The sequence below is a fragment of the Halanaerobium congolense genome (assembly GCF_004366375.1).
GTDB classification, from domain to species: Bacteria; Bacillota; Halanaerobiia; order Halanaerobiales; family Halanaerobiaceae; genus Halanaerobium; species Halanaerobium congolense.
On the sequence record NZ_SOEF01000001.1, the window covers coordinates 57,672 to 173,014 of the forward strand.

Annotated in this window: 109 protein-coding genes, 3 tRNA genes, 1 pseudogene, 2 riboswitches and 1 other annotated feature (2 of these 116 cut by a window edge); of the genes and pseudogenes, 8 read left to right on the forward strand and 105 right to left on the reverse strand. The window is 32.5% G+C overall.

All coding sequences use genetic code 11. The annotated features are described in order from the left end of the window. Positions 1 to 971 carry the 3' portion of an ABC transporter substrate-binding protein gene (locus C7954_RS00300; RefSeq protein ID WP_089722678.1) on the forward strand. The gene continues 4 nt to the left of window position 1, outside the view, so only the last 971 of its 975 coding nucleotides appear in the window; its start codon lies beyond the left edge, outside the window; the stop codon is at positions 969 to 971. 94 nt (positions 972 to 1,065) lie between these two features. Here the strand turns inward: C7954_RS00300 and C7954_RS00305 are convergent. The 10 genes from C7954_RS00305 to nth all read right to left on the reverse strand — a co-directional run bounded on the left by C7954_RS00305 (position 1,066) and on the right by nth (position 9,118). Continuing rightward, positions 1,066 to 1,141: transfer RNA gene (locus tag C7954_RS00305), tRNA-Phe, on the reverse strand. Between the two features lie 21 nt (positions 1,142 to 1,162). Next, positions 1,163 to 1,239 (reverse strand) — tRNA-Met (locus tag C7954_RS00310). A 7-nt stretch (positions 1,240 to 1,246) separates the two neighbouring features. After that, a tRNA-Lys gene (locus C7954_RS00315) sits at positions 1,247 to 1,322 on the reverse strand. Positions 1,323 to 1,493: 171 nt separating this feature from the next. Continuing rightward, entirely contained in the window at positions 1,494 to 2,762 is a 1,269-nt protein-coding gene (locus tag C7954_RS00320; RefSeq protein WP_089655652.1) for a LysM peptidoglycan-binding domain-containing protein, read from the reverse strand. Between the two features lie 53 nt (positions 2,763 to 2,815). Next, on the reverse strand, positions 2,816 to 3,301 hold the full coding sequence (trmL, locus tag C7954_RS00325) for a tRNA (uridine(34)/cytosine(34)/5-carboxymethylaminomethyluridine(34)-2'-O)-methyltransferase TrmL (RefSeq protein WP_218970463.1): 486 nt from the start codon (positions 3,299 to 3,301) through the stop codon (positions 2,816 to 2,818). 66 nt (positions 3,302 to 3,367) lie between these two features. Further along, positions 3,368 to 4,126, reverse strand: a complete 759-nt coding sequence (locus C7954_RS00330) for an MBL fold metallo-hydrolase (protein WP_073156004.1) — start codon at positions 4,124 to 4,126, stop codon at positions 3,368 to 3,370. A 54-nt stretch (positions 4,127 to 4,180) separates the two neighbouring features. After that, positions 4,181 to 4,735, reverse strand: coding sequence for an ECF transporter S component (locus tag C7954_RS00335; protein WP_089716452.1), 555 nt, complete (start codon positions 4,733 to 4,735; stop codon positions 4,181 to 4,183). An 83-nt stretch (positions 4,736 to 4,818) separates the two neighbouring features. Continuing rightward, positions 4,819 to 4,939, reverse strand: a riboswitch (FMN riboswitch). 46 nt (positions 4,940 to 4,985) lie between these two features. Next, positions 4,986 to 7,115, reverse strand: a complete 2,130-nt coding sequence (locus tag C7954_RS00340; protein WP_073156010.1) for a SpoIID/LytB domain-containing protein — start codon at positions 7,113 to 7,115, stop codon at positions 4,986 to 4,988. Between the two features lie 17 nt (positions 7,116 to 7,132). Continuing rightward, the gene (locus C7954_RS00345) at positions 7,133 to 8,455 is read right to left on the reverse strand and encodes a PhoH family protein (RefSeq protein ID WP_073156012.1); all 1,323 of its coding nucleotides are present in this window, start codon (positions 8,453 to 8,455) and stop codon (positions 7,133 to 7,135) included. A gap of 18 nt (positions 8,456 to 8,473) precedes the next feature. Then, complete coding sequence (nth, locus tag C7954_RS00350) at positions 8,474 to 9,118, reverse strand: endonuclease III (RefSeq protein ID WP_133618061.1); 645 nt, start codon at positions 9,116 to 9,118, stop codon at positions 8,474 to 8,476. A 238-nt stretch (positions 9,119 to 9,356) separates the two neighbouring features. Between nth and C7954_RS00355 the strand changes: the two genes are divergently transcribed. After that, on the forward strand, positions 9,357 to 9,956 hold the full coding sequence (locus C7954_RS00355) for a 5' nucleotidase, NT5C type (protein WP_073156015.1): 600 nt from the start codon (positions 9,357 to 9,359) through the stop codon (positions 9,954 to 9,956). Here C7954_RS00355 and C7954_RS00360 read toward each other — a convergent pair. From C7954_RS00360 to pta, 29 genes are all read right to left on the reverse strand, one after another. Beyond that, positions 9,915 to 11,564 (reverse strand): nucleoside kinase, encoded by a 1,650-nt coding sequence (locus tag C7954_RS00360; RefSeq protein ID WP_073156018.1) that lies wholly within the window; start codon positions 11,562 to 11,564, stop codon positions 9,915 to 9,917. The two genes, C7954_RS00355 and C7954_RS00360, sit on opposite strands and share 42 nt — an antisense overlap. Next, a complete protein-coding gene (queG, locus tag C7954_RS00365; protein WP_073156021.1) occupies positions 11,554 to 12,651 on the reverse strand; it encodes a tRNA epoxyqueuosine(34) reductase QueG in 1,098 nt (365 codons plus the stop codon). The genes C7954_RS00360 and queG overlap by 11 nt, the downstream gene beginning before the upstream one ends. Further along, positions 12,641 to 13,783 carry an MFS transporter gene (locus C7954_RS00370; RefSeq protein WP_089716455.1) on the reverse strand — a complete coding sequence of 381 codons (1,143 nt, stop codon included), beginning with the start codon at positions 13,781 to 13,783 and terminating at the stop codon, positions 12,641 to 12,643. The genes queG and C7954_RS00370 overlap by 11 nt, the downstream gene beginning before the upstream one ends. Positions 13,784 to 13,788: 5 nt before the next feature. Beyond that, positions 13,789 to 15,072 (reverse strand): EF-P 5-aminopentanol modification-associated protein YfmH, encoded by a 1,284-nt coding sequence (yfmH, locus tag C7954_RS00375; protein ID WP_134058391.1) that lies wholly within the window; start codon positions 15,070 to 15,072, stop codon positions 13,789 to 13,791. Positions 15,073 to 15,077: 5 nt separating this feature from the next. Continuing rightward, positions 15,078 to 16,349, reverse strand: coding sequence for an EF-P 5-aminopentanol modification-associated protein YfmF (yfmF, locus tag C7954_RS00380; protein ID WP_073156342.1), 1,272 nt, complete (start codon positions 16,347 to 16,349; stop codon positions 15,078 to 15,080). Positions 16,350 to 16,355: 6 nt separating this feature from the next. Beyond that, positions 16,356 to 19,187: a UPF0182 family membrane protein gene (locus C7954_RS00385; protein WP_134058394.1), complete on the reverse strand. Its 2,832-nt coding sequence runs from the start codon at positions 19,185 to 19,187 to the stop codon at positions 16,356 to 16,358. A 56-nt stretch (positions 19,188 to 19,243) separates the two neighbouring features. Then, a complete protein-coding gene (locus C7954_RS00390; RefSeq protein WP_134058397.1) occupies positions 19,244 to 20,545 on the reverse strand; it encodes an amidohydrolase in 1,302 nt (433 codons plus the stop codon). Between the two features lie 30 nt (positions 20,546 to 20,575). Further along, the gene (gene pgsA / locus C7954_RS00395; protein ID WP_223174454.1) at positions 20,576 to 21,094 is read right to left on the reverse strand and encodes a CDP-diacylglycerol--glycerol-3-phosphate 3-phosphatidyltransferase; all 519 of its coding nucleotides are present in this window, start codon (positions 21,092 to 21,094) and stop codon (positions 20,576 to 20,578) included. Continuing rightward, on the reverse strand, positions 21,094 to 21,417 hold the full coding sequence (locus C7954_RS00400) for a hypothetical protein (protein ID WP_073156035.1): 324 nt from the start codon (positions 21,415 to 21,417) through the stop codon (positions 21,094 to 21,096). Before C7954_RS00400 ends, pgsA begins: the two co-directional genes overlap by 1 nt. Positions 21,418 to 21,507: 90 nt before the next feature. Further along, complete coding sequence (locus C7954_RS00405) at positions 21,508 to 22,026, reverse strand: ferritin (RefSeq protein WP_134058399.1); 519 nt, start codon at positions 22,024 to 22,026, stop codon at positions 21,508 to 21,510. A 170-nt stretch (positions 22,027 to 22,196) separates the two neighbouring features. Further along, positions 22,197 to 23,012, reverse strand: a complete 816-nt coding sequence (locus tag C7954_RS00410) for a mechanosensitive ion channel family protein (RefSeq protein ID WP_073156040.1) — start codon at positions 23,010 to 23,012, stop codon at positions 22,197 to 22,199. A 196-nt stretch (positions 23,013 to 23,208) separates the two neighbouring features. Further along, the gene (locus tag C7954_RS00415; RefSeq protein ID WP_073156043.1) at positions 23,209 to 23,508 is read right to left on the reverse strand and encodes an HU family DNA-binding protein; all 300 of its coding nucleotides are present in this window, start codon (positions 23,506 to 23,508) and stop codon (positions 23,209 to 23,211) included. 104 nt (positions 23,509 to 23,612) lie between these two features. Continuing rightward, positions 23,613 to 24,644: an NAD(P)H-dependent glycerol-3-phosphate dehydrogenase gene (locus C7954_RS00420; protein WP_089722682.1), complete on the reverse strand. Its 1,032-nt coding sequence runs from the start codon at positions 24,642 to 24,644 to the stop codon at positions 23,613 to 23,615. Continuing rightward, a complete protein-coding gene (gene plsY / locus C7954_RS00425) occupies positions 24,644 to 25,261 on the reverse strand; it encodes a glycerol-3-phosphate 1-O-acyltransferase PlsY (protein ID WP_081374480.1) in 618 nt (205 codons plus the stop codon). The genes C7954_RS00420 and plsY overlap by 1 nt, the downstream gene beginning before the upstream one ends. A gap of 9 nt (positions 25,262 to 25,270) precedes the next feature. Beyond that, entirely contained in the window at positions 25,271 to 26,587 is a 1,317-nt protein-coding gene (gene der / locus C7954_RS00430) for a ribosome biogenesis GTPase Der (protein ID WP_073156052.1), read from the reverse strand. Continuing rightward, on the reverse strand, positions 26,580 to 27,932 hold the full coding sequence (locus tag C7954_RS00435) for a DUF512 domain-containing protein (RefSeq protein WP_276330778.1): 1,353 nt from the start codon (positions 27,930 to 27,932) through the stop codon (positions 26,580 to 26,582). Before C7954_RS00435 ends, der begins: the two co-directional genes overlap by 8 nt. Positions 27,933 to 27,994: 62 nt before the next feature. After that, a complete protein-coding gene (locus C7954_RS00440) occupies positions 27,995 to 30,244 on the reverse strand; it encodes a bifunctional 4-hydroxy-3-methylbut-2-enyl diphosphate reductase/30S ribosomal protein S1 (RefSeq protein WP_134058405.1) in 2,250 nt (749 codons plus the stop codon). A 148-nt stretch (positions 30,245 to 30,392) separates the two neighbouring features. Continuing rightward, positions 30,393 to 30,983 carry a lysophospholipid acyltransferase family protein gene (locus C7954_RS00445; protein ID WP_081374481.1) on the reverse strand — a complete coding sequence of 197 codons (591 nt, stop codon included), beginning with the start codon at positions 30,981 to 30,983 and terminating at the stop codon, positions 30,393 to 30,395. Beyond that, positions 30,983 to 31,639: a (d)CMP kinase gene (gene cmk / locus C7954_RS00450; RefSeq protein ID WP_073156060.1), complete on the reverse strand. Its 657-nt coding sequence runs from the start codon at positions 31,637 to 31,639 to the stop codon at positions 30,983 to 30,985. The genes C7954_RS00445 and cmk overlap by 1 nt, the downstream gene beginning before the upstream one ends. 37 nt (positions 31,640 to 31,676) lie before the next feature. Next, positions 31,677 to 32,033 carry a chorismate mutase gene (aroH, locus tag C7954_RS00455; RefSeq protein WP_073156063.1) on the reverse strand — a complete coding sequence of 119 codons (357 nt, stop codon included), beginning with the start codon at positions 32,031 to 32,033 and terminating at the stop codon, positions 31,677 to 31,679. Positions 32,034 to 32,052: 19 nt separating this feature from the next. Next, positions 32,053 to 32,766 carry a ribonuclease III gene (rnc, locus tag C7954_RS00460; RefSeq protein ID WP_073156066.1) on the reverse strand — a complete coding sequence of 238 codons (714 nt, stop codon included), beginning with the start codon at positions 32,764 to 32,766 and terminating at the stop codon, positions 32,053 to 32,055. A 76-nt stretch (positions 32,767 to 32,842) separates the two neighbouring features. Continuing rightward, complete coding sequence (locus tag C7954_RS00465; protein ID WP_073156347.1) at positions 32,843 to 33,067, reverse strand: acyl carrier protein; 225 nt, start codon at positions 33,065 to 33,067, stop codon at positions 32,843 to 32,845. A 215-nt stretch (positions 33,068 to 33,282) separates the two neighbouring features. Next, a complete protein-coding gene (gene fabG, locus C7954_RS00470; RefSeq protein WP_081374482.1) occupies positions 33,283 to 34,029 on the reverse strand; it encodes a 3-oxoacyl-[acyl-carrier-protein] reductase in 747 nt (248 codons plus the stop codon). Between the two features lie 108 nt (positions 34,030 to 34,137). After that, positions 34,138 to 35,085 (reverse strand): enoyl-[acyl-carrier-protein] reductase FabK, encoded by a 948-nt coding sequence (gene fabK / locus C7954_RS00475; protein ID WP_134058408.1) that lies wholly within the window; start codon positions 35,083 to 35,085, stop codon positions 34,138 to 34,140. Continuing rightward, positions 35,086 to 36,099, reverse strand: coding sequence for a phosphate acyltransferase PlsX (gene plsX / locus C7954_RS00480; RefSeq protein WP_073156071.1), 1,014 nt, complete (start codon positions 36,097 to 36,099; stop codon positions 35,086 to 35,088). It lies immediately after the preceding gene. Positions 36,100 to 36,249: 150 nt separating this feature from the next. Then, positions 36,250 to 36,423, reverse strand: a complete 174-nt coding sequence (rpmF, locus tag C7954_RS00485) for a 50S ribosomal protein L32 (protein WP_073156074.1) — start codon at positions 36,421 to 36,423, stop codon at positions 36,250 to 36,252. A gap of 18 nt (positions 36,424 to 36,441) precedes the next feature. Next, positions 36,442 to 36,918, reverse strand: a complete 477-nt coding sequence (locus C7954_RS00490; RefSeq protein ID WP_073156076.1) for a YceD family protein — start codon at positions 36,916 to 36,918, stop codon at positions 36,442 to 36,444. 71 nt (positions 36,919 to 36,989) lie between these two features. Continuing rightward, positions 36,990 to 38,186, reverse strand: coding sequence for an acetate/propionate family kinase (locus C7954_RS00495; RefSeq protein ID WP_089722684.1), 1,197 nt, complete (start codon positions 38,184 to 38,186; stop codon positions 36,990 to 36,992). A 29-nt stretch (positions 38,187 to 38,215) separates the two neighbouring features. Further along, positions 38,216 to 39,211 carry a phosphate acetyltransferase gene (gene pta / locus C7954_RS00500; protein ID WP_089716464.1) on the reverse strand — a complete coding sequence of 332 codons (996 nt, stop codon included), beginning with the start codon at positions 39,209 to 39,211 and terminating at the stop codon, positions 38,216 to 38,218. Between the two features lie 189 nt (positions 39,212 to 39,400). On the opposite strand from pta, the gene C7954_RS00505 reads away from it, so the two are divergent. Continuing rightward, positions 39,401 to 40,690 (forward strand): tRNA(Met) cytidine acetate ligase, encoded by a 1,290-nt coding sequence (locus tag C7954_RS00505; RefSeq protein ID WP_134058411.1) that lies wholly within the window; start codon positions 39,401 to 39,403, stop codon positions 40,688 to 40,690. A 53-nt stretch (positions 40,691 to 40,743) separates the two neighbouring features. Here the strand turns inward: C7954_RS00505 and C7954_RS00510 are convergent, their stop codons facing one another. Further along, entirely contained in the window at positions 40,744 to 41,754 is a 1,011-nt protein-coding gene (locus C7954_RS00510) for a YlbL family protein (RefSeq protein WP_073156086.1), read from the reverse strand. A 202-nt stretch (positions 41,755 to 41,956) separates the two neighbouring features. Next, positions 41,957 to 42,144, forward strand: a riboswitch (Lysine riboswitch). 112 nt (positions 42,145 to 42,256) lie between these two features. Here C7954_RS00510 and C7954_RS00515 point away from each other — a divergent pair. Beyond that, on the forward strand, positions 42,257 to 43,801 hold the full coding sequence (locus C7954_RS00515) for a Na+/H+ antiporter NhaC family protein (protein ID WP_089719316.1): 1,545 nt from the start codon (positions 42,257 to 42,259) through the stop codon (positions 43,799 to 43,801). 99 nt (positions 43,802 to 43,900) lie between these two features. Here C7954_RS00515 and C7954_RS00520 read toward each other — a convergent pair whose 3' ends face one another. The 9 genes from C7954_RS00520 to C7954_RS00560 all read right to left on the reverse strand — a co-directional run bounded on the left by C7954_RS00520 (position 43,901) and on the right by C7954_RS00560 (position 52,287). Continuing rightward, positions 43,901 to 44,677 (reverse strand): tRNA 2-thiocytidine biosynthesis TtcA family protein, encoded by a 777-nt coding sequence (locus C7954_RS00520; protein WP_134058414.1) that lies wholly within the window; start codon positions 44,675 to 44,677, stop codon positions 43,901 to 43,903. Between the two features lie 108 nt (positions 44,678 to 44,785). After that, on the reverse strand, positions 44,786 to 45,157 hold the full coding sequence (locus tag C7954_RS00525) for a YccF domain-containing protein (RefSeq protein ID WP_073156095.1): 372 nt from the start codon (positions 45,155 to 45,157) through the stop codon (positions 44,786 to 44,788). A 19-nt stretch (positions 45,158 to 45,176) separates the two neighbouring features. Continuing rightward, positions 45,177 to 46,115: a 1,4-dihydroxy-2-naphthoate polyprenyltransferase gene (menA, locus tag C7954_RS00530; protein ID WP_089655656.1), complete on the reverse strand. Its 939-nt coding sequence runs from the start codon at positions 46,113 to 46,115 to the stop codon at positions 45,177 to 45,179. Positions 46,116 to 46,126: 11 nt separating this feature from the next. Further along, positions 46,127 to 46,615, reverse strand: a complete 489-nt coding sequence (coaD, locus tag C7954_RS00535) for a pantetheine-phosphate adenylyltransferase (protein ID WP_089655657.1) — start codon at positions 46,613 to 46,615, stop codon at positions 46,127 to 46,129. A 21-nt stretch (positions 46,616 to 46,636) separates the two neighbouring features. Continuing rightward, positions 46,637 to 47,176 carry a 16S rRNA (guanine(966)-N(2))-methyltransferase RsmD gene (rsmD, locus tag C7954_RS00540; protein ID WP_073156103.1) on the reverse strand — a complete coding sequence of 180 codons (540 nt, stop codon included), beginning with the start codon at positions 47,174 to 47,176 and terminating at the stop codon, positions 46,637 to 46,639. Positions 47,177 to 47,197: 21 nt separating this feature from the next. After that, the gene (recG, locus tag C7954_RS00545) at positions 47,198 to 49,255 is read right to left on the reverse strand and encodes an ATP-dependent DNA helicase RecG (RefSeq protein WP_089719322.1); all 2,058 of its coding nucleotides are present in this window, start codon (positions 49,253 to 49,255) and stop codon (positions 47,198 to 47,200) included. Continuing rightward, positions 49,252 to 50,127, reverse strand: coding sequence for a DegV family protein (locus C7954_RS00550; RefSeq protein WP_110300703.1), 876 nt, complete (start codon positions 50,125 to 50,127; stop codon positions 49,252 to 49,254). Before C7954_RS00550 ends, recG begins: the two co-directional genes overlap by 4 nt. A gap of 11 nt (positions 50,128 to 50,138) precedes the next feature. Continuing rightward, complete coding sequence (locus tag C7954_RS00555) at positions 50,139 to 51,935, reverse strand: DAK2 domain-containing protein (protein ID WP_089719327.1); 1,797 nt, start codon at positions 51,933 to 51,935, stop codon at positions 50,139 to 50,141. Beyond that, complete coding sequence (locus C7954_RS00560; RefSeq protein ID WP_073156113.1) at positions 51,925 to 52,287, reverse strand: Asp23/Gls24 family envelope stress response protein; 363 nt, start codon at positions 52,285 to 52,287, stop codon at positions 51,925 to 51,927. The genes C7954_RS00555 and C7954_RS00560 overlap by 11 nt, the downstream gene beginning before the upstream one ends. A gap of 246 nt (positions 52,288 to 52,533) precedes the next feature. On the opposite strand from C7954_RS00560, the gene rpmB reads away from it, so the two are divergent. After that, a complete protein-coding gene (gene rpmB, locus C7954_RS00565; RefSeq protein WP_005488849.1) occupies positions 52,534 to 52,764 on the forward strand; it encodes a 50S ribosomal protein L28 in 231 nt (76 codons plus the stop codon). 65 nt (positions 52,765 to 52,829) lie between these two features. Here rpmB and C7954_RS00570 read toward each other — a convergent pair whose 3' ends face one another. The 21 genes from C7954_RS00570 to remA all read right to left on the reverse strand — a co-directional run bounded on the left by C7954_RS00570 (position 52,830) and on the right by remA (position 74,059). Beyond that, on the reverse strand, positions 52,830 to 54,050 hold the full coding sequence (locus C7954_RS00570; protein WP_089655661.1) for an NAD(P)-dependent malic enzyme: 1,221 nt from the start codon (positions 54,048 to 54,050) through the stop codon (positions 52,830 to 52,832). A 26-nt stretch (positions 54,051 to 54,076) separates the two neighbouring features. Next, positions 54,077 to 54,733: a thiamine diphosphokinase gene (locus C7954_RS00575; protein ID WP_089719329.1), complete on the reverse strand. Its 657-nt coding sequence runs from the start codon at positions 54,731 to 54,733 to the stop codon at positions 54,077 to 54,079. Further along, the gene (gene rpe / locus C7954_RS00580; RefSeq protein ID WP_089719332.1) at positions 54,726 to 55,382 is read right to left on the reverse strand and encodes a ribulose-phosphate 3-epimerase; all 657 of its coding nucleotides are present in this window, start codon (positions 55,380 to 55,382) and stop codon (positions 54,726 to 54,728) included. Before rpe ends, C7954_RS00575 begins: the two co-directional genes overlap by 8 nt. Next, positions 55,382 to 56,242: a ribosome small subunit-dependent GTPase A gene (gene rsgA / locus C7954_RS00585; protein ID WP_134058417.1), complete on the reverse strand. Its 861-nt coding sequence runs from the start codon at positions 56,240 to 56,242 to the stop codon at positions 55,382 to 55,384. The genes rpe and rsgA overlap by 1 nt, the downstream gene beginning before the upstream one ends. A gap of 8 nt (positions 56,243 to 56,250) precedes the next feature. Next, positions 56,251 to 58,230 (reverse strand): Stk1 family PASTA domain-containing Ser/Thr kinase, encoded by a 1,980-nt coding sequence (gene pknB, locus C7954_RS00590; protein WP_089719334.1) that lies wholly within the window; start codon positions 58,228 to 58,230, stop codon positions 56,251 to 56,253. 33 nt (positions 58,231 to 58,263) lie between these two features. Further along, positions 58,264 to 58,980, reverse strand: coding sequence for a Stp1/IreP family PP2C-type Ser/Thr phosphatase (locus tag C7954_RS00595; RefSeq protein ID WP_073156129.1), 717 nt, complete (start codon positions 58,978 to 58,980; stop codon positions 58,264 to 58,266). A 56-nt stretch (positions 58,981 to 59,036) separates the two neighbouring features. Then, positions 59,037 to 60,080, reverse strand: coding sequence for a dual-specificity RNA methyltransferase RlmN (rlmN, locus tag C7954_RS00600; RefSeq protein ID WP_073156353.1), 1,044 nt, complete (start codon positions 60,078 to 60,080; stop codon positions 59,037 to 59,039). Positions 60,081 to 60,087: 7 nt separating this feature from the next. Beyond that, positions 60,088 to 61,437: a 16S rRNA (cytosine(967)-C(5))-methyltransferase RsmB gene (gene rsmB, locus C7954_RS00605; RefSeq protein WP_089719336.1), complete on the reverse strand. Its 1,350-nt coding sequence runs from the start codon at positions 61,435 to 61,437 to the stop codon at positions 60,088 to 60,090. Further along, positions 61,438 to 62,127: a zinc metallopeptidase gene (locus tag C7954_RS00610; protein ID WP_073156135.1), complete on the reverse strand. Its 690-nt coding sequence runs from the start codon at positions 62,125 to 62,127 to the stop codon at positions 61,438 to 61,440. It lies immediately after the preceding gene. Between the two features lie 19 nt (positions 62,128 to 62,146). Further along, positions 62,147 to 63,091: a methionyl-tRNA formyltransferase gene (fmt, locus tag C7954_RS00615; protein WP_089722685.1), complete on the reverse strand. Its 945-nt coding sequence runs from the start codon at positions 63,089 to 63,091 to the stop codon at positions 62,147 to 62,149. 4 nt (positions 63,092 to 63,095) lie between these two features. Then, a complete protein-coding gene (gene def / locus C7954_RS00620; protein ID WP_073156140.1) occupies positions 63,096 to 63,548 on the reverse strand; it encodes a peptide deformylase in 453 nt (150 codons plus the stop codon). 23 nt (positions 63,549 to 63,571) lie between these two features. Beyond that, positions 63,572 to 65,797, reverse strand: coding sequence for a replication restart helicase PriA (gene priA, locus C7954_RS00625; protein WP_073156143.1), 2,226 nt, complete (start codon positions 65,795 to 65,797; stop codon positions 63,572 to 63,574). Between the two features lie 119 nt (positions 65,798 to 65,916). After that, positions 65,917 to 67,101, reverse strand: a complete 1,185-nt coding sequence (gene metK / locus C7954_RS00630; RefSeq protein WP_073156355.1) for a methionine adenosyltransferase — start codon at positions 67,099 to 67,101, stop codon at positions 65,917 to 65,919. Positions 67,102 to 67,205: 104 nt separating this feature from the next. After that, a complete protein-coding gene (gene lgt, locus C7954_RS00635) occupies positions 67,206 to 68,000 on the reverse strand; it encodes a prolipoprotein diacylglyceryl transferase (protein WP_089655667.1) in 795 nt (264 codons plus the stop codon). A 6-nt stretch (positions 68,001 to 68,006) separates the two neighbouring features. After that, complete coding sequence (gene nikC / locus C7954_RS00640) at positions 68,007 to 68,888, reverse strand: nickel transporter permease (protein WP_134058420.1); 882 nt, start codon at positions 68,886 to 68,888, stop codon at positions 68,007 to 68,009. A gap of 16 nt (positions 68,889 to 68,904) precedes the next feature. Next, positions 68,905 to 69,909 carry an ABC transporter permease gene (locus C7954_RS00645; protein ID WP_073156149.1) on the reverse strand — a complete coding sequence of 335 codons (1,005 nt, stop codon included), beginning with the start codon at positions 69,907 to 69,909 and terminating at the stop codon, positions 68,905 to 68,907. Positions 69,910 to 69,992: 83 nt separating this feature from the next. After that, complete coding sequence (locus tag C7954_RS00650) at positions 69,993 to 71,555, reverse strand: ABC transporter substrate-binding protein (protein ID WP_073156151.1); 1,563 nt, start codon at positions 71,553 to 71,555, stop codon at positions 69,993 to 69,995. Between the two features lie 183 nt (positions 71,556 to 71,738). Then, complete coding sequence (gene coaBC, locus C7954_RS00655) at positions 71,739 to 72,929, reverse strand: bifunctional phosphopantothenoylcysteine decarboxylase/phosphopantothenate--cysteine ligase CoaBC (protein WP_134058422.1); 1,191 nt, start codon at positions 72,927 to 72,929, stop codon at positions 71,739 to 71,741. An 81-nt stretch (positions 72,930 to 73,010) separates the two neighbouring features. Continuing rightward, on the reverse strand, positions 73,011 to 73,223 hold the full coding sequence (gene rpoZ, locus C7954_RS00660) for a DNA-directed RNA polymerase subunit omega (RefSeq protein ID WP_073156157.1): 213 nt from the start codon (positions 73,221 to 73,223) through the stop codon (positions 73,011 to 73,013). Beyond that, a complete protein-coding gene (gene gmk / locus C7954_RS00665; protein ID WP_081374484.1) occupies positions 73,223 to 73,795 on the reverse strand; it encodes a guanylate kinase in 573 nt (190 codons plus the stop codon). The genes rpoZ and gmk overlap by 1 nt, the downstream gene beginning before the upstream one ends. Before the next feature lie 18 nt (positions 73,796 to 73,813). Then, positions 73,814 to 74,059 (reverse strand): extracellular matrix/biofilm regulator RemA, encoded by a 246-nt coding sequence (remA, locus tag C7954_RS00670; RefSeq protein ID WP_073156162.1) that lies wholly within the window; start codon positions 74,057 to 74,059, stop codon positions 73,814 to 73,816. A gap of 203 nt (positions 74,060 to 74,262) precedes the next feature. On the opposite strand from remA, the gene C7954_RS00675 reads away from it, so the two are divergent. Further along, a complete protein-coding gene (locus C7954_RS00675; protein ID WP_089716474.1) occupies positions 74,263 to 76,014 on the forward strand; it encodes an Rqc2 family fibronectin-binding protein in 1,752 nt (583 codons plus the stop codon). Here C7954_RS00675 and C7954_RS00680 read toward each other — a convergent pair. From C7954_RS00680 to lspA, 5 genes are all read right to left on the reverse strand, one after another. Then, entirely contained in the window at positions 76,011 to 77,516 is a 1,506-nt protein-coding gene (locus C7954_RS00680; protein WP_134058425.1) for a copper homeostasis protein CutE, read from the reverse strand. The two genes, C7954_RS00675 and C7954_RS00680, sit on opposite strands and share 4 nt — an antisense overlap. A gap of 106 nt (positions 77,517 to 77,622) precedes the next feature. After that, a complete protein-coding gene (gene fusA / locus C7954_RS00685) occupies positions 77,623 to 79,683 on the reverse strand; it encodes an elongation factor G (RefSeq protein ID WP_089722688.1) in 2,061 nt (686 codons plus the stop codon). 239 nt (positions 79,684 to 79,922) lie between these two features. Then, on the reverse strand, positions 79,923 to 81,128 hold the full coding sequence (locus C7954_RS00690; protein WP_089722689.1) for an FprA family A-type flavoprotein: 1,206 nt from the start codon (positions 81,126 to 81,128) through the stop codon (positions 79,923 to 79,925). 37 nt (positions 81,129 to 81,165) lie between these two features. Beyond that, positions 81,166 to 82,080: an RluA family pseudouridine synthase gene (locus C7954_RS00695; RefSeq protein WP_073156176.1), complete on the reverse strand. Its 915-nt coding sequence runs from the start codon at positions 82,078 to 82,080 to the stop codon at positions 81,166 to 81,168. 9 nt (positions 82,081 to 82,089) lie between these two features. Beyond that, a complete protein-coding gene (lspA, locus tag C7954_RS00700; RefSeq protein WP_223174449.1) occupies positions 82,090 to 82,587 on the reverse strand; it encodes a signal peptidase II in 498 nt (165 codons plus the stop codon). 104 nt (positions 82,588 to 82,691) lie between these two features. Between lspA and C7954_RS00705 the strand changes: the two genes are divergently transcribed. Continuing rightward, the gene (locus tag C7954_RS00705; protein ID WP_073156179.1) at positions 82,692 to 84,065 is read left to right on the forward strand and encodes an MATE family efflux transporter; all 1,374 of its coding nucleotides are present in this window, start codon (positions 82,692 to 82,694) and stop codon (positions 84,063 to 84,065) included. Positions 84,066 to 84,119: 54 nt separating this feature from the next. Here the strand turns inward: C7954_RS00705 and ileS are convergent, their stop codons facing one another. The 23 genes from ileS to trpS all read right to left on the reverse strand — a co-directional run bounded on the left by ileS (position 84,120) and on the right by trpS (position 110,196). After that, positions 84,120 to 86,921, reverse strand: a complete 2,802-nt coding sequence (gene ileS / locus C7954_RS00710) for an isoleucine--tRNA ligase (protein WP_134058428.1) — start codon at positions 86,919 to 86,921, stop codon at positions 84,120 to 84,122. 53 nt (positions 86,922 to 86,974) lie between these two features. Further along, positions 86,975 to 87,208, reverse strand: a binding site (T-box leader). Positions 87,209 to 87,307: 99 nt separating this feature from the next. Continuing rightward, positions 87,308 to 87,886 carry a DivIVA domain-containing protein gene (locus tag C7954_RS00715; RefSeq protein ID WP_089716486.1) on the reverse strand — a complete coding sequence of 193 codons (579 nt, stop codon included), beginning with the start codon at positions 87,884 to 87,886 and terminating at the stop codon, positions 87,308 to 87,310. 18 nt (positions 87,887 to 87,904) lie between these two features. Then, positions 87,905 to 88,693, reverse strand: a complete 789-nt coding sequence (locus tag C7954_RS00720; protein ID WP_089716487.1) for a YlmH family RNA-binding protein — start codon at positions 88,691 to 88,693, stop codon at positions 87,905 to 87,907. Positions 88,694 to 88,704: 11 nt separating this feature from the next. After that, on the reverse strand, positions 88,705 to 88,977 hold the full coding sequence (locus C7954_RS00725) for a YggT family protein (protein ID WP_073156220.1): 273 nt from the start codon (positions 88,975 to 88,977) through the stop codon (positions 88,705 to 88,707). Positions 88,978 to 88,995: 18 nt separating this feature from the next. Beyond that, positions 88,996 to 89,700: a YggS family pyridoxal phosphate-dependent enzyme gene (locus C7954_RS00730; RefSeq protein WP_073156223.1), complete on the reverse strand. Its 705-nt coding sequence runs from the start codon at positions 89,698 to 89,700 to the stop codon at positions 88,996 to 88,998. A 5-nt stretch (positions 89,701 to 89,705) separates the two neighbouring features. After that, on the reverse strand, positions 89,706 to 90,608 hold the full coding sequence (locus C7954_RS00735) for a biotin/lipoyl attachment domain-containing protein (protein WP_089716488.1): 903 nt from the start codon (positions 90,606 to 90,608) through the stop codon (positions 89,706 to 89,708). A gap of 69 nt (positions 90,609 to 90,677) precedes the next feature. After that, a complete protein-coding gene (gene ftsZ / locus C7954_RS00740; RefSeq protein ID WP_089719348.1) occupies positions 90,678 to 91,754 on the reverse strand; it encodes a cell division protein FtsZ in 1,077 nt (358 codons plus the stop codon). A 45-nt stretch (positions 91,755 to 91,799) separates the two neighbouring features. After that, positions 91,800 to 93,086 carry a cell division protein FtsA gene (gene ftsA / locus C7954_RS00745; protein WP_073156230.1) on the reverse strand — a complete coding sequence of 429 codons (1,287 nt, stop codon included), beginning with the start codon at positions 93,084 to 93,086 and terminating at the stop codon, positions 91,800 to 91,802. A 122-nt stretch (positions 93,087 to 93,208) separates the two neighbouring features. Beyond that, positions 93,209 to 93,904: a cell division protein FtsQ/DivIB gene (locus tag C7954_RS00750; protein WP_073156233.1), complete on the reverse strand. Its 696-nt coding sequence runs from the start codon at positions 93,902 to 93,904 to the stop codon at positions 93,209 to 93,211. A 34-nt stretch (positions 93,905 to 93,938) separates the two neighbouring features. After that, positions 93,939 to 95,303, reverse strand: a complete 1,365-nt coding sequence (gene murC, locus C7954_RS00755; RefSeq protein WP_134058431.1) for a UDP-N-acetylmuramate--L-alanine ligase — start codon at positions 95,301 to 95,303, stop codon at positions 93,939 to 93,941. A gap of 38 nt (positions 95,304 to 95,341) precedes the next feature. Then, positions 95,342 to 96,472 carry an undecaprenyldiphospho-muramoylpentapeptide beta-N-acetylglucosaminyltransferase gene (gene murG / locus C7954_RS00760; protein ID WP_243833626.1) on the reverse strand — a complete coding sequence of 377 codons (1,131 nt, stop codon included), beginning with the start codon at positions 96,470 to 96,472 and terminating at the stop codon, positions 95,342 to 95,344. Continuing rightward, positions 96,459 to 97,553: a putative lipid II flippase FtsW gene (ftsW, locus tag C7954_RS00765; protein WP_073156243.1), complete on the reverse strand. Its 1,095-nt coding sequence runs from the start codon at positions 97,551 to 97,553 to the stop codon at positions 96,459 to 96,461. Before ftsW ends, murG begins: the two co-directional genes overlap by 14 nt. A gap of 9 nt (positions 97,554 to 97,562) precedes the next feature. Continuing rightward, positions 97,563 to 98,912 (reverse strand): UDP-N-acetylmuramoyl-L-alanine--D-glutamate ligase, encoded by a 1,350-nt coding sequence (gene murD / locus C7954_RS00770; protein WP_073156246.1) that lies wholly within the window; start codon positions 98,910 to 98,912, stop codon positions 97,563 to 97,565. A 48-nt stretch (positions 98,913 to 98,960) separates the two neighbouring features. After that, a complete protein-coding gene (gene mraY, locus C7954_RS00775; protein WP_081374486.1) occupies positions 98,961 to 99,914 on the reverse strand; it encodes a phospho-N-acetylmuramoyl-pentapeptide-transferase in 954 nt (317 codons plus the stop codon). Positions 99,915 to 99,925: 11 nt separating this feature from the next. Then, positions 99,926 to 101,323 carry a UDP-N-acetylmuramoyl-tripeptide--D-alanyl-D-alanine ligase gene (locus C7954_RS00780; RefSeq protein WP_134058434.1) on the reverse strand — a complete coding sequence of 466 codons (1,398 nt, stop codon included), beginning with the start codon at positions 101,321 to 101,323 and terminating at the stop codon, positions 99,926 to 99,928. Beyond that, positions 101,324 to 102,790 (reverse strand): UDP-N-acetylmuramoyl-L-alanyl-D-glutamate--2,6-diaminopimelate ligase, encoded by a 1,467-nt coding sequence (locus tag C7954_RS00785; RefSeq protein WP_073156254.1) that lies wholly within the window; start codon positions 102,788 to 102,790, stop codon positions 101,324 to 101,326. Between the two features lie 46 nt (positions 102,791 to 102,836). Further along, a complete protein-coding gene (locus C7954_RS00790; protein ID WP_134058436.1) occupies positions 102,837 to 104,906 on the reverse strand; it encodes a PASTA domain-containing penicillin-binding protein in 2,070 nt (689 codons plus the stop codon). 11 nt (positions 104,907 to 104,917) lie between these two features. Further along, positions 104,918 to 105,388 carry a septum formation initiator family protein gene (locus tag C7954_RS00795; RefSeq protein ID WP_073156259.1) on the reverse strand — a complete coding sequence of 157 codons (471 nt, stop codon included), beginning with the start codon at positions 105,386 to 105,388 and terminating at the stop codon, positions 104,918 to 104,920. A gap of 19 nt (positions 105,389 to 105,407) precedes the next feature. Then, positions 105,408 to 106,340 (reverse strand): 16S rRNA (cytosine(1402)-N(4))-methyltransferase RsmH, encoded by a 933-nt coding sequence (gene rsmH / locus C7954_RS00800; protein WP_089655965.1) that lies wholly within the window; start codon positions 106,338 to 106,340, stop codon positions 105,408 to 105,410. An 11-nt stretch (positions 106,341 to 106,351) separates the two neighbouring features. Beyond that, positions 106,352 to 106,783, reverse strand: coding sequence for a division/cell wall cluster transcriptional repressor MraZ (gene mraZ / locus C7954_RS00805; RefSeq protein ID WP_110300713.1), 432 nt, complete (start codon positions 106,781 to 106,783; stop codon positions 106,352 to 106,354). A gap of 166 nt (positions 106,784 to 106,949) precedes the next feature. Then, entirely contained in the window at positions 106,950 to 108,116 is a 1,167-nt protein-coding gene (locus tag C7954_RS00810) for a DNA polymerase IV (protein WP_073156268.1), read from the reverse strand. A gap of 2 nt (positions 108,117 to 108,118) precedes the next feature. Continuing rightward, entirely contained in the window at positions 108,119 to 109,171 is a 1,053-nt protein-coding gene (locus C7954_RS00815) for a D-alanine--D-alanine ligase family protein (protein ID WP_073156270.1), read from the reverse strand. A 20-nt stretch (positions 109,172 to 109,191) separates the two neighbouring features. Continuing rightward, entirely contained in the window at positions 109,192 to 110,196 is a 1,005-nt protein-coding gene (trpS, locus tag C7954_RS00820; RefSeq protein WP_073156273.1) for a tryptophan--tRNA ligase, read from the reverse strand. A 109-nt stretch (positions 110,197 to 110,305) separates the two neighbouring features. On the opposite strand from trpS, the gene C7954_RS00825 reads away from it, so the two are divergent. Continuing rightward, positions 110,306 to 110,698 carry a Fur family transcriptional regulator gene (locus C7954_RS00825; protein WP_073156276.1) on the forward strand — a complete coding sequence of 131 codons (393 nt, stop codon included), beginning with the start codon at positions 110,306 to 110,308 and terminating at the stop codon, positions 110,696 to 110,698. On the opposite strand, the gene rnhA is transcribed toward C7954_RS00825, so the two are convergent. From rnhA to C7954_RS00855, 7 genes and pseudogenes are all read right to left on the reverse strand, one after another. Then, complete coding sequence (gene rnhA / locus C7954_RS14125) at positions 110,695 to 111,141, reverse strand: ribonuclease HI (protein WP_369596938.1); 447 nt, start codon at positions 111,139 to 111,141, stop codon at positions 110,695 to 110,697. The two genes, C7954_RS00825 and rnhA, sit on opposite strands and share 4 nt — an antisense overlap. Positions 111,142 to 111,261: 120 nt before the next feature. After that, positions 111,262 to 111,519 (reverse strand): annotated as a pseudogene (locus C7954_RS14130) (carboxymuconolactone decarboxylase family protein); the annotation flags it as partial. Positions 111,520 to 111,621: 102 nt separating this feature from the next. Next, complete coding sequence (ptsP, locus tag C7954_RS00835; RefSeq protein ID WP_089655962.1) at positions 111,622 to 113,340, reverse strand: phosphoenolpyruvate--protein phosphotransferase; 1,719 nt, start codon at positions 113,338 to 113,340, stop codon at positions 111,622 to 111,624. Continuing rightward, positions 113,340 to 113,624 carry an HPr family phosphocarrier protein gene (locus tag C7954_RS00840; RefSeq protein WP_089655974.1) on the reverse strand — a complete coding sequence of 95 codons (285 nt, stop codon included), beginning with the start codon at positions 113,622 to 113,624 and terminating at the stop codon, positions 113,340 to 113,342. The genes ptsP and C7954_RS00840 overlap by 1 nt, the downstream gene beginning before the upstream one ends. A gap of 243 nt (positions 113,625 to 113,867) precedes the next feature. Next, positions 113,868 to 114,443, reverse strand: coding sequence for a glycerol-3-phosphate responsive antiterminator (locus tag C7954_RS00845; RefSeq protein ID WP_089655961.1), 576 nt, complete (start codon positions 114,441 to 114,443; stop codon positions 113,868 to 113,870). Between the two features lie 205 nt (positions 114,444 to 114,648). Next, a complete protein-coding gene (locus C7954_RS00850; protein WP_073156290.1) occupies positions 114,649 to 115,026 on the reverse strand; it encodes a DUF1667 domain-containing protein in 378 nt (125 codons plus the stop codon). Further along, positions 115,026 to 115,343, reverse strand: the final stretch of a protein-coding gene (locus tag C7954_RS00855; RefSeq protein ID WP_089719354.1) for an NAD(P)/FAD-dependent oxidoreductase. 957 nt of this gene lie beyond the right edge of the window; the window shows 318 of its 1,275 coding nt (coding positions 958-1,275); its start codon lies beyond the right edge, outside the window; its stop codon occupies positions 115,026 to 115,028. Before C7954_RS00855 ends, C7954_RS00850 begins: the two co-directional genes overlap by 1 nt.

Consider the following 115,343-nt stretch of genomic DNA (forward strand, 5'->3'; position numbering starts at 1 on the left):
AAAATATTTTAAAGAAAAGCTATTTATTAGTTTTAATTGTTCTATTAATATCTTCATTTTCAATGAATTTAGCAGCCCAGGAATATGAGATAGGAATTTCACAGTTTGTTGAGCATCCATCTTTAGATTTGGCCAGAGAGGGTTTTATTGATCAGCTGGCAGAAGAAGGTTTTGTTGATGGTGAAAATATTGAAATAGATTTGCAGAATGCTCAGGCTGATTTTGCCACTGCTCAGACGATTGCCCAAAGATTTAATCAAAATAAGGTTGATTTAGTTTTAGCAATTGCAACACCATCCGCTCAAACAGCAGCAAATGTTTTAAAAAATACGCCGGTATTAATTACAGCTGTTACTGATCCTGTAGAAGCTGGTATTGTTAAAAGCATGGAAAAGCCAGGAGCTAATATTACCGGAACAACAGATATGAATCCGGTGGCAAAACAGTTAGAATTAATAAGAAATTTTTTACCTGAGGTAAAAGATATAGGTATTTTATATAATCCAGGTGAGGTGAATTCAACTGTTCAGGTTAAATTAGCTAAAGAAAAAGCCAAGGAAATGGGAGTTAATCTGGAAGAAGCAACAGTTAGCAACAGCAGTGAAGTTAGTCTGGCAGTTTCTTCATTGGTAGATAATGTAGATGCAATTTATGTGCCAACTGATAATATTATCGTTTCTGCAATGCCAACTGTACTTCAAATAGCACATAATAGAAAGATTCCAGTATTTGCTTCTGAAAATAACTCAGTTGAGCAGGGTGCAGTTGCCACTTTAGGAATTGATTATTATCAGTTAGGCAGACAGACTGGATCTATGGCAGCCAGGATTCTTAATGGTAGTGACCCTGCGAAAATGCCTGTTGAATCTTCGAAAGAATTAAAGCTTTATATTAATCAAAAATCGACTGAAGAAATTGGTTTAGAAATTCCAGCAGAACTATTAGAATCTGCTGATACTATTTTTAAGTAAAGCGAAATTAAAAAAGAGTTCATTATTTAGTTAAAAATTATATATGCAAAAAAAGAAGCCAGGCATAATGCCTGGCTTTAATATTCTAAAAAAATGGTGGTGGAAGACAGAATTGAACTGTCGACACGTGGATTTTCAATCCACTGCTCTACCGACTGAGCTATTCCACCTAATATGTAATTAATTAAAAATGGTTGCGGGGACCGGATTCGAACCGATGACCTCCAGGTTATGAGCCTGACGAGCTACCAGACTGCTCTACCCCGCGCTATGAATGGTGAGCCATGGAGGATTCGAACCTCCGACAACCTGATTAAAAGTCAGGTGCTCTGCCAACTGAGCTAATGGCCCATTTCTCTTGCGACGCTTTTTATAATATCAATAAACCAGGTGGTTGTCAAGAAAAAAGTACAAAAAAGTTTAATATAAAGTAAAATTTAGAAAAAATAAAAGGCAGACAACAAATAGAGCTGCCCACCTTAAAATTTAAATCATCTCAAACTGCAGTGTCACATTATTAAACTAAGGTAAATAATTTTTAGGATTCAGCGGCTTTTCATTTTGTAAAACTCCAAAATGAAGGTGGGGCCCTGTGCTTAAACCTGTATTTCCTGATAAAGCTACCACTTGTCCCTTATTAACCATTGAACCTTTAGCAACACTTACCTTTGAGTTATGTGCATAAAGAGTTTCTATACCCCGACCATGATCAATAATAACTGTATATCCAAATCCGTTCATCCAGCCGCTATGTACAACTTTTCCTCCTGCTGCTGCTTTTACACGAGTACCTGATGGTACAGCAATATCCAAACCATTATGAAATAATCTTGTCTTTTTAATTGGATGAACTCTCCAGCCAAAATTAGAAGTGATCCTTCCGTTAACAGGCCAGATCAAAGAGCCTCGTTCCAAAGAAACCGGGCCTCTCTGATAATCAGTAATAATTAACTTATCACCGGCAAAAATTCGATCTCCACTTAAATTATTTGCCCGTCTAATTGCATCTACATTAGTCCCATACAGCCGAGCGATGCTGCTTAAAGCGTCTCCTCGCTGAACCTGATGTACAATCTGTTTAGAAGATGAATTAGCTTCTTTTATTTTAGCTGAACTATTATTTTTAACAGCCTTGGAATCAATTATCGGAAGCACCAGTTCCTGTCCTGCCTTAATAAAATCTGAATTTAGATTATTAGCATTCATTATTTCTTCAACAGGTAAGTTTCTGCGGGCTGCTATTGAAGATAAGGTGTCTCCGCGACGAACTGTGTAATATACCTGAGCATTTTCTGCTTTTGAAGCTGCAGAACCAGCTGTGCTCTTATTATTTGAAACAGTTTTTATTATTTTATCTCTTGGTATTTTTAAATCCTGTCCTGGCTTAATCTTAACAGAACTAAGATTATTAAATTCCATAATTTCTTTCACACTAGAATCCTTTGACCTCGCAATTCCTGACAGAGTATCTCCATTATCTACTAAGTATAGTTCATAAGATACTTTCTCAGAAATCATTTTTTTCAATAACTGGCGGGTATTATCACCAGCTATTCCATCAACCGATAAATTCTGGCTTCTTTGAAAATCCTTAATTGCATTTTCAGTACTTCGGCCAAAAATCCCATCAGGTGCTGCATTATATCCAAGAGTTTTTAAATATTTTTGAATTTCCATTACATCTCTTCCGCGATCATTCAGTTTGACCTGAAAAGCAGAAACTGTAATAGTTATTGACAAAAGAAAAACTAATAAAATTATTATCGTAGTTAGAAAGTTATTTTTTCCCATATCTCCCCTCCTTTCTTCCAATTTCTTCTACAATATATATTTCTAGATAAAAGTTAAATCTCCTCTTTATATTTTCCTTTTTTGTTTAAATTTATAAAATTATTCTGCCTCAGGGCTTCATAAATTATAATGGAAACTGAATTAGAGAGATTGAGGGACCTCAATTTGTCCAGCATCGGAATCCTGATACAGTGTTCTAAATTTGATTCTAATAAATCTTCCGGCAAACCAGCAGTTTCTTTTCCAAATAAAAAATAATCATTTTCTTGATACTCAAAATCTGAATAAGCTGCTGGAGCTTTTGTGGTTGCATAAAAAAAGCGCCCTTCTTTATTCTTTTCAAAAAAATGATCTAAATTATCATAATAACTGATATCTAATTTGTCCCAGTAATCAAGACCTGCTCTTTTTAAATATTTGTCTGAAGTCGAAAAACCTAAGGGCCTGACTAAGTGCAGTTTAGAATTAGTAACAGCACAGGTTCTAGCTATATTACCGGTATTTTGTGGTATTTCTGGCTCAACAAGTACAATATTCAATTCGATCACCTTATTGTAATTAATTTATGTTAGTTAATTTATATTACGTTATTTTAAATTTTTTGATCAGACATTTATAACCAAACCATCATAAGCAGGACTTACATGGTCCGGCAAATAATCATCTAATTGCTCGTGGTCTAATCTATGTGACAGATGAGTTAAATATCCATGTTTTAAAGATAATTTATCAATTAATTCGACAGCCTGATCAACAGACATATGAGTTGGATGGTCTTCAAATCTAAGCGCATCTACAGCAGCATACTCAATTCCCTCTAAAAGTTTTAATGAACTATCAGGAATATAGCTGCAGTCAGTTAAATAGGCAAAATTATTGATCCGATAAGCTAAAATTTGGTTATCTCCATGATAGATTGGAACAGCTTTAATTTGAAGATCTTTGAATGTGAATTCTCTCTCTACTTCTTTTATAATAACCTGAGGTATTCCTCCACCTGGATTATTATCTGAAAAAATATAAGGGAAAATCCTTTTAATATGATTTAAGGTTTTTAAATCTCCATAAACAGGCATTTCTTTACCCTGATACCAGTTAAGAGCCCTTATATCATCAAAGCCCATAATATGATCTGCATGAGCATGAGTCATTAAAACTGCATCAACATTCTTTATCTTATTATTTATCAGTTCCAGCCTCATCTCAGGTGGAGTATCTATCAATAAATTATATTCTTTACTTTTAATATGAATGGAAGTACGCATTCTTTTGTTTTTTGGATTATCAGACTGACAAACCTCACAATCACAGGCAATAACAGGTACCCCATGAGAGGTTCCTGTTCCTAAAAATGTTATCTGCAAAAAAACATCTCCTCTCATAAAAATTTTATCTTAAAATTGGGGTATTTGTCAAACTTATTCTTTTAGTTCTCCCCGTTTAATTAGGGATTTACTACGCATAAAGTTAGACAGTTTTTTATAAATTAAAACTGTAATCACAGAATTAATAATAGCTTTTGTTAAGTTAAAGGGTAAAATCCCTGGTAACATCATCTGTAAAACCTGTTCTCTAGGAATCCCATAAAATATAGGATTTAAAATCAAATTAGCTCCTGCCATTACAGCAGTCATTGCAATTGAACCAATAACCAGACCTTTGATAGCACCAAGCTTATTATGATGCTGCTGATAAAAATATCCGGCACACCCGGCAAATACACCGGTTGCTAAAAAATGCATAAAAGCTCCAAACGGACCTCCAAGACCTGTAAAAACAGCCATTAAAATTGATAAAATAAAAGTTGCTCCCAGTGCTGCGCCAGGGCCAAACAAAAATGCAATTATCAATATCGGAATATCTCCTGGTTCATAAATTAAAAATGGTAAAAAGATCGGAAAACGAATCAGCAGCATTAAAACTAAAGAAAAAGCTGCTAGAACTGCGGTTGTAGTTATTTTTTTAGTATCCATTCTCTGTCTCCTCGTATATTTATTTATTATCTTCAATTTTGGCAAAAAATTAACCCTGCTTAAAAAACAGGGCCTCTAAATAATTTAATCTTCTTTATTCCGGACTTTACCGTCGGTACTGGAATTTCACCAGTTCAGCTCAAGCTCGTGGACTATACCACCGGTTAGGATTTGCTAAAAGCTCACCATACCCTGAAGATAATATTTTATTGATATTTTAATTATAAGGAATAACTGCTGTAAAAGCAAATTATTTTTGTAAATTATAGTTAATTATTTCAACTCCGGGATAAAAATGCTGAATAATCTCCCGATAATCCCAATCAGCTGCAGCCATTCCAGCAGAAGCAGATTGATCAAGTCCTAAATTGTGGCCCCAGCCTGATCCAAAAACAAGTAGTTCTTTTAAATAGCCATCTTTATCATAATGGCTGTTAAAATAAAAACGGCTGCTTTTTAAACCACCAAGAACTCTTCTAATCTGGGATACACTGTAATTTTTTTCTGACTCTTCTCCATAAATTGTTAAAGAAGTTATTGTTCCACCTCGAGCCCGCTGATTAACTTCGATCCTTTTTATTTTATCTAAACCACTGCGGTATTCGATTATTTCTGCAGGAACTTTTAGCTGCCAGCGGTAATTACTGCTGCCATAATCTTTAGAATATGATTCTGGAGCAGAAAAAAGCCACTGCTGCAGTTCTAAAGGAGTTAAAGGAAAATCATAGTTATCTTCCTTCATCTGATTTGAGCCCCTAAGATAAGGTAAGTCTGCTGACCAAATTTGATCACTGCGCTCAGTATAACCGCCACTATTGCTGCTGAAAACCGCCTCAATAATTCGGCCTTCATAAACTGCAGTTTCTCCCTGGGTCTCCAATACAGCTTCAGTAGTCCGCTGATCCTCACTTATAATTCCATTATAAGCGGCACAGTGAACACTGGAACAGAGATCATATCCCTCTCTGCTGTGGCGTCCTAAATTATTTAAGGTATAACTTCTTGCTGCTATTGCCTGAGCTTTCAATGCTTCTTCAGGCCAGCTGGCATAAATTTCAGAAGGAACTACAGAAATCAAATATGAAGTTAATTCTACCTGATTTATTAAAGTAAAATTATCTCCTTCACCTTTAATAATCATATTACCTCTATATTGTCTATTACCACTTCCCTGCCAGAAATATCCCTGACCATAGTTGATATTATAAACATAAAATGAAGAGTTTTCCTGACTGCTGTAAAGCTGATATTCTAATTTCGAGTCACCAAGTTTAATTTTTTGATCACGACTGCTGATATAAATTGATTCATTATCAAGCTCCAATAAATAATTTTCTTTAGCCCTACCTTTAAATATTATTCTTCCCTGATAAATAATAGCAAAGGGATCCGAATACTGAAAAAGTAAGTGTTCATTAGCTTCCTGCAGCCCTATTCTTAACATCTCTATTTTTTTCTGATTTTTAAGTTTTTGCGGCTCCTGCCAGGAAGCTTCCAAACCAAAAGGGTCAACTTCTTCAGGCTGATCTAAATCTTCTGTTTTTTGTTTTAAGTTCGGATATTTTTCCTGATAAAAGTTAATTTTTTGATAGGCCAGCTCTTCAAACCACCCATAATTTAGTGCTCGCTGCCAGTGATTATAAGCTTTTATTTCTTCACCTGATTTTTCCAGCATTTGAGCCATGTCCTTATAGAGATAACTCTGGGATCTATTTGCCTGATATGCACTTTCATAATCATTAAAGGCTGCAGAATAATTTTTTTGAAGTTTATTTAATTCAGCCCTAAGCAGATAAAATTCTGAAGTACTCCCATTTAAATCACTAAGTTCTGCTAAATATTTTTGAACTTTCTCATAATTTTCTAGTTCTAAATTATTCTTGACTAGATAATAATATTTTTGAAAAATAAAATTATCAGATTCAGTTTCTGAATTTAGCTGCTTATTTTCATCATTTTTATTAATTTTGGTTTCTAAAATATAATTTGAGGCTAGATTATTATTTAACTCATAGAAATTAACAGCTAAATTTAAATAATCATGCTTATTTTGACTTAAAATAGAAGTCTCAAGTAAAACTCTATTTTCCTCTCTTAATTTATTTTGATCACTATAAACTACTGCTAAATTTCTCCTGCTTTCTAAATTATAGGGAGCAAGTTCAATTATCTGCTGATAATAATACTCTGCAGATTGATAATTAGCCTCATAAAAAGCTTCTTTTGCTAATTTGAAAAATTCTTCAATGTTCCTATCTCTGCTCTCCTGGGCCAGCATTATAGTCTTTTTGGTTCCTTCTTCATAAAAATAATCAAAAACTGGAATTAAAATCCCCAAAAGGAGAGCAGAAATAATTATTAATCTAAAAACTTTTTTCATTAAATACAACTCCTAGTTTAAAGAAGGTTACTAGCAATTTCAGCCAGCTCTGATCTTTCACCCTCTTTTAACATAATATGACCGGCAATTTTTTGGTCATGAAATTTATGAGCCAGATAATTCAAACCATTTTTATGGAAATTTAAATAAGGATTATCTATCTGGAAGGGGTCTCCCGTAAAAATTAATTTTGAACCCTCTCCAGCTCTGGTTACAATTGTTTTTACTTCATGTAAAGATAAATTTTGAGCCTCATCTATTACAATAAACTGATCAGGTACTGAACGACCTCTAATATAGGTCAGAGCTTCAACCTGAATTAAATCTTTATCCAATAATTTTTGATAAGCATACATTGCATCTTTATTACGATGGACTATAAAATCTAAATTATCAAAAATAGGTTTCATCCAGGGACCCATCTTCTCTTCTACATCTCCCGGCAGAAATCCAAGTTCTTTTCCCATTGGTTGAATTGGTCTGGCTACAAGCAGTTTTGAAAAAGACTGCTCATCAACTACTTTTGCAAGACCAGCAGCGAGTGCCAGTAAAGTTTTACCTGTCCCTGCTTTACCAGACATTGTCACTAATTTTATTTCATCATCAAGCAGCAGCTCCATAGCCATCTGCTGTTCTCTATTTCTGGCTCTAATTTTGGCAGGCTGACTCTTATTATAGCGAAGAGGTACCAGGTTTTCACCATCAAAACGGGCCAGAGCAGTATTTTTATTGCGGTCATCTGCTGTTAACTGAACAAATTCATTCGGATATAGAGAATCATCAAGTTGATTAAGCTCCGATAAAGAAATCTTTTCTTCTTCGTAAAATTTATTAATTAGATCTGCACCACACATTATTTCTTTAAAACCTGAATAAATTTCTTCTTCTTTTAGGCGGCTAGAACTATGCTCTTCAGCCTCTAAGCCATAGGCATCACAGATTAAACGCATATTAATATCATCAGAAATCATAATAACTTTACGGTCTGCATTTTCTTTTTTTATTTCGTTTTTTAGATGAATAGCAGTAGAAATAATCCGGTTATCCATCTTGCTGGAACTTAAACCGCGGGGAAGCTCTAATTTACCATTGATTATAATTTTAACTGTACCACCTGAGTCTAATTCCACACCATCATGAAGATTACCACTCTCTCTAATTTCTTCTAAAATCCTGGAACTTTCACGAGCATTGTAACCTAAATCAGAGCTTTTGGTTTTTAAATTATCAATTTCTTCTAAAACAGCGAGTGGAATAACAACATCATTATCCTCAAAACTATAAATAGCACGAGGGTCATTCAGAAGTACATTTGTATCTAAAACAAATATTTTTTTCATTTTGCTTCCTCCCTCAAATTAATTATTTTGATAATATCTGCAGATATGACTGGCAAAACAATTTTTACAATCTGGATTTTGTGCCTTACATATTGCTCGACCGTGATCAATTAACCAGTGATGGAAATCTATCCAATATTTTTTTGGAATTAATTTAGTTAATTCTTTTTCTGTCTGGTTAACATTTTTGCCGCTGCTTAAACCAAGACGCTCTGAAACTCTAAATACATGAGTATCCACCGGAAAAGCAGCCTTATAAAAAGCGTTGGCTAAAACTACATTAGCAGTCTTACGTCCAACACCTGCTAATTTAAGCAGTTCCTTTCTAGTTGATGGTACTTCTCCCCCAAAATCATCAATTAACATTCGGCAGGTCTTTAAAATATATTTAGTTTTATTCCTATAAAGACCGATACTATTAATTTTTTCTTCTAACTCTTTTTGACTAAGCTTTAACACCGCTTTAGGAGTATTATACTCTTTAAAAAGCTCTTTAGTAACTTTATTAACCTGAACATCTGTCGTTTGAGCTGATAAGATTGTTGCAATTAAAAGCTCAAAAGATGAGTTGTGTTCTAACGCCGTTCCCGGTTCAGGATAATGTTTAGAAAATAGTTCAACTAATTCTTCTACTTTTTCTCTTTTATTTATTTTTTTAGTCAAATTTCTACCTCCTCTAAGCACCATTCTTAATACCATTTTACTCTATATTTTAGCAAAAATAAAGCTAAACCAATAATTCTGATAAATGTTCATAGTATCTAGACATAGCAATTAATTAATGATAGTATAATAAAAAGTGTGGACAAAGTTTAGCTAATTAGGTTCATATAATTTTGTTGAAAATATAATGTTAAAAATATAATGTTAAAAAGTTTAATTTATAAATGAGGTGTTAATTATGAAATACAATTTTGGTATTGATATTGATGGAGTTTTAACTGATGAAGGACCGGATAATAACAGTATCTGGCAGCAAAAAATGAATGAATTTTTTGATCGCGAAATTACTCTAAAAGAATATACTTATGATCTAGCAGAGGCTTTTGCAATCAACAATCAGGAATTAAATGAGTTTATTCAGGCAAAAATAGAAGATGTATACAGCAGTGTTCAACCAGCGGCTGAGGCCAAAGAGATACTGAATGAACTATATCAGGAAGGTCACCGCTTAATCTTAATCACAGCCCGCCATGAAGAACATCGTCCTCTAACTGAAAAATGGTTAGCTAAACATGGGATTCCCTATCATGAGCTGCATCATGAGCATAATAAGGCTCCCTTAGCTGTTAAAAAAAATATTTCTTTATTTATTGATGATAAGAAAGAAAACGCACTAGAGATTGCAGCTAAGGATATTCCGGTTTTCCTGGTCAGTAAGTATCATAACTATGATTTTGATGGTAACAGTAAAATCACTAAGGTTAATAACTGGGATGAGATTAGAAAAAATATAAAGCTATTTCTCTCTAAAAACGCTCATGCCGGTAAACTCTCTTAAAATTGAGGTAAATGGAACTTCATTATCAGGTATAGCTTTAAAATTACTCAGAATTTCAAGCAGCCGTTGTGCCTGATGATAATTTTTATTTGTTTTATCTATCTGTTTTAATAAGGGCTCAACATAATTTTTTAAGACAGATAGTTCATAGATTAAAGCAGAATTAAACATCACATCTGCATTTTCCTGATAAGGAAAAATATTTTCTTCCTCACCCCGACGAACACTCTGCCATAAATTTAAAGTATCGGCAGCTGATAAACCTCGATATTGATTATCTCTTACAACTCTCCTAATTAAACGAGTATCTGTTGTTGGAATCCTATTATGACAGTCAATATTCAGCTGAGTTAGAGCACTAATATAAATTTTGAATTTTAAATCCTGAGGAATTACTTCGGTCATTATATCATTAAGACCATGAATCCCCTCAATTAAGATTGGCTGATCATCATCCAATTTTAAAAACTTACCGCTGTTTTCTCTAATTCCTTTTTCAAAATTAAATTTTGGCAGCTCAACCTCTTCTCCCTGGATCAGCTGTAAAAGATGGTTATTAAACAATTCTAAATTTATTGCTTCAATTGATTCAAAATCAGGTTCTCCATTTTCGTCAAGTGGAGTATTTTCTCGATTAACGAAGTAATCATCACCCGAAATTTGAACTGGTCTTAAACCATTAATTTTTAATTGAGTTGATAAACGATGAGTAAAGGTTGTTTTACCAGAGGAACTTGGTCCGGCAATTAAAATTATTTTATTTCTGGGCATCCCACTTTTAATTCGATCTGCTATTTCTGCAATTTTTTTCTCGTGTAAGGCTTCTGCAATTCTAATTAATTCATTGTATTCGTTGGCTTCAATACACTGATTTAATTCTGCAACATTATTAACACCTAAAATTTTCCCAAGCCGTTCATATTCTAAAAATACATTTGCAAGTTTTGGCTGTTCTTTAAATTTAGGAAGCTCTTTATTAGTAAAAAATTTTGGAAAAAGCAGTACAAATCCTGGAATCCTTAAATGTAAATCAAATTTTTTTAAATATGAAGTTGAAGGAACCATATTGTAGTAAAAATAGTCATAGTAACCATCTAATTCATATAAAGTATAATAATCCTTGTCCTGCTGCTCCAGCAGCTCTCGCCTGAAAGCACAGTTTTCCTGAGCAATTATTTCTAAAACTTTTTCTTTTTTTAATTTATGTTTTTTAATTTTATAATCAGCATCAATTATCTCCTGCATTCTTATTTTTAGCTTATTTAAATCACTTTTGCTCAAACTTGGCTTATTTTCCAGTTCACAATAAATCCCATTGCTAATTGAAATTTCAATTTTTAAAATAGTTTCTGGAAATAATTCATAAATTGCCTTTGCCATTACAAAATAGAGACTTCTTCTGTAAATTCTATTTCCTAATTCTGAGGCAATATTAACTGTTTTCAGTTCAGCGTCTCGATCAAGTTCTTCGGTTAAATCATAAACTTCATTTTCAATAATAACAGCCATTATATCTTTTTTGTTTTCAAGGCTGGTTTCAGCTATTATATTTTCGATACTGCTTTTTTCAATAACTTTCAGTTTTTCATTGTCCACTTTAAGATCCATTATTATCCTCCTCTGAAACTAAAATCTTCTTTATTTTATTTTTATATTCACTATTTTGTTCCTGATTGAGATATTCTTTTACAATCTTTTTCGCCTTTTTGAAATCAATTTTAAGCAGAGAATAAGCTGCATAATAACGAATTATCGGAGAATTATCATTTAATTTTTGTTTAATTTTATTAAAAAATCTTTTTTCTTTTAAATTAGCTGCTGCCAGCATTGCATTACGAAGTAAAATTCTGCTGCCCCTCCAAGTTACAGCTGTATTATCTAATTCTGCAGGCACTTCTTTGCTTTCTAAATTAAGAAAATATTCTAGATTTTTATTAAAAAATTGAAGTTTTTTGGCTGCAGAGGCTTTACTTTTCTTATTATAAGGACAGACATCTTTACAATCATCACAACCCCAGATATGGTGGCCAATTTTTTTAATTTCTGATTCTGTAAGTATTCCTTTTTTTTGAGTTAAATAAGCAGTACAATCCTCAGCAGCCAGCAGATTAGCTTCTTTAAGTGCCTGAACCTGACAGCTTTCAAGACAGAGTCTGCAGCTGCCGCAGTCAAGATCTAAAGGCTGATCTACTGCTATTTCTAAATCTGTAAAAATCTCTCCTAAAAATAAATTTGAGCCTAGCTTAGGGTTAATTAAAAGAGTGTTTTTGCCGATAAAACCAAGACCAGCTTTTTGGGCTAAAGCTTTTTCTAAAAATGGTGCCTGATCAACAAATATTTTATAGTTAAAACTGTAGTTTAATTTTTGCTGCAGTCGGGATGCCAGTTTTTCTAATTTATTTTCCAGATAGCTGTGATAATCCTCTACAGTTACATAATTAGATAAAAAAAGGTTAGCTTCATTATGATTATAACTAACTGCAGCTGCAATAATTGATTTTAAGTTAGGAAAGTGCAGAACCGGTGTTGTCAGTTCTTCAAGATTCTGATTAGCAAATGGTTGGGGCCAGAATTGACCCTGACTTCTTTCTTTTAAAATTTCAAACTCTGTTTCCAACTTTTGATTATCGGTAACCCTACAGATATCAATATTTAACTCAGCAGCACATTCTTTAACCAGTTTATTAATCTGCATCCAGTTTTAACTCCTTCTCCTTTTTAAATATATAGAGGCTGTAAATTATACCTGCAGCAGCTGAAACTAAAGCCCAAAAAAAATACATACTCTCTCCCCCAGATAGCTGATAAATCTTACCACCAATTAAACTACCTGAAATAGCACTTAAACCCATAAATACTCCTGCATAAAGGTTTTGTCCTGTCGCTCTAAACTTTTCTCCACTTATCTTATCAACATAGTCGACTCCAACTGCAAAAAACAGACCAAAGGTAATACTATGCAGCAGCTGGGAAAATAATATAATTGGAGTGAATGGAAAAAACGAAAGTAGAAGCCAGCGGATAATAAAACCAATACTAATAATAACTATTATACTGCTGAATTTATTTCCTTTAATGATTCTATCAGAAAAGAAAAATGCTAAAATTTCACTTGCAGAAGAAACCGTTAAAGCCACTCCAATTAAAAATTCTCCCCCGCCATGTGCCACAATATATAAAGGAAAATAACTATAATTTGCATTCATTGCTGTCTGCAGAATAAACACAAAGAATAAAAAGTAAAGCAGCCTTCTTTTTTTAAATATTTTTTTAAAGTCTCCCGGATTTAAAACTTCAATTTCTCTTTCACTTTTCGGAAGAAATTTTAATAAAAACATTGATAAAATTAAGATGACTGCATAAACATAAAATAAATTGGCAGAAGAAGTAGCTTCCAAAAAGTAGCCCATTACAGAAACCGAAAGCATATAACCAGCTGAACCCCACAGTCGAAACTTACCATAATGATTGGATTTATCACCAAGATAATCTAATAAAAGGCTGTCAGAAAGAGGAATGATTGGATTTTGAAATAATGTATAAAAAAACATCAGCAGCATTAAAATTTTAAATGAAGTTGTCTGAGGAAAAAAAATAACTGTCAATAAAGTCCCTGTTAAGGTAATAAACAGAACTTTTTTATTTTCATGAAAATAATCGGTTAAAAATCCCCAAAATGGCATCAAAAGCAGAGCAAAGATTCTAGGAATAGCATTTACCAAACCAATTTGAAAAGAATCAAGCCCTGCATCTTGAAAATAAATATTGAAATAGCCAAAAGCTGCCATTGTAATATAAAAAATAAAGTTATAAAGCTTAAAAGCCAAAAAAATCAGTCCTCATTTATAATTATTGATTCAACCATTAGATCTTTATTAAATATTTTATCTGAATAAGACAGTAATTCAGGAAGAGTGATGTTATCAATTATTGAAGCTAAATCGAAAATATCAATTCCCAAACGACGGTAATTAATAAATTCAGCCGCTAAATGATTAAAGTTATTGAATAATCTAATATAACTCCCCTGGTATTTTCTTTTAATCCGCTCAAAATTATCTCTGATTTCATCATGGTCAATATCAACCAATTTATCTTTAATTTTTCCCCGCATTAAATCTGGTCTGTTACTTTCCCCATGTAGATGTACATAAGCATAATCAGGTTTTTTATGATAAGTGCTGGAAAAACTGTTGTCAATAATACCCTGTTCTAAAAGCTGATTATAGTTTTTACTGCTGCGCCCAAAAACTATATCTAAAAGAAGATTAACAATATATTCTTTTTTTATTATTTCAACAGGTTCTTCACCTGTAACCGGGTCTTTAAAGGCGATCTGAACCATCGGTCGCGAAATATTCATTTTTTCTTCTACTAGTTTTTTGGCTACTGCAGATGGTTCTTCCTCAATAATTCTAACAGGATTTTTGAAATGAGGAAAATGCTTTTTTGCCTGATTTTCTTTGATTAAATTAATTATTTTCTGAGGCTCAAGATCCCCAATTAAAATCAAATCCATATTAGATGGCAGATAAAAATTATAATAACAAATATATAAATCCTCTGGAGTTATTGACATTACACTTTCTTCAGTCCCAGCTATATCGTTTTTAACCGGATGTTTGGAATATAGTGCTGATAAAAGATTAAAATATGATTTCCAATAGGGGTTATCCTGATACATTTTAATTTCCTGCACAATAATCCCCTGTTCTTTTTTTACATTTTCTTCACTAAAATAAGGATCCTGAACAAATTCAATTAAATTAATTAAGGAATCTTCGAAATTGCTGCTGCTTGAAAAAAGATAATTAGTACTGTCAAAATTAGTATAAGCATTAGCCGAAGCACCAAGATCAGCAAACTTATCAAAAATACTCTTTTCCTTATCTTCAAAAAGTTGATGCTCTAAAAAATGAGCAATTCCTAAAGGCATATTTCTTTTACGTCCATTTTTGACATCAATGAATTCAATATCATTTGAGCCAAAATTTACGGAAAGCATTGCGTATTGTTTAACATAATCCTTTTTAGGAAATATATATACATTTAGACCATTATCCAATTTAGTTTTCACTAATCTTTCATCCATTATCTTATTATAAATATTTTCCAAATTTATCAGCCCTCACTTTTCAATAAGTATACAGTGTCTAATTTCAACTTTTCAGCAGCATTAATTATGTCATCTATTTTGACTTTTTCTACCTCGGCAATAGTTTTTTTGATTGACTCTCTTTTGTTATTAACCAGGCTTAAAAGATAATGAGCAGAAAGAGCACGATTGCTGTCTAAATCCTGTTTCAAATGGTTGATAATACTCTTTTTAGAGCGTATAAAATCTTCCTGACTGAAGTCACCCTCAGCTGCTGAATTAATTTCTTTTTTAACCAGTTCTACAACTTCCGCCTGGTTTTCAGCATTGATACCACTGTTGATTAATAATAAACCTTTAGTAGTCTCAATAGATGAACTGACATAATAAGCTAAACTTCTCTTTTCTCTAATTTCTCTAAATAATTTAGAATGAGTTGAGCCTCCGATTAAACTATTGAAAACTAAAAGTGAGTAGTAATCTTGGTCTTTCCTAGTAATTCCAGTCCTAAAACCCATAGACAATCTGGCCTGATTAACTTTCATTTGCTGATCATAAAAGTCAACTTCCTTATCACGGTAAACCACTTCAGTGTTCTCATCAAAAATATCTGTTCCAGCACTCAGCTTAGTTTTAGTGAGTGTCTGCTCAACAAAAGCACTTTTAAAATCACCAATTAAAAACAGCGATCTTTTTGCTTCATTAATAATTTTTTGATAATGATTATAAAGTTCCTGATTTGTTATTTCTGCTAGAGCAGAGACTGAGCCCATTTTATAAATTCTATATTTTTCATTTCTGCACATTTTCTGCAGACAATTTTCAACTGTAAAATTATATTTATCATTGATCAATGACAAAATATCCTGCTTTAAAATTTCTTTTTCCTGCTCAAAATAATTTTGTTTAAACTTTCCAGCTTCAACTACAGGATTAAAAATTACATCATTTAGAAGCTCAAAGGCATTTTCTGTTAAATTGCTTTTATGAGTTAAAAACTTTTCGTTAACTATTTCTAAAGAAAATCTTAAAATTTGATTTTCTCCTCTTTTTAAAATATTGGAACTCATATTAGATCCGTATAAATTTTCTAGTTCAGTTTTTATTATCTGATTGTCCTTATATTTTTGGGAACCTCTCTCTAAAATATATGGGATCAAGGCATTCATGGCTGCCTCTTTTTCGCTTACAAGAGGCAGCATGAAATATATTTGAATTAGATTTGTTTTAAATTTATCTGTTGCTAAATGATGGGTATTGAATCTGTTCTCATATACTTTAAATTCTAAGTCATTCATAGACATTTACTCTCCTATTCTGCTTAATTGGTTTAAAACTTTCCCTAAATCAGTTATTATTTCACCATAAGCTGCAAAGTCACCATTTTGCAGAGCTTGCTGTGCCTGCTGATAAAGGTTGTTGGCTTCTTGAATCAGTTCAGAACTGTTGGTAGAAGTAATAGTTCCCATTCCCTGTTCTACTTGAGAAGGTTGTGTAGGTTCAGAAGCTGTTCCTGCTTGCCCTGGTTGACCTTTTTCTGTAAACTGCTGTACCTGCTCTATCTCTTCTTCTGGAACTGCTGAACTTTTATCACTTTTTAGTAATGCAGTTAGAGCCTCCTGTAAATTTTCCCGCATAATAATCTCGTTTTTATGAGCAACTATAACTCGAATCATTTCAGGAATACCTCCATTTTCAGCCTGCAAAAAGATCGGTTCAACATAGAGAACACTATTATTAATTGGAATTACAAGCAGATTACCTCTAATTACACTAGAACCCCTCTGACTCCATAAAGTAAGCATTCTTGAAATTTCTGATTCCTGATCAATTCTAGATTCAATCTGACTTGGTCCATATACAAGCTGGTCTTTAGGGAATCTATAGGTGAATAATTCTCCATAATTTTCTCTGTCATTACGAGCTGCCATCCAGGCAACCATATTATTTCTGTTGGCTGGGGTAAAAGGAGTCATTAAAGTAAATTCTGCTTCTTTTTCTCCAGGCAGCTGATTCATTAAATAATAAGGCTCTACCGGAATCGTTGAACCCTGGTAGTTTTCCTGAGGAATAGCCCAGACATCTTCGCGATTATAATAAACCACAGGGTCATTCATATGATAGGTACTATAAATATTAGACTGAATTTTAAATAAATCCTGGGGATAACGAATATGCTGTTTGAGTGACTCAGGCATCTGGTCAGCAGATTTAAATAAGTCATCAAAAATCTTGCTGTAGGTGACAGCAATAGGATCATTCTCATCCATTAAATAATAATCCAGGGTGCCATTGTAGGCATCTACCACAACTTTTATTGAATTCCGAATATAATTATCGCTCCTATTAAAAGGTTGAGAATAGGGATAAAGTCCAGTAGTCGTATAGGCATCATAAATCCAGTATAATTGACCCTCAGCGTGAACAAGATAGGGATCGCTATCATACTTTAAAAATGGGGCTGCTTTTCTTACCCGCTGATGAATATTACGTTCGTACATTATCTGACTTTGATCATTGATGTCATTCGATAAAATCATTTTCAGCGTACCAAATTTAAGTGCATAGATAGCTTCTCTGAATAAGTTTGTAATCTTTACTCCACCTGTACCCTCATATTGAGTAAATACATTTTGAGAACCCATTGGATAGTGAAATTCAGTTTGGTCTGTATTAACAATTACATAATTATTTGTTTTTTCTCCATAATAAATTGAATTGTTATCTAAAGTAATGTGTTCACTATTTGATATAGGAGGAATATCCTGAACTAAAAACTCAGGCAGACCGTTCTCTCTAACTTTACCAACAGGACTCATTGCAAATCCCAGTCCATGAGTATATTTTAATGTCTTATTAACCCAGGTTTGAGCCTGTGAAGCCAGTGCATTCTGATCTAATTCCCTTGCCCCCAGCATAACCTGAGTATAATTATCACCTAACTGATAGCGGTCAACATCAATATCTTCAAAAGTATAATACTGCCTCAAAGCCTGAATCTGGTTATAAGTGGTTTTTAAAGGACGATAATCCTGGAGCCTAATATTATTAACCACTGTTTCATATTCCATCAATTCAGCATAGGTTAATTCAGTCTGAGAAATTTCGAAATCTTTTGTCTGAACACTGTCAAGCTGATAAGCTTTCTGAGTCATTTCAATATTATTTTTAATATATTCTTTTTCTAAATTAATTTCATTTGGTTCGACCCTGTACTGCTGCATAAAAGCGGGGTATACTCCTGTAAAAACAATTGAAAGTATAATCCAGGCTCCAATACCCCAGACCAGAGGTTTATAATTATTTTTAAATAAACTGTATAGCACAGCGAGTGCCACAAAAATAACTGTTACAAATAAAATTTTATAGCCTAATAGGTCAGCATTGACATTTGTATAACCGGCTCCAAAGACTACTCCAGTAGGAGAAAATAAAATATCGTACATTTTCAACCTGTAATCCCAGGCTTTGAAAAGTAAAAAGACAAAGATTAGGATTGACATATGCTTTTTAGCTCTACTGCTTAATTTAGACGAAATTTCGCTAACTGAATGAATTCCGGTAAAAATCATATAAATAGTTCCAACCAAAATTAAAGAAATTACTACTACTACCATTCCCATTTCGCGCAAAAATGAATAAAACGGAAGTGAAAAAACATAAAATGAAATATCATTATTAAAGATTGGATCAAGTGTATTGAATTCTGTTTTGTTGAAAAACTTTAAAACCATCTTCCAGCTTTCACTAGAAATTGAAGAAAATAAAAATCCAAAAATCAAACTGGCAAATAGATAAGCTAAATTTAGTCTTTTTTTGTTAAGCCAATCAAAAATTTGATTTCTTTCCTCGCCAAAGAGATTTTCAACTTGGTTATTACTTCTAATCTTTATATAATTGATAATCGGTTTCTTAGTAAAATGTAAATTCAGATAAATTAAAGCTGCAAAAATCGCTCCAACTAGAACCCTTAGAATAAAATTGGATAAAAACATAATTGTAAATGTTTTTTCAAAATTTAGTTCTTTAAACCAAAGCCAATCCGTATAAATATTAGCCCCTGTGGTTAGAAAAAAGATTAATACAATTGCTGCTATAACAAAAATGGAGAGAAAAAACCTAATAGTTTTACTCATAATTTTCTCCTTTCAAATTTTTAAATTTAATTACAGTAACTAAGTAAAGATTCAACCTAATTAAAATTCGCTGCAATTTTTAATGCTCTTTTTTCGGCTTCATAGAATATTTTTTCCTGATCAAGTCTTTTAAGTTCTGAACTTTCCATTATTACTTTGCCATCTATAATTACTGTGTCAATACTGCGGCTGTCTGCTGCATAAAATAAATTTGATAAATTGTTATGATGGGGATAGAAAAAACTATCTTTTTTTGTGTCAATTAATAATAAATCAGCCAGCTGATTTTCCTCCAGCAGTCCAAGTTTTTTAATGCCCAATGCTTCTGCTCCATTTACAGTTAAAATTTTTAGCATAGATTTAGTATCAACTGCTGTCGGATCTTGATACTTTATTTTCTGCAGGTATGAAGCCATTTTTGCTTCTTTGAGCATAGCCAAAGAATTATTACTTGAAACACCATCAGTACCTAAAGCAACATTGATCCCATTTTTTAAATATTCTCGAACAGGTGCAATTCCATTTGCAAGCTTAGCATTACTCATTGGATTGTGAGCTACATGTACATTTTTTTCTTTTAAGATTTCCAAATCTCCTGCTTCTAAATGCACACAATGAGCTGCCAGTATATGATTATCATCAAAAAAATCTAAATCGGCTAAGTATTTAATGGGTGATTTTTGATACTGCTGCAGAAAATTATTAACCTCATTTTTGCTTTCTGAAAGATGAATATGCAGTCCTAAATTATTTTCTCGGGCCAGCTCCTTGATCTGCAGCAGATAGTCTCGACCACAGGTATAAGGTGCATGTGGAGCCATCATTGTTTTAATCCTACCTTCAGCACTATTATTATATTTTAAAGCATAATTCAAAGATTTCTTTAAACCCTCCTGCCCATCATTAGCTTCAATTAGACCTTCGGATAAAACAGCTCTCATCCCACTTTGATCAACTATTTCAGCAATTTTATCTACTGCAAAATACATATCTGAAAAAGTGGTTGTGCCGGTTTTAATCATTTCAACAACTGCTAATGCTGTTCCCCAGTATATATCATCAGGCTTTATTTTGCTTTCAAAAGGCCAGATTTTATTCTGAAGCCACTGATCCAGGGGCATATCGTCAGCATAAGCTCTCATCAGGGTCATAGCAGCATGAGTGTGGGTATTTATAAACCCGGGCAGAGCTATCATACCATCAGCATCAATAATCCGGTCATAATCACTTATTTCATCAATTTTTGTCATCTTATCTATTCTTTTTATTTTATTATCTTCTATTAAAATAAACTGCTCCTGCCTAACTTTAGTACCAGAGCTGTGTATTTCATCAATATTTTTTATTAAAATTCTCAAAGTGTACATCCTTTCAAAATTAATCAAAATTTATTTAAAAATTCTTTTGTAAGCTTTGATAGAATAATCTACAGCAGAATATATATTAATTGGTATCACAATATAAAATAACAAATTACCAAAATAATTTATATTTAATAATTTTAAAGCTATTGCCAAATATAAAAGAGCAATAGACAATTTGCCAATAAAACTTGGATTAATAAAGTTAAGACCATAAATATAAGTTATAATTCCGGATAAAAATATAAAAATTTCTCTTGCTAAAATTACATAGGAAAGCATTCTTGGTATAATATTTAAATAAATCAAAACCAGCAAAATACTAATAATTGTAATCTTATCAGCTAAAGGATCTAATAACTTGCCGACCTTAGATTCCAAATTATATTTTCGAGCAATAAAACCATCCACAAAATCTGTAATTGCTGAAAGAGCAAAAAAGAAAGCTGCTGCTGCCAAATTTCCCTGAATAAAATAATATAAATATACTGGAATTAATAATATTCTAGCAAGGGTAATATAGTTTGGTAGATTATGCAAGGTCATCACTCCAGAAATTGATTATTTTCAAACTCCGCTTTAGCTATAATCTTTCCTTGATCAACTTCCTGATTTATAATATTATATTGCTTATCAAATTCTAAATGAAGATCAATTTTATTATAACAACTATCGCAGACAACAACTTTTTTTACTTCATAGGCAGCTTCTCTATTATCTTCATAAACTTTTGGGATATCATAATTTTTTCTGAAGATAAGTTTCATCTGGTTTCCACATTTATCATCTTCAATGTAAATATCAATTAAATTAGATTGACTACCACCATTACCATTAAAAATTGATTTTATTTTATCAAATAAGCCCATTTCAAAACCCCCGTCATAATTAATAGATAGAGATATGCCTTATCTAATAGGCATATCTCTATATTATTAATTGCTATATTTAAATATTAATTACTCTACACTTTCTTCTGCAGCATTTGTTTTCTTTCTTTCAGCAAGTTTATCATCCATCATAAATAGACCCTGTGTAGAATCTCCAACCAATTTTAGTTTATCTACAATTTCTCCAACAGAATCTTCTTCTTCAACCTGTTCATCAACAAACCACTTTAAAAAAGATTTAGTTGCATAGTCTTTTTCTTCATCTGCTAATGAAACCAATTTATTAATCATTGCAGTAATCTTTTCTTCATGGGCCAAAGAATCTTCAAAAACTTCTAGGTTAGAATTCCATTCATTCTTAGGCTTTTCAATTCCACTTAAAATAACTCTGCCTCCTCTTTCATTTATAAAATCATAAATCTTTCGTGCATGAATCATCTCTTCATCAGCCTGCCGATCCATCCACTGGGCAAAACCAGCCAGGCTTTTATTTTCAAAATACGCTGCCATAGATTGGTACAAATATGCTGAATATAATTCAGCATTTATCTGTTCGTTTAATGCCTTTTCTACTTTTTCTTTTAACATAAATAATACCTCCTTAATATTTTATAAAAAATATACTTCTTCACTACTATATTTATTCAACAATGAGTACTAATATCCTGCTTTTAAACATGATTAAAATTTAATTAAATTCTCTAATTAAACATTTTCAGCTTCAAGCTCATTTATCTTTTCTATTATATTTTTCTTAACTAACAAATTTTTGTCCCTTCATCAAAATGAACATCAAGCTGAGGATAAGGAATCCCAATACCTGCTTCATCAAAGGCATCTTTAACATCTTCGTGCATATCAAAGTAAACATTCCAATAATCAGGTCCTTTAACCCAAACTTTACAAGCAATATTAATTGAACTGCCTGCATGTTCAGTTACCCTAATAATTGGCTCGGGATTATCCAGAATAAGTTCATGCTTAAAAACAAGGTCTTTTAATAATGAAATTGCTTCATGAAAATCATCATCATAGCCTATACCAAATGTTAAATCAACTCTTCTAGTATCCATAGCTGAATAATTTGTAATGCTGTCAGTTGCTACATTCCCATTAGGTATAAAGATTTTCTTGTTGTCAAAAGTAGTCATGATTGTATAAAGAATTTGAATTTCCTGTACTTTACCTTTGTAACCTGATACTTCAATAGTATCTCCTGCAGAAAACGGTCTAAAAATTAAAAGCATTACTCCGCCAGCAAAGTTAGACAAACTCCCCTGTAAAGCAAAACCTACAGCAAAGGAAGCTGCTCCTAAAACTGCAACAAAAGAAGCTACCTCAATTCCAATAGTTGAAGCAATAGAAATAAATAATAGAATTAAAAGTACTGCCCGAGTAATGGACATTAAAAAGCTTGTCAATGTCCTCTCAAATTTTCCCTGTATATTTTTTTCAATAAGTTTTACTACAAACTTGATCACCCATAAACCAACTAACAAAAGAATAATAGCTAATAAAAGCTTCATTCCATAATTAGCAATAATTGATTGTAAACCACCCGTAATTTGATCCATAAATTATTTGCCTCCCCTTTAAATTAAATATTGTGTTTAAGCTTATACTACTACTTACTATACTACTAATTTCTAGTTAATTCTTTACATTCCTGCAAACCATTAAAAGTTTTTTAACATTTGTTTTAAAATAATAAATTTTGATAAAAAAAGAAGAACCGGATATTCCGGTTCCCCCAAATAAGTAAAAAAAATATTAAACGTCAACTGTTTCTTTAAAAGATTTACCACTTCTAAATACAGGCACCTTACGTGCTGGAATCTGAATTTCTTCTCCAGTTTGAGGATTGCGTCCTTTTCTAGCACTTCTATCTTTAACTTCAAAAGTACCAAAACCTATTAATTGAACATTATCACGCTTATCTTCAGCTTTTTTAGCCTCAGACTTCAAGTGATTCATGATAGTATCAATAGCTTCATTAACAACTTCCCCTGTATCCTTTTTTGTGACACCAGTTTTTTCTGCAACGGCATCAATAAGTTCGTTCTTAGTCATAAAATTCACCCCCTTTTATAACTTTAACTTTTACTGTCATTATTCATTAATTCTCGCTATAACAGCGATTTCCTGCTTATTCATAGAAAAAATTTATAATTTTTCTAGATATTCCATAAAGAATTATCAACAACTGATTCCATTTCGTGTTTTTTACTCCGCAGCATTAGTTCTTCCACAGCCTGCTCAGGATCTTTATCTTCAAATAATACCTGATAAACCTCTTTAGTTATTGGCATTTCAAGCTCTCGATTTTTAGAATTCAACCATTTATAAATTGCTTTAGCTGTTTTAACTCCTTCTACAACCTGTTTTACCTTGTTTTTAGCTTCAACAAGAGTTTTACCTTTACCAATTTCGATTCCAAAACGTCTATTTCTGCTGTGCATACTCGTACAGGTAACAACAAGGTCTCCCATTCCCGACAGCCCGGATAGAGTCATGGTTTTGGCTCCGTGATAATTTATAAAATGACTCATTTCATTTAAAGCTCTTGTAATTAAAGCAGCTCTTGTATTATCACCATAATTTAAACCATCACAAATACCGCTGGCCACAGCAATAACATTTTTTAAGGCACCCCCTAGTTCAACTCCTTTTACATCAGGATTTGTATAAACTCTAAAGTATTTAGACATAAATAAATCCTGTACTTTTTCTGCATTTTCCTTACTCTCTGCAGCTGATACTATTGCAGTGGGTAATTTTTCCATAACCTCTTCTGCGTGAGTCGGTCCAGATAAAACAACTACATTTTGAAAACCAAATTCCTTAATCATTTCAGAATTAGTTTTAAAAGATTTTTCATCTATCCCTTTAGCGGTAGAAACAATAATAGTATCCTGATCAATTAAAGCTCCTGCATCATTTAAAACAGTTTTAAGAGCTGAAGTTGGCACAGAAATAACAATTACTTCAACGTTTTCTAAACAGGCCTCCAAATCATTAGAAGCCTTTAAATTTTTATTTAATTTATATCCTGAAAAGTATTTAAAATTATAATTCTCTTCATTAATTGAACCAACAACTTCAGCATCTCTGGCATATATTTTAACCTGATTTCCGTTTTCAGCTAATAAATTGGCCAGAGCCGTTCCCCAACTTCCAGCTCCAATTACTGCAATTTTTGCTGTCATTACTTTTTACCACTCTTTCCTAAATTTTCTGGATCCATTCTATTTTCCTCACCATTAAGCAGCCTTTTAATATTAGCTCTGTGAGTGTACATTACAAAAAGCCACAATAAAGCCGCAAAAATTACATGTTTGGTAGCAAATGAAGTAAAATAAAGTGTTAAAGGTAATGACATTGAGCCAATAATTGATCCTAAAGAAACATAACGAGTTGTTAAAACAAGTGCCAGCCAAATTAAAGCGTAAATTAAAAATGCTAAAGGATAAAGTCTTAAAATAACACCAAAAGTTGTTGCAACACCTTTCCCCCCCGAAAAACCTAAAAAGATAGACCAATCATGACCTGCAATAGCAGCAATAGCAACAAATAAAATAGCTGTACTTAAATTATCACCTAATATTGCCTGTCCAACCATCACTCCAAGATAACCCTTTAAAATATCAAATACGGCAACTAAAATACCAGATTTTAACCCCATTACTCTGGCTACATTAGTGGCTCCAATATTTCCACTTCCATACTGCCTAACATCTTTTTTCATAACATATTTAGTAAGAAGAAAACCAGATGGAATTGAACCGATCAAATAACTGATTAAAATAGCAATAAATATCCTCATAATAACCCCCTAATTGCGCTGCTTTAGTTTAAATTTCATAGGATTCCCAACATAACCAAAAGCTTCTCGAAGAACATTTTCTAAATATCTTTGATAAGCAAAGTGCATTAAGTTTGGATCATTAACAAAAAAGACAAATGTCGGAGCTTTAATTCCTACCTGACTTGCATAATAAATTTTAAGCCTTTTCCCTTTTCTACTAGGCGGCTCACGCAGTTGAACAGCTTCTGTGATTACCTCATTTAAAATACCTGTTTTAATTCTAAGAGTACTTTGATCAACTACAAATTCTAATAATGATAAAAGCTCATCAATTCTTTCTCCTGTTAAAGCAGAGATATAGGTTACAGGAACGTAATTCAAAAACTTAAGCTGATAGTATACTTCATCAGTATATCTTTCCATTGTTTTGGAATCTTTCTCCATTAAATCCCATTTGTTAATAGCTATAACCATTGCCTTACCCTCATCATGGGCATAACCAGCTATTTTTTTATCTTGATCTGTGACACCATGTTGGGCATCGATCATCATTAAAACAGCATCAGATCTATCAACTGATTTTAAAGCCCTTAAATTACTATAATATTCCACATCTTCTTTTACCTTAGATTTTCTTCTTAAACCGGCTGTATCAATAAAATTAAATTTAACATCTTTCCACTCAATCAATGTATCAACAGCATCTCTAGTTGTACCCGGCATATCACTTACAATAACTCTTTCTTTACCCAATAAATGATTAATCAAACTTGATTTACCAACATTAGGTTTCCCAATTACTGCAATATTAATTTTATCCTCATCTTTCTCAGTCTCTTCCTCTTCTGGAAGTTTTGCAGTAACTTGATCCAATAATTCACCTGTGTTTTTACCATGTTCAGCTGAAATAAGAATTGGATCCCCAAATCCAAGTGAATAAAACTCCCAACTTATTTCTTCCTGATTAGAAAAGTCTTCAACCTTGTTTACTACTAAAATAACCTCTTTGTTAGTTCGATACAGCAGCTGAGCAATATCCTGATCCACACCAGTCATCCCGGTTCTTGAATCGACTACAAATAATATGATATCTGCTTCTTCCATTGCTACTTCAGCCTGATATTTTATTTGATTTTTAATCTTGTCATTATCATGAAGGACAATTCCTCCAGTATCAATAACATTGAATTTTCTATTAAGCCATTCAGCTTCTCCATAGATTCTATCTCTAGTTACATTTGGCTCACCTTCTACTATAGCTCTGCGGCCGCCAACCAATCTATTAAAAAGTGTAGATTTTCCTACATTTGGTCTTCCTACAATTGCAGCTGTAGATTTAGCCATTTTTTATCACCTCCATTAGTTCTTTTAAATTACTTACAAATTTTATCTTATAATTAGATAATTCGGCAGTAAACTCTTCTTTAGTTTGTTCATCTAAAAATTTATTTTGATCATTTAAAACAATCTCTGATATAAAAATTTGGTCATATTCTATAGGATTGATTTTTTTTATATTCTTTTTCAAGTCTTGAGCAGTTAAAAGACCAGTAACAGTAACGGTCTCACCAAAAAATTCATTTTTAACAACTTTCAGCTCAAGCTTAAGCTTATCAATTTTTTTTATCTTTTCTGCAAATTCACTTAATGATTTCTTTCCTAAAACTGAAGTCATAACTGCAGTATTTTTAACTTTACTTAAAAATTCAGGTAGCTCAACTTTTTCTAATTCGTGATTCATTAAAGCTGTTAGACCAATTCCATTTTCCAACTGGGGAAAATCGTTATATTCCTGATAATTAGGCAGTTCAGAGTCTGTGTTCAAATAAAATTCATCAGCAGCATAAATGATGTTTTCCCCATACATTTTTTTTGATTTTTGCTGCCAGTATTCTATTTGTGCTAAAGAGTCCTGCATTTCTGCTGGAGTTAAAGTCCTAAGATCTGACAACCCCTCTCGATATTTGGTAATCCCAACCGGAACTATACCGATTGATAATATCTGGGGATAAAATGCTAATAAATCTTTTAGAGTTTTGTCCAATTCCTCCTGATCATTATACTCTGGACAGAGTACTATTTGAGTATGAAATTGAATATTATTTTTCTGAAAAAGTTTTAAGAGTCGATTAATATCTGCTGCTTTTGGATTTTTCATCATTTCAACCCTTAATTCAGGGTTTGTTGTATGTACAGAAATATTTATCGGACTTAAATTTTTATCAATAATCCTTTGAATTTCTTTGGCTTCAAGATTAGTTAAAGTAACAAAACTCCCCTGTAAAAAAGAAAAACGATAATCATCATCCATTTGATTTAAACTTGACCTCATATTTTGTGGCTGCTGTTTAACAAAACAAAAAATACAGTTATTTTTACACTGCTTAAGACCATCAAAAACAATTTCTTTAAATTCTATGCCCAATTCTTCTCCAAGTTTTCTTTCCAGTTCAATTTTTTTAATTTGATTATCCTTAGTTTTTAGTTTTAAACTAATAATTGGTTCTGAAATTTGGTACAAATAATCTATATAATCATTAATTTCCTGACCATTAATAGTGATAATTTTATCCTTTGAATTCAAACCTGCTTTTGCAGCGGTAGAATTTGGAATAACATTTTCAATTTTAACCATCTTCCAACTACCTCCTGTAAGCTTGATAATATCATATTTAAGAAAACTAAGCAATAATCTCCATTAAGCGTAAAAAAACCCGCCGCCCAGATTTTGGACAGCGGGTGCTTTTTTAATTATTCACCCTGATCAAAAATATCTCCAACAATTTCTCTAATAGTAGCTCCTCCAGATGATGAACTATCATCACTATCACTGCTGCTCTTAGATTTAGAGCTGCCGCTTTTACTTGAGCTTTGAGAACTTCTGCTGGATTCCTGCTTAGGTTCAGGCTTTTCTTCTAACTCTTTTAAGCTTAAACCTACTCTTTCCTGATCAGCATCAATATTAATAATCTTAGCTTCTCTTACATCACCAACATTAACTACTTCATCAGCAGTTTTAACGTGGCGGTGTGATAATTGGGAAATGTGAATTAGTCCTTCAATACCTTTTTCAACTTCCATAAAGGCACCAAAATCAACTAATTTAGTAATTTTACCTTCAATAACTTCTCCTTCATAGTGCTTATCAGCAAATTCTTCCCATGGATCAGGTAAAAGCTGCTTTAGGCCAAGAGAAATCCTTTCTTCTTCTTTATTAACTCCAAGAACTTTAACTTCAACTTCTTCACCTTCAGAAAGAACTTCAGCTGGACTCTCAATTCTACCCCATGACATTTCAGAAATGTGAAGCAGACCTTCAATGCCACCAAGGTCAATAAAGGCACCAAAATCAACTAATTTTGTTACTGTACCTGTAACTGTCTGTCCTTCTTCTAAAGCTTCTAAAGTTTCTTCTTTTTGAGCTGCTCTTTCTTTTTCTAGGACTTTTTTAGCAGAAAGAACTACATTGTTGTTATCTCTTTCAACTTCAATTACTTTTAGACGAAGAGTTTCTCCAACATAGTCACTTAAATTATCAACATAACCAATTGCTACATGAGAAGCAGGGATAAATCCTCTAACTCCTACATCTACAACAAGGCCACCTTTAACTTCTTTTGTAACTTCAGCTTCAATGATTTCATCATTTTCATATGCCTCAACGATTTTTTCCCAAGCCTGCTCATAATCTGCTTGCTTTTTAGATAAGATCATATTGCCCTCATCATCTTCTAAAGTTAAGATAACTACTTCAATTTCATCATCCATACTTACAATATCATGAGCATCTTCAACAGAACGATGGCTTAAATGGCGCAGTGGAATAAATCCATCTGTTTTATAATTAACATCTACATAAACACCATTATCGTTAATTTCAACTACAGTACCAGTTACTTTCTGTCCTTTTCTTAAATCAGCAATATCATTATCGCTATATTTAAATTCAGCTTCTGCTTCAGCTTCTTCAGCTTCTGCTGTTTCTTCTTCCTCAGCTTCTGCTGCCTCTTCACTGTCGTCAGCTTCCTTTTTCTCTGTAGTTTCTTCAGTAACTTCAGTTGTTTCTTCGACCTCTTCTACCTGCTCTTCTACCTCCTCTACCACTTGTTCTTCTTTTTCCTCATTGTTCTCTGTTGACTCAACATTTACTTCTTTGTTTTCTTCGTTCATTAACTGAACAACCTCCCTTATTAACCAGTCTGGAGTCGATGCTCCAGCTGTAATTCCAACTTTATTTTTTCCAGACAGCCACTCTTTTTCTATTTCAGCGGCTGTTTCTATATGATAAGTAGGGGTGTTTGTGGCTGTACAAATTTCTGCAAGCCTTGTAGTGTTAGCACTATTGTGACCCCCAATTACAAACATTATATCTACATCTTCTGCTAATTTTTTAGCTGAAGATTGTCGAACATCTGTAGTATTACAAATAGTGTTAAAAACTTTTAACTCTTTAACTTTAGTTACTACTAAATTAATAATTTCCCGAAAAGACTCAGGAGATTTTGTTGTTTGAGCTATAAATCCCACTCTAGATTTTAACTCAACAGACTCTAAGTCATCTTTGTCCCTGATTATAACTGCTTTTCCATCACTTGCACCATAAATGCCCTGAACTTCAGGATGATCTTCATCTCCATAAATAAATGTTTGATAACCCTCATCTATCAATTGTTTGGCATATTTTTGAGCATTTTTAACAAAGGGACAGGTAGCATCTATAATTTTCAGGTTCTTCGCTCTTGCCGCTGTTATAACTTCTGGTGCTACTCCATGAGAACGGATAATAACAATCCCAGAATCAATTTCGGCAAGTGAAGAGGCAACTTTCACATTTTTTGCTTCTAATTTTTCAACAACTTGTGGATTATGGATCAGCGGCCCCAGTGTATAGACTTCAAGTTCTTCATTTTCACCGGCAGCTTCCAGAACCATTTCAATAGCTCTTTCAACACCAAAACAAAATCCAGCCTCTTCTGCTGTAATAACCTCCAGAACCTTCACCTCCTTCCAGCACAACACCAACAAATTCAATCTACCCTGAAATAAACAAGGGTATCTTTTAAACTTTTTTCTCTATCAAAGTTGAAAATCCTGCTTGAAATTGAAAAAAATTTAAAAATCTTAATAAATCAGCTCTTATCAGTACCTATTATTTATAATTTAATTCTTTTTTTATTTTATCTTTAATAAATTTAGATGCTTTTTTTCTTTCTTCTTTGGATAATCTTTTTTTAGAAAACTTCTCCATAGTAAAAGGTTCACCAATATTGACAGTAATTACTCCATCTTTTTTTATATTTTTAATTCCAATCGGAACAATTGGAGCCCCACTTTTTATGGCCAGCATAACCGAGCCTGATTTAGGAGTACCTAATTTCCCTTCAGGCCTTCTTGTACCTTCAGGAAATATTCCTAACACCTCACCGTTTCTAATAACTGATAGAGCATTTTTAACAGCCGTAATATCATTTTTACTGCGGTCAACTGGAAAAGCATCTGCTAAATATAAGACAAATCTCATAATAGGATTTTTAAATAATTCTTTTTTAGCCATAAACCTTACTGGTCTAGAAAATATAGCTGCTAATAATGGTGGATCATAAGCACTTATGTGATTTGACATTAAAACAACTCCACCTTCAGCAGGTAAATTTTCCTTACCTCTGACTTTAATTCCAAAAAATATTTTAAAAACAGCTAAAAGAATTAACCTAATAGATTGATAGATAAAATTTTTCACTAGGATTCACCCTTAATAAGCGATATCATTTTTTTAAGAACCTCATCTATTGTAAGGTTAGTAGTATCAATTAAAACGGCATCTTCAGCCTGCTTTAGGGGAGAGTATTTCCGCTCACTATCTAATTTATCTCTGCGGGCTATGCTTTTTTTAATCTCCTCAAAATCAGCATTTTTACCCTTTGATTTGACTTCTTCATAACGCCTTTTGGCTCTTTCATTTAACGAAGCTGTTAAAAAGAATTTGTGTTCAGCTTCTGGTAAAACAACAGTTGTAATATCTCGCCCATCCATTACAACTTTATTATTACGAGCCAACTGCTGCTGTTTATTGACTAAGATATCTCTAACACCTTTGACTGCTGCTGTTTGAGAAACATGTTCATTTACCTTAGAACTTCTTATTTCTTCACTAACATTTTTGCTGTTTAGAAATATTTCACCATTTTCATTAAAACTAATGTTGACCTTTTTAGCTATTTTAGTAAGCAGTTTCTTGTTATTAAAATCAACATCTTCTTTTAAAGCAGCAAGAGTAATAGCCCTGTACATAGCACCTGTATCAAGATGAAGATAATTTAATTTTTTTGCCAAGAGCTTTGCAATTGTACTCTTACCAGCTCCACCCGGGCCATCAATTGCTATAACATTTTTCATCAACTTTGTCTCACCTTTTAATATATATTTATCCAACTTATTTGACTAAATCAGGCCTTAATTTTCTAGCTTTTTCCAAATATTGATGTTTTACTTCAGTTTTAGCTTTAGTCCCTTCAACATACACTAATAATCTTATCATTTTTTCACTACTATTTTCAACCTTCATTTCCTGCATACATAAAATAGGAGTTGAATTATAGCCCAATTCTCTAATAGCTTTACCGGGATAAAGTTTAGTCAAATCATCAGTTGCAGTAGTTATGATACTTATTAAATCCGCTTCTGCTAAATTGTTTTCCTGCATTAAAGATTTTGTTAACTTTTTTGTAGCTTCTGCTATATATTGCTCTTCATTAGCTTTAACACTAATTGCTCCTCTAACTGCATACATTCTCTAAGCCTCCAATTTGCTAATCTAATTTATTCAGTTTATCTAAAGCAACTTTTGCTGCTTCCTGTTCAGCTTCCTTTTTACTTGATCCCTGTCCAGAACCAAGACTATCTTCATTTAATTTTACAGCTACTACAAAGGTCTTATTGTGATCTGGACCTTCTTCGTCTACAACTTCATATTCAGGTCGGTCACTGCCATTTTCTTGAATTACTTCCTGCAGCATTGTCTTATAATCCTGGATATGATTACCTGCTGCTACATTTATAATATCAACCTTCAATAAATCTAGAATAAAATCTGCAGCTGCTGTAAAACCCTGATCAAGATATAAAGCACCAAAAATTGCTTCCATTGTATCTGCCAGTATAGAATCTCTTTCTCTACCACCTGTCATTTCTTCTCCCTTGCCTAAAAAGACATATTTCCCTAAATCAATTCTTTTAGCAACATCTGCTAAAATAGGTGCACTAACAATTACTGCTCTCATTTTTGCTAATTCACCTTCTGGAAAATCTGAAAACTTGTTAAAAATATAGGTGCTGACAGAAAGACTTAAGACCGAGTCTCCTAAAAATTCTAATCTTTCATTGTCCTTTAACTTCAAATTTCTGTTTTCATTCGGAAATGATTTGTGAGTCAAAGCTCTCTGGACCAAAATTTTATTGTTAAAATTTAAGTCTAAAGAATCCTCAAATTCGTTTATTATACTTTGATTAAACAACTGATTCATTTTATATATCACCATCCATAAAAATAATAAAAAGGGATGAAAACTCCACAGTGGGAGCCTCATCCGTCATTATTTATTAAAGAATATCTTCTAAATAACTTACAGCATCCTCAACTGTGCGAATATTTTCAGCATCCTCATCAGGAATTTCTACATCAAATTCTTCTTCAAATGCCATAACTAATTCTACAACATCTAAAGAATCTGCTCCAAGATCTTCTATAAATGAAGAGTCTTCAGTAACTTCATCTCTGTCAACTGCTAATTCTTCTGCTACAATATCAATAACTTTATCCAAAATATTATCCACTCCATTCACCTCCTTTCACTGAGTCTTCATTTTATAACGCAATGTTGACTCACAAATCTTTCTTTTTATATCGAATAGATAGATTTGCGTTAGCACATCGAGTGCGTCACAGCACTAGGGCATCGAGCCCGCCGCACTATATATTTTTGAAAATATTTATAACAAAGGGATTATTAATACATGCCTAACCAAAGTTAGAATAGTATCTAGGCTCCCATGCCGCCATCAATTTTAATTACTTCCCCATTTATGTAGTTTGCGTTATCTGAAGCTAAAAATGCTGTTAAATCAGCAACTTCTTCAGCCTGACCCAAACGAGCTAATGGTACTTGAGAAATAATATTAGCCTTAACTTTATCACTTAACTCTTCTGTCATTTCAGTATCAATAAAACCAGGTGCAATTGCATTAGAGCAGACACCTTTTGAAGCTAGTTCTTTAGCCATTGTTTTAGTAAATCCAACTATTCCAGCCTTAGCTGCAGAATAATTCGCCTGACCGGCATTACCATTAATACCAACTACAGATGATAAATTAATTAATTTCCCATTCTCAGCTTTAAGTAGATATCTAACTGCGTTTTTGGTGCAGTTAAAAACTCCTTTTAAATTAATATCTAAAACACTATCCCAGTCAGCTTCTTTCATTCTCAAAAGCAGCTTATCTCTGGTGATTCCGGCATTGTTAACTAATACATTTAAACCATCCATCTTGTTATAAGCAGTTTTTACTAATTCAGCTGCCTGATCAAAGTCACTTACATCAGCCTGAACTACATGAGCTGTGCCACCTGCTGCTTCAATCTCTCTTTTTACTGCTTCTGCTCGACTTTGAGAGTTAGCATAATTTATAGTTATTTCAGCACCTAAAGCAGCCATTTTTTTAGCTATTTCTGCTCCAATACCTCGTGAACTTCCTGTAATTAAGACTTTCTTGTTTTTAAGGTCTATCAAATTAGACACCTCTTTACTTAATGTTGAAATCTAAATTTAACTAAATAATAAAACTTAAAATATAATAATCTAATAATCTAAATTAAGTTATTGTGATTTAAAACTAAATTAATTTAATAAATTATAATTGCTTTTAATTGTTTCTTCTGCTTTTAACAATATTTCTTCAATTATTTCTTTGACAGATTTAATTTCAGAAATCATACCGGAAATTTGTCCGGCCATTACACTACCTTCTTTAACATTTCCATCAATAACAGCATCTCTAAGTTTACCTGAGCCAATTTCTTCAATCTTTTTGGGATCTACGCCCTGACTTTCTAATTTGTCCATTTCTTTAGTCAGCTTATTTTTTAAGTTTCTAACCGGATGACCGGTACTACGTCCAGTAACAACTGCATCTCTATCTCTAGCTCCTACAATTGCCTTTTTAAAGTTCAAAGATGCGGTGCATTCCTCAGAACAAACAAATCTAGTTCCAATTTGAACACCACTGGCTCCTAAGGCTAAAATAGCTGCTAAACCTCTGCCATCACCAACACCACCTGCTGCAATAACAGGGATATCCACGGCATCAACTACCTGTGGTACAAGGGCCATGGTTGTCAGCTCTCCTACATGACCTCCTGCCTCAGTTCCTTCTGCAATTACTGCATCAACATCCAATCTTGCCATTCTTTTAGCAAGAGCAACTGAAGGAACAACTGGTATTACCTTTGAACCAATCTCCTGAAATCTTTTTACATATTTACCAGGGTTACCAGCACCTGTAGTAATAACAGGAACTTCTTTTGCAATAGCCAAATCAATTATATCTTCAGCAAAAGGGGAAAGCAACATAATATTTAAACCAAATGGTTTATCAGTCAATTTCCTTACCTTATCAATTTCCTTTTCAATTACATCAGCTGGTGCACTTCCAGCACCAATTACACCCAGGCCTCCTGCATTAGACACTGCTGCTGCCAGTTCACCGGTAGCAACCCAGGCCATTCCTCCTTGAATAATTGGCTTTTCAATCTCCAATAAATCACAAAGCTCTGTTTTCAATGCCATTTATTCCAACTCCTCATTCTTTTCTAACTCAACTTTAATCAATTCTACTATATCTTCTTTTACAGTCTTTTTAGCAGTCTTGACCGCATTATAAATAGCTGTGCTGTCAGAACTGCCGTGACTAATAATCACAATACCATTTACTCCTAATAAAGGCGCTCCTCCATATTGTCTATAATCAATTTTTTTTAAAACTTTTTTCAAATATGGTTTTATTAAAAAAGCAGCAATTTTAGAACGTAAATTTGTTTTAAAACTCTCTTTAATTAAATCAAGAAAAAACGAAGCTGCTCCTTCTGTTGTTTTGAGAACTACATTTCCAACAAAGCCATCTGTTACAACAACATCAACTTTGTCACTAAAGATATCTCTACCTTCAACATTACCAATAAAATTTTTTATTCTTGGATCATCACTTAAAACTTGATAACTTTCTTTACTTAAATTATTACCCTTTGTCTTCTCTTCTCCAATATTTAAAAGAGCTACCTTAGGATTTTCTATTTTCATTACATTTTTTGCATAAAGCTGTCCCATTAAAGCAAACTGCTGTAAATTTTCAGGACTGCAGTCTGTATTAGCACCATTATCTAAAACTAAAGTGCTTCCTTCAGCAGCAGGAAATTGAATTGCGATAGGCGGGCGGGAAACTCCCTTAATCCTTCCAACTCTTAACAAACCAGCTGCCATTACTGAACCAGTATTACCTGGAGATATAAAAGCATCAACTTCCGATTTTTTTAAAAGAGCTGCCCCAACATTTACTGTGGCATTCTTTTTTTTGCGCAGGGCTTTAATTGGTGATTCATCCATTGTTATAATTTCATCTGCATTTTCAATTTTAAGCCTTTTCGAATCATAGTCAGTTTTTGCTAACTCTTCGCTTATAATATCATATTCACCAATCAGGGTCAATTCTATTTCTTTATCTTCTTTTAAAGCCTTTAAAGCTCCTGCAATTAATTCGGATTCATCTTTTTCTCCACTCATTATATCAACAGCTATTCTATACAATATTGCCGCCTCCCAGAGTCCAAAAAAACAAAAATTTATATCTTTATCATTTGCAAAACATTATATCTCAACCGTCGGTCAATTGCAAGTTTGTGGTAAGAAAAAAACAGAGAATCTCCAGCTCAGAGATCTCTGTTTATCTAAAATGATTTAATTTCCAGTCACCTTTTTTCCATCATAATGTCCACATTCTGGGCATACATGATGAGGTAAAATTTTCTCATGGCAGTTTGAACATTCTACAAGACTAGGTGCACTCAGTTTTTTGTGAGTACGTCTTTTGCGCTTACGTGTTTTAGAAGTCCGTTTTTTAGGTACAGCCATTCTATACACCTCCTTTAATTATTCTTGATCATTATAAAATTCTTTAAGTTTTGCCAGACGAGGATCTACTGTTTCTATCTCGCAATCACATTCTCCCTCATTTAAATCCTGACCACATTGAGGACAAATGCCCTTACAATCTTCTGAACAGAGAGGTTTCATTGGTAAGGATAGAATTATATTATCCACAATTATATCGTCTAGATATAGTTCTTCCTCATCTTCCATTTCACTTTTCATTACATCTTCAGAAATATCCAATTTTATTGTAGAACTATACTTTTGTAAACAACGACTGCAGCTTAAAATTAGTTCAGCTTCTAAAGTTCCTTGAACAAGAAAAGAATCCTCTGTATTATAAATTTCAAGTTCAAGCTGAACCTTATCTTTTATTTCAATTTCACGATCTACAAATTCTAAGTTGTGAAATTTCAGCTCCAGTGAGACATTTTTTCTGCCTCCGATTTCTTTTAAATCACTGAGGTTAATATCCAATTTATTTGATCACCCCTGTAAATAGCCACGTTTTATTATATAAAAAGCAGCCTGAACTGTCAAGCAAAAATTTACTGATTTACTAATTCCATTGTATCTTTTGCAATTACTAATTCCTCATTTGTTGGAACCACCATTGCCTTAACTTTAGAATCAGCAGTAGAAATAAATACTTCTTTTCCCCGGCAGTCATTAGCTTCCTGGTCGAGCTCAATACCTAAATATTCTAATCCTTCTAAAATCTCTGCACGAGTATCAATCGAATTTTCTCCGATGCCTGCAGTAAAGACAATTGCATCAACTCCACCCATTGCAGCTGAATAAGCTCCGATATATTTTTTAACTCTATAATTAAATAATTTTATTGCAATTTCTGCCTGATGATTACCTGCAGCTGCTGCATCTTCTACATCACGTGAGTCACTGCTGACTCCAGAAACTCCCAGCAGACCGCTTTTCTTATTTAAAATATCGTCCATCTCCGAAGCGGAAATGTTTTCTTTAGCCATAATAAATGGAATTATCGCTGGATCAATATCTCCACAACGGGTTCCCATAACTAATCCTTCAAGTGGAGTTAGGCCCATACTTGTATCTACTGATTTACCATTTTTAACTGCAGCTACACTAGCTCCATTACCAAGATGACAGGTTATAATTTTTAGTTCAGATAAATCTTGGTCCATCATTTCGGCAGCTCTTTTAGCTACATAACCGTGTGATGTACCATGAAAACCATATCTTCTAACTCCATATTCTTCATAATATTCGTAAGGAAGAGCATAAATATATGCTTTTTCTGGCATGCTCTGGTGGAAAGCTGTATCAAAAACTCCAACCTGTGGTTTGTCAGGCATTAATTCTTTACAAACCTTAACTCCCATAATATTAGGTGGATTATGCAGAGGAGCTAAATCTGAAACAGACTCTACTTTTTCAATGGTTTCTTCATCAATAATTGTTGAATGAGCAAAAGCTTCTCCACCATGAACAATTCGATGCCCTATTGCTTCAACTTCGTCCATATCTTTCAAAACTCCGTGATCTTCTGATAACAGAGTTTCGATTAATAATTCAATTCCTACTTTATGGTTAGGAATATCTTTTTCTATTACAATTTCATCTCCACTACCATTTTCATATTCTAAATATGAATCAGTGATTCCAATTCTTTGAATAAGTCCTTTTGCCAAGACAATTTCTGTCTCCATATTGAATAACTGATATTTTAGAGATGAGCTGCCGCTATTAATTACAAGTATTTTCATTCTTTTCCTCCTAAGTTTTATGTTATTTATTAATTTTGAGCTTGAACTGCTGTAATTGCAGTTAAATTAACAACATCATCAACTGAACAACCGCGAGAAAGGTCATTAATTGGTGCTGCAAGCCCCTGTAAAATTGGCCCAACAGCATCTGCACCTGCCAGTCTCTGAACTAATTTATAGCCGATATTACCGGACTGCAGGTCAGGGAAAATCAATACATTTGCTTTACCTGCTATTTCACTGCCAGGAGCTTTTCTGCTGCCAACACTTTCTACTAATGCTGCATCAGCCTGCATTTCTCCATCAATTTTTAAATGAGGAGCATTTTTATGAGCAATTCCAACTGCATTTCTAACATTATCTACATTCTCATGTTTGGCACTACCCATTGTTGAAAATGACAGCATAGCCACTCTTGGTTCAAAACCTAACAATCTTTTTGTTGTATCAGCTGTAGTTATTGCAATTTCAGCCAGCTGATCTGAGTTTGGAGCTGGATTTACGGCACAATCAGATACAACTAAGACTCCATCTTCCCCAAATGATTTATCTTTTAATACCATTATGATAGCACTTGAAACTGTTGAAATACCTTCAGCAGTCTTAACAATTTGGAAAGCAGGTCTTAATACATTACCAGTAGCATTTGCTGCTCCTGCAACCATTCCATCTGCCTTATTAGTATAAATCATCATAGTAGCAAAATACAAAGGGTCTTTTACAATTTTCTCAGCCTCTTCTTTTGCAATACCTTTATGTTTTCTTAGCTCATAAAATTCATCTGTAAATTCTGCTATGTATTCAGATTTCTCAGGATTAATAATTTCAATCCCACTTAAGTCAACACCATATTCTTCAGCCTGCTTTTGAATAGATTCTGCTTCAGCTAAAATAATAATTTTAGCAATTTTTTCTGCCTCTACTTCTGCTGCAGCTCTAATTATTCTTTCATCATCACCTTCAGCAAAAATAATTGTCTGTAGATTAGAAGCAGCTTTCTCTTTAAAATCTTTTAATACATCCATTTAAATTTCCTCCCCCGTGGTTTTAAAAATAAGTTATTTGTTCTTTCTTTATATATTTGCTATTATATATATAATACTATATTAAAGTTTCAAACCCTTTTTTATTAAAAGAAGTTCGAAAAATAAAACTTTTATTTAAATTGGAACAATATATTGAAAATATTAAATTAATAATTTGGAGTGTTACTAATGAAAACAACTGCCTTAATAGTTGAATATAATCCCTTCCACAATGGTCATCAGTATCATCTCCAAAAAAGCAGAGAAATTACCGGAAATGATGATTTGATTGTGATTATGAGTGGTAATTTTACTCAGCGTGGAGATGCAGCAATTCTTGACAAGTGGGCCAGAACTAAACAGGCTTTAAGCTGTGGTGTTGATCTGGTTTTGGAATTGCCCTTCGTCTATGATATCCGCAGTGCAGAATATTTTGCCCACTACTCTGTTTTAAGCCTTGAAAAAACTAATCTAGTTGACTCTATTGTCTTCGGTAGTGAAGCCGGTGATCTAGAACTCCTCTCTGCTGCTGCAGAAGCTCTAACAAAAGAAAGTCCCGCTTTCAAAAAATCATTACAAAATTATTTAAAAAATGGCTTAGACTTTCCAACTGCCAGAGCTAAGGCATTACTTAATACTTATCAAGATTTTAATGATTTAGCAAAATTTAATTCAAAAAAAATTGAAAAAGTCTTAGCAGCACCAAATAATATTCTGGCTATCGAATACCTGAAATCATTATTTAAATTAGATTCTAAGATAAAAGCATATACTATTAAAAGAATGGGCACCAATTATCACAGCCAGGAAATAAATAAAAACTATGCAAGTGCCTCTTTAATCAGAAATTTATTCAATAATCGAAATCAAAAAGAAGCTCTACAGGTTGTTAAAAAGTTAATGCCAGAACCAGCCTGGTCAATCTTAAAAAAGGAAGTTGAATTAGGGAGATATGTAAAAAATAGTTCCCAAAAGCAAATCATTGTAAAAACTATAGATCAAATCAGACGTCTGCAAGCTGAAGACTTAACAAAATATAATGGGATAAATAACGGTTTGGAAAATCGTTTTATCAATACAGCTGCAGCTGAATTTAAGGCTGAATCATTTTTAGAAGCCTTAAAAGCCAAAAATCTAACCGAAAGCAGAATTAAAAGGAAAATTCTACAGCTTTATTTTTCCTTAGATACTGCAAAAATTGAACTGGTAGAAAATAATGCCCCCCATTACCTGCGTGTTCTTGGGGTAAAAAAGGGTAAAGAATATCTACTTTCTAAACTGCAGGCTGAAGCAGAGGCAGAAGTCATTATTAACCCTGCTGAAAAAATTAATGAGATCAATATCCAGGCTGAAGCTGCTCTAGAACTTTCTTTAAGCTATGATCTGCTGGCCAGCGATCTTTATGCACTTTTATATGAAAACCAGAAACACAGTCAGTCCCACAGAGATTTCCACCAGCGTTTAATCAAAATATATTGACCCTCCTCGGGGCAAGCCCACGAGATTTGCAAGCAGACTTTCACTCTATCACTTTATAGCTTGAGATCTTTTTCTAAATGACTAATTATATCGGAAATTGTTTTTACCTTTAATAATTCTAAACCATCAGCATATTCAGCAGCTGTCTCATAATTTTCTTCAGGTACAATAAATAGATCTACTCCAACTTCTTTGGCCGCCATTATTTTATATTTAACCCCATCAATTCGACCAATTTCACCATCTAAACTTATTGTTCCGGTTCCAGCTATTTTTCTACCACCAGTAATATCTTCTGGAATCAGCTGGTTATAAATTTCCATTGTAAAAACACTGCCGGCTGAGGGTCCAATTATATTATCTGTCTTAAAGTTAACTTCACCCGGTATCTCATATTCTAAACCTTTGGAGCTAATTAAGACTCCAATTGAAGGGTTACCCTCATTTCCTTCAAGTTCTAATGTTTTTAAATTAAAAATCAGCTCTTTCTCATTTCTAATAACTTTGATTTCTACGGTATCGCCAATATTTCTATTTTTTATTATATTTACAGCATCTGCTGCCATTTCTACTTTTTTACCATCAACAGCAGTTATCAAATCTCCTTTTTTTAGATTATTATATGCTGATCCCTCTTTCATAACTTCAACTACTTCTGCTCCCTCTCCTGTTACTTGAACATTATACCCAGCCTGCCTAAAAGCTACAGCCTGTGCCTGGAGTTTGCTTTCTTCCATTAGCTCAGCCATTAAATCGATATATTCGTTCATATCCATATTTTCAGGCAGCTGATCAGCTATTGAAGTTAACTCTCGGTCATCAGGTGAAAATAGAGTCAAGTAAAAATAATCCCAGGCCATTGCTCTTCTGGTACTGACTGCAGTTAATAAGAACTCACCTTGATTATCATAACCATTTTTCACTTTTATCATTGGTGATAATTCTGCTGCTATTCCAGGCTCCATTATTTGATAAGGAACAGGAACAAAATTACTGATTATAAATACAATTAAAATTATTCCAATTAAGCGCGAATAAAACTTATTTATATAATTCTTTTTCATATCTATCTTCCTCTTTAGATAATTTTTTGAATGCCAAATTTATAAAAACCAACACTACTATTATATATGATAAATACTTCTAAATGCAAAGTTTTTTTTGCAGATTCCTTGACATCGATTATTTGCTAAGTTATAATCGATATAAATTAAATATCTGAGATTTGATTAGCAGTTTGACTAATCATAAAATACCTCATCCCTTTGGTGAGGTAGAGGTGCAGAAAAAATCAGTAACCTTTTATATTTCCCCCGAACCAGGATTATAAATTAAAGGTGAAAGGTTTTTCTGCCGAAGTGAATTTTTTTTGGTTCAAAAAATTTACTGGGGCTGTATATAAAATATACAGAACTGTCATAATAATTCATTTATTATGTTGTGCTATCTCAAGTAAGAATAAAGAAGATGAGGCGATTTTTGCTATTAACCCGGCATATCGCCGGGTATTTTTTATGCCTTTAAAATTAGTTACTAATCAAAACAAAAAAACAAGGAGGATTTATTATGGAAAGTTACGGTATTATATCTTTACTCCCACCTCTGCTGGCAATTATTTTAGCCTGGTGGAGTAAGCAGGTTGTATTATCTTTATTTTTAGGAGTTTTTGCAGGTGCATTAATTACCAATGCATATAATCCGCTTTTTGCTTTTATGCACACTTTAGATAATTATATTTTAGCATCACTTGCAGATTCCTGGAATGCTGGAATTATATTATTTTTATTAGCTATGGGTGGAATGATTGGAATTATTAACAAATCAGGTGGAATTATTGCAATTGGTGAATATGTTGCTGAAAGAGCAAATTCAGTTGTTAAAACACAGTTTGCCGCCTGGGTAATGGGTGTGCTTATCTTTTTTGATGACTATGCTAACACCTTAATTGTTGGAAATACAATGCGTCCAATTACCGATAAAATGAGAATTTCTAGAGAAAAATTAGCTTTTATAGTTGACTTAACTGCTGCTGCAGTTTCAAGTATAGTTCCAATTTCAACCTGGATTGCCTTTGAAGTTGGTGTAATTAGAGATGGTTTTGACTCTTTAGGATTAGAAATTAGTGCTTATGGAACTTTTGTGCAGACAATACCTTATCGTTTTTATAGTATTTTTGCCCTTGGTTTTGCTTTAATCATTATTTTTACAGCTAAAGATTTTGGCCCAATGTTAAAAGCAGAAAAGAGAGCCCGCTCTACAGGAGAAACTTTGAGACCTGGATCCACACCAATGGTTTCACAGGAAATGGAAGAAATTGAACAACCTGAAGGTGAAAGCTTTACTTTTGCAAACTCATTTTTACCCATAATTGGTGTTATTTTAGTTACTTTAGTAGGTCTCTGGTACAACGGTGGTGGTTTAGAAGCTGGAACCTCCATTAGAGATGCTTTTGGGAATGCAGATGCCAGTATTGTTCTTCTCTGGGCGGCAATTAGTGGTAGTTTTATTGCTGGAATTCTCGCTTTAGCAAAAGGGATTTTAACAATCGGTGAAACTGTAGACGGCTGGATTGATGGTGCAAAGTCAATGTTTATTGCCTGTCTAATCCTTATTTTAGCCTGGTCAATTGGAAGCATCACTGATGATTTAGGTACTGCAAATTATTTAGTTTCTATTTTAGAAGGTAATATAATTCCTGAAATTGTACCTGTAATGATTTTTGTTTTTTCGGCTTTTATAGCCTTTACAATTGGAAGTTCCTGGGGAACAGTTGCTATTGTAATGCCGCTGGCAATTCCTTTAGCTAATTCAATTGGAATCCCAATGCTGCCAACAATTGCTGCGGTTTTAACTGCAAGTGTTATGGGAGACCACTGCTCACCGATTTCCGATACAACAATTATGTCTTCTACCGCTTCGGCTGTCGACCATATGGATCATGTTACTACTCAAATGCCATATGCCCTAACAGTTGGTCTGGTTGCAGCTTTATTTGGCTTCTTACCAGCAGGTTTTGGTTTCTCTGCAGTATTTTTATTACCTCTTGGTTTAGTGGCTCTATATATTATAGTTAGCATCTTTGGTAAAAGAGCTGATGACCTAGTTTCATAAATAACAAAAGATTAAAACCGCTGTCTTAAGACAGCGGTTCTTTTATGAATATATAGCTTTTATTTCAGCTGCCGTCATTAGCTTAACAAAATCATATCCCTATCCCTTTTCCCAATAATTTTTCATTTTTTTAGTTAAAATTTGTTTATCCATCTCTGCCAGCCATAATTCTCTATTATTTTTTTCCCGCATTGCAGAAACTAAATTTGAGAACAATAAGTCATCTTCAAAAAATTTATTGAATTCTTTTCGTATTTCTGATCTTATAGTTCTGCCATCATATGGACAGGAGCTTTTAAGAACAGTAATATCTTTATTTTCAATTTCCTCTTCTATAATATCTTCACGAAGATAAATCAAAGGTCTAATTATTTCAATTTTATTTTTACTTAAATATCTTTTAGCCTGCAGGGTTTTTAGCTGACCGGAATAAAAGATACTCATCAGATACGTTTCTACTGCATCATCTAGATGATGACCAAAAGCTAATTTATTAAAATTATTATCTTTTAAATAATTAATAATTGCTCCTTTACGAAAATGAGCACATTTAGAGCAGGGATTATCTTCTTCTTTTGCTGCTATATAATCCGAAATATTTGTTTTTATAATTTTAATTTTAAGATCTAAAGCAGCTGTTATTTTTTTTAATTCTAAAGCTGTAGAATCATCAAAACCAGGATCCACATGCACAGCTTCTAAAATAAAATCATTTTTAAAATGCTGATTAAACAATTTTAAAATTAAAAGCAGAAATGTACTATCCTTGCCTCCAGAAAGGCCCACAGCAATTTTATCTCCATCATTAATTAAATCAAATTCGGCTATCGCTTTAACTACTTTAGCAGTAATACTGTTGTCAAAAGATAAATTCATAATTATTTATTAATCTCCTTTAGCCAGCTATTTAATGCATCTGATTGTGTTTCTGCTATTTTAAAAGCTGCAGCGCACATTTTTGAGTCTGCAATTTATAAATACATCTTAACTATATTTTCTAATATCTTTTCCAAAAGGCATTAATGATAAATAAGCAAGTTTTAAACTCTGCTTTGCAAAAGGAATTCCAATAATTGTCAAAGCAAATATCAGAGCAGAAATCAAGTTAGCTACTGCTAATTCCCACCCAAAAACAAGGACCCAAATAATATTGGCTATTAAACCCAAAGATGAACTATCTTTTTCAATCACCTCTTTACCAAAAGGGGCAATCTGCATTTTAGCCATTTTAAAACACTGTTTACCAATTGGAATTCCAATAATGGTTATTGATGATAAAACACCAGCAGCAAACCAAAATATTGCTTCAATTAAGCCTCCAAAAATAAACCAAATAATATTCCCGAGTAATGTCATAATAATTCTCCTTTTTAGATTAGAATAAAATAGCTAAAATCATAGTAACTGCTGTTGTATAATTGATGATCATAAAGTTATTAACCGCTAAAACAAATGTATCTTTTTTAGTCTGTTTTTTTTCGAATTTATTAATATTTTGTTGAACTTTAAAAATTGATAATAATGCCAGCAGAGCAATTAAAGGCAAAATATTAAAAATCACTGAAATTACGATACTTAAATAAGAAAAATAATATAAATATTTGAAAAGTTTCAGGCTCTTATTGCGAGATAAATAGATCGATAGTGTATAGCGATTATTTTCTAAATCATCTTCTATATCACAAATATTATTTGCCAGCATAATATTCGCAATCCCAAAAATTAAAGGTAATGAAAAAACAAATATTTTTAAAATTGCTGAGTACTGAAATTCCAGGATTAAGCTTTCAGATTCTAAAAAAATATTTATTAAATTTAAATTATGAATATAAACTGCCAGAAATGTAATAAAAAAACCCATAGTAAATCCTGAAAAAACTTCGCCTAATGGGGTTCTAGAAATTGGAACTGGACCTGATGTATATAAAATACCAATAATAAATGATATGATACCAATAAATAAAACTATAACATCAGTTTTTAAATAAAGCAGCAAACCAGTTACTACAGCTAAGGAAAAAAGAATGAATATAGTCTTCTTAACAGTTTTTTGACTTAAATTATAATTTACTACTGCATTATGCTGTTCATAATTGAAGCCCTCTTTTTTTTCAGCTTTCAAATAATCCTGATAGTTGTTAATAGCTGTCGTTCCCATATCAACAGAAAGCAGTGAAATAAACATTAAGATAAAATTAGTAATTTTAAAATTAGAATAATGATATAATAAATACAAGTTTCCCATTAAAAAAGGAGTAAAACTTGCAATTTTAGTCTGAATTTCTACAAGTTTCAAAAAAGCAGTTGCTGTCAAAACAGTCACCTCTATTTTTTAGTTGAAAGTTTAGCTTTTAATTTATGATAAACAAAATCAGGAACTAGTTCACTAATGTCTCCCTCAAAATAAGCAGCTTCTTTAATTACACTAGAACTTAAAAAGGCATATTTAGTATCTGTCATTAAAAAGATAGTTTCAATACTATCATCCAAGTGTTTATTCATTGATGCCATTTGAAACTCCCCTTCAAAATCAGACACAGCTCTTAACCCCCTCAGAATTGCCTCCCCCCCAATTGATTTCACATATTTAGTAGTTAAACCAGAAAAAGAGTCTACTTTTACATTATCTAAATCTTTAGCAGCTCTTTCTAACATTTCTACTCTCTCACCCATTGAAAAAACTGGCTCTTTATTTGGATTATGAAATACAGAAACAATAACTTCATCAAAAATATTTGCTGCCCTCTCTACAATATCAAGATGGCCATTTGTAATTGGATCAAAGCTTCCCGGATATACTATTTTTTTTGCCATTCTACCCTTTCCCCCTTATTATTATTTGAGTTGATAAATTGTAATTAATGAATTTCCATATTTTTTGTTTTTTATGATATTTAGTTCTGTAAATTCTTCAACCTCTTCTGCTTCAGATCTCTCACTAATAATCAAAGCTTTTTCCTTTAATAGTCCATTCTCAATTATTAATTTAACAGCCTCAGCACTCATATTTTTTTCATACGGAGGATCCATAAAAATAATATCATATTTCTGCTTACAGCTTTTTAGATATAAATAAACATCCCGCTTAAAAAGTTTAGCTAAATCAAAAAGCTTAGCTTTTTTCAAATTATCTTCAATAACTTTTAAATGTGTTTTATTAATCTCTACAAAATCTGCTTTTTTTGCCCCTCGACTGAGAGCTTCAATACCCAAACTACCAAAACCCGCAAATAAATCTAAAACTTCTGCTCCAGGTAAATCAAAAGCAATAATATTAAACATTGATTCTTTAACTCTATCTAAGGTAGGTCTTACATCTCTTCCTTTCAAACTTTTCAACTTTAAACCACCAGCTCTGCCGGCAATAATTCTCATTTTAAGTTCCTCCAAACATGCTTAGATCTTTAATTCTATTTGCGAAATTATTTCAGCTAAATTCTTATATTCTTGCTGCCAATTTTTATTTTTTACTATTAAAGCAGCTTCATCTCTAGCCTTCACTAAAAGATTTTGGTCGTCAATTAAACTAGCTGCTTTTAAGTCATCAATTCCATGCTGTTTAGTTCCGAAAAACTCTCCCGGCCCCCGCATTTTTAAATCTTCTTCAGCAATTAAAAATCCATTATTACTTTTACACATGATTTCTAATCTATGAGCTGAATCTTCACCGGAGGGATCAGAGATTAAAATACAATATGACTGATGTTTTCCGCGACCAACTCGTCCTCTTAATTGATGGAGTTGAGCCAGACCAAACCTTTCCGCATTTTCTATAATCATGATGCTGGCATTACTGACATCTACTCCAACCTCTATTACTGTAGTTGCAATTAAAATATCTACTCCACCATCTCTGAACTTTTCCATTATTTCCTTTTTCTCATCAGCTGCAATCGAACTGTGCAGTAAGGCCAGATTATAATCTGCAAAAAAACCTGAATTAAGATCCTGATATAATTCTTCAGCTGAAATTAATTTAGGCATTTCTTCTGATTTTTCAATTAAAGGACAAACAATGTAGGCCTGTCTTCCTGTGTTGACCTTTTCTTTCAGAAATTGATAAATTTGCTTTCTTCTATTTTCTCTCCTCCAAAAGGTCGCAATTTTTTTTCTTCCCGGAGGCATCTCATCAATTACAGATAGATCTAAATCGCCATAAATTAACATAGCCATTGATCTAGGAATTGGGGTTGCTGTCATAATCAGCAAATCAGGATTGTCTCCTTTTTCTTTTAAACTGTGCCGCTGCTCAACTCCAAAACGATGCTGTTCATCGATTACTATCAAACCTGGATTATCATAATTTAAGCTTTCCTGAAAAAGAGCATGAGTTCCAATTATTAAGTCACTATTACCTTTTTCAATTTTGGCTTCAATATCTTTGCGTTCAGCTTGTTTAACACTTCCTGTTAAAAGCTCAATGTTGTAGTTAAATTCACTTAAAAGCTCCTTAAAATTTAAATAGTGCTGTTCTGCTAAAATTTCTGTAGGTGCCATAAAAACACCCTGATAACCATTAGCCATTGTTTCCAGCAGAGCTAATGCTGCTACCACAGTTTTACCGGATCCAACATCCCCCTGTAATAACCTGGACATTGTCTGAGGGGATTCCATATCCTTTCTTATTTCTGACCAAACTCTATTTTGAGCAGAGGTTAAATCAAAATCAAGTTTTTCTAAAAATTTTCTATTTTCAGCTTTAATAAACTGATGTTTAATTCCTTTTAAATCATTATATTTTTTCTTCTCTTCTAAAGCATAAAGCTGCAGATAGAAAAATTCTTCAAAGGCTAAACGTCTTCGTGAATATTTTTGATGTTTTTCATTTTTTGGAAAGTGCATTCCAAGAATAGAGGTTTTTAAATTAAGAAAACTATATTTTTTTAGAATAAATTGTGGGAGCTGATCTTTAAGTAATGGTGCGTGACTTTTTAAAGCATTAGCAATAATTCGACGCAGACGTCGCTGAGTTAAGCCTTCTGTTAATGAATAAACCGGAACAATGCGCCCGGTATTTAAAACTGAGGCTTCAGAATCTAATTTTTCATAGACTGGATTGTTAATTTCTTTTCTATTATATTTTCTCCAGTTTTTTTCACTTATTTTACCACTAATTAAATACTTATCACCTTTATTAAATTGTTCACGAAGATATGACTGATTATACCAAATCCCGTTAACCACACCACTACCATCTGAAAAAGAAACTCTTAACAGATCAAGGTTATTACGTATTCGTTGATAATTTATCTTTAAGACTTCAACCTTAAAATTTGCTTTTTCACCAACAGCAGTATATTTGATTTGACTTATTTGGCTGCGGTCTTCATATTCACGGGGAAAATAATATAAGAGATCTTTAACAGTTTTTATCTCTAATTTTGAAAGGCGCTCGGCCCATCTGGGCCCAACACCTTTAATAAATTGAACTTTATCTGAAAGTTTTAATTTCATTCTCCCAATAATTCTCCTCTATAAATAACTATTCCATAAACAAGCGGACCTGTATGAGAACTTAGTACAGTTCCAATTTTATTTTCTAAAATATTGTACTTATATTGATTTTGTTTTTGAAGCTCAGCTGTAAATAATTCTTTAAACTGCAAAAAGTTATCACTTTCTTCACCATAAACATAAGCAAAGTTTACCTGATCACTATTTCCAGCTGCCTCTAATGCCAGCTCAATCATTTTTTGATTGGTTTTTTTATAACCTCTAATTTTTTCTTTAGGGGTTATTTCACCTACTTCAGTAGAAAGTTCTAGAATTGGGTTAAAATTAAAAATACTCCCCAAAAATGCCTGAGCTTTTCCAATTCTACCCCCTTTTTCTAAATAAGTTAACTCATTAACCGTAAAATAAATTGTTAGCTTTTCTCTTTCTACTGACAGAGTTTCCTTAATTTCTTCAACGCTTTTTCCTGACTCTATCATTTCTGCTGCAAGTAAAACTAAAAATCCGAGCCCACTGCTTGTAGATTTAGAATCAATTACTTCAACCGCGATATCCTCCACCTGCTGAGCCGCTAACCTGGCTGACTCAAGAGTTCCACTTAAAGCAGAAGATATATGGATAGAAATAATCTGATCGTATTCAGCAGCTAGTTTTTGATATTTTTCTATAAAAAGGCCCACAGATGGCTGTGAAGTTGTAGGTAGTTCATCAGAATTCTCCATCATAGAAAATAATTTATCACTATCAAGATCAATTTTATCGTAATAGGTATCTTCTTTAAAATGAACAATTAAGGGTACAAATTCTATTGAATATTTTTCCATAAATTCTGCTGGTAAATCACAGGTGCTGTCAGTCACTATGGCAATCATATTAACACATCCTATTCTAATGAAATTATAAAGGGGTATAGGGGCTGTCCACCGAGATAAACTTCAATTTCATCAAAATCAAAGTTATTCTCCATAACTTGCTTAATTGCTTCTGCTTCAGCCTCTGTTATTCCTTCACCATAATAGATAGTCGCTAATTCTTCATCTTCAGCAACTTCATCTAATAATTTTTTCACTGTTTCTTTTTCATTATCTGCACTAACTAAAATATCTCCATTTTTTAAACCAATATAATGATCTTTTTTTATTTCAAGACCATTAACTTTAGAATCTTTAACTGCTTGAGTGATTTCAAGAGTTTTTACATATTTAATTTCAGCTTCCATTTCTTCTTTTAGCTTTTCTAGCTCCAGCTGATCATCAAAAACCATAAGCGCACTTATAGCTTGTGGAATGGACCTAGTTTCAATAATAGCAATCTCTTTTTCACTCAGCTCTGATACCTGTTTAGCTGCAGAAATGATGTTTTTATTATTAGGTAGTATAATAATTTTTTCAGTATCCATCCGTTCTACAACTTCTAGAAAATCATTAGTAGAAGGATTCATAGACTGACCACCTTTAATCACATGATCAACACCTAATTCTTTTAGAATATTAATGATCCCTTCACCATTTGCAACAGAAATAATTCCAATGTTTTTAGCAGCTTTAATTACTGCATCAGCTTCAGCAGTTTCATTATCTTGATTTATTTCCTGCTGGCCGCTGTTTTTTATTTCAGCTTCTTTAACATCAACATCATCTTTAAGCTCGGTATCTAAACTTTCAGCAGCGGCTTCATTATGATTTGGATGGAATTGAGAATGATCAAAATCATCACTTTCCCGCTTTACTTTTTCTTCATTCTGTTTTCGCATATTATCAATCTTAATATCAAAAACTTTTCCTTTTTTTAGGCCGTACTCCAGCAGTACTCCTGGATGATTGCTGTGAATATGAATTTTAATTACATCGTCACTACCAACAACCATAATCGAGTCCCCATAACTCTGCATATCTTTTCTTATTTTATCAATTAATCTATCTATATTAGATTTAAAGTTGTCAATTTGAATTAACATCTGAGTGCAATAGGTAAATTTTATATCCTCTGCAGCCTTAGGTTTTTTAGCTGGCTTTTCTACAGCAGCTGCAGCTTGATATTCTACTTTCTCACCTTTTAAGCCTTTTAACATCCCTTCGAGAATAGTTAAATAGCCCTGTCCACCTGCATCAACAACCTCTGCTTCTTTTAAAGCATCAAGCAGCTCAGGTGTCCGCTCTAAGGATTCCTCCGCAGCTTTAATAGTGATCTCTAATAATTCTAGTATATCTTCAGTTGAATCCACCTCTACAGCGGCTTTTTCAGCTGCTTCCCGAGAAACAGTTAAAATAGTACCCTCAACAGGTTTTAAAACACCATGATATGCTACCTCAGAAGCCTTTGTTAAAGCATTAGCTAAGTCTTTTGCTTTCATTTTTTTCTTGTTTTTTAGTGCCTGAGCAAAACCTCTAACCAGCTGAGATAAAATAACACCTGAATTACCTCTAGCTCCCATTAAAGCACCTTTAGAAAGCTCAGCAGACAGTTCTGAAACACTATTAGATTTACTATTCTCAAGATTGGATACTGCCTCTTTAAAGGTTAAATACATATTTGTTCCCGTATCACCATCTGGGACCGGGAAAACATTTAATGAATCGATAAAAGATTTTTGTTTTTTTAACCAGTATAATGATGTAAACATCATATTTTTAAATTCTTCTGCATCAACTGCAGTTATTTTCTGATTATTAATTGGCATCGCCAACCCTCACTCCCCTTACATTAACATCTATAGTAACAACTTCAATTCCAACTTTCTTTTCAAGGGTATAGCGAACTCGTTCCATAACATTATGAGCTACCTCATGAATATTAGTTCCATATTCAACAATAATATTTAAATCTAGATAAACTTTATCCTCACTAATATCAACACCAACACCCTTACTAATATTGTCCCAACCTAAAAGATCTGCAAGACCATCCTGCACACTTCTAGAAGACATTCCAACAAGGCCATAGCATTCCATAACAGCAATTCCTGCTGTTTTAGCTATTACCTCTTCGTCAATTACAATTCTACCTAGTTCATTTTTTAATTCTTTTTCCATTCTTTACACCTCTTTTCATACATAATTATTCTATCTTATCTAAAGCCTCTATGCAAGAATAAAATTATTTAGACATTTTTAATTATCTACTCATTTATATATTAATTCAAGATAAATTTATACTTTCCTGCAAATAAAAACTTATATTTTTCTCTAAACAGCACTAATAAACTTGCTAAAGAGTCTTTATCTATGTTAAAATGTAATCTGACAGAGATTTTATTTTTAGATAGGAGGTGTTTTTCTATGTCCAGAGTCTGCGAGATTTGTGGTAAAGGTGGAAATACAGCCAACAGCATACAAAGACGTGGTAAAGCTAAGAAAAAAGGAGGAGTTGGACGTAATATTACTAGTTCTACAAAAAGAACTCAGCGTCCAAATCTAAAAAAAGTTAAAGCAATTGTTGATGGATCACCAAAAAGAATTAAGGTGTGTACTCAATGTCTTAAATCAGGTAAAGTTGAAAGAGCTTACTAATTTAGATTTAGATAAAAAGGGAGCAGAATTTATTAATAAATTCTGCTCCCTTTAGTACTTTTATCTTAGTTTAAACTTTTAGCAATTTTTTCTTTTATCTCTTGCTCACTTATTTCCAGACCTGCTAAGTTATTTTCAACTGCACTTTTAGCAACTGCAAAAGCAACTGCTGGTACTACACGTTGATCAAAGGGATCTGGAATAATATATTCATAATCAAGTTTATCCCCAACCAGAGATGCTATAGCTTCTGCAGCAGCAATTTTCATCTCTTCACTAATTTCTACTGCTCTTAAATCCAGCGCTCCTCTAAAAATACCGGGAAATGCCAGTACATTATTGATTTGATTTGGATAGTCGGATCGTCCAGTGGCAATAACAGCTGCTCCAGCTTCTAATGCCAATTCTGGTTTTATTTCCGGGGTTGGATTTGCCATTGCAAAAACTAAAGGTTCGGCCGCCATTTTTTTAACCATTTCAGCTTTTAAGATATTACCAACAGAAAGACCAATAAACAAATCAGCATTTGCAACAGCTTCTTCAAGACCACCACTTAAATTTTGAGGATTTGTTCTCTCAATTAGTTTCTGTCTTAAAGGATCATATTGTTCAAGATTATTTTTATTTAAAATTCCTATTTTATCATTTATGATTAAATTTTTTGCTCCAGCATCTAACAAAAGTTTAGACACAGCTGTTGCTGCAGCGCCTGCACCGTTAACAATAATTTTTATTTCTTCTAATTTTTTATCTACTAATTTCAAGGCATTAATCACTGCTGCCAGAACAACTACTGCTGTTCCGTGCTGATCATCATGAAATACTGCCATATTAGTTTCTTCTTTTAATTTTTTTTCAATTTCAAAACACTTAGGTGCAGAAATATCTTCCAAATTTATACCAGCAAAGGTTGGTTCCAATAATTTAACAAACTGAACTATTTCATCTACCTCTCTGCTGCCTACGCAAAGCGGAAAGGCATCAACATTCGCAAATTCTTTAAATAAAACGGCCTTCCCTTCCATAACCGGCAGAGCAGCCTCTGGCCCAATATCTCCTAATCCTAGAACTGCTGTACCAGAAGAGACAACTGCTACCTGATTTCCACGAGCTGTATATTCATAAGCTTTATCTCTGTCTTTTGCTATTTCCCGACAGGGCTCTGCAACTCCTGGAGAATAAGCAAGGCTTAATTCTTCTCTGTTTCTAACTCTGACTTTAGACTTAACCTCAATTTTACCACGATTTTCACTATGTAATTTTAAAGCTTTTTGATAAATATCCATTATAACCTCCACTTACTTACTGCTCTCTAATCTAAATTTTCTAAAACATAAAATAACACACCATTTTCTATAATAACTTCAGCTTTCTCCTCTTCAATTAAATTACTAATACCTCTACTTTTAGATCTTTTTATATCCTGATTTTCCAAATTATATTTGCAGCCTTTGATAGTTACCCCTTCAACTTTTTTGCTCTGAGGAATCAGAGAAAGTCTATAACCCTTTTTATGCTCAAATTGATGATTATTTTTAATTAGAGCAATTTCTATTTTTTGAGAAATTATTTTAGCTTCCAAATTTATTTCATCAATATATTCTAAAAGATTTAAATTAGCCAGCTGTTGATCGATTCGCCCCCCGAGAGCAGCAAATAAATATATTTTATTTATTCCATATTCCAGGCAGTAATCTACCGCGATTTCGCTATCAGTCTGATCTTTTTCCACAGGATATTTTAATAAGTCGATATTCTTTCGGCTGTAATAATCTTTATTTTGTTTAGTTATTGAATCAAGATCTCCTAAAATCAGATCTGGCAAAACTTCTAATTCTCGAATATTATTAGCCCCACCATCAACTGCTATAATTTTATCTATCTGATAATTTTTTATTTTTTCTGCAAATTCATCTTTGTCTAAATCCAATACGCCATTTAAAATTAAAGCTGCTGTTTTATCAGACATCAGCTGCTATACTCCTCATTTCAGACAGGGCAGCTGCAGGTTTTTTTGCACCAAAAATTGCAGAACCAGCAACAATAATATCTGCTCCAGCCTCAACAATTTCTTTCAGATTAAAAGTCTTTATACCTCCATCTACTTCAATTTTACAGTCATAATTATTAGCCTCAATGATTTTATTTAATTTAGCAATCTTTTCAGTCATCTGAGGAATATATGATTGACCACCAAAACCAGGATTAACAGACATAATTAATACCTGATCCAGTTCTGGTAAAAGATATTCCAGAGTTTCAATAGGAGTTGCGGGGTTAAGGGAAACACCGGCTTTAATTCCCTCAGCTTTTATCAGCTGAATAACTCGATGAATATGATCTGTTGCTTCTAAGTGAACTGTTAAAATATCAGAACCGGCCTCAGCAAAGTCTTTAATGTATCTCTCTGGTTTAGTAATCATTAAATGGGTATCAAAAGGAAGAGCAGTATGTTTTTTTATAGCTTTTATTAAACCAGGGCCAAAAGTAATATTAGGAACAAAAACTCCATCCATTACATCTAAATGTAAATAGTCGGCTTCCTTAATTAATTGAATCTGATCTTTTAATTGGCTAAAATCTGATGCAAGCAGTGAAGGTGCAAATTCTGTTTTCATTAGTATCTTCTCTCCTTTTTTTCTAGTTCATTATATATTTGTTTATAACTTTTATATCTTCTCTCAGATATTTCTCCGTTTTTAACTTTCTTTTGAACCACACATCCAGGTTCATGCAAATGGCTGCATCTATTGAATTTGCAGTCATTATTATATTGTGCTATTTCAGGGAAATACCAGGATAAATCTTCGGGTTCAATCTCAAAATTAATCTTAGTCATTGAAGAAAAACCAGGAGTATCTGCAACCCAGCCCTGATTTGGTAAAGATAACAATTCTACCATTCTGGTTGTATGAACTCCTTTTTTTAGCTTTTTACTCACTGCAGCAGTTCTCAAATCTGCATTCTCAATTACTTTATTTAAAAATGATGATTTACCAGCTCCAGAAGGACCAGTTAAAACATTAATTTTATCATTCAATCTCTCAAATAATTTATCTAAATTAATATTTTCTTTAACACTGATAAAATGAAGTTCATAACCAGCTTCTTTATATTCTTCAAAATCAGCTTCAAAGCCTACTTCAGCCTGATCAATTTTGTTAATAACAATTAGCGGTTCGAAACCAGAACTTTCAACAAGCAGTAAAAATCTATCTAATAATGATGGTGTGAATTCCGGATCTTTAATAGAATGCATAATTACTACCTGATCAACATTAGCAACTTTTGGTCTTTTAAGCAAATTATTTCTGGGATAATAATCTTCAAGTATTTTATTTTCTTTATCAATCTCTACATAATCACCTGGATATATTTTTTCTCTAATCTTTCCTCTAATTCTGCACTGATATATCTCTTTAGAACGAGAAGCTACAAAGAAAAAACCTCCAATCGACTTAATCAAAATGCCCTTCATCTAGACTATCATCCCCCAAAACTCTCTGATTTAATTAATTGATCATCAAAATAAATTCTCAGTTCTGTTTCACCCTGACTTTGAATATCCCTGACAATATTATCTCCAGGCTCATGGACTGCCTGATAAACCTGTTCTTCACCATTATCATCTTCAATCACAATTCTTACCTCTCTCCGCTCAGAACCCGTAACATTAATAGAAATTCGATTTGAATGAAAATCCTCCGCTGAAGAATTTGTAGAACCTCTGCTGATTACAAAATCGACTGCAATTCCTCTTGGTAAATATTCCCCCGCTTTTATACTTTGAGAAATAACCTGTCCATCAATAAAACGATTAGAACTTTCAACACTAATCTGACCAACATTAAGTCCTTTTTCTCTAATTAAGTTAACAGCTTCTGCTTGTTCTAAACCAGTTAAATCCGGCATTCTGACTGAAATATTTCTTTCACCCCGGCTGACAAATAGAGTAACTTCACTGTTTTTTTCAACCTCTGCTCCAGCAGCAGGTATTTGATTAATTACAGTTCCTGGTTCTTCAGATAATCTAAAAATATACTGGATATCTCCACTTTTGAGTGAAAGATTATCAAGTTCAATTAAGGCCTCCCTTAAAGAACTACCAATAAAATCAGGAATTTTAATTAGCTGTGGACCTTTACTTACAGTAATATTTATGGACCGGCTCTGTTTTATCCTTTCCCCAGGTCTCGGCTGCTGATTGACAATATAATTTTCAGCTAATTCTTCGCTAAATACTCGCTCTTCATTTTCTAATAAACTTAAGCCAACTTCAGAAGCCATATTTCTTGCTTCACTTAAACTTTTACCTTCAATATCTGGCACCTGAACAATTGGTACATTAGTGTATTGGTTAAAAAAGAATAAGACTCCTCCAATTGAAACTAGAAAAAATAATAATATACCTGCAATGATAAATAACGGCTTTTTATATTTATTATTGTTTTCACCTTTAGAATCTGAATTTTCTGCTCCTGCTTTGCTTTCATTTTTATTTTTCTGGAGTTTATCAGTATTTTTATGATTAGTATTATTTTGCTTATGATCAGAATTATTTAAAAAAGAAAAGTCGGGTTTTTTCATTACCTTAGTTTCATCAGCATTAAATTTTTCTTTTTTAGTTTGCTTTTTGCCTTTGTTTTTAAGATTTTTGAGACAATATGTTATCTGCTGCCTCATTTCATAAGCATCTTGATAACGATCAGCAGGATCTTTAGCAATTGCTTTCATGATCAGTTTATTAACCTCTTCTGGAATATCACTATTTATATGTGAAGGCTCAACTGGTTTTTGCTGGATATGTTTCAGAGCAACTGAAATAGGACTTTCTCCCTGAAAAGGGAGCTCACCTGTTGTCATTTCATATAATACTACTCCTAAAGAATAGACATCAGAATAAGCCTTGATTTCTCCACCTTTAGCCTGTTCAGGTGAAAAATAATGAGCACTTCCGACAACAGTTTCTGTTACTTTTACAGTTGAATTACTTAGAGCCCTTGCAATTCCAAAATCAGTAACTTTAACTTCCATATCGTCATTTAAAATAATATTGTGTGGTTTAATATCACAATGAACAATTTGGTTACCATGAGCAACTGACAAAGCAGCAGCAATTTGTCTTGCTATCTCTAACGATTCTGCAATAGAAAGTTTATTTCTTTCTTTTATAATATCTTTTAAAGTTTTTCCTTCAACAATTTCCATTACAAGATAAATTCTTTCATCATCTACCACAATATCATAAATACTGACCACATTAGGATGAGATAATCTTGCTACAGCTCGTGCTTCCTGTCTGAACTTATCTATAAATTCAGCATCTGATTTATATTCCGGACGCAGCATTTTCAAAGCAACTGTTCTTTCCAACAGAGTATCTCGAGCGGAATAGACAATTGCCATTCCACCTCGGCCAATTTCTTTTATTATCTTATAACGGTTATTTAAAATCTTACCCTGCATAAATTCACCTCAATTATCATCAAAAAATATTTGTTATTCTTCACTGTAACCAACTACTATCAAAGTTATATTATCAAAGCCACCACTAGTTAGAGATTCCTGCAGCAGCTGCTCAGCTATTGCTTCAGTTTGATTGTTTTTAAAAAAGATTTCTTCAATTTTACTTTTTTTAATCATATCTGACAAACCATCAGTACATAATAATAGATAATCATCTTTAGCTACTTTAATCTCACCTATATCTAAATCTAAATCATCATCCAAACCTAAAGCCTGAGTAACAATATTTTTTTGAGGATGATTGAAGGCCTCTGCTTCTGTAATTTTATTTTCTCGCAGCAGCTTTCCGACCAATGAATGGTCTTTAGATATTTTTTTCAATTCTCTATTATTTCGATTATAAAGATAAATTCTGCTGTCTCCTAAGTTAACATAATAGATTTTACTATCCTGAATTATTACAGCAGCAAAGGTTGTACCCATTCCCATATATTCTTGATTTGAATTACTTTTTCTAATAATCTCACGATTAATTGAAAAAGTTAAACTGCTCAAACTAGCCAGAGGATTAGATAAATCAAAGTCAAAATCAGCGGCAAAGCTTGCTGCAATCTGACTTGCTACTTCGCCAGCAGCATGTCCTCCCATACCATCAGCAACCATAAAAAAATTAATTTCTTCATCTATATAAAAATTATCTTCGTTTGTACTGCGTTTATTTCCTTTATCAGTTAGAGCTTTAAACCGCATCTTTTTCCTCCCTCTTTATATTAAGATTATCTCTTTAATACTAGCTTATGTTATTTTTAATTTTTATTTCTTTTTAGTTGACCACAGGCCGCATCAATTTGAGTACCCATTTCTTTTCTAAGTGTTACCTGAATTCCATTCCGATCCAAAGTTTCATAAAAACTATCTATTACTTTCTGTACTGGTCTTTCGATACCTAATTCAGGAACTGGATTAGCGGGGATTAAATTTACATGACAGTTTATCCCACGCAACAATTCAGCCAGCTGTACTGACAATTCAGGGCTATCATTTACACTATCCATTAAAACATATTCAAAAGTAACCCTTCTACCTGTCTTTTCAATATATTTAATAACAGCAGTTAAAAGTTGATTTAAATTATATTTTTTGTTGATAGGCATAATCTTATTTCTTAAACGGTCATTAGGAGCATGTAGAGAAACTGCAAGTCCTATTTGATCATTAGTTCGGGCCAGTTTTTTAATTTCTGGCACCAACCCAGCTGTAGAAATAGTCATTTTTCTCATGCCAATATTAAGTCCCTGGTCAGCATTAATTATTTCTACTGCTTTCATCAAGTTATCAAAATTAGCCAATGGTTCTCCCATTCCCATAAAAACAACATTGCTTAATCTTGGCTCGGCAAAATTTGAGCCGCTAATATCTTTTTGAATTTTTATTACCTGATCAACTATCTCACCTGTAGTTAAATTTCTCTGTAGTCCATCAATTCCTGTTGCACAAAATGAACATCCAAGTCCACAGCCAACCTGAGTTGAAATACAGGTGCTGTGACGTCCTGATTTTGGGAAAGGAAGGTATACCCCCTCAATATTTTCTCCATCATTTAGTTCCCACAAATATTTAACAGTGCCGTCAACTGCTGTACTTCTGTTTATTTCTTTTAGATCACTAAGCTCATAATTTTCATCTATAAACTGACGCATCTTTTTAGGAATATTTTTCATTTCTTCTACAGCAGAAACACCATTCTTATATAACCAGTTAAACACCTGTTCTCCTCTATATGAGGGAAATCCAGCCTTTTCAAATTCGTCTATTAACTCACTTCGATTAAGTTCTTTTAAATCCTTCATCTTAAAATTAATCACTCTCCACTTTTTTTAATAACGCATAGAAAAAGCCTTCAGAATCCACTTCTCCAGGTAAAAGCTCTAAATATTTATTTTCATTTTTTAAATTCAAAGCACTGACTTCTTCTAATATTTTATTAATATTTACTAATTCAAAATTATTATTTTCTGTTAGAATTCTATTAATTAAATCCTGGTTTTCTTCTTGACTTAAAGTACATGTTGAATAAAGCAATTTACCACCCGGCTTCAGTTTTGACAGATTATTACTCAGAATATCATACTGCAGTGAAGCCATTTGTTTAATAACTGATTCGCTTTTTTCCCATTTGATCTCAGGCTTAGAGGCAATAAGCCCCAATCCTGAACAGGGTAAATCGGCAAGTATTCTATCATATTTTTTGCTATCTTGATATTTAACTGCATCTTCCATTTTTAAAACTACATTTTTTACCCCTAATCGTTCTATATTTTCTCTGATTAAATTAAGTCTGCTCTGGCTGACATCTAAAGCTGTGATTTGTCCTGAATTCTTCATTAAAACAGCTAAATGTGTTGTTTTACCACCTGGAGCAGCAGCTAAATCTAGAACACTCATATTTTCTTTGGGATCTAATAGTAAAGAAGCCAAACCAGCAGAAGTACCCTGAATATAAGCAGCTCCGTTTTTGAAAACCTGAGTTTCAGCCGGATTATTTACCTCCTTTAATCTATAAAAAGAATCTAAAAAAGTATTCTCATATTTTATACCATCTTGATCCATTAATCTTTCAAATTCATTCTTTTCCATTTTTAAAGGATTAAAACGGTAAATAACCTCAGCTCTTTTATTTCCAGCTTTTAAGATTTTTTCTGTCTTTTTAAATCCATATTGATCTAAAAAGCGTTTGATAATCCAGATAGGGTAGGAATATTTAACTGATAAATATTCTTTTTTGGACTCAGTTTTAGTGGGTAAAGTTAACTCGTTTCCTTTTCTGTTAATATTCCTCAAAACTCCATTTGTAAACGAAACTGCACCTTTTCTACTGGCGGGAAGTATTAGTTTAACAGCTTCTACACTTTCATAAATTGCTGCTCTTGCTGGTATTTTATCAAGAAAAAAGAGCTGATAAACCCCTATTCTCAGCCCCGTTAATACTTCTTTATCCATTTTATGCAGTGGAGTTTTAGAAAAACTCTCTATTACATAATCTAAATATAATTTATTTCTGATAACACCATAAAATATTTCAGTAAAAAGATTTTTATCTCTTTGATCTTTAATCTTTTTTAATTCGGAATCTAATAAAAGATTTGAATAACTTCCACTTTCTACCCGCAGTAATGCTTTTAAAATTTTAGAACGTAAGTTTTTCAATTAATCATCACCCAAACCAGCTAAGAGCAGTATTCTTAACATATTTGCCAGTGCAACAAGTGTAGTAGCGACATAGGTAAAGGCTGCAGCTTTTAATACTTTTTTTGCACCTTTAATTTCTTGATCTGTTAACAAATTAGTCCTTTTAAGATTGCTTATAGCTCTATTGCTGGCATTAAATTCTACCGGTAAGGTTACCAGATGGAATAAAAATGCAGCAGAAAAAAGTACAAAACCTGTCATAATCAAGAAATCGGCTCTAATAAAAAAACCAAAAATAGCTAAAGGAAGCCCAAAACTAGATCCAATATTAGCTGCTGGAACAAGTGAGGCTCTCAAAGAAAGTGGTCTGTAATCTTCTTTATCCTGAATTGCATGTCCAACTTCGTGAGCAGCAACTCCTACTGCAGAAATTGAACTATTATTATATACTTCAGATGATAAGTTAAGGGTTTTATTTTTAGGATCATAATGATCACTTAACTTGCCATCAGTTCTTCTAATTTCAACATTATCCAAATTATTATTCAAAAGTATCTTTCTAGCAGCTTCTGCTCCGCTTAAATTATTATTAACCTGTATTTCATCATATTTATTAAAAGTATTTTTCACCTTATATTGTGCATAAAAAGCAATCATTAAGGCAGGAATGATCACAATCATTGTTGGATCAAAGAAAAATGGATACATAAATCTACCTCCTTAATAATTAATTAGTACCTAATTTTTCCTCAGAGCTAAGCTGATAACCGTTAAGAAAATCTTCAGCTTCAATTTTTTTGGAACCTGGAAGCTGTAATTTTTCAATTGCTAATATGCCATCACCTGTTTGTACTAATATACCATCTTTTATATTTGCTTTGACTATAGTACCTGGTTCGAAATCGGTGTTTTCTAATTTACTAACACTGCTCTCCCAAAGCTTTAATCTTTTTCCCTTTAAAAATGAATAAGCCCCAGGCCAAGGGTTTACACCTCTAATTAAATTATGAATTTCCTGTGCGCTCTGCTTCCAATCAATTTCGCCCAAACTTTTATCAATTTTGTAAGCAAATGTTGCTTTAGAATCATCCTGTTCAATTCGTGGTGCCTGACCTGCTTCTATATCCTTCAAAGTCTTAAGTAGAAGCTCTGCTCCTGCTTCAGCTAATTTATCATGTAAGATACCGACTGTATCATCTTCAGCAATCTCAATCTCCTGTTGATAGATAATGTCGCCATCATCCCAACCCTCATCCATATACATCGTAGTGTTTCCAGTAACTTTTTTACCATCAATAATTGCCTTATGAATTGGACTAGAGCCTCGATATTCAGGCAGTAAAGATGCATGAAGATTTATACATCCATATTTAGGTATTTCTAATAATTCAGGACTTAACTTCTGGCCAAAAGCAACAACTACAATAAAATCTGGTTCAATTTTAACTAATTTATCTAAAAATCCTTTTTGGTTAACATTTTTACTCTGCATAACTTCCAAATCATTTTCTAAGGCTTTTTCTTTAATATCTGAGTAATGAACTTTCTGGCCGCGTCCGCTTTTTCGATCAGGTTGAGTTACAACTGCCTCAACTTCAATTTCTTGATCATTATTTAATTTTAGTAGTGAGGGTACTGCAAATTCAGGTGTTCCCATAAATACTATTTTCATCAAATCACTCCACAAGTTTTACAATTTTATCGACAAATAAGACTCCATCTAAATGATCCATCTCATGTTGGATTGCTCTGGCTTCAAAACCTTCTGCTTCAAATTCAATTTGCTTACCTTCACGATTTAAGCTTCTAACTTTAATTTTTTGTGATCTTATTACATCACCGGTCTCACCTGGAATACTAAGGCAACCTTCTTCCATTATTGCCTTTCCTTCTTCTTCGATTATTTCCGGATTTATTAAAACCACCTTATTATCTTCCCTAATATCTACAACTGCAATTCTTTTTAAAATTCCAACCTGTGGTGCTGCCAAGCCAACACCATCTTCTTCATACATTGTATCAAACATATTATCTATTAAATCATTTGTTTTTTTAGTTACTTTATCTATTTTTTTTGATTTACTTCTTAATACTGGGTCACCAATTTCTCTAATTTGTAACAAAGCCATAAATATCTACCTCCTAAATTATATTATAACATTCTATAGGGATCCACATCAATACGAATTTCTACTGAATCATCATTATTTTCTTCTATGAATTTTTTTTCAATTAGCTGAATTATATATTCTCGATTACGAATCGAGCTAAACTTTAAAATGATCTGCCGCCTGTATTTTTTCCTAATTTTACTCAGCGGAGCAGGAGCTTCTCCTAATTTTTCTAAGTATTTAGCTTTAAATTGATCTAAAAAATTAGATAACTTTTTGCTTTCAGCAGCAGCCTTATTTTCACTTTGGCTGCTTATTATAATATTTAATAGACGACAAAATGGGGGATAATTTCTCTTTTTTCTAATTTGACCTTCCTGTTCATAAAAAGAATTATCTGTTTGATCAAGAGCAGCTTTAATACTGTAATGTTCTGGCTGAAAACTTTGAACCAAAAATTTGCTCTGATCGGTATTTTTTAACAGTGATTTTAATTCTTTTAAAATAAAATAATTTGTCTCTGCTGATCTAAAATTAGAACTATTAAGTGCTGTATCTGCAGAAATCACAGCTATCAATTTAAGTTCTTCATAAAACTGCTTCTTTATTAAAATAGAGGTGCCTACTAAAATATCAATTTTATTATTCTTAAAGTCATTTAACCTCTTTTTTACTTCTTTTTCTTTTAAGTCACTATCAACTCTTTTAATTCTGGCTGCTGAATATATTTTTTTTAGCTCTTCAATTATTTTTTCAGTTCCAACCCCAGCCTGGGAAATAAAAGCACTACCACAGTCGGGACATTTTTGGGGCATTTCTTTTTTTAAACCACAATAGTGACATCGTAATTCCTGTTCTTGCTGATGATAATTCAAAGAAATATCACAGTTTTCACATTTGAGAACATGCCCACATTTTCTACAAATTATATAATTAGACATCCCCAGACGATTTAAAAATAATATCACTTTATTTCCTGCAGACAGCTGATTTTTAATTTCAGCTTTTAATTTACTACTTAAGTCACCCAAATTTCCTCTTTCAACTTCTTTTTTCATATCAATAATTTCACTGCTTATTTTATTTTCTTCAGCAGCTAAATTAATCTGTTGATATTCACCTTTATCGGCTAAAGTTTTGCTTTCTAAAGAAGGTGCAGGGGATTCTAATATTAAAAGTGACTTTTTATTTTTTAATCTCTTAACAGCAATTTGTCTGGCGTGATATAAAGGATGCTCCTGTTCTTTATAGTTTTCGTTATTTTCTTCCATTAAGATGACGGCATCGAGACTTGAAAATGGAGCAAAAATTGCTGATCTTGCTCCAACAACAATCTGCACTTCTCCCTTTCTAATCTGCTGCCACTGATCAAAGCGCTCAGCTTGAGAAAGCTGGCTGTGCAAAAAGGCTATTTTATCAGAAAAATAGTTTGCTAGCTGCTCTAAAAATATATAATCTTTTTCAATTTCAGGAATTAATAAAATAATATTTTTCTGCTGAACTGCTAATTTTTCTAAAAGCTTTATAATAAAATTATATCTCTTTGAACTATTTTTTGTTGTTAAAAGGTAACTATTTTTTCCAGAATTAAAATCAACAATTTGCTCCAGCAATTCTGCATCAGTTTGAGAAATGGTAATTTCTTTGTTCATTGAACTCTTTAAATTACTATTAATTATTGGTCTTCGATTTTCATACTTATTATATAAAATAATCAAATCTTTGTCTATTAAACGGTAAACAGTCTGCCGAGAAGTATCTGCAGCTGCTAACACAGTTTCCAATTTATTCCTTTGATCATTTTTTTCTAATAAGTAATTTAGAATTAAGTATTGTTTTGGAGCTCTTTTTTCTAATTTTTCTAGTTCAGATTTATAATTATTTATCTGATCATTTAGTTTTAGATATTCTACTTCTTTTTTTTTGATTTTTTGATCAACTATACCTGGTGGTAGAGCTGATTTAATTACTTGAGCCAGATAAGCATGGTAATATGCTGCAGTCCAATAGAAAAGGTCTAATAATTTCTGCTCAAAAAAACTTTCCGAATAAAATATAGAATCAATTTCTTTAAGTTTTGATTTTTCCAAATCAGATTTTACATCAAGTTGAGTCACAAAAGCAGATATTTTCCTTCTGCCAAAAGGAACTTTAACAATTTGACCTATTTTAATCGAATTTTTAAATTTATCTGGAAGCAGATAATCAAATTCTTTATTCAATTTTCTTAAAGGTAAATCAACAACTACTTTTATTATTTGCTGCATAAAAATCCCTTCCAAATAATTATTTCATTAATTTAAAATTATACTTAAATCATATATTAAATATTAAAAGCCGAAGGTAAAAACCTTCGGCAGCATATCAAATAATCATAAATTATTATTTATTCTAAACCAGCTTTCTTTCTTAAACTATCCACTCTATCGATTTTTTCCCAGGGAAGGTCTAAATCATGACGACCAAAATGACCATAAGCGGCTACCTGTTTGTAAATAGGCTTTCTTAAATTTAGATTTTTAATTATTTGAGCTGGTCTTAAATCAAATTCATTTTTAACAATTTTTTCTAATTTGTTTTCATCAATAACTGCAGTACCAAAAGTATCGATCATAACAGATAAAGGTTTTGCAACTCCAATGGCATAAGCCATCTGCACCTCACACCTTGCTGCAAGATCTGCTGCAACAATATTTTTAGCAATATAACGGGCAGCATAAGAAGCAGAGCGATCAACTTTTGTCGGATCTTTACCGGAAAAAGCTCCTCCTCCATGATGTGCGGTTCCACCATAGGTGTCAACTATGATTTTCCTACCTGTTAAACCTGTATCTCCATTTGGTCCACCAATTACAAAACGACCTGTTGGGTTGACGAAAATTTCAGTATCTTCTCTAAATAATTTTTCATCAATTATTTCTTTAATTACATGTTTTGTGATATCTTCTTTAATTTGTTTTTGAGTAACTTTAGGATGGTGTTGAGAAGATATTAAAATTTTATCAACATAAATAGGTTTATTATCCTTATAAGCAATTGTAACTTGAGTTTTTCCATCAGGACGGAGATACTTCAAGGGCCCATTTTTTCTGACTTCAGCCAATCTGCGGGCCAATTTATGTGATAACATAATTGGCAGCGGCATTAATTCTTCAGTTTCATTAGAAGCATATCCAAACATTAAACCCTGATCACCAGCTCCTAAATCTGAATTTGATGACCCCTCTTTTTCTTCTAAAGAATGATCAACTCCTAATGCAATATCTCCAGATTGTTCGTCAATTGCTGTTAAAACAGCACAAGTTTCTCCATCAAAACCATATTTAGCTCTGGTATATCCAATATCCTTGACTGTTTCTCTTGCAATCTTTTTTAAATCAACATAACAGGAAGTTGTTATTTCTCCTGCAATTAATATTAATCCTGTTGTTACCATGGTTTCACAAGCAACTCTCGCCTCAGGATCTTTTGCAAGAATTGCATCTAAAACAGCATCAGAAATTTGATCAGCAACTTTATCTGGATGTCCTTCAGTCACTGATTCTGAGCTAAATAAATATTTACGTGTCATAATATCACCTTTCATCTATCAGCATCTTCTTAACTTAAAATTAAAATCTATTCATTCACTAACTTAATAAATTTAGTTTAGCACATTAAGCTTATACTGTCAATTTACTCTACTTTTTTAAAATCTCTTCTTTTTCTAATATAGTATAGTAATAAACAACCTGCAATTATCATCAAAACACTGACCAGTTTAGCCACCTGTATTTCTCCACTAATTAGTAAACTATCTGTCCTCTGCTCTTCAATAAAGAACCTAAAAATTGAATAAAATATTAAATAAAGAGAAAATATTTCTCCATCTTTTTTCTGCTTAGAATTTAGATAAAAAACTAAGATAATAAAGAGAAGAAAATTAAGAACTGACTCATATAAAAAAGCAGCTTCTCGATAAGAACCATCAATCCACATCTGATTTTTTATAAATTCAGGAAAAAAATTATAATAACTCTCATTTACTATTTGTCCATAGGCTTCTTGATTCATAAAATTACCCCAACGACCTACAGCCTGAGCAAAAGCTGTTATCGGTGCCAAATAATCAAGAGCTTTTAGAAATTTTTTGTTTCTTTTTCTAGTCAGAAAAAAAAGAACTGCTATTCCCATCAGCAGCCCTCCATGTATTGCAAGTCCACCTTCATTAATAGCTAAAATTTTCAAAGGTTCTTCAAGATAATAATCTAAATTAAAAATTACATAATACAGTCTTGCTGATATTATACCTAAAGGCAGAGCTATAATAATATAATCTAAAAAAAATTCAAAGTCAAACTCATCCTCACCCTGCAGAAGATAATTTAAAATAATCAGTGAAATAATAATTCCAGAAACTATTATAACACCATACCATCTTATAGGTAGAGAAAATATTTCTATCATTACTGGATCAATAATTTTAATCACCCTACTTTAAACGTTCTTCATTTTTGGATCTAGTGCATCGCGCAGGCCGTCACCTAGAAGGTTAAAACCTAAAACACCAAAAATAATTGCTAAACCTGGAAAAGTTGCAACCCAGGGAGCTCTCTGCAGTGAAGATCTGGCATCACTCAGCATGGCACCCCACTCTGGAGAAGGTGGTTGAGCACCTAAACCTAAAAAACTTAATGCTGCTGCTTCTAAAATAGCTGTCGCAATACTTAAAGTAGTTTGTACAATCAGTGGTGCCATAGCATTAGGTAATAAATGTTTAAAAATTATTCTAAAATCTCCAGCACCCAAAGCTCTAGCTGCACTAATATACTCACTTTCTTTAATTGATAAAACAGAGGATCTTACAATTCTCGCAAACCGAGGTACATTAATTATCCCGATTGCCAGCATGGCATTTTTTAGCTGGGGTCCTAAAATTGCAACTATACCTATCGCTAATAAGATACTTGGAAAAGCAAGCATGATATCCATAAAACGCATAATCAGCATATCAAGTTTGCCCCCATAAAAACCTGCCAGCAGGCCAAAACTAACACCAAAAATTAAAGCAAAACCTACTGATACTAAACCAACCTGGATTGAAATTCTCGATCCATAAATAATTCTGCTTAAAATATCTCTTCCCATCTCATCTGTTCCTAATAAATGCTCTGATGAAGGAGCTTTATATCTAGCTAAAATGTTTTGTTTAAAAGGGTCATGTGGTGCCAATACCGGGGCCAGCAATGCTACCAATATTAAAAATATAATAATTCCTAAACCCGCCACACCTATTTTACTTTTTAATAATCGCCGCCAGGCTTCAAACCAGGGGTTTGTGTTTTTTTGCATATTTTTTTCATTTTTACTTTCTGACATCTGCTGCACTCCTCTCCTACTCATATTGAATCCGTGGATCAACTAAAGCATATGATAAATCGACAATTAAATTAACTATTACAAAAACACCTGCAAAAAATAAGATTCCTCCCTGAACTATCGGAAAATCTCTAGCATAAATAGCATCTACTAAATATTTACCAAGTCCGGGCCAGGAAAAAATTGTTTCGGTCATAACCGCTCCACCTAATAAGACTCCAAACTGCAGCCCAACTACAGTGATTATTGGTACCATTGCGTTTTTTAAAGCATGTTTGAAGATCACAATTTTTCTTTTTAGGCCCTTAGCATAAGCAGTTCTAATATAATCTTTTTTCAAAACCTCCAGCATCGATGAACGTGTCATTCTTGCAATGATTGCCATAGGTATTGTACCAAGTGCAACCGCTGGTAGAACTAAATGATGTAAAACATTTTTTAAAGCAGTAAAATTAAACTGTAAAATACTATCAATAACATATAAATTCGTTATTGGAGTAAATTCTAAGCCAACACCGATTCTGGATGATGGTGGAAACCATCCTAATTCAACAGCAAAAAGCCAGATAAACATTAGCCCAAGCCAAAAAATAGGCATTGAAACCCCGATTAAAGCTATCAGCATACTTAAATTATCAAACCAGGAGTTTTGATTCATTGAAGCAAATATTCCTGCCGGTACCCCCACAAAAACTGCAAATATTATTGCAAAAAATGATAATTCTAAGGTTGCAGGAAACCGCTGCATCAATTCTGCACTAACCGGGTTGTTGCTCATTATTGATCGACCTAAATCGCCTCTTAATAAATCTTTAACATAACGCCAAAACTGTACTGGTAACGAGTCATTAAGCCCCATTTGTTCTCTTAGTCTTTCCAGGGCCTGGTCAGTTGCTCTTTCGCCAAGCATGGTTTGGGCTGGATCACCCGGAATCAGATGAACAATTAGAAATACTATAATGGCAACTCCAATTAAAATAGGAATTAAAGCCAGTAATCTTTTAATAATATAGTTAAACATTTCTTCATTACATCCTCCTATCCAAAATTAATCTGCGGCCAATCTTGGCCGCAGATTAAGATAATTATTAAACTATACTTACTTTATTCTGATAACCAAACTCTGTGTAATTTTTCTGTTCCAGTTGGGTTAGGAATATAATTTTCAACCATTGATTTTAAAGCAATTGGTGGTGTTGAGTGAACTAAAGGAACCCAAGGTGCATCCTGATGAATAATTTCCTGAGCTTCCATATACAATTCTACTCTTTTATCCTGATCCATAGTCTTTTGTGCTTCAACTAATACTTCATGCAGTTCATCACTTTCGTATGCATTATTACTATTATCTTTATCTAAAAGCACATATAAGAAGTTATCTGGGTCACCATTATCTCCAGTCCATCCCAGCATATATGTCGGAGCTTCTTGATGGTCTGTTTTATCAAGATAGGTACTCCAATCATAAGTTACTAAATTAGCTGTTACACCAATTTCGCTTAAATAACTCTGAATAGCCTGACCAATAAATTTACCCTGTGGGATATAAGGTCTTGGTACAGGTAAATACCAGAGGTCAAATTCAAATCCATCTTCATAACCAGCTTCAGCTAATAATTCTTTAGCTTTTTCTGGATTATATTCGTAAGGTTCGATTTCATCATTATAACCCCAAATAGAAGGCGGCATTGGATTCTTAGCTGGTTCTGCTAAACCTGCATAGAAAGCATCAATTATTGCCTGCTTATCAATGGCATGGTTAAAAGCTCTTCTGACTCTAACATCATCAAAAGGCTCAAATTTAAAGTTCATAGCAAAGTAACCAACATTCATACTAGGTCTTAATGAGAGTTTCAGTGTATCTGATTCTTCTATCGCTTCAACATCTTCAGGACTTACACCATCCATCATATCAATTGATCCGGACTGTAATTCCATAAAACGAGCTGAGTTATCAGGAATTGAGCGGAAAACAATTTCATCAAGATAAGCTCTTTCTCTCCAATAATTTTCATTTGCTTTTAAAATAACTCTGTCTCCCTGACGCCATTCTTCTAAAACAAAAGCCCCAGTTCCTACAGGATTTTTAAAGTAATCTTCTCCATATTTTTTAACAGCCTCTGGGCTGGCAATTCCAAAAGGAACCATAGCCAAATTATTTAAGAAAGGAGCCTGTTTTTCAGAAAGAACAAATTCTACTGTATATTCATCTACTACATTAACTTCCTGAATGATTCCTGGGAAACCCTGGAACATATAACTATAATAGGTAAATTCTCCACCGATATGATAAGGATGATCTTCTAAACGCCAGCGATCAAAATTCCATTTTACTGCTTCTGCATTAAAAGGGTTTCCATCGTGGAATTCTACACCTTCACGCAAGTGGAAAGTCCAGGTCAAACCAGCTTCAGATACTTCCCAGTCTGTCGCCAGAGCCGGTTCTACTTCGGTTGTGCCGGGTGTGTAATCAACAAGAGTATCATAAATTTGCTGAGTAACCTTAAATGATTCCCCATCAGTAACTTGTATTGGATCTAAGCCTACTGTATCGCCTCCACGGCCAAAAACTAAGGTTCCACCCTGCTCTTGAGCCATAACTCCTGTAACAAACATCGACATAATCACTGCTAAAATAATAAAAGTTGTTAAAGTTATTTTTCTCATACTATACTTCTTCCTCCTCTTTTTTTGTTTGGATTATTTAATTTTCTGTTTTTTGTTTTAAAATCACCTCCAAAAAATAAATTAATATTATCAAAATTTGATTAAACTTAATATAATTATAGTTTATTTTTTATACTAAGTCAATAAAATTTAACTTCTATAAAATTAAGGTGAATTGTATAATTAACCCTGATTTTTTTGACCGCTTAAGATATAATTTAATATTTGATGAGCCAATTTTTCTTTATCTGCAGTTGGCAGTTTCACTATACCTTCTTTACTTAAAATACTGACCTGATTTTTATCACTACCAAAGCCAATACTTTGATTACTAATATCATTAGCAATAATATAATCTGCCTGTTTTTTGCTTAACTTCTTTTGAGCATTTTCTAATAAATTTTCGCTTTCAGCAGCAAAACCAACTAAAAGCTGAGAGTTCTTTTTGTTTTTACCCAGTTCAGCTAAAATATCAGTGGTTCTTTCTAACTTTAAGACCAAATTTTCACCTGATTTTTTTATTTTTTCAGTCATAATCTCCTGCGGTCTGTAATCAGAAACTGCAGCTGCCATTATAACAAGATCAGCATTTTTATATTCAGCAAAGACAGCTTCTTTCATCTCTTCAGCTGTTTCAATTTGAGCCAGTTCCACTCCTAAAGGTACTTCTACCGCACTCGGACCAGAAATCAACTTTACTTCTGCCCCTCGGTATGAAGCAGCTTTTGCAAGTGCATAACCCATTTTACCACTGGAATAATTTGATAAAAATCTTACAGGATCTAAAGATTCTCGAGTTGGGCCAGCTGTAATTACTACTTTTTTGTTTTTGAGATCTTTTTTCGAAAGCTTACGCTTAACCTCTTCGACTAATCTCTCTGGCTCAGGAAGCCTACCTTTACCAGTATAACCACAGGCTAAATAACCGGAATCTGGTGTGATGATGTTAAAACCCAAATCAGCTAAAGTTTTCATGTTTTTCTGTACAATAGGATTTTCAAACATATGTACATTCATAGATGGTGCAATCATAATTGGAGCCTGAGTTGCCAGCAATACTGTAGTTAAAAGATCATCTGCAATACCAGCAGCAGCTTTAGCAATGAAATTAGCAGTTGCAGGTGCAATTAAAAATAAATCTGCTTTATCTGCTAAATCTATATGTTTAACTTCTTCACCGCTGGAAGTAAAAAGATCATTTTCTACTGGTAAATGTGTAATAGAATGAAAGGTCAGTGGGCTGACAAATTCAACCGCAGATTCAGTCATAATAGTATATACATTATGATTCAATTTAGTTAAATTACTGGCTATTTGAACACTTTTATAAGCTGCTATTCCACCTGTCACACCTAAAACAATATTTGCAGACATTTTTTTAGCTCCTTTGTATAATTAATATTCTTCTAAACTATTAAATTCCTATCCTTTAAATTCCTATCCTTATTTTTAATTTCACTTTGAAGTTTCTATTTTCTTTTCATAGGTTATTTTATCTTTTTCAATCTCTTCTAAACTTCTAGAAACCAATTTGTGGCTGCGGTATTCTTCTAATAACTCGGCTCCATTTTGATTAAGATGTCTTGCCCTTTTTGAAGCTAAAATAATTACTGTAAATAAACTATCAGCTTTATCACCCAATTGCTCTGCAGATGGTTCGGTAATCATTAAGAATCTCTCCTTTGCTGTTCTTTGATAATAATTTTTTTAATTTTTCTAACTGTATCAGCCAAACTATCATTAGTTACTTCATAATCATAATTATGTACTTCTTTTAATTCCTGTCTTGCATTTTTTAATCTGATTTTTTTGCTTTTGCTGTTTTCAGACCCTCTTTTATCAAGTCTATTTTCTAACTCTTCTAAAGATGGAGGCAGCAGAAAAATATAAACCGCTTCCGGATATTTTTCTCTAACCTGTTTTGCTCCTTGTGTATCAATTTCTAATATTATATCTTCACCATTTTTTAATTTTCTATCAACAAATTTTTTAGGGGTTCCGTAGTGATGGCCGTGAACTACTGCACTCTCAATAAAACCATCATCTTCCTTGATTTTTTTAAATTCAGCTTCAGACATAAAGAAATAATCCTCTCCCTCAACTTCTCCAGCTCTCTTTTTTCTGGTAGTTGCAGAAACAGAATATGAAACTCCATCAAAAGTTTTAAATAGTTCATCTAAAACTGTGTTTTTCCCCACACCTGATGGCCCGGATAATACAAATAATAAACCCTTAGTCATTATAAATTACCCCCAATTTTATTTATCATCTTCTAATCGGTGTGAGACAGTTTCCGGTTGAATTGCAGATAATACAACATGATCACTATCTGTAATTATAACCGCTCTAGTACGACGTCCATAAGTAGCGTCTATTAACATGCCTCTCTCTCTCGCTTCTTGAATAATTCTCTTTATAGGTGCTGATTCTGGACTTACTACTGCAATCACCCTATTTGCTGCAATAATATTACCAAAACCAATATTAATTAAGTTGACATCCATTATTTATACCTCCCAAAATCTTATTTATCTAAAATCAAGTTCGCTCCTTATCTTTATTAATGATACCACAGCAGCACTTTTTTGACAAGGGAAGAGAGTCTTCTTTGTCCTAAACAATTATTTAATTAATTGACTCAAAGCTTTGTTTCTTTTATACTTAATTTAGATGACTAATCCAACAAATAGAGAATGGAGTGATAATTATGGCCTTTGATGGAATAATGTTAGCTGCACTTAAAGATAATTTAGAGGATAAGATTTTAGGTGCCAGAATCGAAAAGGCTTATCAAATAGAAAAAAAACATTTAATTATTCGGTTAAGAAATAACAATCAAAATTCAAAACTTTTAATTTCAACTGATCCTCAGGGAGCCCGGATAAATTTAACTGAACTAGATTTTGACTTTCCCTCTTTTCCTCCTGATTTTTGTATGATGCTCAGAAAATATTTAAAAAACTCATATATCCAGGAAATAATTCAGCCTGAATTTGAAAGAATGGTTAGGATTAATATTGAAAAACGAGGAAAAAAATATAGTTTAATCGCAGAACTAATGGGGAAATACAGTAATGTAATTCTTTTAGATGATAATGAAGTTGTTTTAGATGCAATGAAAAGAATTACTGAAAAGCAAAATCCTGAAAGGCAGCTCTATCCGGGGATTAAGTATCAGAAACCACCGGGACAGGATAAATTAAATCCACTTGAGCTTCAAAGCAAAGAAGAATTTCGACAGATAATAGATGAAAATTTTTCACAGGCGGCTTTTAGAGCTGTAATGTATAATTTTAGAGGGATTGGACCCTATTCAGCTCGTGAAATTGTTTATCGAGCCGGAGTAGATCCAGCTGAAAATTATAATAATCTGACCAACTCTGATAAGAATTCCATTGCTGAATCAATGCTTAAATTGTTTTCTCAATTCAAAGACAAACAGTATAAACCTGTACTTGCTGTAGAAAATGGAAAAGTAGATTATATTTCTGCTTTTATTTTAAAACACAGAAGCCCAGAAAACTTAAAAGAGTTTGAAGACCTTGATCAAATGATGGATTATTATTTCAAAGAATTTCTAAAAGACAAAGAACTAAAACGCTCTATTAGAGAGTTAAATAAAGTAGTTAATACCTATTTAGATAAAAATATTAAAAAACAAAAAAAATTAAAAAGACAGCTGGAAGAAAGTAAAGAGGCAGAGAAATATAAGAAAAAAGGCGAATTGATCACTGCCAATATCTATCAAATCAACAGGGGAGATAAAAAGGCAGTAGTTAAAGATTATTATAGTGATGATCAGCAGGAGATTGAAATTAAACTTGATCCTTCTAAATCACCATCAGATAATGCTCAAAAATACTTTAAAAAATATAATAAGTTGAAAAAAAGTGTTAAACACTTAAAAAGAGAAATTGCTAAACTTAGACATGAAGAAAAATATTTGAAGCAGGTTAGCATGAATATTGAACAGGCTGAAACCCTGGATGATCTAGAGGAAATTAAGGAAGAGTTAAAAGAAGAAAATTACATTAAAAAGCAAAAACAAAAGAAAAGAAATAAAAGTAATAAAAAATTACCACCACGTAAATTTATTTCAAGTGATGGCTATCAAATTTTAGTTGGCAGAAATAACAAACAAAATGACCGATTAACCAAAAAAATGGCTAATAATGGTGATATCTGGCTGCATACGAAAGTAATAGCAGGTTCACATGTGATTATAAAAAGAGATACGGAAGCAGAAGTTCCGGAACAAACTTTAACCGAGGCAGCTGCAATTGCAGCTTATTTCAGCAAAGCTAGAGAATCAACAAATGTACCAATAGATTATACTCCTGTTGAAAATGTAAACAAACCTAAAGGGGCAAAACCAGGACTTGTCTACTATGATAAATATCAAACAATTTATATTGACCCTGCTAAAAAAGAATTATTAAAAAAACTAGCAGCAGATTAATTTCTGCTGCTTAAATTTTTTCTCAGCTTAATCATAATTTTTACAAAAGCGATTACAGTAAAGATAATTAAAATAATATTTATTATTTTAGTTGGATTCTTTTGATAATAACTCTCTCCCTGATATAGAGTTAAATTAAAACTCTTTAGATCATTTTTCAATTTTTCTTTTACCAGTATTTTCCCTTGGTAATCAATTACTGCACTATAGCCGCCACTCACAGCCCTAATTAAAGCTGTATTGCTCTCTGCAGCTCTATATACTGCTGCTGCAAGGGCCAAATTATTATAGACTTTAGAATTAATTTTCTCTTCTGCAGCTGCATTTATTATTAAATTTATATTTCCAGCATAGTTGTTTTTCCGGCTGATAACTGGAATAAATATTTCTTCTGCAATTAAATTTATAAATTTAAGTTCATTTATTTCAATAATTTCAGTACTTTTAGATTTTTTAATCATTCCCTGATTAAATCTTAAATAACCCTCAAAAAAATCAATTATTTTTTCTTTATTTTTTAAATTAATCCCGGCTAAAAAATTCAACTCCTGATTACTGCGGTTAATAACTTCTAAGTTTTCAGATAATAAAAATAAAGAGTTTAAAATCCTGGCATTATAATTAGCTGCTGCAGCAGCATGACTCCCCAGCTGTAAATATGAGCCGTTAAGCTCAGCTTTTATTTGTGAAAAAAGTTTTTCTCGATAGTAACTATTCCGGATTAAATCAAAACTTAAACTATCTTCAGCTGTTAAAATATATTTATTCTTTTTTTTTCCAAGTAAAGAAGCAAAGTTATCAATTTCATTTTCAATTTCTTCAAAAGTACTGCTCTTAGCCTGAGAATTGTTAATTAATAAATCAAATTTCAGCTGCTTTAATTCTACATCTGATTGAGGACCAATAAATATTGGAATGATGGCCAAAATAATTAAAAACACTGCTAAGGGTACTCCCTTTTTCCATTTGGGTTCTAAAAATAATTTAACCAAATAAGAAGCAATCAAAACTGAAATAAAGGACACCAAAAACATGCCTCCATAAGCAGCATATCGAGCAATAAAATTAAAAGAACTTTGGCTGTAGGCAAAATAATTAAATGGATTTAGATTTAAAAATTCAAAACGGAGATATTCTAAGACACTCCAGCTTAAAGCTGCTGTAAAGGGACTATATGAATTTTGAGGCTGCAAAAACTTATTAATAAGCACCCAGACTCCCAGTGGTAAAGCCGAAAATAAAAAAAACAAAAATAAAATAAATATATTAAAAGAAAATGGCATTTTAAGAGTCGAATTTAAAGGCTGATAAAGCCAGTAAAATGAAAAAGTAGAATTTAAAAAGCCTACTAAAACTGCAATTATAAATGAATGACTGTAGTCATAATCTTTTATTAAATAAATTAAAGGTATAAAAGCAAACCAACTTAAGAAAAATAAAGAAGGAAAGTAATTAGGTATTGTAAATAATAGAGATGATAAAATCATAAAAATAAATTCCATATTTCTGCCTCCAGAATTTATTATATACTATAAGCTAGAAAAAGGCCAGCTAGAGCTGACCTTTTCAATTACTTAATTAGCTTAAATTTGAGATTAATAATTTTACTTAAGCAGTTTGATTATTAACTCTTTCTATAATTTTTGCACTAATATCAGATGGAACTTTATCATAATGGGAAAACTTCATGTCAAATGAACCATAACCACCGGTTATTGATTTCAATTCGACAGCATAATTAAACATTTCTGCCTGAGGAACTTTAGCTTTAATAATCTGCTTACCATTTTGAGGATCCATTCCTTCTATTCTACCACGTCTGGAGTTAAAATCTCCCATTATATCTCCCATAAAATCTTGAGGTACTGTAACATCAACTGACATAATTGGTTCAAGCAAAACAGATTTGGCCTGAGCTAAAGCATTTCTGAAAGCTTTAGAAGCTGCAATTTTAAAAGCCATTTCGGAAGAGTCAACATCATGATAAGAACCATCATATAAAACAACCTTAAAGTCAACAACAGGATAACCCGCAAGTGCTCCTTTTTCTTTTGCTTCAATAATTCCCTTTTCGACTGCAGGAATATACTGACCAGGAATTGCTCCACCAAATATTTCTTCCTCAAATTCAAAACCTCTACCTCTTGGAAGTGGTTCAACCTTCATGACAACATGACCATATTGGCCTCGTCCTCCTGATTGTTTTTTATATTTTTCTTCAACATCTGTTTTTCGCTGAATTGTTTCTCTATAAGCAACTTTAGGCTCCTGAATTATAAAATCTACATCATATTTTTGCTGGCATTCTTCCTTAATCATAATAAAGTGAATTGTACCCATTCCATCACAAATTAATTCTTTTGTTTCTTTATTATAGTTAACTTTAAATGTTGGATCTGAATCACTATAGCGCTGTAAAGCAGAAGCCATTTTTTCTTCATCTATGCCATCAGCTGGATAAGCTGCCCTGCTGTACATTGGCTTTGGAAATTTCAGTTCGTGATAATAAATATCTGTTTCGGGATCACGCATAGTAAAAGAAGTTTCCAGTTCATCTAATTTTGCAACTGCCCCAATTTCTCCGGCAGTTAATTTATCAACATTTTTTTGATCTTTACCATTTAATTTATATAATTTTGTTACCTTTATCTCTTCTTCAATATTTGGTATAGAAACTAAATCATCTCTTTCTAATTCACCGGAAAAAACTCTAAAAATAGACAATTTACCGATATAAGGATCTACCATTGTTTTACAAACCTGAGCACTAAATTTGCTACCTGGTTCAGGTTTTAAAACCTCTCCTGATTCAACTAAATGATCAGAATGGACTTCAGAAGCTGAAGGGAAAATTTTAGTTAAATCATCTAAAAATTTACTAACTCCACAGTTTCTTAAAGCTGAACCTGCAAAAACGGGCACTAACTGCTCTCCGGCAACCTCTTCTTCAAAAGCTTTGGTTAATTCTTTAATAGTTATTTTTTCTCCATCAAGATATTTAATCATTAAATCTTCTTTTAATTCCACAATTTCTTCAGTCAGCTTTAATTCGTAATCTTCTACCCTTTCTCTTTCTGTTTCAGGAATAGGGTATGCTTCTGGTTTTCCGTCAGCAGATTTATACAGTTTCTCATCAAGCAGATCAATTATTCCCACAAACTTTCCACCTTCATAATAAGGAATAGTTACAATTGCAAAACTATCATTATATGTAGCTCGCAGCTCATCTACAACTTTGTCAAAATCTGCTTCCTCTTTATCAATTTTATTTATAAATACAGCCTTGGCCAGATCATTTTCCTTTGCTAGGTTCCAGACATAGCCGGTATTAACTTCTATACCAGCTGTTGCGTCAACCAGCAGTACTGCACTTTCTACCATTCTCAAAGCACTAATTACTTCACTGCGGAAATCTGCATAGCCGGGAGTATCAATAAAATGAAATAATTTATTATGCCATTCAAAATTAAAATAACTATTATGAACTGAATGTTCATGTTTTTTTTCTACAGCACTAAAATCAGATTGCGAATTTCCTTTATCAACACTACCTGGTTGTTCTATAACACCTGCATTATAGAGCAGCATCTCAGTCAGTGTTGATTTACCCGCACCTCCATGTGATATAAAGCAAAAATTTCTAATGTCTTTACTAGTAATTTTACTCAATTTTTCCACCAGCCTCTCATTTTATTAATGTTTATTTTTTACTGTCAATATAGTCAAATTTCTGACACTATTCTTAAAATTTTCTGTATATTATTACTTCTACAATAGTTATTTAAATTCCTTTAATTTTTTGAATATTATTTTTAATAAAATAATCTACTCACTTGATTATTTCTTTAGCTGCATTTAAATTAATCAAAAGTGAGTAGATATTCTATTACTTTATAAGTTTCAACTTTTTATTTGCAATTTTTTTTAACCTGTTCTGCAGTGTTTTTTCCTAAAAGATAACATTTTTCTAATATATCGCTACCTGGAGCATACTGTGTCTCGATTTGAGGTTCAACCAGGTTACAGCTAACCGTTTCACTAAATTCTTCTAATCTATCTAAAGCTCCACCACTCCAACTGTAAGAGCCAAAAATACCCAGTACTCTGTCTCTTAAGTTTCTGCTTTCTAAACTCTTCAACAAATATTCCATTGGCGGGAAAATCTCATTGTTGTAAGTACAGCTGCCTAAAACTATACCTTTATACTTCCAAATATCATTGATAATAAACGAAATATCTTTGCGGGCTGCGTCAAATAATTTGATTTGCTCGATTCCATTTTCTGATAACGAACGAGCTACTGCTTCAGCCATCACTTTAGTGTTTCCATACATCGAACCATAAACAACAACTACCCCTTCTTGTGTTTGCTGCTGGCTCCACTTATCATATTCCTGAATAATATGAGCTGGATCTTCACGCCAAACAAGACCGTGAGTAGCTGCTATCATTCCAATTTCTTCAATTTCTTCACTGAGCCTAGAAATTGTTTTGTGAACTACCGGCCCATATTTACCCACTATGTTAGAGAAATATCTTCTAATTTCATCTTCAAAATGATCAACATTTACTTCATCATCAAATAGGTATCCATTTAAAGAACCAAAACCACCAAAAGCATCCCCGGAAAATAATATCTTTTCTTTTTGATCAAAAGTCATCATAGTTTCAGGCCAGTGAATCATTGGAGTCAAATAAAATTTTAAAGTTCTAGAACCTAAATCCAGCTCATCACCATCTTTAATAACCTTTGTTCCCTCTGTAATACCATAAAAACCCTCTAAAAAGTTCATGGTTTTAGCATTACCCACAATTTCCATCTCTGGAAAAGCTTCACGCATTGACTTGATTGAACCAGAATGATCTGGCTCCATATGATTAATAATTAAATAATCAACTTTTTTATCCCCAATAACATCTTTTATTTTTTCTAAATATGTATCTGTATAATTAATCTTAACTGTATCAATCAGAGCAACCTTATCATCATTAATAATATACGAGTTATAAGCGATTCCCTCTGGTAAAGGCCATAGAGATTCGAATATATCTGTTTCTTTGTCATTTACTCCGACCCAATAAACATCTTCTGTTAATTTAATTGAGTTATACATAATAATCTCCTCCTATAATTTTTGAATAATATTTATTTTAAATTTTTTGTTCTCTAAGTTTAGCTAAAATTCCTTTAAAATCTTCTTTTAACTCTGCTTCAAACTTCATTTTTTCACCTGTAGCCGGATGTTTAATAATCAATTTTTTGGCATGTAAAAGCTGTCTTTGAGCATTTAAATCATTTTTAGCCCCATATTTTTGATCCCCTACTACCGGGTGACCTAGATAAGAAAAATGAACTCTAATTTGATGAGTACGACCGGTTTCAATTTTTACTTGAATTAGGGTATGATTTTTAAACTCTTCAATTATTTTAAAACGGCTAACCGCTCTTTTACTTCTGCGCTTTCTAACCGCCATTTTTTTGCGGTTATTAGGGTCTCTTCCAATTGGGGCGTCTATTTTTCCTTTTTCATAAGCTAAATTTCCTTCAATTAAAGCATAATAATATTTTTCTACAGATCTACTTTTAAACTGCTGAGCCAGACTTTTGTGGCTCTTATCATTTTTAGCAGCAATTAATAAACCTGAGGTATCCTTGTCCAACCTGTGAACGATCCCTGGTCTTTTAACTCCATTAATTGCAGATAAATTATCAACATGGGCCAACAAGGCATTAACTATAGTGTCATTGTGATGGCCCGGGGCTGGATGAACAACTCGATCAGCTTCTTTATTAATCACAATTATATCCTGATCTTCATAAACAATATCTAAGGCCATCTCCACAGCTTTAATTTCACTTTCTTTTTCTTCAATAATAATTTTGATAAAATCATTTTTTGTTATTTTATAGCTTTTATCAACTGTATTTTCATTAACAGTAATCTTTTTGTTTTCAATTAAAGTTTGAATAAATGAGCGGGATAAATCCTGATATTCAGAAGCTAAAAATTTATCTATTCTAATCCCCTGATCTTTCGCTTCCACTTTAAGACTATGTTCTTCCATTTAAGCACCTCAATCTGATAAAAAAAGTAGTTGATGAATTAAAATAATAATACCAAAAAATATAAATATATCCGCAATATTTATTACTGGCAATTTATAAAAATCTAATAAATCAAAAGCAAGAAAATCAGTCACATAATGAAATATTACTCTATCAATAAGATTGGCAATACTTCCCCCAAACAAAAAAATTATTGAAATTTTTGTTGTAATATTCTGAGGCAGTTCTTTAAAATACAGGTAAATAATAAAAATTAAAAATATAATAGTTATTATAATAAAAAAACTGCGATGACCTCTAAAAATACCAAAAGCAGCACCTCTGTTTTTAACAAAGGTTAGATAAAAATAATCATCAATAAGTGATATCTTTTCAAATTGAACTAGACTGCTTCGAATTAAATGCTTACTCATTTGATCTATCAAAATAATTATTACAGTAAACAAAGCAATATACATTGTCTCAACTCCATATATAATTTTAACATATTGAAATAAATTAGACAATTAATTATTCCTCTTTTATATTATTTTGTTCTATGCTAAGATAGAAGAGATGATTTAAATAAATCATCTCTCAAATCCAAATAAACAGATAAAGGATGAAAATTATGGAACTAAAATTAACTAAAAATAGTTATCAAAGAACAAAAAATATTTTTCTGCTTGCTCTCCCAGCAGTGCTTGAAATGTCATTAAATACCTTGGTTGGTATGGCAGATACTATTATGATCAGCCGCTTTATAGGTAAGGAAGCTCTGGCAGCAGTTGGCTTTGCCAATCAAATCATTTTCACTTTGATTTTTGTTTTTTCTGCTTTTAATGCAGGTGCCACGGCTATGGTTTCCCGCAGTTATGGTGAGGGCAATAAACAAAGAATGAATAAAATTATGAATGAAAATTTAACTTTAAACCTAATTTTAGGAATAACAGTTACTTTATTCACTTTCTTTTTTGCCGACCTTATTTTAAATGTTTATGATATTACAGCTATTGTTAAAGATTATGGAACAACATATTTAAAATATATTGCTATTGGACAGTTATTTATGTTTATTTCCTTTGCCGCAGCAGCAGCTTTAAGGGGTGCTGGTGATACTAAAACACCGATGTATATTACAGGTATTGCCAACATATTAAATATAATTGGTAACTATATTCTTATTACTGGTTTTTGGATTTTTCCCGAATTAGGTATTGCAGGAGCAGCTATTTCAACAACTTTTGCCCGATTTATAGCAGCTGCCCTTTATTTAGCTTTATTTACAAGTAATAAAGGTATTTTAAAACTTCATCCCAGCTGGATGAAAATTAGCAGCAAAATATTTAAACCCTTAATTAATTTGAGTTATGCAGCGGGAATTGAGCAGTTATTTATGCAGGCAGCCTTCTTTGTCAACGGTATATTTATATCACAGCTTGATACAACAGCAGAAGCTTCATTTAGAATTTTATTGAATATAGAATCACTGTCTTTTATGCCGGCAATCGGAATTGCTATTGCTGCCACAACTTTAGTCGGTAAACATTTAGGAGAAAATAATGCAGAAGAGTCACTTAAAAGTGGATTAACAGCTGCAGTTATGGGAGCAATAATTGGAACTACCCTTGCTTTAGTCTATCTTATTTTTCCAGTTTTTGCCTTGAAAATTTTCACAACTGAAATAGGAGTTATTAATTATTCTGTACCAATCTTAAAAATAGTTGCTTTAAATCAAGCTCTTTTAGCTTTTGTCATAATCATGGTTGGTGCTTTAAGGGGGGCTGGTGATACTAAAGGTGCAATGTATATTACAATTATTAGACTCTGGCTGATCTTTATTCCCCTTTCCTATTATTTAATTGTTGTCTCAGATTATGGAGTAGCAGGAGTCTGGATTGCCGAGATAATTTCATTTTTAATTGTGGCTTTAATTGTAGTTAGAAGGTTCATTAAAATGGAATGGGCAGAGATAGAGTTTTTTGTGGAATCTGAACACAATTAAAAAAAGCAGCCCCGTTTATTTGGGACTGCTTCTAAATAAATGTACACTAATTATTTAATTAATTTTTTCTGCTTCTATTACATCTGCACAGCGCTGGCAGATATCTTCATGATTTTCAATTTCGCCAACTGTTTCATCATACTTCCAGCAGCGGTCACATTTATCTCCCTTAGCCTCTTTAACTCTCACTAAAACAGAACTTTCCTCACCCTGATGAACATTTTCGGGATTTAAGTCACTGTTTAATTCAGCTTGAGAGACAATAAATAAGTCAGCTAACTGGCCAATTTCTGATTCTAATAGCTGCTGCTGTTCTTCATCAGCACTATTAAGTTCTACCATTGCTTCTAAAGAATTACCTATTTTTTTATCCGCTCTTGCTAATTCTAATGCTTTAGAAACATCTTTTCTAATAGCAAGCAGTTTATCCCACTTAGCTGTTAGCTTCTGATCATAGTAATCTTCTTTTACCTCAGGCCAATCTGTTAAAAATACGCTTTCCTCAGACTTCATTTTCTCAGGTAAGAACTGCCACACCTCTTCAGAAGTATGTGGAGTTATAGGAGCGAGAGTTACTACAAGAGCCATCATTATATCATAAAGGGTACTCTGTGCAGAACGTCTGCTTAAAGAGTCAGTTCCATCTGTATAAAGACGATCTTTAGTAATATCCATATAAAGTGAGCTCATCTCTACAGTACAGAAATTATGAACATCATGGTAAACCCGGTGATATTCATATTTTTCAAAAGCTAAAGTAACTTTTTTAACTAATTCCTGCAGACGAATCATAATCCAGCGGTCTAATTCTCTACGGTCTTGATATTCAACATAATTTTCTTCACTATCAAAGTCGCTGATATTACCTAGAATAAAGCGATAAGTATTTCTAATCCTTCTATAGGCTTCAGAACTCTGCTTTAAAATATCATCTGATACTCTAACATCATTTTTGAAGTCAGAGGAGGCAACCCATAATCTTAAAATATCAGCACCATACTGATCTATTACTTTATGGGGAGAAACTACATTTCCTTTGGACTTAGACATCTTATTACCCTTTTTATCTACAGTAAAACCATTGGTAATTACTTCTTTATAGGGAGCTGTACCCTCAGTTGCAACTGCAGTTAGAAGAGAAGAGTTAAACCAACCGCGATACTGATCTGTACCTTCCAGATAAACCTGAGCCGGCCAGCTCAAATAATCTCTGGCTTCTAAAACAGCTTTATGGCTGGATCCGGAATCAAACCAAACATCCATAATATCTTCTTCTTTTGTGAAATGCTTACCACCACAGTGTGGACAGCTATAATTTTCCGGTAACAATTCTGCAGCAGATTTTTCATACCAGGAAGATGATCCTTCATCTGCAAAAATAGTTTTAACTGAATCTAAGGTATCATCATTAATAACTGCTTCTCCACAATCACCACAGAAGAAAATAGGAATTGGAACACCCCATTTTTTCTGACGGGAAATACACCAGTCTGAGCGCTCAGAAATCATATTGCTCATTCTCTCTTCTCCCCAGTCTGGATACCAGTCAACATCAGCAATTGCAGCCAGAGTTTCTTCTTTAATTGCATCAATAGACGCAAACCATTGATCTGTAGCTCTAAAAATCAAGTTGCTCTTACAGCGCCAGCAGTGGGGATAACGATGGTCAATAAAGCTTAGATCCATCAGCAGATTTTTTTCCTTCAATTTATCAGTAACCATTATATTTGCTTCCTCATAATGTTTTCCTGCAAAATCTCCAGCCTCTTCGGTAAAGTAACCTTTATTATCCATTGGAGCATAAACTTCTAAACCATATTCTTGGCCGACAACAAAGTCATCATGACCATGCCCTGGTGCAGTATGAATACAACCAGAACCCTGATCTAAAGTAACATGATCTCCAAGAATCAAAAGAGATTCTCTATCAAAAAATGGATGTTTAGCTCTCTTATTTTCAAGTTCTTTGCCGCTGAACTCTTCACTAATAATCTCATAATCTTCAATATCAGTCTGATCCATTACAGAATCAACTAATTCTTCAGCCATCACTAATTTTTCTCCATCTACTTCTACAACAACATATGGATATTCTGGATGAAAGGCAATTGCCATATTTGAAGGGATTGTCCAGGGAGTTGTTGTCCAAATAACTATATAACTGTCTTTACTGCTTAAAGTAACTCCACCAACTTCAACCTCATCAAGCATCGGAAATTTAACAAAAATGGATGGTGCTCGGTCATCATCATATTCAACTTCTGCTTCAGCTAGAGCTGTTTCACAGTTCGGACACCAATGAACCGGCTTTTTACCACGATAAAATAAATCTTTTTTAGCCATTTCACCAAATACTTCAATCTGTTTTACTTCATAATTTGTGTTTAAAGTCAAATAAGGATTATCCCATTCTCCCCAAACACCAAGTCTTTTAAACTGATCACGCTGACGATCAATATAATTTAAAGCATAATTAGTACATTTTTCTCTTAACTGACTAACTGTAAGCTCAGCTCTTTCTTCATCACTCATCTCACTTGTAACCTGATGTTCGATTGGCAGGCCATGAGTATCCCAACCAGGCACATAAGGAGAATAATAACCTTTAAGTGTTGAAAAACGAGTAATAAAATCTTTTAAAACCTTATTTAATGCATGACCAATATGGATATCACCATTTGCATATGGAGGGCCATCGTGTAAAATAAAAGCTTCATTTCCTTCTCTATTTTCAACTGCTTTTTTATAAATCTCATTTTCTTCCCAAAATTTCTCAAAGTCAACTTCTCTTTCACTCAAATTTGCCCGCATCGGAAAATCTGTATTAGGCAAATTAATTGTCTCTTTATAGCTCATTTGCTTTAATAACCTCCTAAAATATATTAAAACTAAAAAAAGTCTCTTGCCCTGAAAGGGACGAGAGACCGCGGTACCACCCTAATTAAAATCAGTAAATAAAAATTTAATTAAACTTAAATTACTAATTTTATCTTAGCATCTTTAACGCAGAAATACGGATATACTAATAAATTCATATATCAACTCCAGGGTGATCTTCTCAATCTTTTTGTTTCCCGGCTTCCACCAGACCCGGTTCGCTGTAAACTATTAAAAATTGATACTGTCCCCTTCAACATCACTTTTTTATATAACATTTTTTTCAATTATAAACTATCATTCAAAATAAGTCAAATTTTACTCTAAATATCAGAGATTCTTTATTTTTTAAAACAGCAAAAACCCTAATTATTTTGACTTGATTCATCGTTATTAGCAAAATCATTTTCTAATTTATAATTATTATCTGCTTCCTTATCTAAATCTAATTCAAAATCAGAAGCATCATTAAAATCGTCTAAATCAGTTCCCAAATACTGCTGATCATCTTCTTTCAGCATTTCCAGATGGCTTTCTAAAAGTGTTTGAAAACGGATTTTAAAAAAGTTCCTCTGTTCTCGAAGCTGTTCTAATTTTCTTTTTTCTGAAAGAACCTCATCGTGAGCATTCTCTTTAATTTTTTTAGCTTTCAATCTTGCTTCTTTAACAATCATTCTGGCCTCATTGTCAGCCTGCTCAATTCGATCAGATATTGTATTCTGCATCGAATTTAAAGTATTCTGCAGCTGATCTTCCATCGCTTCAAAATCTTCAATTTTTTCTTTTAAAGCCCTATTTTCATCCTGTAAATTGTTTAAATCTTTGAGCAGCCTTTCATAAGCAACACCAACATCATCTAAAAATTCATCTACCTGAGTTGTATTATAACCAAAAGTAGATTTTTTAAATTCTTTATTATAAATATCTAGTGGGTTTAATTTCAAAGTACCCCTCCTTTTAGCTTAAGTTAATCTTTTTAGAGTTAACTTAATCCTACCTTTATTTGAAATGCCCCTTTGTGCCTCAACTTTAACTCTGCCTCTACCTTTAACTGAAATTAGATCACCAATTTCTACTTCTGCTGCAGGATCAGACTCTATTTTCCAGTTTAATTTAACTTTTTCACTCTCAATATCTCTTGCCATTTTACTGCGGGAATCTCCAAAACCAGAACTTGCTACTGAATCCAATCGCATCGAAGCAACAGTTGTCATTATTTCTTTTTCATGCTTTACAGGTTTTACAAGTTCAGATTCTTCAATTTCTTTAACCTCAACCGGGACCTGGTGCACCTGATCCAACTTTAATTCAATAATATCCTGAATCTCAGCCGCCGTAATTATTTGAGCAAAGTCTGAGTGGACAAGAATATCACCAATCATTTTCCTCTGCAGACCTAAGCCCATTAAAGCTCCCAGAAAATCTCTGTGAGTCAATCTTTGAAAGGCAAAGTTACCATCAAGCTGATATATTTTAATTTGCTTTTCCACTAAATCAGGAAAAAGATATTCTGGAAAAATCACCAATCTTTTTCTTTCAGCTCGAGGATAACCTCCCTCTTTTTTATAATTAATTTCTGCAATTTGTTTAATCAAAGGAACTGCTAATTCTAGCTGGTAGGGATTTAAAAAATCTGTAGCTTGAGTTTTATGATATTTTAATACCTGTTCACATTTATCTAAAATATGTGAACCCAGGATTCTATCTTCTTCTCTGTGCAAATGATTTAATAATTTATCTTCATCAAACATAAATTCCCACCTTAAATTATAATATTAATTAAAAAGTTTCTAATTATTGATAGAGCAAACAGAGCGATTAATGGCGAAAGATCCAATCCCAAAATTCCACCACTTGGTAAAAGTTCTCTAATTGGCCCTATAATTGGTTCTGTTATATCATATATATATGTTATTACCTTCCGCCAGCGTACATCACTTGGATTAGGTCTAACCCAAGAAATTATAACTCTGGCAATAATTAATAAATTCAAAATTTCAAAAATAGCGCTAATTGTTCTTGCTAAAATAAACATTAAATTTCCTCCAAATAATTAGTATTCTCTCTCACCAAAAATTGCTGTTCCAACTCTTACAATAGTTGCACCTTCTTCTATAGCTATCTGATAATCATTTGTCATCCCCATTGAAAGCTCATCTAATGGAATTACATTTGCTGAAAGTTTATCAAATAAATTCTTCATATCTTTGAAATAAGAGCGAAGTTTTTCTGAATCATCTAAATACGGTAAAATTGTCATTAAACCTTCTATCTGTAAAAATTCTAAATTAGTAATTTTTTTCAAAAATTCCTCAGCCTTGGCTGGAGTTATGCCAAATTTATTTTCATCACCTGAAATATTAATTTCTACTAAAACAGGTATTTTCCTATCATTTTTTTTAGCTCTTTTATTAACTTCCTTAGCCAACCTCAAACTATCGAGAGACTGAATCATCCGACAATTTTCCATTCTCATTAAATATTTTACTTTATTTCTCTGTAAATGTCCAATAAAATGCCAGTCAAGCTCTATCCCTTCAGAAAGTAATTTTTCATTTTTTTCTTCCAGTTCCTGAACTCTATTTTCTCCAAAAAAGTTTAGCCCGGCTTGTTTAAGCGTTTTTATTTCATCAATACTATGTTTTTTACTAACAGCAAGCAGTTTTATCTCTTTATAGTCTCGATTAGCTTTTGCTGCAGCCGCTTTTATGTTTTTCTGTACTTTCTTTAAATTAGAAATAAGTTTTTCATTCTTCATTAAAACTATGCCTCCCTGCCATAATCAAAGTCTTCTGGATTTGTGATAATTTCTTCACCAATCTTTAAACCACTGACTATTACATATTCTTCATTTCCATTTAAAATAAAAACTTCCTGAAATTCATATTTATTGTATCCCGTTACCTTAAGTACTCCCTGGCCTGATAACTGATTAAACACAGCTTTCCTTGGAATTTTTATTCCTCTGTAAATATTTTTTATAATGTTTAATTCAATTCTTCTCCTATTAATCCACTGAGGAATGAACTGTTCAACTTTTATTTGAAAAAATGTTTTTTCTAAATTATGTCTAATATTAGTAATTCTTGCTTCATATAATTTTTTTGTATTTTTTTCTTCTAAAAATATTAGTTCCCCAATATTAAATCTATCTGATTGAGATTCCGGAACCTCTGCCAGCAAATATAATTTGAAATTATTAATGATCCTGTATAATGATTCTTCTTTTTTTATTCTATCTCCAGAAAGTAGATGTTTATAATTTCCTTGAAGTTCATCAAAATTATTTAAGTTAATTTGATTTAAACTATTAGGATTAAGCCTTGATTCTAAACCGTCAACAGCAAAACTTACAATCCCTGCCTTCTTATTAAATATTTTTTGGCTTTGAGCAGAAGATTTTATTACTGCCAACTTTTCACCTGAAGCAAGTCGATCACCTTCACCAACTAATAATTCAACTCTTCCTGTTATTGGAGAATTAATAAGAATTTCATCTCTAACAATCAAAACATCTGACCAAAATCCATCTATCACTTCTCCTTGGGCAGCCAAAACACTTTCAAATCTAGCAGCACCAAATATTTGAATTCCTATAATCAAAGTAATTATTAAAATGAAAATTAATACAAAAGGCTTAAAACTAATATTTTTCTTTTTTGCCATTCAAATCACCTTCAAAAGAAAAAGATAATTTAAATCCTGATGTTTAATTGCACCAGGATTAAACTATTATTATCCTTTTTTATTTCTTAAAAAAGCTGGTATATCAAGATCATCACCAGAGAAACTTTCCATTTCAAATTCTTCTTCCGGCATTTCATTTTCAGTATCTTTCTTTTTAACTTCCCTTTTTGGAGCAACATCAAAACCAGTTGCAATAACAGTAACTTTAACTTCATCTTCTAAATTCTCATCGATTACAGCTCCCAGAATAATATTTGCATCTGGGTCAGCAACTTCTTGAATTACTCGTGCAGCTTCATTTGCCTCGTGAATTCCTAAATCCATTCCTCCGGTAATATTTAATAAAACACCGCGAGCACCATCAATAGAAGCTTCTAATAGTGGTGAAGCAATTGCAAATTTAGCAGCCTCAGTTGCTCTATTTTCACCATCAGCTGTACCAATTCCCATTAAAGCTGAACCGGCATCTGTCATAATAGTTTTGACATCAGCAAAATCAAGGTTAATAATACCTGTGATAGTAATCAAATCAGATATTCCCTGAACTCCTTGTCTTAAAACATTATCAGCAATTTTAAAGGCATCCATCAAGCTTGTCTGCTTTTCAGCAACTTCTAATAAACGATCGTTAGGAATTACAATTAAAGTATCAACTTTACTTTTTAATTCTTCAATACCAGTTATGGCATTGTTCATTCTTTTCTTACCTTCCACAGTTAATGGTTTAGTTACAACACCAACAGTTAAGGCTCCCTGGTTTTTTGCAGCCTCAGCAACTACTGGAGCAGCTCCAGTGCCAGTTCCACCCCCCATTCCAGCAGTAATAAATACCATATCAGCACCATCAATCGCCTGGGCTATTTCTTCTTTATTTTCATCTGCTGCCTGATAACCAATTTCTGGATCAGAACCAGCACCAAGACCTCTAGTTATTCTTTCCCCGATTCTAATTGTTACACCAGCGTTTGAAGACATTAACGCTTGAGCATCTGTATTAATAGCTACAAATTCAACTCCATCAAGACCTTCTTCAATCATTCTATTGACGGCATTATTACCGCCACCACCAACACCAATTACTTTTATATTTGCAAACTGTTCAATTTCTGTTCCAATATCAAACACTAATTTTCCCTCCCCGTTAAGGATATTAAGTAAGTTTAATTTTTTTTAGAAAAACTCACTAAACCAGTTTTTTAATCTATTAAAAAATCCACTTACAATTTCTTTGCTATTATTACTGCTGTTACTGCTAACATTACTATTTTTGGCATCTCCATTTTCTAAAGCAAATTCAATCAAACCAACTGCTGTAGAAAAGATTGCCCGTGGTATAGTATCACCCTTTTTTATATATACGGGATTATCTATAACATTTGACAGTCCACTGACATAATCAGGTTCTCCAATTCTTACTGGTAATTCAGTTATATCTGAAGCCAATCTTTCCGAGCCTTCTAACAAAGAGGCCCCTCCAGTTAATATTAACCCAGCTGGTGTTAAATCTGCAGAACCAGCACTATCAATTTCTTTTTTAACAAGATTAAACATTTCATTCATTCTGGGTTCAATTACCTGACACAGCATTTTACGAGAAAGTTTTTTCCTTTCTTTCCCACTTGCTGCTAATACCTCGATCTTTTCAGACTCATCAATTTCATCAGGTAGGACAGAACCATGCATGATTTTAATTTTTTCAGCCTCAGAAACAGGTGTTCTTAAACCTACTGCAATATCATTACTTACATGATTACCTCCAACAGGCAAAACTGAAGTATGAGCTATACTTCCCTCATGAAAAACTATTACATCTGTTGTTCCTCCACCAATATCAACTAAAACAGCTCCTAATTCTTTTTCGTCCTCAGATAAAACTGCCTGACTGGAAGCAAGAGGTTCTAAAACTACCTCATCAACACTTAAACCAGCTCTCAAGACACTTTTAACTAAATTTTGAATTGATGTTGATGCTCCCTTTATGATATGAGTTTCAACTTCAAGTCTAACACCTGACATTCCAAGAGGATCTTGAATTCCTGGACTGCCATCAATAATAAACTCTCTAGGAAGAACATGTAAAATATCCTCCTCAGCTGATACAGGAATAATTCTTGCTGCATCAATGACTCTTTTTATATCACTTTCTTTAATTTCTTTCTCATCTCCAGTAACTGCAACAACTCCATGACTGTTGATAGACTTAATATGTGATCCAGCAATACCAACATAAGCAGAATCAACCTTTTGGCCGGCCATTCTTTCTGCTTTTTGAATAGCGCTTTTTATTGCATGACTGGTTTTATCTATATCAACAACAATTCCCTTACGGAGGCCGTTAGATGGAGCTAAACCAATTCCAATAATTTCAACATTATTTTCTCCACCTATCTCTGCTATTAAAGCGCAAATCTTGGTAGTACCAATATCAAGTCCAGTAACTATTTTTCTTTTTTTCACAACAGTCTACCTCCTTTCTCACCAAAATATTTATTAATTTCATTTAAATATTATCTACTTTGGGCTTACTTAAATCAATTCAATATAAATACTTATTTACCTTCATATTTAAAAAAATAATTTTATTTGAATTTTACAACAGGATGTTTAACAACCTGTAAATTAATATAATCAATCTCTGTCTCCTGATTATTATCCAAAATAGAATTTAAGATAGCAAATTTTTCTGCTAACTGCTCATTTCTGCCAAAATTTACTCCAATACCTGACTTTAAATATAATTTATAAACATTATTTTGGAATAATATTTTATTAATTTTAGCTAAAAATTCAGCTTCTAAATCATTTAAAACTTTTAACATATCTTCAGTTACTGATGGTAAAACAATTTTTCCCTGTTTAAAGTAATAAGGAAAACCCTCAATCTGTGGTGATTTAAGCTCAGTATCTAAACTTTTTTCATTTAAGATAATACCATCAGCTGAAAAAATCAGTTTTTTATTATTATTTTTTAACCAGGCTACTGCTCTTCTTTCTTCAATAACAACATGGACTGTTGAAGGAAAAGCCTTTTCGATTTGAACAGAAGAAATTAAATTATGTTTTAATAAGCTGCTTCTTAAATCATCCTCATTTAAAAATAACAAATTGTCTCCATAAAATTGATTAATATTTGTTCTTAGTTCATTTTTGTTAATTTCATTTCTTGAATGAAAAACAAAATCTCTAATATGAAAAAAAGGAGAAAAAAGAAATGATAAAAAAGTCAAAAATATAAAAAACAAAATCATTAAAACAATTTGATATTTTTTCTCCATTTATTATCCCTCACATACCTGAGTTTATAAATAATTAATCGGACTCTAATAAAAGTTTAGAGAACTCAGTAATATTTCCAGCCCCTACAGTTAAAATTATATCACCAGCTTCCACTTCAGATAATAATTTAGCTGCTATTTTATTAAAATCTGAAACATATTTACATTCAACTTCAGAGTTAGCTGCAATTTTTTTGGCAAAATCTTTAACAGAAATATTATAAGTATTTTTTTCAGAGGCAGCAAAAATATCTGTCAAATAAACTTGATCTGCATTAATAAAAGAATAACTAAAATCTTCTAGAAAAGTGTTGGTTCTGCTGTATCGATGTGGTTGAAAGACTACTCGAATTTTATTATAATCAAGATTTTTTACAGTTTTTAAAAGCTCTTTGATTTCAGTTGGATGATGAGCATAATCATCTACAATATCTACTTTGGAATTTAGAATTTTACCTTTGAAATCAAATCTGCGGCCAACCCCACTGAATTTTTTTAAAGCAGCTTGAATGTGCTTTGTTTTAATATTTAATTTATAGGCTGCTGCAGCTGCAGCTAAAGCATTATACAAATTATATTCCCCAGGAACTGAAAGTTTTATTTGAATAATAAATTTTTCTTGATGATAAAAATCAAAGCTGCTTTCAAAATTATTATATTCTATATTTTTAGCTGTATATTCTCCATTATGTAAAGAAAAGGTGCTGCTTTTTGCTCTGCTTCCAAATAAAGAATTTAGGTTCACATTGTCTTTATTATATAATAGAATAGCTTTTTTGTCATTCTTATCTGCAAATCTTTTAAAAATATTCATAAATTCATTCAAATTTTGGTAAAAATCGGGATGATCTAACTCCAAATTATTTAATAAAAGCAAATAAGGATTAAAATAGAGAAAAGAGCCATCACTTTCATCTGCTTCAGTAATGAAATATTCCCCAGCTCCATCTGCCATGTTGCCCTGCAGTTCTTCTAAATATCCTCCAACCATAACTGCAGGATCCTTTTGAGCTTTTTTAAATATTGCTGCCAGCATAGCTGTAACAGTAGTTTTTCCATGAGTACCTGCAACAGCAATTGTTTTTTTATCCCTCATTAGATAAGAAAGCATTTCTGCTCTTTTTAAAATTTTAATATTTTTTTGTCTAGCTGCTTTAAGCTCTGAATTATCATCAGGAATAGCGCTGGTCTTAACTATTAAATCAGCCCCTCTAATATTATCAGCATCATGACCAATAAAAATTTTTATCTTATATTTTTTTAATAAATCAAGATATTTACTTTGATTTAAATCAGAACCACTAACTTTATAACCTCTTTCAGCAAGAATTTCTGCTATACCACTCATTGAAACTCCACCAATACCAATTAAATGTATATGAGAATTTTTATTTAACAATTATGATCACCCTAAATTTTCAATGTTTTGTCATATAATTAATTATTTTTTTTATTCAAATTTTCAATAGCTTTAATAATATTTTTTAAAGCATTTTTCTGTGACATTGATTCTGCAGCTGCAGCCATAGACTGCAGTTTTTGTTCATCTTCAATAATATCAATAACTTTTTTTAGTAAAAGCTCACCACTTAATTCAGATTCTTCAATAACTGCTGCAGCTCCTTTTTTTGCAAGGGTTTTAGCATTTACAGCTTGATGATTTTCGGCAGCTGCAGCAAATGGTATCAAAATAGAAGCTTTAGCACAGCTAGTTATTTCAGCTAAAGCAGTTGCCCCTGCCCTGGAAATTATTAAATCTGCTGCAGCAAGTGCAAATTCCATTTCATCTAAATAATCAATTACTTTAATTAACGGATTTTCTAAATTCAAATTGCTGCTTTTTAAATTGTTTTTAACTTTTTCATAATTTTTTCTACCTGTTAAATGGATTATTTGAATCTCATTTTCAAGAGCATATTGATAAAGCTCTTTTATATTCTGATTTATTATCTCTGCTCCTAAACTTCCGCCTGTAATTAAAATTGTTTTTAATTCAGGATTTAAATTTAGACTTTGATATGCTTTTTTTCGATCAGTATTGATTATTTTAGGCCGCACCGGGTTACCTGTTATCTCAACTTTTTGAGTATTAACTTTTAAATAATCAGCTGATTCAGCAAAGTTTAAACAAACTTTATTAACAAAACGGGCCAGCAGTTTATTCGTTATTCCGGGATATGCATTCTGCTCATGAATTATAGTTTTGCGTCCAAGCATTACCCCTGCTAAAACTACAGGACCTGCAACAAATCCTCCAGTCCCGATAACAAAATCAGCCTTAAAACTCTTTATTATTTTTAAGGCCTTCAAAAAAGCCTTGAGGTTATAAAATAAAGAAGAAAATAATTTAAAAGAAATATTTCGAGGTAATGGTCTAACAGAAAGCCCAATAAAATCATAGCCTGTCTTTGGTACTATTTCAGCTTCCATTCGCTGCTTGGAACCCAAATATAAAATTTCCCAACCTCTTTTTTTTAATTCTTCTGCTATGGCTAAAGCTGGATAGATATGTCCTCCAGTTCCTCCACCAGTAATTACTGCTTTCATAAATTTATCATCCTTTAACATAACAAGAAATATTGAGTAATAAAGCTAATGCTGTTAAATTAATAACCAGTGAAGAACCTCCATAACTAATCAACGGTAAAGTGATTCCTGTTACCGGCATTAATGATGTAACTACCGCCATATTAATTAAAGCCTGAATAACAATCATTGAAGTTATTCCAACCGCCAGCATTGAAGCAAATGGATCATCAACTCGAGCCGCAATTCTAAGCCCCCGCCAGGTGAGTACAAAGTAAAGACTAATAACAAAAAGAGTACCAATTAATCCAAACTCTTCCCCCAGTACTGCAAAAATAAAATCTGTACCAGGCTCGGGCAAATATAAAAACTTTTGATGGCTGTTTCCAGCCCCAACTCCAAAAAGTCCTCCTGACCCCAGGGCAAGCAGTGATTGAATAATATGATAACCGCTGTCTAAAGGATCCTGCCAAGGATTTAAAAAGGTCAATAAGCGCTCCCGGCGATATGCTTCAGAAAATATAGCAGCAAATGAAATCAGGGTAGCTGAAACTCCTAAAATAAGGAATAAAGAAATTTTAATTCCTCCGACAAAAATCATTGCTGCTGCAACTGCAGATAAGGTAACAGCAGTTCCTAAATCAGGCTCCATTAAAATTAAAAATGCCATTAAAGCGATCACAATTATCGGAGGCAAAATTCCTTCTTTAAATTTTTTCATCTGTTCTTTATTTTTAGCAATATAGGCAGCTAAATAAATCACCAGAGTAAATTTAGCGAATTCAGATGGCTGAAAACTAATAGGCCCTAAAGGCAGCCACCTTCTCGAACCACCTGCCATCCTTCCAACTCCAGGTATTAGAACTAAGATTAAGGAGCCCAGCGCAATTAAAAGTAAATAAGGTGCCAAATTTTTTAGCTTTTCATACTTAAATTTATAGATTACTAATGAAATAATAACAGCAACAACTAAATATTTAAGCTGATTATTAAAAAAATAATAACTGTTAGAAAAGAGCTGTTCTGCTTTAATAGAACTGGCAGATAAAATCATAATCAAACCACTCAAAACTAAAGCTAATATTGTAAATAATAAGATAAAATCAGGCCGCTTTTTGCGCATAATTACTCCTTAATCAATATATTTTAAAACTGTTTTTCGAAAAATTTCTCCCCGCTCTTTATAACTGCTGAACATATCCCAGCTGGGACAGGCAGGAGATAATAATAATGCTCGATCCTGTCTTAATCTCTTGGCCCCTAACTCAGCCGCAGCTTCCATTGTTTTTACTTTAATTATCTCTATTTCATTTTCTTTAAATAAAGAAGCTAGTTTATCAGCAGCTTCACCAAGCAAAATCAGAATTTTTACCCTATCATTAACAACCTGCTTCAATTTCGAAAAATCAGCATTTCTGTCCTGACCACCTGCAATCAAGATAATATCTTTATCTAAACTTGACAGAGCTTTCAAAGTAGAGTCCGGGTTAGTAGCTTTAGAATCATCAACAATCAGATAACCACTACTATTATTGATGATTTCCATCCGATGTGACTGAAGCTTATAATTTTCAGCTGCCTGCTGAATTTTTTCAATACTTTGTCCTACAGTATAAGCTGCAAGAGCAGCAAAAGCAGCATTTTTTTGATTATGTTTCCCCGGTAAGTTAATCGTACTAAAATCAAGTAAATTTATTTTATCTTTTTTATAATAAGCCTGATTATTTTTAATAATCAAATCGGCTTCTTTTCTTTTAAAACTCAGCCCAATAACTTCAGACTGCAGCTGATCTTTTAATTGATAAAGGTATGGATCATCAAAGTTTAGCAGAGCATAATCAGCGGAATTTTGATTGCTAAAAATATTTTTTTTAGCATTTTTATAATTAAGCTCAGTCTGATGTCGATCTAAATGATCAGGACTGTAATTTAAATAAATTGCAATTTTTGCTTTAAAGTCTTTAACTGCTTCTAATTGAAATGAACTTAATTCAAGAATAACCTTTTCTCCCTCTTCTAAATCTTTGATGATAGATATAAATGGTAAACCAATATTTCCGGCTGCTTTAATTTTCTGCCCATTTAAGTCAAATAACATAGCGGCCAGCAATTCTGTTGTTGTTGTTTTCCCATTTGTTCCGGTAACTGCAATTATTTCTGCCTTAGACTGCCTGAAAGCAAACTCAATTTCACTAATAGTTTCAATACCCTGCTCTCTGGCTTTTTTTAGAATTTCTAAGTCATAGGGGACTCCGGGACTCAAAATAATTAGCTCACTCTCTAAAATTTTGCTTCCTTTTGAACCCAGATCATATTCTATCTTTTCATCATCTAGCTGGGATATCAAGTCTTTTAATTCTGTTTTTGGCTTAGCATCAGAAACTATAATATTTACATCAAAATTCAACAAATATTTTACAACTTCCAAACCAGTTCTTGGACTAAAACCCAAAACTGCTATTTTTTTATAATCTAAAGTCAATTAAATCTAACTCCTTTAAATTTAAGTTATTAATATATAAGAATGCTATTAATAGATAAGAGAAGTTAAGGCAAATAAAGATAATAAAATAGTAATTATCGAGAATCTAAATACTATTTTATTTTCTGCCAAACCGCTTAATTCAAAATGATGATGTATCGGGGTCATCTTAAAGACTCTCTTACCACCTGTGATTTTATAATATGGAACCTGAATCATAACTGATAAAGTTTCTACAACATATATTCCTCCAATTATCAATAAATATATTTCTGTTGCAGTCAAAACTGCTGTTGCTCCTAAAAAAGCTCCTATTGCAAGTGAACCAACATCGCCCATAAAAACTGAAGCCGGATTTGCGTTAAACCACAGAAAAGCAGTACTGCTCCCCGCCATAATTAACATGAGCAGCGAACATTCGGGTATTTCTAGAAAGTAAAATAAAACTGCAAATGCTAAAGTAACAATAGTAGTTATCCCAGCGGCTAAACCATCTAAACCATCAGTTAGATTTACAGCATTTGAACTACCGATCACAACTAAAAAAGCTAAAAATAATTTAGCTGAAGCTCCTATTTGATATTCTCCTAAAAAGGGAATTATCAAATTATGCTGTTCTAAAATATAAACCGCAATTAAAGCAGTAACGCCAGCTGCAGCTATCTGCATGATAATTTTTTGCCAGGCTTTTAAGCCTAAAGACCGCTTAAATTTAATCTTCAAAAAATCATCTAAAAATCCAGTTAAAGCCATTATTATAGTAGTAAATAAAATTGTAATAACCTCAATTTTTAAAGGCAGTACTATTAAAGATACAATTAAAAAAACTGATATTATTAATAAGCCTCCCATTGTTGGAACACCAGCTTTTTCTAAATGACTTTCAGGTCCATAGTCCCTAACTTGCTGACCAAAATTTAACCTTTTTATGTAATTAATGAAATAATTTCCACTTAAAATAATGATTATTAAGGGTAAAATATACGCTATAATATACTGCATCATAATGCTCCTCAATTATTTTCCACCTGTAATTCAGCTACAATTTCTTCCAATCTATTTGCACGTGAACCTTTTATTAAAATTAAATCTCCATTTTTCATTTCCTGTTTTAAAAAATTTATACATTGATTATTATTATCTAAACTAAAAATATTATTGCTATCCATTACTTCCTCTGCCCCTACAGCAATCTCTGCTGCTTCTTGACCAATGGTTATCAAAACATCTAAACCTTTAGCTGCAGCATATTTCCCAATTTCCTGATGCTTTTCAATACTGCTTTTACCTAATTCCAGCATTGAAGCTAAAACAGCTATTTTTCTCTCAGCTTTTTTATCAATTAAAACATCAACAGCTGCTTTGACAGCAAATGGATTTGCATTATAACTGTCATTAATTATTTCTACTCCGTTATTCAACTTTATAAACTCCATCCTTAATGATGAAAATTCAGATTCTAATAAGCCCTTCTGAATCTCTGAGGTATTGAGATTTAATCTAAATGCAATTAAAACAGCAGCCATTGCATTATAAATATTGTGCTTACCAGCTTTATTAAATTTAAAATTAAATTTTTTGTTTTGATAACTTAAACTGAAATTCATCATTTCAGCACTCGAATCATAGCGATAAGATAGAGCTTGTAAATCAGAACCGCTTTCAAAACCAAAATAAAATACATCAGCGATGATTTCTTCTCCCATTTTTTTTGTATAAAAGTTATCATAATTCAATACCGCTGTATCAGATTCAGTTAGGTTATCTATTAATTCTTTTTTTGCCTTTGCAATATTTTCCAAACTGCCTAGCTGTTTTAAATGAGCAGCAGCAACATTTGTTACTACACCAAAATCAGGCACTGCAATTTTACTTAATAAATCAATTTCACCTAAATTACTCATTCCCAGCTCAACAACTGCAATTTCTACAGCACCTGTTAATCTTAATAAAGTAAGCGGCAGACCTATATGATTATTGTAATTACCCTCAGTTTTTAAACAATTATATTTTTGGGATAAAACTGAATAAATCAAATCTTTAGTTGTTGTTTTTCCGGCACTACCAGTAACCGCAATTACCTTTAAATCTTTAAAACTCATTCGGTAATTATGGGCCAAAGTCTGCAGTGCTTTAGTGGTATCCTCAACTTTTAAAACAGCGACATTACTTTCAGCAATAAAATCACTTTCAAGTTCACGGTCTACTATTAAAGCTGATGCTCCATTTTTAACAGCATCTTCAAGATATTGATGACCATCTTGATTTTCACCAATTATTGCAACAAATAGATAATCTGATTCTACTTCTCTGCTGTCAATTACTATTTCTTCAATAATTAAATCATCACTTCCCCGAATTAGTTCAGCTTTTGAAAAGTTGATGATCTCTTTTATTTTTAAATTTTGCATTTAACTTCCCTTCACTTTTTCAGCTGCTTGATAAGCAACTTTTCGGTCATCAAGTTCAATTTTACCGTCTTTTAAAACTTGATATTTTTCGTGTCCTCTTCCAAGAAGCATGACTAAATCATCTTTTTTAGCAATTTTAATGGCTTTTTCAATAGCTTTTTGGCGGTCAGCTATAATTTCATAAGCACTAAATTTTTTAGAAAAACCTTTTTTGATCTCAGAAAATATTTGTTGGGGATTCTCACTACGGGGGTTGTCATTACTTACAATTATATAATCCGCATATTTTTCAGCCAGTTCAGCCATTGCAGGTCGCTTGCTGCGGTCTCTGTCTCCACCACAACCAAATAAAACAATTAACTTGTTTTTTTCCATAGCTGCAGCAGTTTCCAAAACATTTTTCATGCCATCTGGTGTGTGTGCATAATCAACTACTATTTGAAAATCCTGACCGGCATTAATAATTTCAAACCTTCCAGGCACAGAATTAATTTTAGTTAATGCTTTTTTGATAACTGTTTTGTTAATACCTAATAGATAAGCTGTTAAAATAGCTGCAAGTGAGTTATAAATATTGAAAATACCACCTAAATTTAGCAGAAATTTAGAATTTACTTTACCACCAGTCTTATATTCCATTCCCTGCGAGTGAAGTTTAAACTGGGTAGTATATAAATCTGCTGTTTCAGAGTCCAAACTGTAGGTATAATTTTTTCCTTGAGATTTAGCTTTTATATAATCACTATTTTGATCATCATTATTTATAACAGCAAAATTATTACTTTTTAACTGTGAAAATAATTTTGATTTTACTTCTCTATAATTTTCTAGATTTTCATGATAATCAAGGTGCTCCTGACTAATATTAGTAAAAACTGCAGCTTTAAAATCCATCCCATAAACGCGATATAAATCCAAAGCATGGGAAGAAACTTCCATTACACCATACTTTATATTTTTCTCTCTCATTTGAGCAAAGTATCTATACAAATCAACTGATTCAGCCGTAGTCCTCTTTGAACCTAGTTCCTGCTCACCAATAATATTTTTAATGGTTCCAAATAGTGCTGCTTTACTTTTATATTCCTTTAAAATATTATACAAAAGATAGGATGTTGTTGTTTTACCATTAGTTCCCGTAATTCCAATCAAATTAATATCTTTTAGTGGATCACTAAAAAAATTCTTAGCAATTTCAGCCATTATTTTGCGGCTGTTCTTTACCTTTATATAAGTCACACCTTTTTCGTATTTCTCTCTATCTTTTTCTAAAACAACTGCAGCTGCTCCTTTATCTAGAGCCTGATCAATATACTGATGTCCATCTGTTTCAAAACCACTAATTGCTACAAATAAATTATCTTTTTCAATCTCTCGAGAATCATATTTGAGTTCTGTAATATTTTTAGTCAAATCACCTGACTTCAATTCATAATCTATATTATTTAGTAATTTTTTTAACTCCACTTTTAACTAACCTCCAGCATTTTAGATAATAAGCTATTTAAATAAATTAACGGAGTTTTAAATTGATTTTCTTTGAGCTTTTTATTCTTTTTCCAGGATAAACAGACTGTCCAATAACCTTACCCGAGCCATCTAACACGACATTTAAACCCTTTTGTTTGGCTAATTTTACAGCTGCTGCAGCTTCCATTCCTCTAAAATCTGGAACTGCTAATAAAAGCTCTTCTTTGAACTGTTCATTACTAAACAACCAAACTGTTGAATTATAATTTGTTAGTGTTTCAGGATCTGGAAGTTGAGCCCTTACTAATTCTCCGTCTCCAATTAGTTTAACATTAAATCCTTGATCTCTCAAATCACTTTCAGCCTTTAAAAAACTTTTGCCAATTAGATTTGGAACTTCAAGCTCAGTCTCATTTGTTTCATAACCATTTTTTTTACTAGTATCTGGCTTAACATTTAAGTAATTTAAAATATTAGAAGTTAAATTCCTAAAAACTGGAGCTGCAGTCTGACTTCCGTAATAAGTTTCTCCTTTTATATCATATAAAATAGTTAAGATAACTAAGTCTCTTTCAGCAGCCTCTACAATTCCAATAAATGAAGAATCATATATATCTTCATTGTAATGTTTTGCAGTACCAGTTTTACCACCTATTTGGTAGCCTTCAATTGCAGCTTGAGTTCCAGTACCTGTTTCAACTACCTGCTTTAATAATTCCTTGGTCTTATCTGCCGTGCTTTTTGATATCACCTGTCTTACTACTTCAGGATCATTAATAATATTCTCCGAACTATTTCCCGTATCAACTTTTTTCACAAGTCTTGGGCGCATCAATTTGCCACCATTAGCAACTGCGGAAATAGCTGTTGCAAGCTGAATTGGTGTAACAGATAAACCGTGCCCAAAAGTAAAAGTTGCTAGTTCAATAAGACCAATTTGTTCATATTCAGGAATAATTCCCCGCGCTTCAGCTGGTAATCTGATCCCAGTTTGTTCTCCAAAACCAAAAGCTTTAATATATGAATAAAAAGTTTCTTTATTCATTTTAAGTCCAACCTCTACAAAGCCAGGGTTACAGGAGTTTTTTATAACTTCAGCAAAGCTCTGTTTGCCGTGACCATACCTGCTCCAACAATTTATTTCCTCTCCAGCTACATAGATATGAGCAGGATCAGTTAAAATATCATTCTCAGTAATTACACCTTCTTCTAGAGCAGAAGCGGCAGTTATTATTTTAAAGGTAGAACCAGGCTCGAAAACATCATTAATTGCCCTATTTCTCCAATTTCGATCTGGATATTTCCCAAATTCATTCGGGTTAAAAGTTGGAGTATTCGCCATCGCTAAAATATCACCATTAGAAGAATCCATAACAATAATTGATCCACCAGAAAAATCAAATTTTTCCTCCGCATTTTCCAGCTCTTTTTCAGCCATATATTGAATTACTTCATCAATGGTTAAGTAAATATTATAACCATCTCTTCCTGGCACAGTCTCTCTAATCCCATTTGGAATTGTTTTCCCTTCAGCATCTCTTTCAATAATCATTTTACCTGCTTTTCCGCTCAATTGATTATTATATGAGAGTTCAAGACCGTTTAGACCATTATTATCTATTCCTGTAAAACCAAGGATATGAGAAGCTAATTCCCCTTCCGGATAATACCTTTTACTTTCTTCTGTAAATGTAATTCCCTTTAAATTTTTAGCTTCAATTTTTTGATATAATTCATCTTCAATTTTACGCTGTAAAAATATAGCCGCAGCATCAGAAGTTATCCTCCTATAAATTGTATTATAATTAATATCTAATAAAGGATCCAGTTCCGATGCCGTTTTTTGGGGATTAATAATATTATCCGGCAGAGCAACTACAGTCTTAGCCGGTAAGCTGACTGCAATTTTCCTGCCGGTATTGTCATAAATCATTCCTCTTTCTGAATCAATAACAAATTCTTTTACACGCTGGCTAAATGCTTTATGTTCATATTCAGCACTATTAATAACTTGAATCCACACAAGTCTTAGGGTAAGTAATATAAAAACGAAAAAAACCACTGCAAAATAAAACATTACTCTATTTTTTACTTGCTCATTAAAATCCCGCAAATTTAATCCTCCTATTCAAGTGATTCCGCCTGAACAGTCACTACTTCTTTAATTATTTTATCATAAATTTGCACTAAGAAAAACTTTTCTTTTGGGATATCTGCCATATATCTTTCTTTTTTTCTAAATTGATTATTGTAGACCAACGTTTCTTTAGTTTTGGCTTCAACCATATTTAATTCATGTTTTGCAATATTTTCTATTTCTGCCAAAGAGGTTTTGCTTGCTAATTTAACTTCTAATCTTTCATTTTTAGCTTGAATAGTCTCCAATTTATTTTCTAAGTTTAATAATTTTGCACTTTTCTTATTAATATTTAAAATTTGAGAAACATATAATAAAATTGAAACACTAATAAAAACTAACATAAATATATATATAATTGTAAAGGCTTGTTTTTTTACATTAGTAAAATTATAAGATGATTCATTTAAAAAATCACTTTGTGTATCTAGATTAGCATAATTTTGACTATGATACATCTCCTTCCCCCCTTAAAAATTAAATCTTCTCAGCTACTCTCATTTTTGCACTTCTAGATCTTGGATTAAATTCTTTTTCTGAATCAGAAGCCTGAATTGGGCTACTAGTTATTACTTTAACTTCGGCTTTTTTATCACAGACACAAATGGGAAAATCTGGTGGACAGGTACAATCTTTTGCTAAATCTCTAAATTTATGTTTCACAATTCGATCCTCTAATGAGTGAAAAGTAATAATTACAATCCGTCCCTCTGGATTTAAAAATGATACTGCCTTATCAATTAAGTTTTTTAGCTGTTCTAACTCATTATTTGTTTCAATTCTCAAAGCTTGAAAGGTTCGTCTAGCTGGATGACCACCACTTCTCCTGACAGCTTTTGGGATAGCTGCCTTAATAACTTCAACCAAATCATTTGTTGTCTCAATTGCTTTTTCTTTTCTCATCTTCACAATAAATTCAGCAATTCTAGCCGCCCAGTTTTCTTCTCCATATTCAGTAATAATTCTTTCCAGTTCAGCTTGAGAATAATTATTTACTATATCTTGTGCTGTTAATTTTTGTTCTGGATTCATCCGCATATCTAAAGGACCATCATTTTGATAACTAAAACCTCTTTCAGGGTTATCTAATTGAGGAGAAGAAACTCCTAAGTCAAACAACATCCCATCAACACCTTCAATACCCAGCTTAGCCAAAACTTGATCAATTTCTTGAAAATTTGCATGTTCTAAAATTAATGATTCATTATCTATAAATTTCTCTCGTACAGCTTTTATTGCAGCAGTATCACGATCAACCGCAATTAATTTACCTGCTGCTGACAATTTTTTTAAAATTTCTGAACTATGTCCAGCTCTACCTAAAGTACCATCTAAATAGATTCCATCTTCTTTTATATTTAAATATTCGATTGCTTCTTCTAATAAAACCGCTTGATGTTTATATTCCATTATAATCCTTTCTAGATTCCTAATTCTTCCATTGCATCAGCAAAATCTTCATAGGAATCTTCTACATTATCCATGTAGCTGTCCCAATTTTCTTTAGCCCACAACTCAATTCTATTTGCTAGACCAATTATTACAATTTCATGTTCAAAGTCTGCATAATCTCTCAAATTTATTGGTAAGGAAACTCTTCCCTGTTTATCTAATTCACATTCATTAGCACCTGAGAAAAAAAAGCGGACAAAATTACGGGCATTTTTGCTGGTCATTGGTAAAGAAGTTAATTTTTTCTCTAACTCTTTCCACTCATCCATTGGATATAAAAACAAACAATTATCAAGACCTCGTGTAATCACAAACTCTTCACTTAATTCTTCTCTAAGCTTTGAAGGTATGATTAAACGGCCTTTTTTATCCATATTATGAGTATATTCTCCCATAAACATAATACCACTTCCCACTTTCCACCCTTTTACTCCACTTTTCACCACTTAATGATTTTATTCTACATATAGTGAGAAAGTCCTTTATATTTTTAGAAAAAAATTATTATTTTTTAAAGATAAATTATTTAAAATCTATAAAAGCCCACCTTTGAAGGTGGGCTTTGTTCTAATCATCATTTAAATATAATTTTCTGGCTCTTGAAATTTTATTAAATCCATATTTTCTTTTTAATTTATCTATTGTTTGATCAAGCTGATCATCTGCTTCTGCAAATAAATTTAATTGCTCTTGACCCTCCTGACATAAATTAGAGACTCCAACCCCTAATAAGCGTAGTGGTTTTTTCAATAAATTATCATTAGCTAAAAGTTTTTTTGCTGTTTGATAGATTTCTTCACTGCTGTTAACTGCAACTTTTAAGGATTTTTGTCTGCTGAAAGTACTAAAATCTGCATAGCGAACTTTAATAAAAATGGTAGTTCCCTTTAGAGAATTACTGTGAAGCCGAAAAGACACCTTTTCACTCATTTTAAATAAATAAGCAAATAATTTATCCTGATTACTTATATTATCAACAAAAGTTTCTTCATGACTTACTGATTTTATTTCACTTTGGCTCTTTACTTCTCGATTATCCATTCCCCGAGAAAGAAAAAACAGTTTAACTCCTGCTTTACCAAATTTATCTTTAAGCTCTTCTAAAGAGTAAGGCCAGATATCTCTTGCTTTATAAACTCCCTCTTCTGCAAGTTTAGCAGCAAAAACATCTCCCACACCCCAGATTTTATTAATATCTAAACTGTACATGAATGATTTTATATCATCTGCCCTAATTACTGTTAACCCATCAGGCTTTTCAAAATCCGATGCTAATTTAGCCAGAAATTTATTAACTGAAACCCCAACAGAAATAGTTAATTCAGTTTTTCGTTTTACTTCTTCTTTTATTTGGGCAGCAATTTCAACTGCATCACCATATAATCTCTCACAGCCATTTACATCTAAAAAAGCTTCATCAATTGATAATTTTTCTACCAAAGGTGTATATTTTTTTAATATCTTAAATATATCTTGAGAAGTTTCTTTATATAGTGAGTGTCTTGCAGGTAAATAAACACCCTTTGGACATAATTTTTTTGCTTGAGCAATCGGCATTGCAGAATGTACTCCAAATTTTCTAGCTTCGTAAGAAGCGGTTGAAACAACACCTCGATTGCTTAAATTCACTCCACCAATAATTACAGCTTTTCCTTTTAATTCAGAATTTTCTCGCTGTTCAACTGCTGAAAAAAAAGCATCCATATCTGCATGTAAAATATGAAGTTTAACCATTCTTATTTAGCCTCTGCTAAAGCAATGTTTACTAATTCATCTAAAAGTTCCATATAAGAAATTCCTACTTCTTTAAATAAAAGTGGATACATACTAAATTGAGTAAACCCCGGCATTGTATTAATTTCATTAATTAAAATAATATTTTCTTTTTCATTAACGAAAAAATCTAGTCTGGAAATACCAGCAGCTCCTATTGCTTTAAAAGCCCTAATTGATAATTCTTTAATTTTTTCTTTGTTTGCTTCAGAAATTTCGGCAGGGATTATTAATTCCGTACTTTGGTCTTTATATTTAGCTTGATAATCATAAAAATCATGAGTAGATATAATTTCTCCAGCTGCAGAAACCTGAATTTGATCTCCACTTCCAAGAACTGCAGACTCTATTTCTCTGCCCTCAACACTGCTTTCAATAATCAGCTTATTATCATACTTAAATGCCTCTTTTAAAGCAGCTTTAAAAGAGCTTAATTCTTTAACCTTACTGATTCCAATACTAGAACCCATATTAGCAGGTTTAATGAAAAACGGCCTTTTCAAATCGTCAGCTAATTTTTGAAAAAGTTTTGGGAGCTTCTGCTTATTTACATCTTCTTTTTTTAATATCCTAAATTCACTCTGAGGAATATTATAATAACTAAATATTTCTTTCATGACCGCTTTATCCATACCAACTGCTGAAGCAAGCAGATCACAACCAACATATTTAATATTTAAGGTGTCTAAAAATCCCTGAATTTTACCATCTTCTCCATAGGGACCGTGTAAAACCGGAAAGACTAAATCTATTTTATTTTCCAAAATATTAAGTATTTCTTGATCTAAAATATTTTTTCTATTTATTTCAGAAACCTTTTTCTGCTCTCCAAATAAAATAGCTTCTGATTCTGCAGGAGATATAAAATATCCCTGTTTAGAAATTGCGATCGGATATATTTTGTATTTTTCCTTACTAAAAGCATTATAGATAGAGCGTGCTGATAAGATAGAAACTTCATGTTCTGCTGAACGACCACCAAAAAATAAAGCAATATTAATCTTTGAATTAGACAATAGAATCCCTCTTTCCAATCTTAATTATTAAAATAATCTATTTTCATTACTTTGCGAACCATTTTCATTGTTTCTGCTGCTTCTTCTCTAGCCTTAGCAGTACCTTCCATTAATATTTGATCAACTAGTTCTGGATTTTTAAGATATTTTTTTCTTCTCTCCCTCATTGGATCTAAAAATGCATTTAATTTTTCAGTCAGACGCTTTTTACAGGCAACACAGCCAATTGTACCTGCTCTACATTTTTCTGCAATTTCATCAGATTCTTCTAAATTAAAAGCTTTGTGATAATGATATACTGTACATACCTCAGGATGTCCGAGATCATCTTTGTGAATTCTGGCAGGATCAGTTTTAGCCTGCATTATTTTTTGGGCAACTTCATCTCTGCTGTCACTTAAATAGATAGCATTATTCAAACTTTTACTCATCTTATTTTTGCCATCAAGCCCCATTAATCTAGGAAAATCACTAATTAAGGCTTCGGGTTCTGGGAAAACCTCTCCGTACATATTATTGAATTTGCGAACTATTTTTCTTGTCTGTTCTATATGTGGAATTTGATCTTCTCCAACTGGGACTAGATTTGCCCTACAGAAAGTAATATCTGCTGCCTGACTAACTGGATAACCAAGAAAACCATATGACATTTCTTTATATCCATACTGTTCCGCCTCTGATTTAATAGTAGGGTTATGGCGCAGCTGGTTTACTGTAACGATCATTGAATAAAAAACTGTTAATTCTGCTATTTCCGGCACAAGTGACTGCACAAAAATTGTTGTTTTTTCTGGATCAATACCAGCAGCAAGATAATCTCTAGCTACCTGTCTAACATCTTCACTTAATTTATCAGGTTGATCAAAATTAGTTGTTAAAGCCTGAACATCAGCAATAATCAAAAAGGTATTATATTCATCCTGAAGTTCAACTCGATTTTGTAAACTACCAACATAATGACCAAGATGAAGTTTACCTGTCGGCCTATCACCTGTTAAAATTCTCTTTTCTTTTTTATTTGACAAAATCATCACCCTTTTTCTTATTTAATAGATTACACTTGAATATTTAAATGATTTCTGCTAAAATTAAACTAAGAATAATAATTGTTATTAATTAGTTGGGAGGATTATAATGGCTAAAAAGACTAGAATGACTAAACAGCGCAAGGCAATTTTGAGAGTTTTAAGAAGTACTAAATCTCATCCTACCGCTGATTGGATATATGAAAAAGTTCGGGAAGAAATACCAAATATTAGTCTTGGAACAGTTTATCGTAATCTTAATGTTTTAGCCAAACACGGCAAAATTAATGTTTTAGACTACGGAAGCAACCACAGCCGTTATGATGGTAATCCAGATCATCATTATCATTTTCGCTGTAAAAAATGTGGTGGTGTTTTTGATCTAAATATTGACCTAACTGCAGATTTAAATAAAAAAATAAATAATGAAACTGAGTTTATAGTTCACTCACATCGGTTAGAATTCAATGGTATTTGCCCAAATTGTCAGCAGAAAAATTAAATTTTTTCTGCTTCTTTTTTTGCCAAATTATCTACCTCTTCATTATAAAAATCTCCACTATGACCCTTAACTTTTTGATAACTTATGTCAAAATTAGAAGTTAATTTATCTAATTCTTGCCACAAATCTTGGTTTGCCACTTCTTTTTTGGAAGAAGTCTTCCAACCATTCCTTTTCCATCCTGCTATCCAACTAGAAAGTCCATTCAGAACATAACTGGAATCACTATAAATCTCTATTTTACTATCTTTAGGTAGTAATTTCAAAGCTTCAATTACAGCTTTTAATTCCATTCTATTATTTGTTGAATTTCTTTCAGATCCGGCAACTGTTTTCAGTTTTTGAGAATCAGAATTTAAGATTACAGCTGCGTAACCACCAGGACCAGGATTACCGAGGCAGGCTCCATCAGTATAGATTTTAAATTCAGCATATTCTTCAATGTTTTTTTCAGCGTCCTCAAAAGCAGGGTCAGCATCTTCTAGTTCTAATTCTTCTAAAAGTTCAGCTGCTCTCCTCATATGTGGAATTACTATTGAACCACCAACAATTAAAGCCACATTCATTGCCTCATAAATTTCCTCTTTAGTCCAGCCAGCTTTATATGCTTCTAAAATATGATATGTAATACAATCGTCACATCTAAGAACCAGGGAGGAAACAAGTCCCAGCAGTTCTTTAGTTTTAGCTGAGAGTTTGCCATCTTTATATACCTTATTATCTAAATTAAAAAACCTTTTTGTATTTAAATTTCCCTCTTCTAAAATTATATCATTCATTTTTTGACGAAAGTTATTAAATTCTTTCTTTTTTTCGCTCATAAAAACACTCCCAATTCAAAATCTATTCTCGGTCTTGAATTTCAAAAGAAACCGGACAGCAAGGTGCCGTCCGGATATCTTCTAATATTTATATTTTTTAATTTACTTAGCTATTTTACTTAAATATTCCTTTACTTCAGCAGCTGTTCCCAATTCTAAGACTTTTTTGCTTTCTGCTTCTGCCTCAGCTAAAGTCCATTTTGTCAGTATTTCTTTTATTTTTAGAATTGAAACCGCACTCATACTGAATTCATTTAAGCCAGCACCTAATAAGAATGGAAGCAATAATTCTTCTCCGGCAGCTTCTCCACACATACCAACCCAAATATCTTCTGCATGACCAGCATCAATAGTCTTTTTAATCAATCTCAATACTGCTGGATGATAAGGTGTATGCATTTCTGCAATTGTTTCATTCATTCTATCTACAGCAACTGTGTATTGAATCAAATCATTAGTACCAATGCTGAAAAAGTCCACTTCCTTTGCTAATTGATCTGCAATCATTACTGCAGAAGGAACTTCGATCATCATTCCTACATCAATATCTTCATTATATTCTATTCCCTCTTCTTTTAATTCAGCTTTTACTTCTTCTACCTTTGCTTTAGCTGCTAACAATTCATCTAAAGAAGAAATCATAGGAAACATAATTTTTATATTACCATAAACACCAGCTCTTAATAGTGCCCGAAGCTGTGGTTTAAATATATCATCTCTTTCTAAACAAACTCTAATAGCTCTATAACCTAGAAATGGATTCATCTCATCTGGAAAATCTAAATATGGAAGTTCTTTATCTCCACCAACATCTAAAGTTCTAATAACTAAAGGTTTATCTCCCATTTTTTGAGCAGCTTTTTTATATACTTCAAATTGTTCTTCTTCTGTTGGTAATTCACTGCGGTCCATATATAAAAACTCACTGCGGAAAAGACCAACTCCTTCACCACCATTAGCTAATATTGGATCGACATCTTTTAAGTTACCCATATTACCAGCCACTTCTACCTGATGACCATCTTTAGTTTGAGCTTTTTTATCTTTAAATGCTAATAAACGTTTCTGTTCAGCTTTATATTTTTCAAGTTTTTCTTTATATTCTTCTAGAGTAGACTGGTCAGGCGCAAAGAATACTTTCCCCTGATTTCCATCTACAATAATAGTAGTATCATCTTCTGCTTTTTCAATTAATTCACTACCTAAGCCAACTACAGACGGAATCCCTAATGAACGGGCCATAATTGCTGAATGAGAAGTTCTGGAGCCATCTCTGGTTACAAAGGCAAGCACTTTATCAGTATCCAATTGAGCAGTGTCTGATGGAGTTAAATCCTCAGCTACAATTACTACATCACTTTCCATCTTATCTGAAATATCTTCAACACCCAATAAATTTTTAATAACTCTCATTCCAACATCTTTAATATCTGAACCACGTTCTCTTAAATATTCATCATCCATAGCAGCAAACATAGCTGCAAATTCATCAATAACTTCTTTTACTGCAGCTGCTGCATTCAGCTTATTATCTCTTATCTTATTTTCAAATGCAGGTATAACTTCGGGATCATCTAAAATCATCAGATGAGCAGCAAAAATTTCTGCTTTTTCTTCCCCAAGTTTTTCAGCAGTTTCTTCCTTTAATTCCTGTAAAGATTTTTTTGATTCTTCTAAAGCAGAATGCAATTTTTCAATTTCCTCATCTACTTCATCCTCTGAAATATTTTGTTTATCAATCTCAATTTCATCTTCCTGTTTTAATAATGACTTACCAATAGCAATACCAGGAGACGCAGCGATTCCTTCTATTAAAATCACTATTCGTCCTCCTTCTTCATTTCAACCTCAATGAAATCAACAAGTTCTTCGACTGCTGATTCTGCATCATCGCCATCTGCTCTTATGATAATCTCATTTCCTTTTCCTACTCCCAGGCTCATGACACCCATAATACTTTTAGCATTAACTTCTTTTTCTTCAAAAACTATTTCAATTTTTGAATCATATTTACCTGCTTTCTGTACGAATTGGGCTGCAGGGCGGGCGTGCAGACCGGTCTTATTAGTGATCATAACTTTTTTTTCTTTTACCAATCTGATCATCCTTTCAAATTTTTGTGATAACATTACTTATCTATATATTTTAACATAAATGTTACACTAATTTCATCCTTTTTCAGAAATTTTTTTATTTATTTTTAATATTCTTCTTTAAATAACCGTTAATAACGGTTTTTAGCATCAAATAAGAGGAATTCGCTCCAGAATCCTGCTGATCAATGCTTTTTTCACCTAACTTGCCTTCCCTTAGTTGCCTTCATTTCAATAGTACGTTACGTCAAAATTCTAATTATATTTCCATAACTGATGGTCACTTGTTGAAACTGCAAAGATATTCTGCTTTTTTAAGTCATCCACTTCACTCTTACTCTTAATTAAGCCTCCAGCAATTACTGGATATTTATGTTTGCTGTTATTTTGCCTTTCAATAAAATAAGGTGCGGCCAATCCAGGTAAAATTTCTACCGCATCAACATTATTTGAATTAAATGATTTTTCAGCACTAATTAAAGAAGCTGAATCCAATAAAAACACCCGCTGAATTGTCATTAAGTCATTATTTGATGCTTCTTTAATTAAATAACCTTTAGTAGAAATAATCCCATCACATAAATCTTTTTCAGCTAAATATCTAATCCCTTCTTTATCATGAGCAATTCCCTTAACTAAATCAATATTAACCATTAAAATTTTATCATATTTATGAGCTAATTCCATAGCTTCTTCTAAATTAAAAATTGATCCTGTCAATAAAAAAATTAGTACTGACTCCTTAATCCTCATTGCCTTTTCTAAATTTTTAATATCTCTAACAGCTGGAATAATTGGATAACTGTTAAAGTAGCCTGCTAAATGTTTCAAATTTTTACCTCCTCCTATCAAACTTTCAAACTAAAAAGAACAAAAGTAAATAAATTTAGTATAAATATTTATTATGCCTATTATTATATACTTTTGTCTAGATAGTTAAAATCCTGCTTATATCTTAAAAAATTATTATAAACCAGAAAAATACCAGGAGATTAGCTAATCTCCTGGTATTTATAAATTAATATGCTTTTATCATTTATTGTTTCTTTTTTAGTATTTCTCTAGTTGTTACAATATTAACTCCTGTATCTAAGATATTTTCTATAACAATATCTCCTAATTTTATAGGTGCTTCTAATTCGACCTTAGCTATCTCCGTCATAGCCTCTTCTAATATTTCTTTAGGAAGTGGGTCTTTGCTCTTTACTGGTACTAAAGGTAACACACCGTTTTTAACTCTAGCTGTAGTTGGTAATATTCTTGTCGGATTATAATACTCATTTCTTACATATTTTTCTCCTGCCTTACAATTGTTACCTTCCATACATTCAATCTGATTATTATCATCTATTTCTAATTCTACATCACAACCCATGGGACAGCTTATACAGGTTATTTCTACTTTTTTCCCCATTATTTTTCCTCCTTTACAATGTCAACTTTTAAACTGCTTATATCATTTGAAGAGAACATCTTTTCTGGAACTGGGAAAGTTATCATTTCTCCAGGCTCAACTCGACGAGCTTTCTTATCTAATAACTTCTTATCTCCTGCATATAGATTGATTTTAACATCTGCCATTGGCTGCTTAGCTCTCATATATAAATTAACTAATTTTCGATCATCTACTTTATTTGTAATTTTATGAGGAACTATGTAACCTACATTTTCCCCTGGGTTTACATCTATTGCTTTTGATCTTTTAGCTATTCCACCCTTTAAATAATCTGC

Bases quoted from the DNA above. Each gene is read 5' to 3' on its own strand.
- C7954_RS00320 (WP_089655652.1), bottom strand. From the start codon at position 2,762: ATGGGAAAAAATAACTTTCTAACTACGATAATAATTTTATTAGTTTTT.
- C7954_RS00335 (WP_089716452.1), bottom strand. From the start codon at position 4,735: ATGGATACTAAAAAAATAACTACAACCGCAGTTCTAGCAGCTTTTTCT.
- C7954_RS00340 (WP_073156010.1), bottom strand. From the start codon at position 7,115: ATGAAAAAAGTTTTTAGATTAATAATTATTTCTGCTCTCCTTTTGGGG.
- C7954_RS00345 (WP_073156012.1), bottom strand. From the start codon at position 8,455: ATGAAAAAAATATTTGTTTTAGATACAAATGTACTTCTGAATGACCCT.
- C7954_RS00355 (WP_073156015.1), top strand. From the start codon at position 9,357: ATGAAATACAATTTTGGTATTGATATTGATGGAGTTTTAACTGATGAA.
- C7954_RS00360 (WP_073156018.1), bottom strand. From the start codon at position 11,564: ATGGATCTTAAAGTGGACAATGAAAAACTGAAAGTTATTGAAAAAAGC.
- queG (WP_073156021.1), bottom strand. From the start codon at position 12,651: ATGCAGATTAATAAACTGGTTAAAGAATGTGCTGCTGAGTTAAATATT.
- yfmF (WP_073156342.1), bottom strand. From the start codon at position 16,349: ATGAATGACTTAGAATTTAAAGTATATGAGAACAGATTCAATACCCAT.
- C7954_RS00385 (WP_134058394.1), bottom strand. From the start codon at position 19,187: ATGAGTAAAACTATTAGGTTTTTTCTCTCCATTTTTGTTATAGCAGCA.
- pgsA (WP_223174454.1), bottom strand. From the start codon at position 21,094: ATGACCTTGCATAATCTACCAAACTATATTACCCTTGCTAGAATATTA.
- C7954_RS00400 (WP_073156035.1), bottom strand. From the start codon at position 21,417: ATGGGCTTATTTGATAAAATAAAATCAATTTTTAATGGTAATGGTGGT.
- C7954_RS00405 (WP_134058399.1), bottom strand. From the start codon at position 22,026: ATGTTAAAAGAAAAAGTAGAAAAGGCATTAAACGAACAGATAAATGCT.
- C7954_RS00410 (WP_073156040.1), bottom strand. From the start codon at position 23,012: ATGGATCAAATTACGGGTGGTTTACAATCAATTATTGCTAATTATGGA.
- C7954_RS00415 (WP_073156043.1), bottom strand. From the start codon at position 23,508: ATGACTAAGAACGAACTTATTGATGCCGTTGCAGAAAAAACTGGTGTC.
- C7954_RS00420 (WP_089722682.1), bottom strand. From the start codon at position 24,644: ATGACAGCAAAAATTGCAGTAATTGGAGCTGGAAGTTGGGGAACGGCT.
- plsY (WP_081374480.1), bottom strand. From the start codon at position 25,261: ATGAGGATATTTATTGCTATTTTAATCAGTTATTTGATCGGTTCAATT.
- der (WP_073156052.1), bottom strand. From the start codon at position 26,587: ATGGCTAAATCTACAGCTGCAATTGTAGGAAGACCAAATGTAGGAAAA.
- cmk (WP_073156060.1), bottom strand. From the start codon at position 31,639: ATGAAAAATGTTATAGCAATTGATGGCCCGGGTGGAGCTGGTAAGAGT.
- aroH (WP_073156063.1), bottom strand. From the start codon at position 32,033: ATGTATGCAGTTAGAGGAGCAATTAGTGTTAAAGCTAATGAAGAGCAA.
- rnc (WP_073156066.1), bottom strand. From the start codon at position 32,766: ATGAATCAGTTGTTTAATCAAAGTATAATAAACGAATTTGAGGATTCT.
- fabK (WP_134058408.1), bottom strand. From the start codon at position 35,085: ATGGCATTGAAAACAGAGCTTTGTGATTTATTGGAGATTGAAAAGCCA.
- rpmF (WP_073156074.1), bottom strand. From the start codon at position 36,423: ATGGCTGTACCTAAAAAACGGACTTCTAAAACACGTAAGCGCAAAAGA.
- C7954_RS00495 (WP_089722684.1), bottom strand. From the start codon at position 38,186: ATGAAAATACTTGTAATTAATAGCGGCAGCTCATCTCTAAAATATCAG.
- pta (WP_089716464.1), bottom strand. From the start codon at position 39,211: ATGGATGTATTAAAAGATTTTAAAGAGAAAGCTGCTTCTAATCTACAG.
- C7954_RS00505 (WP_134058411.1), top strand. From the start codon at position 39,401: ATGAAAACAACTGCCTTAATAGTTGAATATAATCCCTTCCACAATGGT.
- C7954_RS00510 (WP_073156086.1), bottom strand. From the start codon at position 41,754: ATGAAAAAGAATTATATAAATAAGTTTTATTCGCGCTTAATTGGAATA.
- C7954_RS00515 (WP_089719316.1), top strand. From the start codon at position 42,257: ATGGAAAGTTACGGTATTATATCTTTACTCCCACCTCTGCTGGCAATT.
- C7954_RS00520 (WP_134058414.1), bottom strand. From the start codon at position 44,677: ATGAATTTATCTTTTGACAACAGTATTACTGCTAAAGTAGTTAAAGCG.
- C7954_RS00525 (WP_073156095.1), bottom strand. From the start codon at position 45,157: ATGACATTACTCGGGAATATTATTTGGTTTATTTTTGGAGGCTTAATT.
- coaD (WP_089655657.1), bottom strand. From the start codon at position 46,615: ATGGCAAAAAAAATAGTATATCCGGGAAGCTTTGATCCAATTACAAAT.
- rsmD (WP_073156103.1), bottom strand. From the start codon at position 47,176: ATGAGAATTATTGCCGGCAGAGCTGGTGGTTTAAAGTTGAAAAGTTTG.
- recG (WP_089719322.1), bottom strand. From the start codon at position 49,255: ATGAAATTAAAACTTTCAGATAAAGTTCAATTTATTAAAGGTGTTGGG.
- C7954_RS00550 (WP_110300703.1), bottom strand. From the start codon at position 50,127: ATGATTGCCATAGTGACTGACAGCACCTGTGATTTACCAGCAGAATTT.
- C7954_RS00555 (WP_089719327.1), bottom strand. From the start codon at position 51,935: ATGCCAATTAATAATCAGAAAATAACTGCAGTTGATGCAGAAGAATTT.
- C7954_RS00560 (WP_073156113.1), bottom strand. From the start codon at position 52,287: ATGGAAAAAGAATTAAAAAATGAACTAGGTAGAATTGTAATTGACGAA.
- rpmB (WP_005488849.1), top strand. From the start codon at position 52,534: ATGTCCAGAGTCTGCGAGATTTGTGGTAAAGGTGGAAATACAGCCAAC.
- C7954_RS00570 (WP_089655661.1), bottom strand. From the start codon at position 54,050: ATGGATATTTATCAAAAAGCTTTAAAATTACATAGTGAAAATCGTGGT.
- C7954_RS00575 (WP_089719329.1), bottom strand. From the start codon at position 54,733: ATGTCTGATAAAACAGCAGCTTTAATTTTAAATGGCGTATTGGATTTA.
- rpe (WP_089719332.1), bottom strand. From the start codon at position 55,382: ATGAAAACAGAATTTGCACCTTCACTGCTTGCATCAGATTTTAGCCAA.
- rsgA (WP_134058417.1), bottom strand. From the start codon at position 56,242: ATGAAGGGCATTTTGATTAAGTCGATTGGAGGTTTTTTCTTTGTAGCT.
- pknB (WP_089719334.1), bottom strand. From the start codon at position 58,230: ATGCAGGGTAAGATTTTAAATAACCGTTATAAGATAATAAAAGAAATT.
- C7954_RS00595 (WP_073156129.1), bottom strand. From the start codon at position 58,980: ATGCGGTTTAAAGCTCTAACTGATAAAGGAAATAAACGCAGTACAAAC.
- rlmN (WP_073156353.1), bottom strand. From the start codon at position 60,080: ATGAAGGATTTAAAAGAACTTAATCGAAGTGAGTTAATAGACGAATTT.
- C7954_RS00610 (WP_073156135.1), bottom strand. From the start codon at position 62,127: ATGTATCCATTTTTCTTTGATCCAACAATGATTGTGATCATTCCTGCC.
- fmt (WP_089722685.1), bottom strand. From the start codon at position 63,091: ATGAAAATAGTATTTATGGGAACACCTGAATTTGCAGTACCCTCACTA.
- def (WP_073156140.1), bottom strand. From the start codon at position 63,548: ATGGCTTTGTTACAAATTAGAGAAATTGGTGACCCAGTATTAAGAAGT.
- priA (WP_073156143.1), bottom strand. From the start codon at position 65,797: ATGCAGCAAATAATAAAAGTAGTTGTTGATTTACCTTTAAGAAAATTG.
- metK (WP_073156355.1), bottom strand. From the start codon at position 67,101: ATGACACGTAAATATTTATTTAGCTCAGAATCAGTGACTGAAGGACAT.
- nikC (WP_134058420.1), bottom strand. From the start codon at position 68,888: ATGTCAGAAAGTAAAAATGAAAAAAATATGCAAAAAAACACAAACCCC.
- C7954_RS00645 (WP_073156149.1), bottom strand. From the start codon at position 69,909: ATGTTTAACTATATTATTAAAAGATTACTGGCTTTAATTCCTATTTTA.
- C7954_RS00650 (WP_073156151.1), bottom strand. From the start codon at position 71,555: ATGAGAAAAATAACTTTAACAACTTTTATTATTTTAGCAGTGATTATG.
- coaBC (WP_134058422.1), bottom strand. From the start codon at position 72,929: ATGTCTGCAAATATTGTTTTAGGTGTGACAGGTGGAATAGCAGCTTAT.
- rpoZ (WP_073156157.1), bottom strand. From the start codon at position 73,223: ATGATTACCGAACCATCTGCAGAGCAATTGGGTGATAAAGCTGATAGT.
- gmk (WP_081374484.1), bottom strand. From the start codon at position 73,795: ATGACTAAGGGTTTATTATTTGTATTATCCGGGCCATCAGGTGTGGGG.
- remA (WP_073156162.1), bottom strand. From the start codon at position 74,059: ATGGATGTCAACTTAATTAATATTGGTTTTGGTAATATTATTGCAGCA.
- C7954_RS00675 (WP_089716474.1), top strand. From the start codon at position 74,263: ATGGCCTTTGATGGAATAATGTTAGCTGCACTTAAAGATAATTTAGAG.
- C7954_RS00680 (WP_134058425.1), bottom strand. From the start codon at position 77,516: ATGGAATTTATTTTTATGATTTTATCATCTCTATTATTTACAATACCT.
- C7954_RS00690 (WP_089722689.1), bottom strand. From the start codon at position 81,128: ATGTATAACTCAATTAAATTAACAGAAGATGTTTATTGGGTCGGAGTA.
- C7954_RS00695 (WP_073156176.1), bottom strand. From the start codon at position 82,080: ATGGAAGAACATAGTCTTAAAGTGGAAGCGAAAGATCAGGGGATTAGA.
- C7954_RS00705 (WP_073156179.1), top strand. From the start codon at position 82,692: ATGGAACTAAAATTAACTAAAAATAGTTATCAAAGAACAAAAAATATT.
- ileS (WP_134058428.1), bottom strand. From the start codon at position 86,921: ATGAGCTATAAAGAGACAATTAATTTGCCTAATACAGATTTTCCGATG.
- C7954_RS00720 (WP_089716487.1), bottom strand. From the start codon at position 88,693: ATGTTTGATGAAGATAAATTATTAAATCATTTGCACAGAGAAGAAGAT.
- C7954_RS00725 (WP_073156220.1), bottom strand. From the start codon at position 88,977: ATGTTTATTTTAGCAAGAACAATTAGCGCTATTTTTGAAATTTTGAAT.
- C7954_RS00730 (WP_073156223.1), bottom strand. From the start codon at position 89,700: ATGAAGAATGAAAAACTTATTTCTAATTTAAAGAAAGTACAGAAAAAC.
- C7954_RS00735 (WP_089716488.1), bottom strand. From the start codon at position 90,608: ATGGCAAAAAAGAAAAATATTAGTTTTAAGCCTTTTGTATTAATTTTC.
- C7954_RS00750 (WP_073156233.1), bottom strand. From the start codon at position 93,904: ATGGAGAAAAAATATCAAATTGTTTTAATGATTTTGTTTTTTATATTT.
- murG (WP_243833626.1), bottom strand. From the start codon at position 96,472: ATGTTAAAGGATGATAAATTTATGAAAGCAGTAATTACTGGTGGAGGA.
- ftsW (WP_073156243.1), bottom strand. From the start codon at position 97,553: ATGCGCAAAAAGCGGCCTGATTTTATCTTATTATTTACAATATTAGCT.
- mraY (WP_081374486.1), bottom strand. From the start codon at position 99,914: ATGCAGTATATTATAGCGTATATTTTACCCTTAATAATCATTATTTTA.
- C7954_RS00780 (WP_134058434.1), bottom strand. From the start codon at position 101,323: ATGCAAAATTTAAAAATAAAAGAGATCATCAACTTTTCAAAAGCTGAA.
- C7954_RS00795 (WP_073156259.1), bottom strand. From the start codon at position 105,388: ATGTATCATAGTCAAAATTATGCTAATCTAGATACACAAAGTGATTTT.
- rsmH (WP_089655965.1), bottom strand. From the start codon at position 106,340: ATGGAATATAAACATCAAGCGGTTTTATTAGAAGAAGCAATCGAATAT.
- mraZ (WP_110300713.1), bottom strand. From the start codon at position 106,783: ATGTTTATGGGAGAATATACTCATAATATGGATAAAAAAGGCCGTTTA.
- C7954_RS00810 (WP_073156268.1), bottom strand. From the start codon at position 108,116: ATGGTTAAACTTCATATTTTACATGCAGATATGGATGCTTTTTTTTCA.
- C7954_RS00825 (WP_073156276.1), top strand. From the start codon at position 110,306: ATGGCTAAAAAGACTAGAATGACTAAACAGCGCAAGGCAATTTTGAGA.
- C7954_RS00840 (WP_089655974.1), bottom strand. From the start codon at position 113,624: ATGATCAGATTGGTAAAAGAAAAAAAAGTTATGATCACTAATAAGACC.
- C7954_RS00850 (WP_073156290.1), bottom strand. From the start codon at position 115,026: ATGGGGAAAAAAGTAGAAATAACCTGTATAAGCTGTCCCATGGGTTGT.